This window comes from Pseudomonas sp. PDM09 (genome assembly GCF_014852305.1).
GTDB lineage: Bacteria > Pseudomonadota > Gammaproteobacteria > Pseudomonadales > Pseudomonadaceae > Aquipseudomonas.
Genome location: NZ_JACVBI010000003.1, coordinates 403,701 through 515,864 on the forward strand (window position 1 = coordinate 403,701; position 112,164 = coordinate 515,864).

At 58.1% G+C, this 112,164-nt stretch carries 112 protein-coding genes and 1 pseudogene (2 of these 113 running past the window's edge); 58 read left to right on the top strand and 55 right to left on the bottom strand.

Translation table 11 applies throughout. The features are described 5' to 3' along the window. The 8 genes from rfbB to IB250_RS10550 form a co-directional block, all read left to right on the top strand. A protein-coding gene (gene rfbB, locus IB250_RS10515; protein ID WP_192344042.1) for a dTDP-glucose 4,6-dehydratase crosses the window boundary here: on the top strand, positions 1–330 show its end. Its footprint begins 747 nt before the window's first position; 330 of the gene's 1,077 nt are visible here — the last part of the coding sequence; its start codon lies beyond the left edge, outside the window; its stop codon occupies positions 328–330. Next, the gene (gene rfbD, locus IB250_RS10520) at positions 327–1,220 is read left to right on the top strand and encodes a dTDP-4-dehydrorhamnose reductase (protein ID WP_192344043.1); all 894 of its coding nucleotides are present in this window, start codon (positions 327–329) and stop codon (positions 1,218–1,220) included. The genes rfbB and rfbD overlap by 4 nt, the downstream gene beginning before the upstream one ends. Beyond that, positions 1,217–2,107: a glucose-1-phosphate thymidylyltransferase RfbA gene (gene rfbA / locus IB250_RS10525; RefSeq protein WP_192344044.1), complete on the top strand. Its 891-nt coding sequence runs from the start codon at positions 1,217–1,219 to the stop codon at positions 2,105–2,107. The genes rfbD and rfbA overlap by 4 nt, the downstream gene beginning before the upstream one ends. 53 nt (positions 2,108–2,160) lie before the next feature. After that, positions 2,161–3,078, top strand: a complete 918-nt coding sequence (locus IB250_RS10530) for a glycosyltransferase (RefSeq protein WP_192344045.1) — start codon at positions 2,161–2,163, stop codon at positions 3,076–3,078. Positions 3,079–3,083: 5 nt separating this feature from the next. After that, on the top strand, positions 3,084–4,055 hold the full coding sequence (locus IB250_RS10535; RefSeq protein WP_192344148.1) for a UDP-glucose 4-epimerase family protein: 972 nt from the start codon (positions 3,084–3,086) through the stop codon (positions 4,053–4,055). A gap of 179 nt (positions 4,056–4,234) precedes the next feature. After that, a complete protein-coding gene (locus IB250_RS10540) occupies positions 4,235–5,491 on the top strand; it encodes a glycosyltransferase (RefSeq protein ID WP_192344046.1) in 1,257 nt (418 codons plus the stop codon). Continuing rightward, positions 5,488–6,822 (top strand): glycosyltransferase family 4 protein, encoded by a 1,335-nt coding sequence (locus tag IB250_RS10545; protein WP_192344047.1) that lies wholly within the window; start codon positions 5,488–5,490, stop codon positions 6,820–6,822. Before IB250_RS10540 ends, IB250_RS10545 begins: the two co-directional genes overlap by 4 nt. 78 nt (positions 6,823–6,900) lie before the next feature. Next, complete coding sequence (locus IB250_RS10550; RefSeq protein ID WP_192344048.1) at positions 6,901–7,821, top strand: glycosyltransferase family 2 protein; 921 nt, start codon at positions 6,901–6,903, stop codon at positions 7,819–7,821. Between the two features lie 468 nt (positions 7,822–8,289). Here IB250_RS10550 and IB250_RS10555 read toward each other — a convergent pair whose 3' ends face one another. From IB250_RS10555 to IB250_RS10580, 6 genes are read right to left on the bottom strand one after another with little or no spacing between them, the layout of a single operon-like run. Continuing rightward, complete coding sequence (locus IB250_RS10555) at positions 8,290–8,976, bottom strand: metallophosphoesterase family protein (protein WP_192344049.1); 687 nt, start codon at positions 8,974–8,976, stop codon at positions 8,290–8,292. 41 nt (positions 8,977–9,017) lie between these two features. After that, positions 9,018–9,998, bottom strand: coding sequence for an ATP-grasp domain-containing protein (locus IB250_RS10560; protein ID WP_192344050.1), 981 nt, complete (start codon positions 9,996–9,998; stop codon positions 9,018–9,020). 8 nt (positions 9,999–10,006) lie between these two features. Next, positions 10,007–10,828: an NAD-dependent epimerase/dehydratase family protein gene (locus IB250_RS10565; RefSeq protein ID WP_192344051.1), complete on the bottom strand. Its 822-nt coding sequence runs from the start codon at positions 10,826–10,828 to the stop codon at positions 10,007–10,009. Between the two features lie 2 nt (positions 10,829–10,830). Then, the gene (locus tag IB250_RS10570; RefSeq protein ID WP_192344052.1) at positions 10,831–11,967 is read right to left on the bottom strand and encodes a DegT/DnrJ/EryC1/StrS family aminotransferase; all 1,137 of its coding nucleotides are present in this window, start codon (positions 11,965–11,967) and stop codon (positions 10,831–10,833) included. 4 nt (positions 11,968–11,971) lie between these two features. Beyond that, on the bottom strand, positions 11,972–12,715 hold the full coding sequence (locus IB250_RS10575; protein WP_192344053.1) for an ABC transporter ATP-binding protein: 744 nt from the start codon (positions 12,713–12,715) through the stop codon (positions 11,972–11,974). 5 nt (positions 12,716–12,720) lie between these two features. Next, positions 12,721–13,500 carry an ABC transporter permease gene (locus IB250_RS10580; protein ID WP_192344054.1) on the bottom strand — a complete coding sequence of 260 codons (780 nt, stop codon included), beginning with the start codon at positions 13,498–13,500 and terminating at the stop codon, positions 12,721–12,723. A gap of 736 nt (positions 13,501–14,236) precedes the next feature. Between IB250_RS10580 and IB250_RS10585 the strand changes: the two genes are divergently transcribed. The 7 genes from IB250_RS10585 to IB250_RS10615 all read left to right on the top strand — a co-directional run bounded on the left by IB250_RS10585 (position 14,237) and on the right by IB250_RS10615 (position 21,712). Beyond that, on the top strand, positions 14,237–15,265 hold the full coding sequence (locus tag IB250_RS10585; RefSeq protein WP_192344055.1) for an MraY family glycosyltransferase: 1,029 nt from the start codon (positions 14,237–14,239) through the stop codon (positions 15,263–15,265). A gap of 88 nt (positions 15,266–15,353) precedes the next feature. Next, a complete protein-coding gene (locus tag IB250_RS10590) occupies positions 15,354–17,348 on the top strand; it encodes a polysaccharide biosynthesis protein (RefSeq protein WP_192344056.1) in 1,995 nt (664 codons plus the stop codon). A 112-nt stretch (positions 17,349–17,460) separates the two neighbouring features. Beyond that, positions 17,461–17,796, top strand: coding sequence for a ComEA family DNA-binding protein (locus IB250_RS10595; RefSeq protein WP_192344057.1), 336 nt, complete (start codon positions 17,461–17,463; stop codon positions 17,794–17,796). A gap of 222 nt (positions 17,797–18,018) precedes the next feature. Further along, entirely contained in the window at positions 18,019–18,813 is a 795-nt protein-coding gene (locus IB250_RS10600) for an SDR family NAD(P)-dependent oxidoreductase (protein ID WP_192344058.1), read from the top strand. Positions 18,814–18,845: 32 nt separating this feature from the next. Further along, a complete protein-coding gene (fabF, locus tag IB250_RS10605; RefSeq protein ID WP_192344059.1) occupies positions 18,846–20,120 on the top strand; it encodes a beta-ketoacyl-ACP synthase II in 1,275 nt (424 codons plus the stop codon). Positions 20,121–20,191: 71 nt separating this feature from the next. Continuing rightward, positions 20,192–20,845, top strand: a complete 654-nt coding sequence (locus tag IB250_RS10610) for a GntR family transcriptional regulator (protein ID WP_192344060.1) — start codon at positions 20,192–20,194, stop codon at positions 20,843–20,845. A gap of 15 nt (positions 20,846–20,860) precedes the next feature. Further along, positions 20,861–21,712, top strand: a complete 852-nt coding sequence (locus IB250_RS10615) for an urea carboxylase-associated family protein (protein WP_008071670.1) — start codon at positions 20,861–20,863, stop codon at positions 21,710–21,712. Between the two features lie 242 nt (positions 21,713–21,954). Here the strand turns inward: IB250_RS10615 and IB250_RS10620 are convergent, their stop codons facing one another. Next, entirely contained in the window at positions 21,955–22,122 is a 168-nt protein-coding gene (locus IB250_RS10620; protein WP_008006000.1) for a DUF2897 family protein, read from the bottom strand. Positions 22,123–22,265: 143 nt separating this feature from the next. Continuing rightward, positions 22,266–23,630 (bottom strand): ethanolamine permease, encoded by a 1,365-nt coding sequence (gene eat, locus IB250_RS10625; RefSeq protein ID WP_192344061.1) that lies wholly within the window; start codon positions 23,628–23,630, stop codon positions 22,266–22,268. Positions 23,631–24,023: 393 nt separating this feature from the next. On the opposite strand from eat, the gene kdpF reads away from it, so the two are divergent. From kdpF to IB250_RS10655, 6 genes are all read left to right on the top strand, one after another. Beyond that, entirely contained in the window at positions 24,024–24,113 is a 90-nt protein-coding gene (gene kdpF, locus IB250_RS10630) for a K(+)-transporting ATPase subunit F (protein ID WP_007899818.1), read from the top strand. 8 nt (positions 24,114–24,121) lie between these two features. Next, on the top strand, positions 24,122–25,831 hold the full coding sequence (gene kdpA / locus IB250_RS10635; protein WP_192344062.1) for a potassium-transporting ATPase subunit KdpA: 1,710 nt from the start codon (positions 24,122–24,124) through the stop codon (positions 25,829–25,831). Positions 25,832–25,841: 10 nt separating this feature from the next. After that, positions 25,842–27,899 carry a potassium-transporting ATPase subunit KdpB gene (kdpB, locus tag IB250_RS10640; RefSeq protein WP_192344063.1) on the top strand — a complete coding sequence of 686 codons (2,058 nt, stop codon included), beginning with the start codon at positions 25,842–25,844 and terminating at the stop codon, positions 27,897–27,899. Between the two features lie 155 nt (positions 27,900–28,054). Then, positions 28,055–28,600: a potassium-transporting ATPase subunit KdpC gene (gene kdpC, locus IB250_RS10645; protein WP_192344064.1), complete on the top strand. Its 546-nt coding sequence runs from the start codon at positions 28,055–28,057 to the stop codon at positions 28,598–28,600. A 149-nt stretch (positions 28,601–28,749) separates the two neighbouring features. Beyond that, on the top strand, positions 28,750–31,401 hold the full coding sequence (locus IB250_RS10650) for a sensor histidine kinase (RefSeq protein ID WP_192344065.1): 2,652 nt from the start codon (positions 28,750–28,752) through the stop codon (positions 31,399–31,401). Positions 31,402–31,449: 48 nt separating this feature from the next. Then, positions 31,450–32,148, top strand: a complete 699-nt coding sequence (locus tag IB250_RS10655) for a response regulator (protein ID WP_192344066.1) — start codon at positions 31,450–31,452, stop codon at positions 32,146–32,148. A gap of 127 nt (positions 32,149–32,275) precedes the next feature. Here IB250_RS10655 and IB250_RS10660 read toward each other — a convergent pair whose 3' ends face one another. Then, positions 32,276–33,316, bottom strand: coding sequence for a patatin-like phospholipase family protein (locus IB250_RS10660; protein WP_123494485.1), 1,041 nt, complete (start codon positions 33,314–33,316; stop codon positions 32,276–32,278). 219 nt (positions 33,317–33,535) lie between these two features. On the opposite strand from IB250_RS10660, the gene IB250_RS10665 reads away from it, so the two are divergent. The 3 genes from IB250_RS10665 to IB250_RS10675 all read left to right on the top strand — a co-directional run bounded on the left by IB250_RS10665 (position 33,536) and on the right by IB250_RS10675 (position 35,654). Continuing rightward, positions 33,536–33,814: a hypothetical protein gene (locus IB250_RS10665; protein ID WP_123357718.1), complete on the top strand. Its 279-nt coding sequence runs from the start codon at positions 33,536–33,538 to the stop codon at positions 33,812–33,814. 44 nt (positions 33,815–33,858) lie between these two features. Beyond that, on the top strand, positions 33,859–34,626 hold the full coding sequence (locus IB250_RS10670) for a CHAD domain-containing protein (RefSeq protein WP_192344067.1): 768 nt from the start codon (positions 33,859–33,861) through the stop codon (positions 34,624–34,626). 230 nt (positions 34,627–34,856) lie between these two features. Further along, positions 34,857–35,654 (top strand): acyl-CoA thioesterase, encoded by a 798-nt coding sequence (locus IB250_RS10675; RefSeq protein ID WP_192344068.1) that lies wholly within the window; start codon positions 34,857–34,859, stop codon positions 35,652–35,654. 12 nt (positions 35,655–35,666) lie between these two features. Here the strand turns inward: IB250_RS10675 and IB250_RS10680 are convergent. The 3 genes and pseudogenes from IB250_RS10680 to IB250_RS10690 all read right to left on the bottom strand — a co-directional run. Continuing rightward, positions 35,667–35,930: pseudogene (locus IB250_RS10680) on the bottom strand (terminase); the annotation flags it as partial. 216 nt (positions 35,931–36,146) lie between these two features. After that, entirely contained in the window at positions 36,147–37,628 is a 1,482-nt protein-coding gene (locus tag IB250_RS10685; protein WP_192344069.1) for a methyl-accepting chemotaxis protein, read from the bottom strand. Between the two features lie 203 nt (positions 37,629–37,831). Continuing rightward, a complete protein-coding gene (locus tag IB250_RS10690; RefSeq protein ID WP_008071698.1) occupies positions 37,832–38,641 on the bottom strand; it encodes a TatD family hydrolase in 810 nt (269 codons plus the stop codon). A 235-nt stretch (positions 38,642–38,876) separates the two neighbouring features. Between IB250_RS10690 and IB250_RS10695 the strand changes: the two genes are divergently transcribed. From IB250_RS10695 to IB250_RS10705, 3 genes are all read left to right on the top strand, one after another. After that, the gene (locus tag IB250_RS10695) at positions 38,877–40,298 is read left to right on the top strand and encodes a transglycosylase SLT domain-containing protein (RefSeq protein WP_192344149.1); all 1,422 of its coding nucleotides are present in this window, start codon (positions 38,877–38,879) and stop codon (positions 40,296–40,298) included. Between the two features lie 103 nt (positions 40,299–40,401). Next, a complete protein-coding gene (locus tag IB250_RS10700; protein ID WP_192344070.1) occupies positions 40,402–40,836 on the top strand; it encodes a DoxX family protein in 435 nt (144 codons plus the stop codon). A gap of 260 nt (positions 40,837–41,096) precedes the next feature. After that, positions 41,097–41,405: a class I SAM-dependent methyltransferase gene (locus tag IB250_RS10705; RefSeq protein WP_192344071.1), complete on the top strand. Its 309-nt coding sequence runs from the start codon at positions 41,097–41,099 to the stop codon at positions 41,403–41,405. Between the two features lie 14 nt (positions 41,406–41,419). On the opposite strand, the gene IB250_RS10710 is transcribed toward IB250_RS10705, so the two are convergent. From IB250_RS10710 to IB250_RS10725, 4 genes are all read right to left on the bottom strand, one after another. Continuing rightward, a complete protein-coding gene (locus IB250_RS10710) occupies positions 41,420–42,283 on the bottom strand; it encodes a hypothetical protein (protein ID WP_192344072.1) in 864 nt (287 codons plus the stop codon). A 172-nt stretch (positions 42,284–42,455) separates the two neighbouring features. Then, positions 42,456–42,953 carry a transcription elongation factor GreB gene (greB, locus tag IB250_RS10715; protein ID WP_123501220.1) on the bottom strand — a complete coding sequence of 166 codons (498 nt, stop codon included), beginning with the start codon at positions 42,951–42,953 and terminating at the stop codon, positions 42,456–42,458. A gap of 45 nt (positions 42,954–42,998) precedes the next feature. After that, positions 42,999–45,503 (bottom strand): ABC transporter permease, encoded by a 2,505-nt coding sequence (locus IB250_RS10720; RefSeq protein ID WP_192344073.1) that lies wholly within the window; start codon positions 45,501–45,503, stop codon positions 42,999–43,001. Then, positions 45,503–46,186, bottom strand: coding sequence for an ABC transporter ATP-binding protein (locus IB250_RS10725; protein ID WP_007899869.1), 684 nt, complete (start codon positions 46,184–46,186; stop codon positions 45,503–45,505). Before IB250_RS10725 ends, IB250_RS10720 begins: the two co-directional genes overlap by 1 nt. Positions 46,187–46,196: 10 nt before the next feature. Here IB250_RS10725 and IB250_RS10730 point away from each other — a divergent pair, with 10 nt between their 5' ends. From IB250_RS10730 to IB250_RS10740, 3 genes are all read left to right on the top strand, one after another. Next, a complete protein-coding gene (locus tag IB250_RS10730; protein WP_192344074.1) occupies positions 46,197–46,802 on the top strand; it encodes an arylesterase in 606 nt (201 codons plus the stop codon). A gap of 56 nt (positions 46,803–46,858) precedes the next feature. Further along, the gene (locus IB250_RS10735; protein WP_008075246.1) at positions 46,859–47,152 is read left to right on the top strand and encodes a hypothetical protein; all 294 of its coding nucleotides are present in this window, start codon (positions 46,859–46,861) and stop codon (positions 47,150–47,152) included. A 143-nt stretch (positions 47,153–47,295) separates the two neighbouring features. Next, a complete protein-coding gene (locus tag IB250_RS10740; RefSeq protein WP_192344075.1) occupies positions 47,296–48,267 on the top strand; it encodes a L,D-transpeptidase family protein in 972 nt (323 codons plus the stop codon). A gap of 122 nt (positions 48,268–48,389) precedes the next feature. Here the strand turns inward: IB250_RS10740 and oprI are convergent, their stop codons facing one another. After that, positions 48,390–48,641: an outer membrane lipoprotei OprI gene (gene oprI / locus IB250_RS10745; protein ID WP_003172710.1), complete on the bottom strand. Its 252-nt coding sequence runs from the start codon at positions 48,639–48,641 to the stop codon at positions 48,390–48,392. Between the two features lie 628 nt (positions 48,642–49,269). Here oprI and IB250_RS10750 point away from each other — a divergent pair. Continuing rightward, the gene (locus tag IB250_RS10750; RefSeq protein WP_007899932.1) at positions 49,270–49,551 is read left to right on the top strand and encodes a GNAT family N-acetyltransferase; all 282 of its coding nucleotides are present in this window, start codon (positions 49,270–49,272) and stop codon (positions 49,549–49,551) included. A 65-nt stretch (positions 49,552–49,616) separates the two neighbouring features. Here the strand turns inward: IB250_RS10750 and IB250_RS10755 are convergent, their stop codons facing one another. Both IB250_RS10755 and IB250_RS10760 read right to left on the bottom strand, forming a co-directional pair. Next, the gene (locus tag IB250_RS10755) at positions 49,617–50,693 is read right to left on the bottom strand and encodes a 3-deoxy-7-phosphoheptulonate synthase (RefSeq protein WP_007899930.1); all 1,077 of its coding nucleotides are present in this window, start codon (positions 50,691–50,693) and stop codon (positions 49,617–49,619) included. 143 nt (positions 50,694–50,836) lie between these two features. After that, complete coding sequence (locus IB250_RS10760; protein ID WP_192344076.1) at positions 50,837–51,265, bottom strand: PilZ domain-containing protein; 429 nt, start codon at positions 51,263–51,265, stop codon at positions 50,837–50,839. Here IB250_RS10760 and IB250_RS10765 point away from each other — a divergent pair. From IB250_RS10765 to cysB, 5 genes are all read left to right on the top strand, one after another. Next, positions 51,264–51,650, top strand: a complete 387-nt coding sequence (locus IB250_RS10765) for a thioredoxin family protein (protein ID WP_192344077.1) — start codon at positions 51,264–51,266, stop codon at positions 51,648–51,650. The genes IB250_RS10760 and IB250_RS10765 overlap by 2 nt on opposite strands. After that, complete coding sequence (locus tag IB250_RS10770) at positions 51,647–52,603, top strand: putative 2-dehydropantoate 2-reductase (RefSeq protein ID WP_192344078.1); 957 nt, start codon at positions 51,647–51,649, stop codon at positions 52,601–52,603. The genes IB250_RS10765 and IB250_RS10770 overlap by 4 nt, the downstream gene beginning before the upstream one ends. A 25-nt stretch (positions 52,604–52,628) precedes the next feature. Continuing rightward, positions 52,629–53,534, top strand: coding sequence for a 5'-nucleotidase (locus tag IB250_RS10775; RefSeq protein WP_008075703.1), 906 nt, complete (start codon positions 52,629–52,631; stop codon positions 53,532–53,534). A gap of 97 nt (positions 53,535–53,631) precedes the next feature. Then, positions 53,632–54,135, top strand: a complete 504-nt coding sequence (locus IB250_RS10780; RefSeq protein WP_007899922.1) for a universal stress protein — start codon at positions 53,632–53,634, stop codon at positions 54,133–54,135. Positions 54,136–54,248: 113 nt separating this feature from the next. Further along, positions 54,249–55,223 (top strand): HTH-type transcriptional regulator CysB, encoded by a 975-nt coding sequence (gene cysB / locus IB250_RS10785; RefSeq protein ID WP_007899921.1) that lies wholly within the window; start codon positions 54,249–54,251, stop codon positions 55,221–55,223. Positions 55,224–55,226: 3 nt separating this feature from the next. Here the strand turns inward: cysB and IB250_RS10790 are convergent, their stop codons facing one another. After that, a complete protein-coding gene (locus tag IB250_RS10790; protein ID WP_192344079.1) occupies positions 55,227–55,709 on the bottom strand; it encodes a GreA/GreB family elongation factor in 483 nt (160 codons plus the stop codon). A gap of 14 nt (positions 55,710–55,723) precedes the next feature. Further along, positions 55,724–56,122, bottom strand: coding sequence for a hypothetical protein (locus tag IB250_RS10795; protein WP_008075695.1), 399 nt, complete (start codon positions 56,120–56,122; stop codon positions 55,724–55,726). A 124-nt stretch (positions 56,123–56,246) separates the two neighbouring features. On the opposite strand from IB250_RS10795, the gene earP reads away from it, so the two are divergent. Continuing rightward, on the top strand, positions 56,247–57,404 hold the full coding sequence (gene earP, locus IB250_RS10800; protein ID WP_192344080.1) for an elongation factor P maturation arginine rhamnosyltransferase EarP: 1,158 nt from the start codon (positions 56,247–56,249) through the stop codon (positions 57,402–57,404). 48 nt (positions 57,405–57,452) lie between these two features. Continuing rightward, a complete protein-coding gene (locus tag IB250_RS10805; RefSeq protein WP_007943632.1) occupies positions 57,453–58,022 on the top strand; it encodes an elongation factor P in 570 nt (189 codons plus the stop codon). 165 nt (positions 58,023–58,187) lie between these two features. Here IB250_RS10805 and IB250_RS10810 read toward each other — a convergent pair whose 3' ends face one another. From IB250_RS10810 to IB250_RS10825, 4 genes are all read right to left on the bottom strand, one after another. Beyond that, complete coding sequence (locus tag IB250_RS10810) at positions 58,188–59,201, bottom strand: alpha/beta hydrolase (RefSeq protein ID WP_192344081.1); 1,014 nt, start codon at positions 59,199–59,201, stop codon at positions 58,188–58,190. Positions 59,202–59,233: 32 nt separating this feature from the next. Next, positions 59,234–59,653, bottom strand: coding sequence for an organic hydroperoxide resistance protein (locus IB250_RS10815; RefSeq protein ID WP_008009416.1), 420 nt, complete (start codon positions 59,651–59,653; stop codon positions 59,234–59,236). A gap of 353 nt (positions 59,654–60,006) precedes the next feature. Beyond that, positions 60,007–60,468, bottom strand: coding sequence for a MarR family winged helix-turn-helix transcriptional regulator (locus IB250_RS10820; RefSeq protein ID WP_192344150.1), 462 nt, complete (start codon positions 60,466–60,468; stop codon positions 60,007–60,009). A gap of 69 nt (positions 60,469–60,537) precedes the next feature. Beyond that, positions 60,538–61,494 carry a LysR family transcriptional regulator gene (locus IB250_RS10825; protein ID WP_192344082.1) on the bottom strand — a complete coding sequence of 319 codons (957 nt, stop codon included), beginning with the start codon at positions 61,492–61,494 and terminating at the stop codon, positions 60,538–60,540. 111 nt (positions 61,495–61,605) lie between these two features. Here IB250_RS10825 and IB250_RS10830 point away from each other — a divergent pair, with 111 nt between their 5' ends. Then, positions 61,606–62,355 carry a sulfite exporter TauE/SafE family protein gene (locus IB250_RS10830; RefSeq protein WP_192344083.1) on the top strand — a complete coding sequence of 250 codons (750 nt, stop codon included), beginning with the start codon at positions 61,606–61,608 and terminating at the stop codon, positions 62,353–62,355. On the opposite strand, the gene IB250_RS10835 is transcribed toward IB250_RS10830, so the two are convergent. Then, positions 62,345–63,199, bottom strand: coding sequence for a LysR substrate-binding domain-containing protein (locus IB250_RS10835; protein WP_123501243.1), 855 nt, complete (start codon positions 63,197–63,199; stop codon positions 62,345–62,347). The genes IB250_RS10830 and IB250_RS10835 overlap by 11 nt on opposite strands. Positions 63,200–63,295: 96 nt before the next feature. Here IB250_RS10835 and IB250_RS10840 point away from each other — a divergent pair, with 96 nt between their 5' ends. Continuing rightward, positions 63,296–63,511, top strand: coding sequence for a DUF1127 domain-containing protein (locus IB250_RS10840; protein ID WP_008075682.1), 216 nt, complete (start codon positions 63,296–63,298; stop codon positions 63,509–63,511). 64 nt (positions 63,512–63,575) lie between these two features. Next, positions 63,576–64,805: a winged helix-turn-helix domain-containing protein gene (locus IB250_RS10845; protein ID WP_192344084.1), complete on the top strand. Its 1,230-nt coding sequence runs from the start codon at positions 63,576–63,578 to the stop codon at positions 64,803–64,805. Between the two features lie 107 nt (positions 64,806–64,912). Here the strand turns inward: IB250_RS10845 and IB250_RS10850 are convergent, their stop codons facing one another. After that, positions 64,913–66,259, bottom strand: a complete 1,347-nt coding sequence (locus IB250_RS10850; protein ID WP_007899909.1) for a class II 3-deoxy-7-phosphoheptulonate synthase — start codon at positions 66,257–66,259, stop codon at positions 64,913–64,915. A gap of 151 nt (positions 66,260–66,410) precedes the next feature. Between IB250_RS10850 and IB250_RS10855 the strand changes: the two genes are divergently transcribed. Then, a complete protein-coding gene (locus IB250_RS10855) occupies positions 66,411–67,166 on the top strand; it encodes a spermidine synthase (protein ID WP_192344085.1) in 756 nt (251 codons plus the stop codon). 110 nt (positions 67,167–67,276) lie between these two features. Here the strand turns inward: IB250_RS10855 and IB250_RS10860 are convergent, their stop codons facing one another. Further along, on the bottom strand, positions 67,277–68,068 hold the full coding sequence (locus IB250_RS10860) for a crotonase/enoyl-CoA hydratase family protein (RefSeq protein ID WP_192344086.1): 792 nt from the start codon (positions 68,066–68,068) through the stop codon (positions 67,277–67,279). 422 nt (positions 68,069–68,490) lie between these two features. Between IB250_RS10860 and IB250_RS10865 the strand changes: the two genes are divergently transcribed. Next, positions 68,491–70,164 carry a DEAD/DEAH box helicase gene (locus IB250_RS10865; protein WP_007899905.1) on the top strand — a complete coding sequence of 558 codons (1,674 nt, stop codon included), beginning with the start codon at positions 68,491–68,493 and terminating at the stop codon, positions 70,162–70,164. Positions 70,165–70,347: 183 nt separating this feature from the next. Here IB250_RS10865 and IB250_RS10870 read toward each other — a convergent pair whose 3' ends face one another. Beyond that, positions 70,348–71,115, bottom strand: coding sequence for a DODA-type extradiol aromatic ring-opening family dioxygenase (locus IB250_RS10870; protein ID WP_192344087.1), 768 nt, complete (start codon positions 71,113–71,115; stop codon positions 70,348–70,350). Positions 71,116–71,218: 103 nt separating this feature from the next. On the opposite strand from IB250_RS10870, the gene IB250_RS10875 reads away from it, so the two are divergent. Beyond that, positions 71,219–71,875: a thiopurine S-methyltransferase gene (locus tag IB250_RS10875; RefSeq protein ID WP_192344088.1), complete on the top strand. Its 657-nt coding sequence runs from the start codon at positions 71,219–71,221 to the stop codon at positions 71,873–71,875. 103 nt (positions 71,876–71,978) lie between these two features. On the opposite strand, the gene htpX is transcribed toward IB250_RS10875, so the two are convergent. Beyond that, the gene (htpX, locus tag IB250_RS10880) at positions 71,979–72,866 is read right to left on the bottom strand and encodes a protease HtpX (RefSeq protein ID WP_008075669.1); all 888 of its coding nucleotides are present in this window, start codon (positions 72,864–72,866) and stop codon (positions 71,979–71,981) included. 317 nt (positions 72,867–73,183) lie between these two features. Next, positions 73,184–74,395 (bottom strand): pyridoxal phosphate-dependent aminotransferase, encoded by a 1,212-nt coding sequence (locus IB250_RS10885; protein WP_123497595.1) that lies wholly within the window; start codon positions 74,393–74,395, stop codon positions 73,184–73,186. Positions 74,396–74,621: 226 nt separating this feature from the next. Between IB250_RS10885 and msrB the strand changes: the two genes are divergently transcribed. The 3 genes from msrB (at position 74,622) to IB250_RS10900 (ending at position 76,148) form a co-directional block, all read left to right on the top strand. Further along, positions 74,622–75,017, top strand: coding sequence for a peptide-methionine (R)-S-oxide reductase MsrB (gene msrB, locus IB250_RS10890; RefSeq protein WP_192344089.1), 396 nt, complete (start codon positions 74,622–74,624; stop codon positions 75,015–75,017). Between the two features lie 187 nt (positions 75,018–75,204). Continuing rightward, positions 75,205–75,690: a glutathione peroxidase gene (locus tag IB250_RS10895; RefSeq protein ID WP_192344090.1), complete on the top strand. Its 486-nt coding sequence runs from the start codon at positions 75,205–75,207 to the stop codon at positions 75,688–75,690. Continuing rightward, entirely contained in the window at positions 75,687–76,148 is a 462-nt protein-coding gene (locus IB250_RS10900) for a MarR family winged helix-turn-helix transcriptional regulator (RefSeq protein ID WP_007895038.1), read from the top strand. Before IB250_RS10895 ends, IB250_RS10900 begins: the two co-directional genes overlap by 4 nt. On the opposite strand, the gene IB250_RS10905 is transcribed toward IB250_RS10900, so the two are convergent. Next, a complete protein-coding gene (locus IB250_RS10905) occupies positions 76,132–78,453 on the bottom strand; it encodes a response regulator (protein ID WP_192344091.1) in 2,322 nt (773 codons plus the stop codon). The genes IB250_RS10900 and IB250_RS10905 overlap by 17 nt on opposite strands. A gap of 154 nt (positions 78,454–78,607) precedes the next feature. Here IB250_RS10905 and IB250_RS10910 point away from each other — a divergent pair, with 154 nt between their 5' ends. Both IB250_RS10910 and IB250_RS10915 read left to right on the top strand, forming a co-directional pair. Then, positions 78,608–79,498, top strand: coding sequence for an ATP-binding protein (locus IB250_RS10910; RefSeq protein ID WP_192344092.1), 891 nt, complete (start codon positions 78,608–78,610; stop codon positions 79,496–79,498). Further along, a complete protein-coding gene (locus IB250_RS10915) occupies positions 79,495–79,977 on the top strand; it encodes a GAF domain-containing protein (protein WP_008075659.1) in 483 nt (160 codons plus the stop codon). The genes IB250_RS10910 and IB250_RS10915 overlap by 4 nt, the downstream gene beginning before the upstream one ends. Here the strand turns inward: IB250_RS10915 and IB250_RS10920 are convergent, their stop codons facing one another. From IB250_RS10920 to IB250_RS10965, 10 genes are all read right to left on the bottom strand, one after another. Next, the gene (locus IB250_RS10920; RefSeq protein WP_192344093.1) at positions 79,978–82,920 is read right to left on the bottom strand and encodes an HD domain-containing phosphohydrolase; all 2,943 of its coding nucleotides are present in this window, start codon (positions 82,918–82,920) and stop codon (positions 79,978–79,980) included. A 49-nt stretch (positions 82,921–82,969) separates the two neighbouring features. Continuing rightward, positions 82,970–86,614 (bottom strand): transporter substrate-binding domain-containing protein, encoded by a 3,645-nt coding sequence (locus IB250_RS10925; RefSeq protein ID WP_192344094.1) that lies wholly within the window; start codon positions 86,612–86,614, stop codon positions 82,970–82,972. Between the two features lie 8 nt (positions 86,615–86,622). Beyond that, positions 86,623–87,249, bottom strand: a complete 627-nt coding sequence (locus IB250_RS10930) for a response regulator (RefSeq protein WP_007895044.1) — start codon at positions 87,247–87,249, stop codon at positions 86,623–86,625. Positions 87,250–87,505: 256 nt separating this feature from the next. Continuing rightward, complete coding sequence (locus IB250_RS10935; RefSeq protein ID WP_192344095.1) at positions 87,506–87,910, bottom strand: response regulator; 405 nt, start codon at positions 87,908–87,910, stop codon at positions 87,506–87,508. A gap of 169 nt (positions 87,911–88,079) precedes the next feature. Further along, the gene (locus IB250_RS10940; RefSeq protein WP_008075647.1) at positions 88,080–89,411 is read right to left on the bottom strand and encodes a deoxyguanosinetriphosphate triphosphohydrolase; all 1,332 of its coding nucleotides are present in this window, start codon (positions 89,409–89,411) and stop codon (positions 88,080–88,082) included. 67 nt (positions 89,412–89,478) lie between these two features. Further along, positions 89,479–90,642 (bottom strand): EAL domain-containing protein, encoded by a 1,164-nt coding sequence (locus IB250_RS10945; RefSeq protein WP_192344096.1) that lies wholly within the window; start codon positions 90,640–90,642, stop codon positions 89,479–89,481. 123 nt (positions 90,643–90,765) lie between these two features. After that, positions 90,766–91,107: a hypothetical protein gene (locus tag IB250_RS10950; protein WP_192344097.1), complete on the bottom strand. Its 342-nt coding sequence runs from the start codon at positions 91,105–91,107 to the stop codon at positions 90,766–90,768. Next, complete coding sequence (locus IB250_RS10955; protein WP_007895049.1) at positions 91,104–91,493, bottom strand: phage holin family protein; 390 nt, start codon at positions 91,491–91,493, stop codon at positions 91,104–91,106. The genes IB250_RS10950 and IB250_RS10955 overlap by 4 nt, the downstream gene beginning before the upstream one ends. Before the next feature lies 1 nt (position 91,494). Further along, positions 91,495–91,809 carry a DUF883 family protein gene (locus IB250_RS10960; protein ID WP_007895050.1) on the bottom strand — a complete coding sequence of 105 codons (315 nt, stop codon included), beginning with the start codon at positions 91,807–91,809 and terminating at the stop codon, positions 91,495–91,497. A 146-nt stretch (positions 91,810–91,955) separates the two neighbouring features. Further along, positions 91,956–92,111: a hypothetical protein gene (locus IB250_RS10965; RefSeq protein ID WP_192344098.1), complete on the bottom strand. Its 156-nt coding sequence runs from the start codon at positions 92,109–92,111 to the stop codon at positions 91,956–91,958. A gap of 3 nt (positions 92,112–92,114) precedes the next feature. Between IB250_RS10965 and IB250_RS10970 the strand changes: the two genes are divergently transcribed. Further along, positions 92,115–93,323: an ammonium transporter gene (locus IB250_RS10970; protein ID WP_192344099.1), complete on the top strand. Its 1,209-nt coding sequence runs from the start codon at positions 92,115–92,117 to the stop codon at positions 93,321–93,323. 1 nt (position 93,324) lies between these two features. On the opposite strand, the gene IB250_RS10975 is transcribed toward IB250_RS10970, so the two are convergent. Beyond that, positions 93,325–95,037, bottom strand: a complete 1,713-nt coding sequence (locus IB250_RS10975) for a cation:proton antiporter (RefSeq protein ID WP_192344100.1) — start codon at positions 95,035–95,037, stop codon at positions 93,325–93,327. 208 nt (positions 95,038–95,245) lie between these two features. Here IB250_RS10975 and IB250_RS10980 point away from each other — a divergent pair, with 208 nt between their 5' ends. The 3 genes from IB250_RS10980 (at position 95,246) to IB250_RS10990 (ending at position 96,935) form a co-directional block, all read left to right on the top strand. Further along, complete coding sequence (locus IB250_RS10980; protein ID WP_318652642.1) at positions 95,246–95,482, top strand: glutaredoxin family protein; 237 nt, start codon at positions 95,246–95,248, stop codon at positions 95,480–95,482. Between the two features lie 169 nt (positions 95,483–95,651). Continuing rightward, positions 95,652–95,972, top strand: coding sequence for a transcriptional regulator (locus IB250_RS10985; RefSeq protein ID WP_192344102.1), 321 nt, complete (start codon positions 95,652–95,654; stop codon positions 95,970–95,972). 72 nt (positions 95,973–96,044) lie between these two features. Continuing rightward, positions 96,045–96,935: a pseudouridine synthase gene (locus IB250_RS10990; protein WP_123497560.1), complete on the top strand. Its 891-nt coding sequence runs from the start codon at positions 96,045–96,047 to the stop codon at positions 96,933–96,935. A gap of 88 nt (positions 96,936–97,023) precedes the next feature. Here IB250_RS10990 and IB250_RS10995 read toward each other — a convergent pair whose 3' ends face one another. After that, positions 97,024–97,245 (bottom strand): YgdI/YgdR family lipoprotein, encoded by a 222-nt coding sequence (locus IB250_RS10995; protein WP_007895056.1) that lies wholly within the window; start codon positions 97,243–97,245, stop codon positions 97,024–97,026. A 76-nt stretch (positions 97,246–97,321) separates the two neighbouring features. Continuing rightward, the gene (mobA, locus tag IB250_RS11000; protein WP_192344103.1) at positions 97,322–97,924 is read right to left on the bottom strand and encodes a molybdenum cofactor guanylyltransferase MobA; all 603 of its coding nucleotides are present in this window, start codon (positions 97,922–97,924) and stop codon (positions 97,322–97,324) included. Positions 97,925–98,005: 81 nt separating this feature from the next. Between mobA and moaB the strand changes: the two genes are divergently transcribed. Both moaB and glp read left to right on the top strand, forming a co-directional pair. Next, complete coding sequence (gene moaB / locus IB250_RS11005; protein WP_008075630.1) at positions 98,006–98,545, top strand: molybdenum cofactor biosynthesis protein B; 540 nt, start codon at positions 98,006–98,008, stop codon at positions 98,543–98,545. Beyond that, complete coding sequence (gene glp / locus IB250_RS11010) at positions 98,529–99,755, top strand: gephyrin-like molybdotransferase Glp (protein ID WP_192344104.1); 1,227 nt, start codon at positions 98,529–98,531, stop codon at positions 99,753–99,755. The genes moaB and glp overlap by 17 nt, the downstream gene beginning before the upstream one ends. A gap of 65 nt (positions 99,756–99,820) precedes the next feature. On the opposite strand, the gene IB250_RS11015 is transcribed toward glp, so the two are convergent. Next, positions 99,821–100,129, bottom strand: coding sequence for a hypothetical protein (locus IB250_RS11015; RefSeq protein ID WP_192344105.1), 309 nt, complete (start codon positions 100,127–100,129; stop codon positions 99,821–99,823). 325 nt (positions 100,130–100,454) lie between these two features. Between IB250_RS11015 and yegS the strand changes: the two genes are divergently transcribed. Beyond that, entirely contained in the window at positions 100,455–101,372 is a 918-nt protein-coding gene (gene yegS / locus IB250_RS11020; protein ID WP_192344106.1) for a lipid kinase YegS, read from the top strand. On the opposite strand, the gene IB250_RS11025 is transcribed toward yegS, so the two are convergent. The 3 genes from IB250_RS11025 to IB250_RS11035 all read right to left on the bottom strand — a co-directional run bounded on the left by IB250_RS11025 (position 101,356) and on the right by IB250_RS11035 (position 103,847). After that, positions 101,356–102,015: a response regulator transcription factor gene (locus IB250_RS11025; RefSeq protein WP_123497551.1), complete on the bottom strand. Its 660-nt coding sequence runs from the start codon at positions 102,013–102,015 to the stop codon at positions 101,356–101,358. The genes yegS and IB250_RS11025 overlap by 17 nt on opposite strands. Continuing rightward, entirely contained in the window at positions 102,012–102,905 is an 894-nt protein-coding gene (locus IB250_RS11030; protein ID WP_192344151.1) for a sensor histidine kinase, read from the bottom strand. Before IB250_RS11030 ends, IB250_RS11025 begins: the two co-directional genes overlap by 4 nt. A gap of 471 nt (positions 102,906–103,376) precedes the next feature. Continuing rightward, on the bottom strand, positions 103,377–103,847 hold the full coding sequence (locus tag IB250_RS11035; RefSeq protein ID WP_123497547.1) for a hypothetical protein: 471 nt from the start codon (positions 103,845–103,847) through the stop codon (positions 103,377–103,379). A gap of 463 nt (positions 103,848–104,310) precedes the next feature. On the opposite strand from IB250_RS11035, the gene IB250_RS11040 reads away from it, so the two are divergent. Beyond that, positions 104,311–105,249, top strand: coding sequence for a chemotaxis protein CheV (locus IB250_RS11040; protein ID WP_192344107.1), 939 nt, complete (start codon positions 104,311–104,313; stop codon positions 105,247–105,249). Positions 105,250–105,512: 263 nt separating this feature from the next. Then, a complete protein-coding gene (locus IB250_RS11045) occupies positions 105,513–106,316 on the top strand; it encodes an MOSC domain-containing protein (RefSeq protein WP_192344108.1) in 804 nt (267 codons plus the stop codon). A 73-nt stretch (positions 106,317–106,389) separates the two neighbouring features. On the opposite strand, the gene IB250_RS11050 is transcribed toward IB250_RS11045, so the two are convergent. The 6 genes from IB250_RS11050 to atuC form a co-directional block, all read right to left on the bottom strand. After that, positions 106,390–106,674 carry a pyrimidine/purine nucleoside phosphorylase gene (locus IB250_RS11050; RefSeq protein WP_007895072.1) on the bottom strand — a complete coding sequence of 95 codons (285 nt, stop codon included), beginning with the start codon at positions 106,672–106,674 and terminating at the stop codon, positions 106,390–106,392. 74 nt (positions 106,675–106,748) lie between these two features. Then, the gene (locus tag IB250_RS11055) at positions 106,749–107,297 is read right to left on the bottom strand and encodes an exonuclease domain-containing protein (RefSeq protein WP_192344109.1); all 549 of its coding nucleotides are present in this window, start codon (positions 107,295–107,297) and stop codon (positions 106,749–106,751) included. 71 nt (positions 107,298–107,368) lie between these two features. Then, positions 107,369–109,330, bottom strand: a complete 1,962-nt coding sequence (locus IB250_RS11060) for an acetyl/propionyl/methylcrotonyl-CoA carboxylase subunit alpha (protein ID WP_192344110.1) — start codon at positions 109,328–109,330, stop codon at positions 107,369–107,371. Positions 109,331–109,439: 109 nt separating this feature from the next. Beyond that, positions 109,440–110,237 carry an enoyl-CoA hydratase/isomerase family protein gene (locus tag IB250_RS11065; protein ID WP_192344111.1) on the bottom strand — a complete coding sequence of 266 codons (798 nt, stop codon included), beginning with the start codon at positions 110,235–110,237 and terminating at the stop codon, positions 109,440–109,442. After that, positions 110,234–111,391, bottom strand: a complete 1,158-nt coding sequence (gene atuD, locus IB250_RS11070) for a citronellyl-CoA dehydrogenase (RefSeq protein WP_008075606.1) — start codon at positions 111,389–111,391, stop codon at positions 110,234–110,236. Before atuD ends, IB250_RS11065 begins: the two co-directional genes overlap by 4 nt. 134 nt (positions 111,392–111,525) lie before the next feature. Beyond that, a protein-coding gene (atuC, locus tag IB250_RS11075) for a geranyl-CoA carboxylase subunit beta (RefSeq protein WP_192344112.1) crosses the window boundary here: on the bottom strand, positions 111,526–112,164 show its final stretch. It continues 978 nt past the right edge of the window; only the last 639 of its 1,617 coding nucleotides appear in the window; its start codon lies off the right edge, out of view; it ends in the stop codon at positions 111,526–111,528.

A 112,164-nucleotide genomic window follows, 5' to 3' on the forward strand; every position in this document is an offset into this window, starting at 1 on the left:
ATCGGCGGCCATAACGAAAAGCAAAACATCGAAGTGGTGCATACACTTTGCGCACTGCTCGACGAACTGCGTCCGGATTCTGCGCATCGCCCCCATGCCAGCCTGATCACCTACGTTCAGGATCGCCCGGGCCACGATCAGCGCTATGCCATCGACGCCAGCAAAATCCAGCGCGAGCTGGGCTGGACGCCGGAAGAAACCTTTGAAACCGGTATCCGCAAAACCGTCGAGTGGTACCTGAACAACACTGAATGGGTAGCTCACGTGAAGAGCGGCAGCTACCAGCAATGGATTGACCAGAACTACACGGATCGTTCGGACAAAGCATGAAAATCCTCCTGTTGGGAAAAAACGGCCAGGTTGGCTGGGAGCTTCAGCGCTCCCTTGCACCACTTGGCGAGTTGATCGCCCTGGATCGTCACCCGGTCGATGGTTTGAGTGGCGACCTGTCTGATCTCGATGCACTGCGTGCAACGATCCGTCAGGTCAAGCCCGATGTCATCGTCAATGCTGCCGCTTACAACGCCGTGGATAAAGCCGAGTCTGAGACGGAGCTGGCTGACCTTGTGAACGGTCAGGCAAGCCAGGTCATGGCTCAGGAGGCGCTGTCCCTGAACGCGTGGCTGATTCACTATTCCACTGATTATGTGTTTAGTGGTCAGGGCTATACTCCGTGGCAGGAAGACGATGCGGTCGGCCCGATCAATCACTATGGAGCCAGCAAGCTCGCCGGTGAACAGGCCATTGTGCGATCGGGGTGCAAGCACCTGATTTTTCGCACTAGCTGGGTGTACTCCAGTCGCGGTAACAATTTTGCCAAGACCATGTTGCGGCTAGCCAAAGAGCGCGAAACTCTGGCGGTTATTGCCGACCAGATTGGTGCGCCAACAGGTGCCGAATTGATCGCTGACGTGACCGCCCACGCTATTGCGCAAGTCAAGCAGCGTCCGGAATTGTCCGGCATCTATCATTTGGTTGCCGATGGTGAAGTGTCTTGGCATGGCTATGCGTCTCTTGTGATCGAGTTTGCGCGCAAACACGGCGAGCAACTTGTGGTCAAGGCGGTCAATCCAATCGAGGCCAGTGCTTATCCCGCACCCGCGCGCCGCCCTTTGAACTCGCGCTTGAATACTAAAAAGCTGCGTGAAAGCTTTTCCCTAAACTTGCCGGATTGGCAAGGTGGCGTAACCCGAATGCTAATGGAAGTTCTCAATAAATGATCAAGACAAATCGTAAAGGCATCATTCTGGCTGGTGGTTCGGGAACGCGCTTGCACCCACTGACTTTGGGTGTCTCGAAGCAGATGCTGCCGATCTACGACAAACCGATGATCTTTTATCCTCTGTCGGTGCTGATGCTTGCGGGTATGCGCGAAATCCTGGTCATCTCCACTCCGGAAGATCTTCCTAACTTCCGTAAGTTGCTGGGTGACGGCAGCCTGTACGGTATTAAGTTGACCTACGCCGAACAGCCAAGCCCGGATGGCCTGGCCCAGGCTTTCATCATCGGTGAAGAGTTCATTGGCAAGGATCCATGCTGCTTGATTCTGGGTGACAACATTTTCTACGGCCAGCACTTCTCAGACAACCTGCGTTCTGCCAGTAGCCAGGAGCATGGTGCGACCGTATTTGGTTATCACGTCTCCGACCCTGAGCGTTTTGGTGTGGTCGAATTCGATGCCGCGGGGCGCGCACTGAGCATCGAAGAAAAACCGCTCAAGCCTAAATCTAGTTACGCAGTCACCGGTCTGTACTTCTATGATAATCAGGTTGTCGAAATCGCCAAGAACATCAAGCCCTCTGAGCGCGGAGAGCTGGAAATTACCGACGTCAATCGCGCCTATCTGGAGCAAGAGACGCTCAATGTCGAGATGCTCGGTCGCGGTTTTGCGTGGCTGGACACCGGTACCCACGACTCATTGCTTGAAGCAAGCCATTTTGTGCATACCATTGAACACCGTCAGGGGCTGAAAGTGGCATGTCTGGAGGAGATCGCGTACCACAACGGTTGGATTTCTGCCGAGCAGTTGAGTGCTCAAGCTGAAGCACTGAAGAAAACCGGCTATGGTCAGTATCTGCAAAAGTTGCTGATTTCGGGCTCCCTCTGAGTCGAGAGGGAATTGCTTTAAACCTAGATTTAATCCGTGCAAGCAGGAATGGCATGCCAGTAGAACATCCGAAGGTTGCAGTTTTACTGGCTGCCTACAATGGAGTACGGTGGATTGAGGAGCAACTTTCCTCAATCCTCAATCAATCAGCAATTGATGTCACCGTATACATCAGCATTGACCCCTCTTCTGATGGTACAGAAGTCCTGTGCCGGACATACGCCGCTGAGTATCCCAGTGTGGTAGTCCTCCCGGATTCCGGGCGTTTTGGCGGCGCATCGCGCAACTTCTTCAGACTGATCCGCGATGTCGACTTCGGCAACTTCGACTTCATTGCCTTTTCGGATCAGGATGACATCTGGCATTCGAACAAGCTGCTTCGTGCCACCCAAAGCATTGCAGAGCAACGGGTTGACGCGTATTCCAGCAACGTCACAGCATTCTGGCCTGACGGTAAAACTATCCTTCTGGACAAGGCGCAGCCACAGGTCGGCCTGGATTATTTGTTTGAAGCCGCCGGGCCGGGTTGTACTTACGTAATGAATCGCGCTCTGGCCGACTCGTTGAAGGCCTCAATGCTTGCGAACTGGCAGCAACTGCAAGGTATCAGTCTGCATGATTGGTATTGCTACGCCTACGCACGCAGTAACGGCTATCGCTGGTATATCGATCCGGCGACATCCATGGATTATCGTCAGCACGAACGTAATCAGGTAGGCGCCAATACGGGTCTGCGTCCATTGATTAGCCGCTATAAAACCATTCACGATGGATGGTGGTTCAGTCAGGTTGAACTCATTGCTGCGTTGGTGAAACCAGAACAGGCGCCATCGGCTGTCAGCCGTCGTTTGCGTGGGATGCAACTGATCAAGCTTTCCTTCAGCGCCTGGCAGTGCAGGCGCCGGGTAAGGGACAAGGTCTTCTTCTTTTTTATCTGTTGGGCTAGCGCATTGTTGGGGAGCAAGTCTTGAACATCGTGCCAAAGCCCAGAGTTCTTGTGTCCGGCGCAAGCGGGTTTGTCGGGCAAAGGTTGATCATGCGACTTTTGCTCGATAAAAAATGCGCCCCCATCGCCGCTGCGCGTCGTGTTACGCAACTGCAGGGATTGTGCCCCGTTGTATCTTTTGATTTGGATAACCCGGCTGACTGGCCTGCTCTGAATGGCGTGGATGTGGTTGTTCATACGGCAGCGCGAGTGCATGTGATGAATGAACTTGCCAAGGATGCCCTCGCTGAGTTTCGCAAAGTCAACGTGGAAGGAACCTTGCAACTGGCGAAGCGGGCTGCGGAAGCTGGAGTGCGACGCTTCATTTTCATCAGTTCGGTCAAGGTCAATGGAGAAAGCACGCTCCCGGGGAAACCGTTCAGCGCGGATGATATGCCCGCTCCGCAAGACCCCTATGGAGTCTCCAAGTACGAGGCTGAGCAAGCCCTGAAAAAGCTGGCACTCGAGACTGCCATGGAGGTCGTGATCATTCGTCCGCCACTGGTCTACGGGCCCGGAGTCAAAGCTAACTTCTTGAGTATGTTGCGCTGGCTTGACAAGGAAGTTCCGCTGCCGTTGGGTGCGATCCATAACCAGCGAAGTCTGGTTGCGCTCGGCAACCTGGTGGATTTCATCGTCACCTGCATCAACCACCCCGCGGCGGCTAATCAGACATTTCTGGTCAGCGATGGCGAGGACCTGTCCACCCCTCAGTTGTTGAATCGCTTGGCAAGCGCTTTGGAAAAACGATCCCGGCTGATTGCCTTGCCAGAGTGGTTGATACTGTCTGTGGCGACATTGCTCGGCAAGCAAGCGGTTGCAAGTCGGATCTGCGGCTCTCTGCAGGTTGACATCTCCAAGAACTATGAGTTATTGGGTTGGACTCCACCGATAAGTTCAGATCGAGCCATGCGTCAGACTGCAATTCACTATCAGGAAACGTTGGTCAAGCACCGTGCCTGAAGTCTTGAGAATGCTGGATACTCACTGTTTGGTTGCACTGGCTGAATTACTCTTTATCGATGTAACACTGTTTTGTGATTTGAATGTTTTAAATGTAACACTTTGATTGGATTTTGCGGTTGTACGGCGGAATGCTTCAAATTAACGAGCTAGACTATTTTTACTACTATGGATTATTTATGTCATTCAGCAAAATAAATTTCTGGATCGAAGGTGATATTTCGACCGCGAGGATTGTATCGCGCCTGCTGAATGACGTGAGTAGTGAAGGTAACTGCGATACCCGCTTGCTGAGCACGGTCGGTTGGTCGTCCCTCGTTAGCGGCGTCAACATATTCTGTCGGTCTTGTGATCCGAAGTACGACTGGTTGCCGATGTACTTGCGTGAACATGACATTCCCTATGCCTTCTACCTAGATGACAATTTCTGGAAAATCACGGGTACAGGAGAGCTGGCACGTTATTACAAATCGGCGGAAGTCGTCCTGTCGCTCGACGCTTTTGTTGAAAATGCCAGTTTCGTAATTACGCACAATAAAACATTTGCCGAGTTTATCAATCGCAGATTTCCTGACGTCAAGTGTGAGTTGTTGCCTGTTCCTTTTGACACTTCCCTGATCCGTAAAATCGCACAGAATGTTGCGGTAAGGCCTGCGAGAGACGCAGTAGTCGGATATGCCGGTGGCTATAAGGAAGAAGAGTTTTCCCTGCTTCAGGGGGTAGTTGAACGGTTGGGAAAAGAACGGCCTGAAATACGTTTTGAGTTCATTGGTGGCGTTTCCGACGAGTTACGCAGTTTGAATAACGTGCAGTGGTTTCCCGGGTTTTCGGACTATTCTAAATTCCTTGAGTTTAAAATGAAGCGAAACTGGAGTGTCGGGCTGGCGCCGTTGATGGAAAGCCAATTCAACTCTTCCAAAACGAACAACAAATTCAGGGAGTACGGCGGGTGCGGAATATCCGGTATCTACAGCAATACGACTCCCTATGTCGAGTGCGTGGTGTCGGAGCGCTCCGGTCTGCTGGTTGATAACAATGTCGCCGATTGGGTAGAGGCTATCAAACGCCTAGTTGATAATCCTCAATTGCGTGAAACGATAAAGGAAGAATCCTTCAAGTATGTCGAATTGAATCATTCGCATGAATCGATAGTTCCCGCCTGGAGGGAGGCGCTCGGCAGGATTTCTCATGATTCTGAGCGCTTGATGTCTTCTAGGATCAGATTCAACTATGTGAAGCATTTCCACTTGAGTGGCATGTCACGAGTCGCAAAGAGAATGGAGGGAGCTACGGCGACTTCGATATATGGATTTGTCTTGAAGGAAAAGCTAAGGTCGATTTTGAAAAGAGCTTCTGTTAAAAGAATGATCGAAGCCTTTGCTTTTGTTGCGCTGGTTGCTGCCGGTTTGTACTTTCTAAAGGCGGGCGTAATGTGAGAAAAAAGAATGTTTTGATTGTCTGCAATGATGTCATCGGGCTGAAAATGGCCGGGCCGGCGATCAGGTGTGTGGAAATAGCAAAAGTTCTTTCGCTAAATTTTGATGTTGAAGTCTATGCGCCGAAAGTTGAGCAGCTGGCTGGTGTGTTGTTTAAAACAAAGATGTTCTCCGACCTGGGTTTCAAGTCGGCTGCAGAGAGCGCGGATTTTCTGATTGTTCAAGGTGATGCTTTAAGGTCCCATCCTTTTTTGAAGGAGTCAAAAGGTTGCCTGGTGGTGGATCTTTATTGTCCGATTCCGCTTGAATATCACCAGGCATCTGAAGGTGTAAGCCTTGATACAAGAGGTATAACCAGTAATTTTTTATGCGATGTGCTGCATGAGCAACTTGTGTATGGGGATCATTTCCTGTGTGCCAGTGAAAAACAGCGCGAATTCTGGCTGGGTGCATTGACACTGGCGGGGCGAATCAATGCCTATCGCTGGCCGCAAGCGAGTCGTGCAGATGTATCCGATCTGATATCGCTGCTGCCATTTGGATTGGCATCGCAGCGACCGGAGCCGACCAGGCGGGCGATACGTTCAACCTTTGATATTCCCGAGGATGATTTTGTCCTCGTGTGGGGAGGCGGGTTGTATCAATGGTTTGACCCATTAACGCCTATCAAGGCCGTTCATCGCCTGATTTCGGAAGGGGCGCGAGTGCATCTCGTGTTCATTGGGGTCAAGCATCCGAACGCCAGTATCACCCAGCATGATATGTGTGCTCGTGCGGTCGATCTGGCTACCGAGCTTGGGTTGATCGACAAGTTTGTCCACTTCAACTTTGGCTGGGTGGACTATGACGACCGCCATAATTTTCTGCTTGATGCAGATGCCGGTATAAGCTCTCACTTTGATAATCCCGAGACGCGTTTCTCATTTCGAACTCGCATGCTGGATTATTTATGGTGTGACTTGCCCATCATCGCAACGCAAGGCGATGTGTTTGGTGACTCTTTGATTCCCGCGGGAACCGGCATATCCGTAGGGTTTGAAGATCTTGAGGGCTGGGTTCAAGCTATAACGGTCATGATGACCGATAAAGATCAGCATAAGACGTATCGGGAAAGCGTCCAGAACTATTCGAAGGATTTTCGCTGGAGTTCCGTGGTAGATCCTTTGCTTGAAAAACTTGAAACGATGGTTGTTGCACCTGACCGATCACTGGTTCGATCGCACTACGTGAGCGCGAAGCAGTCAACGGGTTTTCTCTTCCGTTTGCGTCGTCTTTATGCGTCGGGCGGGATTTCATCTATTCTTGCCGCGGTGCGGCGACGTTTGCGTTGAATGGGAAGTACAAGGGTTGAGGTCGAGTAGTCTGATGTTTCGTAATTATATAAATGGGCATGAGTAATCGAGTTTTATATGGAAAATCAAGTCCCATCTGTATGCGCAGTCATCATTACCTTCTATCCGGATCTGGGTAATTTGAGGAAGTTGACCGAGTCTTTGAGTGAGCAGGTCGGTAGCATCGTTATTGTGGACAATGGTTCGCCGGTCTCGATGGATCTTTTTGCCAGCGGACTAAATATTGAAAATAAACCGGTTGTCCTCAGCCTCGGCGAAAATCTGGGTATCGGTCATGCTCAGAACGTTGGTATTGAATACGCCAGGACTTCGGGCGCGGCCTATGTTGTTCTATTTGATCAAGATAGCTGCCCTGAGAAAGATATGGTTGTGAAGTTGCTTTCGGCGGCGACGGAGCTGGAGTCGTCCGGTGTTCCTTTGGCAGCCGTTGCGCCAAGTTATAAAGACTTCGACGGCGGCAGATTATCCAGTTTTGTACGTATCGGGTATTTCGGATTCTCTCGGATAGACTGTGCTCCTGGCAGCAGGATCGTCGAAGCAGACTTTCTGATTTCTTCCGGATCGCTGATTCCTCTTTCGGCCATCGCCAAGATCGGAGGTGTGGATGCAAGCCTGTTTATCGATCATGTCGATACTGAATGGTGCTTGCGCGCGAAATCCAAGGGATTCAAGCTGTTTGGCGTAAACGACGCGATCATGCTGCATTCTTTGGGCGATCGCAGAACCAGATTCTGGTTTCTTCGTTGGCGCACCGTTCCGTATCACTCGCCTTTTCGTTATTACTATATGTTTCGCAACAGTGTGCTCCTTCAGCAAAGAGCTTATATGCCGTTACGCTGGAAGATGGCCGACTTTGCAAGATGCCTGAGAGCGCTGGTTTTTTTCGGCATTTTTTCTTCGGATCGAATTGCGTGCGTTAAGATGATGCTTCGTGGTGCGCGGGATGGAATAGCGGGCGTCACTGGCAAGATGAAATGAGCGTCATCAAAGGGACGGCTATCTATAGGGTATCCAGTCATCCGGGGGTGTAAGGTAGGCGGCTTGCATCGTAATCTACGTGTAATCGCTGAAAGTCATATCAAATATTAGTGGTTATATTTATGGTAGTTCGTAACCGCTCCATGAACTCCACATTCTAAGCCGGAATTTGATGTTCAATGCTGTGCTCCCGATTTCTTTCTGGAGCCAGCCCCTCATGATGCGACCTGACGCCAAAGTCGAAAAAGTCTATCTATACCCCAAATCCCTGGACTTCCGAAAATCCATTGACGGCTTGGCCGCCTTGGTCGAGATGGATGGATCGCATACGTTGGTTTCTCGTCCTTGACTTTCTGCTCATAGGACAGTGTCTGCTCGGAGTCGGGCACGATTTGCATGACAGATTTGGCCGGGAAGGGTGAATTTCCTCCTCGGCCAGCCGTATTGAGATGGGAAGACGCTAAGTAGCTATGCGGTTCTTGACAGGATTTCGATCATGGCCTCTTGGATGCCAGCTTCTCGAAGTCTGTTTTTATATGCTTCGATATCATAGTTCGCTCTGAAGAACTCTACAGTTCTTGAGTGCGCATCGATGGACGCATAACACGCTCCGGGAATTCTGTCCCTGGCTTGGCCAACAGAGCCCGGGTTGACGATGATTCCGGTTCCGGCTGGTCGTTGCATTGGATGGTGCGTGTGTCCAAGCACCAGGTAGTCCATTGCGTCGGGCCAGGCAAAACCTATCTCCGTGTCCTTATAGATGTATTCTTCAGCGTTATGTGGGCTTCCGTGCGCCACATAGAGGGCTGTATCGACAGGCGTACTTTTTTCATCGGTGGAAAAGCGCAATTCTATCGTGTCCGGGAGTGACGAAAGCCACTCCAGATTCTCATCGGTCAACGATTTTCGTGTGCTTTGTATCCTGTACTTCGACTCACGACTATCGGAGTAACTGAGCTCACCCAGTACATACTTGTCATGATTGCCTTTTATGCAATGTACTTTGCGTTCTCGCAGTAACTGGCAAACCTCGTTCGGCTCGGTGTAATAGCCTAGGAGATCGCCAGCGCAGACGATCTCCGCCGAGGGCGGTATTGATTTCAACACCGCTTGCAGGGCGGGGAGGTTGGAGTGTACATCGGCAATGATGTACACGGGCTCTCCACGATAAGGTAACCGCAATCGGAGGCTGCTCATTATTCGAAGTACAGCTCTTCGTAGTAACGCAGGAATCGGCCAGACTTTGCAATGTTCCAGCCGTTGAAGCGTTCTTGTTTGACAACGTTGTATACAAAGGCTGCGCACGAGTTGTAACCGTAGTGTGCCTTGGAGGCTTCGGTTGAACTCAAACGACCATTGATTTCAAACAGAACAGGACCGGTTTCGGTCTGGATCAACTGAACGTTGAAGTGGCCAAAATCCAGACCTTCTTCGATCAGTGCATTACCGATATCATTAAGATAAGAGGAAATGCTTTCGTCCACGACGATTTCACCATAGGAGGTGGCGCCGTCCGGAGTTAGTGTTCTTTTGAAAATGATATGGTTGATTTCTTTGGTGTAACGGTCAACGTAGCAACCGCAAGTGTATTCCTCGCCTGTCAACAGCTCTTGAACGAGGAAGGATTCGACTTTGATGTTTTCTTCCGCGATCAGCTTCTTGGCTTCAGCGAGGCCGGAAACCTTATAGATGCTCCGAGAAGAGGAACTATGGTTCGGCTTGATTACGATGGGACCGGCGATGTCGCTGGATTCCAGGTACTCATCGAGCGAGCTGGTCTTTGGAACTCTGATGCCATGTCGACTCAGTACCGATGACGTGGAAACCTTGTCCATGCAGATGTCAGTAATACTTGAGGAGAGGGTGGCGGCGCGCAATGTTTCATCGCGGTACGCGGCTACAGCTGTCAGCTCGTGCTGGGTGCCGGAGAACACGATTTGAATGTCGTTCTCTTTTACATAGTTTCGCAGGTGGCTGTGATACTCAGGGGAGGCTGCCAGAGGAAATATAGGTGTCTTGACTACAGGTGCTGAGGGTAGGGAAAAAAAGCGCCCGGCACCCAGCTCTTCACTATTGGCGAAGTGAATGTTCAGAGGCTCGCCGAAATCGTGAAATGCCAAGGCTTTATAAATGCTCTGTCCCATTACAGAGCCCGCACCGGTAATAAGAATATTCATGTTCTATGTTAAACCTGTAATTTGATTTCTTCGACATAGCCAGTGAAAGCACTTTTGAAAGAGCTCCACTGAGGGGCATAGCCTGGCAGGATTGTCGGCTGCATGGTTCTGACATCAAAAGCCGACAGATCATTTTCTATGTGTTTGTTGACGACTTCCAATCCGGTGAGCCCGGCTGCCAATGCTACGATTTCAGCAATGCTGGCAGAGTCAGGGTAACCCGTGTTCAGAATTCGTGTTGTCGCTGCCAGATCAAACCCGTCTGTCGCAATCCATTTGAGTAACTGGACAAGCTCGGTGATGTGGATATACGTACGTCTTTTGAGGCCTGCGCCGTATTGAGCGATATTGGTCTTCTGACGGATGCCTTGCTCGATCGCTTTGAAGAAGTTTCCGTGTTTCTGGCCTACGCCAAAGACATCGGCAATCCTCACCGAGACAAAAGGAACTCTGATCAGGTCTTCGAACAGTTTTTCGCCGAAAACCTTGGATGCGGAGTAGTAATCGTTGCAGCGCAGCTTATCGCCAGTGCGGCAGTTCAAGGCGTAGGGATAGACGTTGTTGGTGGAGGCGTAGATCAGGCCGCGATGTTTTTCGTTGACCTGTTCCAGCACCAGCGTGTCTATGAGGGTGTTTTCAGAAAGTGCGCTGCTTGTATTGTTCATGTTTGCTGCAAGATGAACAATCAATGAGTCAGCTGGAAGTTGAGTGAAGTCAGTCTCAACAAAGTCTGGAGTCTCGAAAGACTCCAGAAATTTGCTTCCGACATATCCGGTTGATCCGGTTACCGCGATGCGGTAACCGGCTGAATATTTGCATCGGAGATTCATGGTCAGAGACCCGTTCTGACTACTTTCTTCAGAGTCTCTACGATGAACTCTACATCCTTCTTGGTGACGCCCATGTGCATTGGCAGAGAGATCAGCTCATTGCTGGCTTTGTGTGCGGCCGGGCATTTGCCGGCGCCCGAGCTGTACAGGCGGTATTCGGTATTGTCGCGATAGTGCACGCCTGGGTAGATCTCGTGTTCGTTCAGAGCCATCAGTACTTCATCGCGTTTTGCAACACGAATCTGGAACAGGTGACGAGACGATTCACAGCCTGGCGAAACCAGGACCGGATCGATCAGTTCGTCGCCGTTCAGGCACTCCAAGTACCAGTCGGCCAGCTGGCGGCGATAGGCGTTGTCACGGTCAAGGTACTTCAGCGAGACCAGGCCGATGGCGGCCATGATGGAGTTGCCGTGATACTTGAAGCCCAGCTCTTCCACGTCGTACTTCCATTTGTAGGCACCCTGGCTGGCGGTGCGTGCAAATGTGTCTTTGTTGATCCCGAGCCACGCCAGCTTGCGCGCACGCTCGTCGTCCTCTTTGTCGCGGAAGCAGATCATGCCGGAGTCGGCTGTCGCCAGGTTTTTTACTGCCTGGAAGCTGAATACGGTTACGTCTGCGTCGTGGCCAACGTGCTTGCCATCAACGCGGGTGCCCGCCATGTGAGCGGCGTCCAGAACGACCTTGATGTCGCGATCCTTGCAGAGCTTGAGCACTTTTTCGTACTGGCCAACGTTACCGCCGAGGCCGACGAAGATGATCGCTTTGGTCTTCTCGGTGATCTTGCGCTCTACATCGACCGGATCAAGACAGAGGTACTCGTCGACATCGGCGAACACCGGGGTGAGTTCCGCCTGGGCAATGGCATGGTTGGTCGACACAAAGGTCAGTGGCGTAGTGATGACTTCGGCATCGTCGCTCCAGCCATACTTCGTCTTCATCATGTGGAATGCCAGATGCAGACCAACAGTGTTGGAGCTCAGGAAGTGCGCATGTGGCAGGCCTGTGTATGCTTTCCAGGACTCTTCGAATTCGACAGTCTTGAAGCCAAGGCCGGTCCAGCCTTTTTCCAGGCATTCGCGGATGCCTTCAAGGCATTCGTCGACTCGGAAGTTCGGAACAAAAAGTTGCGTTGCCACAGTATCACCCCACGTGATTATTCAAATATTTGTTAATAACGACATCTGGCTCACCATCCTCGATGATGGTGCCATGATCGATCCAGATAACTCTATTGCACAGCCTGCGCAGCAGGTCGGGCTGATGGGATACGAATACCATGATACTAGAGCTATCAATGAAATCATGCATGCGTGCCAGTGCCTTATCGATGAATTCTGCATCACCACCGGCAAAGAGTTCATCGAGAATAAGAATGTCCGGATGAACGGCGGTGGCAATAGCAAAAGCCAGGCGCATGTACATCCCCGTGGAGTAATACTTCACAGGGGTGTCAATGAACTCGGCCAAACCCGTGAACTCGATGATCTCGGGTTCGATCTTTTTGAGCATGGACTTGCTGTAACCGAGAATCGCGCCGTTGAGGTAAATGTTCTCACGGCCGCTCAATTCAAGGTTGAAGCCAGCTCCAATTTCCAGCAGAGGGGCAATCCGGCCATTGACCGTTACAGATCCCTCTGTTGCGCAATAGATGCCGCAGATGGCTTTCAGCAGCGTACTTTTTCCTGCGCCGTTGTGACCCACGATCCCGATCCGGTCGCCATGAACGATTTCGAGATTGAGGTCCTTCAGCGCGCGAAATTCGGTGTATTTGCTATTATTGCGGCGCTTCAGCAGCCCCGCAAAAAATTCCTTCAGCGACTGCCCTTTGTCGTGGTACAGGCGGAAGTTTAGATTTAGATCTTTTATCGAGATACTTGAGTTCATATCGATCACAACTTGAATACTATGTATCGATCATGCTTTTTGAATGTGTATATACCAAAAAGCACGCTGAGAATTGCCAGTGCCGCAACCTTTGCATAAACATCAGGTCCGGCGATGGAGCCTTCATAGATAGGCAGTCGGAAAATTTCGATGAACAGGGTCAGCGGGTTCAGCGCGAAGATCCATCTGTAGGTCTCGGGGACGAAGGAGAGCGGGTAGATGATCGGCGTCAGGTAGTAAAGGGCTTGCAGTACCACGCCCACGATGTTGGGCAGGTCACGGAACGAAACCGTCGCGATGCTCAAGGCCAGTCCCAGGCCGACTGCAAATGCAAACAGGAGCAGGAAGTTCAGGGGCAGTATGAAGAGCGAAGCGGTAAAAGGAGCGCCGATGGCCAGGGCGATGATGAACAGGCAGATCGTGCTGAAGACCGCGTCGACCAGCAGACTGACCGAGGTGGAAACGACAAAGATCTGTTTCGGTATGTGGATTTTCTTGATCAATGACTCGTTGTTCAGCAACGCCTGCATGCCTTGCGCCAAGCAGTTGGAGAATAACGTGAAGGGTACGAGTCCCGAAAACAGGAAAATTGCGAATGTTTTAAGCGGCCACCTCATGATCATCGAGAATACGATGGACGTCACGACCATGGTCAGTAGCGGGTTCAACAGCGTCCAGAAAAAACCGAGTGCAGTTCTTCTGTATCGCATTGTCAATTGTTGCCAAATCAACTGCTTGAGCACTAATTTGTATTGGAATAGCTCTTTGAAAAAAATGCTGAACACAATGTTTTATTCCGAGGCGAAAGGCCAGATTGCATATTGCTCAAAAAGAGGTCGCCCTTGCATATGGACGGCCTGCCAAGTATTTTATTGATACCGTTGTTTTAAATGTTCTTCGGGTATCAAGAAAGCATATTAATGTCCGCAAAATAATCATGTTCCGAAAGTTTGGCGCATGATGCAGTTGAGTTTAATTGTTCTAAATATTCGCCGGTGATCGCCTTTTCTGCTTGACACATACTCGTACCTCCATTTCTTTCGGAATTCCGAATTAGCCTGCCTGGACCCCGCGATAGCATACCAGCATGCATCGGTCGAATGAAGCCAGCCACCCATTTAGGCGGGGAGCGATGAGCAGTGAAAGCCACGTCGTGCGAGTGGTTGGTCCGGTTCGGCCCGGATGCTGTCAATGGCTCGACCGTGTGTATTCGAGGAGTTGGTGTGCACTTGATTTGCACAGCCGTCTGGTCCGATGTGCTTGATGTGAAGGTGTGGAGGTTCTGTCGAGGGGGCATTATCCTTGGGTGTCGTTGAAGGAGCGGCTGACCGTTCACGAAAGGCAATCGTGTGCCGATGGCACTGATCAATAACACCTGCGCCTTTTCCGGTCGCTTCCAAAAAAAAGAGAGTGCTCCGGCTTGATCAGGCTGATGCCGAACAGAGCATTCTTTGGGGGGGGGAGCTGGCTGAGCGCAGCGTTGTTTCAAATTAGCCGACTTTTTTCGGAGCCCGGTCGAGTATGAGTTTCTGGTGGTTTTTCCTTGGCGCGGGTGTGGCATCGTTCGTGCTGACAGCCCTTCTGCGTCAATACGCGCTCGCACGCAGCCTGATGGATATTCCCAATGCCCGCAGTTCGCACTCAATTGCGACGCCGAGGGGCGGTGGCGTTGCGATTGTGGTCGTGTTTCTCTTGGGGCTTTGCTTGCTGTATCAGCAATCGATGACAGGCCTTGCCACCTTTCTCGGGATGGCGGTGGCGGGTGTTGTAGTGGCTGTGATCGGATTTATGGATGACCACGGCCATATTGCTGCCCGTTGGAGGCTTGCCGGGCATTTCTGTGCGGCGGCCTGGATGGTTTTCTGGTTCAACGCCTTCGAGTCGGTCAACCTGTTCGGGATGACTGTTCACTTGGGCTGGAGCGGCGCCGTGATTGCGGCCATCTATCTGGTGTGGATGCTCAACCTTTACAACTTCATGGACGGTATCGATGGCATCGCCAGTGTCGAGGCGATGAGTGCCTGCGCAGGTGCTTGCCTGCTTTACGCGCTTGATGATCAATCAGGGTTGATAGGGGCGCCGCTATTGCTGGCTCTGGCGGTTGCCGGTTTTCTGATCTGGAACTTTCCACCGGCCAGAATTTTCATGGGCGATGCCGGCAGCGGTTTCCTGGGCATTATTTTGGGTGCTATTGCGCTGGCGGCTGCTAATGTTGATTTCAAGTGGTTCTGGGTATGGAACATCATGCTGGGTGTCTTCGTCGTTGACGCGACATTCACGCTATTGCGCCGGTTACTGAGGGGCGAAAAAGTTTATGAGGCTCATCGAAGTCATGCTTATCAGTATGCCTCTCGCCTCTACGGCAAACACCTCCCGGTGACGCTTGGGGTCTTGTTGATCAACGTGTTCTGGTTGCTGCCCGTGGCTTTTTCGGTCGTGTATTTTGATTTCGATGGTGCAGCGGCTCTGGCAATTGCGTATGTGCCACTGTTGCTGATTGCCATCAAGTATCGTGCCGGTGAACTGGAACATCCCGTCCATACAACGTAGTGCGCAATACATTTGGGTTCAAACGCTATGAATTCCCGTAAAATGCCAATACATCGTTGTCAGGGACAGGGCCATTCGGTTGAGGTTTATGGATAAGATACGAGCGTTTTTGTTGGGGTTACCGAGACGGCAGAAGCGCCTCATTCAAGTCGCTACGGACATTTTTCTGGTCTGGATGGCTTTGTGGCTGGCGTTCATCGTTCGCCTCGGGATTGACGATATGTACAACCCGCTGCGGATTCATTTCTGGCTTTTCGCTTGCGCTCCCGTCATCGCCGTTCCTCTTTTCATACGTTTCGGTATGTACCGTGCCGTGATGCGCTATTTCGGTAACGATGCGCTCATCGCGATCATCAAGGCTGTCAGTCTTTCTGCCTTGATCCTAGCGCTCGTGGTTTTCTGGTACAGCAATCACGAAGCGGTCGTCCCCCGCTCCATCATCTTCAACTACTGGTGGTTGAGCATGGTCATCATCGGCGGCCTACGCCTATGCATGCGCCAATACTTCATGGGCGATTGGTTCACCGCCGCCCAGCACGTCCCGTTCACCAGCCGTGATGACGGCCTCACCAAAGTCGCCATCTACGGCGCAGGCGTGGCAGGCAATCAGTTGGTCGCTGCATTACGCATGGGCCGAGTCATGCGCCCAGTGGCGTTCATCGACGATGACTCCAGCATCGCCGATCGCTCTATCTCAGGCCTCCAGGTCTACAAACCCAAACACATCCAGCAGATGATCGACGTCACCGGCGCCCAGGAAATCCTCCTGGCCCTACCGTCATCCACCCGCGCCCGACGCCGGGAAATTCTCAATCTGCTGGAAGGTTATCCGCTTCACGTACGAAGCGTCCCGAACTTCACCGATCTGGCCAGCGGTCGGGTCAAGGTTGAAGACATTCAGGAAGTGGATATCGCCGATTTGCTTGGCCGCGATGCCGTGCCAGCCCAAGCCGATTTGCTCGAGCGCTGTATCAAAGGCAAGACAGTGATGGTCACTGGCGCAGGCGGATCGATCGGTTCAGAGCTGTGCCGGCAGATTTTCTCCCTTGGCCCGACCACGCTTTTACTGTTTGAGCACAGTGAGTTCAATCTCTACAGCATCCTGTCGGAATTGGAGCAGCGCGGCTGCCGTGAGTCGGTGTCGGTCAAGTTACTGCCTATCCTGGGTTCCATCCGTCATCCGCACAAACTGCTCGATGTGATGAAGACCTGGCGCGTGGATACCGTTTATCACGCGGCGGCTTATAAACATGTGCCGATGGTCGAGCACAACATTGCCGAAGGCGTGCTCAATAATGTCATTGGCACGTTGAACACTGCTCAGGCTGCGTTGCAGTCAGGTGTGGCCAACTTTGTGTTGATCTCCACCGATAAAGCCGTGCGTCCGACCAACATCATGGGCAGCACCAAGCGTCTGGCGGAGTTGACCCTTCAGGCCCTCAGTCGTGAAATTGCTCCGGTGCTATTTGGCGATAAAGCCAATGTATCCCGGGTCAATAAAACCCGTTTCACCATGGTTCGTTTTGGCAATGTGTTGGGGTCGTCCGGTTCGGTGATTCCGTTGTTCCACAGCCAGATCAAGTCGGGTGGGCCTTTGACGGTCACGCACCCGAAAATCACCCGCTACTTCATGACCATCCCCGAAGCCGCGCAACTGGTGATTCAGGCCGGTTCCATGGGGCAGGGCGGTGATGTGTTTGTGCTGGATATGGGCGAGCCGGTGAGAATTGTCGAGCTGGCGGAGAAGATGATTCATCTGTCTGGTTTGAGCATCCGTTCCGAGCGAAATCCCCAGGGCGATATTTCGATCGAGTTCACGGGCCTGCGTCCGGGAGAGAAGCTCTACGAAGAGTTGCTGATCGGGGATAACGTCGCGGCGACGCCACATCCGATGATCATGACCGCCAATGAAGATCATCTGCCTTGGGATGTGCTCAAGGGGCGTTTGACTGAACTGTTGCTGGCTGTCGAGCAGGACGATTATTCCCGCGTACGCCAACTCCTGCGCGAAACGGTCAGCGGCTATACCCCCGACGGGGAGATTGTCGACTGGATTCATCAGCAACGCCGTCTCGAGCCCTGATTGTTTCACATCCTGTAACGGACACATTTTTGACAGCTCCACCACATCGCCTAAGTTTGGAAGGCAGCTTCGGAAAAGCTGCTTTCTCAATCGATGTCATGGAGCTTCATTTATGCGTACTGGCTATTTCTACTCTCTGGTTTTTGCCCTGCTCACCAGCGCCTCTATTGCGGCCATCGCTGCGCCGACGACTGCGCCAGAGGCTGCCAAGGCACCCTTGATGCTGGATGCTGCCGCCAAGGCTCAAACCGCCAAGGTCGATCTCAATGGCGCCGATGCGCCGACCCTGCAGCGCGAGTTGTCCGGGATTGGTGAGGCGAAGGCCAAGGCGATTGTTGCGTATCGTGAGAGTAATGGGCCGTTTTCGTCGGTCGACGAATTGCTGGAAGTGAAGGGGATTGGCAAGGCCATTCTGGACAAGAATCGCGAGAAGCTGGAAGTGAACTAAGCTTGTAGATCCACACCAAGAGGCCGGTCATTGACCGGCCTTTTTGCATATTACTGAATGCATAGCACCGAAGAGGGCGATCTGGCGCCTTTCATCGGGACGGGAAAAATTACGGCTATCATATGGTGATTTGATTATGCCTATAATATCTTCGGTTCGCTGATGCGCACTGGTGTTCAGGCGCAGGCCTTTCTCTCACGCAATCCTCTTTGGAGCACCGTCATGAATTCTGTCCAGAACCTAGGTACGGCCCTCGTCACCGGTGCTTCTTCCGGCATCGGTGCGGTTTACGCGGAGCGGTTGGCGGCGCGTGGTTTTGATTTGTTGCTGGTGGCTCGTGATCAGGAACGGCTGGAGGCTGCGGCGAGCAAGTTGCGGGCCGCGCATGGTGTTCAGGTGGAGGTGCTGAAGGCGGATCTGACGCAAAAGGATGATGTGTTGAAGCTTGAACAGCGTCTGCGCAGCGATTCGAGTATCAGCCTGTTGCTGAATAACGCCGGTGTCGCGGCGGATGGTTTGTTGGCCAACGCGGATCTGGATGAGCTGGAACGTTTGATTCAGCTGAACGTCACCACGGTGACGCGGTTGGCCTCGGCAGCGGCGGCGGGTTTTTCCAAGGCCGGTCGCGGGACGATCATCAATATTGCCTCGGTGGTGGCGTTGTTCCCGGAGCGGTTCAATGCGACGTACAGCGCGAGCAAGGCTTATGTGTTGAGCCTGACTCAGTCGTTGAACGCCGAACTGCAGGGCACCGGGGTTCAGGTTCAAGCGGTGTTGCCGGGGGTAACACGCACCGAGATTTTGGAACGCTCCGGTATCGATGCGTCCCAGATTCCGGCGGACATGATCATGGAAGCGGGGGAGATGGTCGACGCGGCATTGTCGGGTCTGGACCAGGGTGAGTTGATCACCATTCCTTCGTTACCGAATGCCTCCGAGTGGGAGGCCTTTATGGCGGCGCGTCATGCGATGGCGCCGAATCTGTCCAGAAGCACGGCCGCCACGCGTTACAAGTGAGGCGCCATGAATCGGCTTGAGGTATTTGCGTTATGAATAATCGTCGAGTTGTGGTCACGGGTATGGGCCTGGTGTCGCCGTTGGGTAGTGGCGTCGAAGCGGTTTGGGCACGTTTGTTGGCCGGGCGTTCCGGGTTGCGGGCGTTGCCGGACGAGGTGGTTGCCGATCTGCCGGCCAAGGTCGGTGGCGCGGTGCAGACGCTGGCGGAAGATCCCGAGGCGGGTTTCGATCCGGACCGGGCGACGCCGCCCAAAGAGCAGAAGAAGATGGACCGCTTCATTATGTTTGCCATGGAGGCGGCGCGTCAGGCACTGGAGCAGGCCGGTTGGCATCCGCAGGACGTCAACGCCCAGGAGCGCACTGCCACGATTATTGGCTCGGGCGTGGGTGGTTTCGGCGCGATTGCCGATGCGGTGCGTACTACCGATAGCCGTGGCCCGCGACGTTTGTCGCCGTTCACCATTCCGTCGTTTCTGGTCAACCTCGCGGCGGGCCATGTGTCGATCGCGCATGGTTTCAAGGGCCCTTTGGGCGCTCCGGTAACGGCGTGCGCGGCCGGGGTTCAGGCGATTGGTGACGCGGCGCGGCTGATTCGATGTGGCGAGGCGGACATTGCAGTGTGCGGCGGGGCGGAAGCGGCGATCGATCGTGTCAGCCTTGCCGGGTTCGCGGCGGCTCGGGCGTTGTCCAGCGGTTACAACGACACTCCGGAGCGCGCCTCGCGGCCGTTCGACAGTGGTCGTGACGGTTTTGTGATGGGCGAGGGCTCGGGCCTGCTGGTGATCGAATCCCTGGAACATGCCTTGGCGCGCGGCGCTCAGCCGTTGGCTGAGCTGGTCGGTTACGGCACCAGTGCCGATGCCTATCATCTGACCGCGGGGCCTGAAGATGGCAGCGGTGCGCGTCGGGCGATGTCGCTGGCGTTGGCCCAGGCGGGCATTTCGCCGGCGCAGGTGCAGCATCTCAACGCTCATGCGACCTCGACCCCGGTGGGGGATTTGGGGGAGTTGGCGGCCATCAAGTCGTTGTTCGGCTCGGACAACAAGATAGCGGTGACGTCGACCAAATCGGCCACCGGGCATTTGCTCGGCGCTGCTGGCGGGATCGAGGCGATCTTTACGCTGTTGGCGCTCCGCGATCAGGTGGTGCCGGCCACGCTCAACTTCGATAACCCGGATCCGGCGGCGCAAGGTGTGGACATCGTTCACGGTCAGGCGCGGCCAATGACCATCGATTACGCGTTATCCAACGGCTTCGGATTTGGTGGCGTGAACGCCAGTGTGTTGTTCAAATACTGGGAGGACTAGTTCAAGGTAGATGGCACGAATAGTGATTACTCATTCGCTGACGATTGTTGAACAATCACGAGGCATTGAGTATGAGCAGCGGACTGTCCCTGGCGGACCACATCACATTGGAGTTGCGCGCTGACATCATCGGCGGTCGTTTGCTGCCGGGCATGGCATTGGTGGAGAACGATCTGGTGTCGGCTTACAACGCCTCGCGAAACACAATTCGCGAGGCGTTGCACCGTTTGGGGCAGGAAGGGTTGACCCGTTATGTCCGCAACAAAGGCGTGATGGTGCGCCGGTTGGGCGCGGACGATGTGCGCGATCTGTTCAAGGTCCGTCGCACCCTGGAGCTGCAAGCCATCAGCGCCAGTCAGCCATTGCGTGAATATCAGTCCGACCGGATGCTCGAAGCCCTGGAGGCCGCCGACCTGGCCCGGGAGCGTGAGGACTGGCGCGCCGTCGGCACCCACAGCCTGGCGTTTCATCAACACATCGTCGGATTGCTGCGCAGTCCATTGTTTGATGAGTTCTTCACCAATGTCGTCGCGCAACTGCGCCTGGTGTTTTGCACCGCTCCCGATGAATCACGTTTTCAGGCGCCTTGGCTGGCGCGTGACCGGCAGATACATGACTTGCTGGCCGACGGCGACAAACCCGCGGCCGGGGACGCCATGAGCCTTTATCTCGACGACTCCGAACACCTCCTGTTGCAGATGCTTGCCCCTTCTTCCCATCACTGATCGAGGATTTGTGCCATGTACAAAGACTATCCGGCGGCCTATCAAGTCAGCAAAGGCTCGGCCTTGCAGGTGGACACGGCTTTCTACGAGAGAGTCCGGGACAAGAAAGAGGGGCGCACGCTGATCGAACAGTTCGAAGTGCCGATCCGCACTGGCCGCGCCTGGAATGTACCCGCCGGGCATGTGTTCAGGGTCACGACCCCGGTTGGCCCGCAAGTCGGGGACTTCAATGTCTGGAATGCCCATGACCCGCGCGAACGCTTATGGGCGGCGCGAACCCGGCAGTTGCAGGGGGCGCATGTCAGCACCCATGACCGGCTCTGGTCGAACCTGCCATTTTTGCGGCCGCTGGTGACCATCACCGACGATAGCCTGGCCGGGTACGGCATCGACGAACATGGCGGGCGTTTGCATGACTTGCTGGGGACGCGCTGTGATCCGTATGTGAACAAAATGCTCACGGGCGAGGATTTCCATCATCACTGCCACTCGAATTTGACGCGCGCCGTGTTACCCCATGGCCTGACCGAGTTTGACGTGCATGATGTGCTGAACATTTTCCAGTGCACTGGTCTGAACCACGACGACATGTACTTCATGAAAGCTTGTCCGGCGCAGAAGGGTGATTATCTGGAGTTTTTTGCCGAGATTGATTTGCTGTGTGCGTTGTCGACGTGCCCGGGTGGGGATTTGTCCCTGGCCATGTGGGGGCCGGATGCGCAGGATCCGTTGAGTGTGTGTCGCCCGTTAGGCGTTGAGATTTATCGGTTGGAGGAGTCGTTACTTGAAGGCTGGAGCCAGCCGGAGCGTGCGGCCTATAAAGGGCTGCATGGCCTGCACATTGCCAAGGCCGATTGGGAAAAGTAAAAAGGCTTTTGTGGCAGGAAGCACGCCCTGATGCCGGTAATTTAAGCCGCGACGCATTCTTTGTAGCAGCTGGCGAAGCCTGCGTTCGGCTGCGTAGCAGTCGCGAAATCAGAAACGGCGGTGCACCAGGAAATCGCGTTGGCCGGATTCACGACTGCTGCGCAGTCGAACGCAGGCTTCGCCAGCTGCTACAGATCGCATTACGCCTTAACTTACTGGGCAAGCCCTCACCGCAGTTTCGGTCAGCGGTCCTGCGCATCCTTGGCATCCGCTTCCGCATTGCGTTCGGCGACGCGTTTACGTTGCTCTTCAGTCAATTCGACCTTGTTGGCGGTGTCGCGCAGCATCATCAAGCCGCCAACGATCGAGCCGATGGCAACGATCAGAATCAACCAGGCATACCAAGGCATAGGGTTTCTCCTTAAGGGCAGGCCGCTTGGCGATGGTTTCGCCAACCGATCGTGCCTACCACTTTTGAGCGATGGAATTTCGCAGTGGTTCCATTCGCTATGATTCCATTCTATGCCTGAACTGACAGCAACACCGCGACTGTTTACAGCCCGGTCAACATCGCATCCGCCGGCGCATCGGCCCGCAATTGCGCGGTGAGCATGAAGTACACGAAACCCACGGCCATGAAGCCGAGGAAGATCAAACCGATCAAGGTGTTGAACCAGGCCATCGCCACCAGGCAAACCACCGCGAGCATCAACGCAATGAACGGTACCAGCGGGTAGCAGGGCGCGCGGAAGGTGCGTTCCAGGTTCGGTTCGGTTTTGCGCAGTTTGAACAGGCTGAGCATGCTCATGATGTACATCACGATCGCACCGAATACCGCCATGGTGATCATCGCCGCCGTCAGCGTCATGCCGCCGAGGTTGATCAAGCCATCGCTGTAGATCGCCGCGACGCCAATCACGCCACCGGCGATAATCGCCCGGTGCGGGGTCTGGAAGCGCGACAGTTTGGCCAGGGATGCTGGCAGGTAACCGGCCCGGGCCAGCGCAAAGAACTGCCGCGAGTAGCCGAGGATGATCCCATGAAAACTCGCCACCAGGCCGAACAGGCCGATCCACACCAGCATGTGCAACCAGCCGGAGCTTTCGCCGACCACGGCTTTCATGGCTTGTGGCAGCGGATCGTTGATGTTCGACAGGGTGCGCCAGTCGCCGACGCCGCCGGCAAAGAACATCACGCCCATGGCCAGCAGTACCAGGGTCAGGATGCCGCTGATGTAAGCCTTGGGAATCGTGCGTTTCGGGTCTTTGGCTTCTTCGGCAGCCATGGCCGCGCCTTCGATGGCGAGGAAGAACCAAATGGCAAACGGAATGGCTGCGAACATGCCGGCAATCGCTGGCGCACCGAACACATCAGCACCAGCCCAGCCATTGAGGGCGAAGTTGCTGAAGCTGAACGCCGGAGCGACCACGCCCATGAACACCAGCAATTCGGCGACCGCCAATACGCAGACTACCAGCTCGAAGGTCGCGGCCAGTTTCACGCCGAGGATGTTCAAGCCCATGAACACGATGTAGGCCCCGACCGCCGCGTGTTTCGGGTCAAGGGCGGGAAACTGCACATTCAGATAGGCGCCGATCGCCAAGGCAATCGCCGGAGGGGCGAAGACGAATTCGATCAGGGTCGCCAACCCGGCAATCAAACCGCCTTTCTCGCCAAAGGCGCGGCGGCTGTAGGCAAAGGGACCGCCTGCATGGGGAATCGCGGTGGTCAGTTCAGTGAAACTGAAGATGAAGCAGGTGTACATCGTGGCGACCATGAATGAGGTCACCAGGAAGCCCAGTGTCCCGGCCACGCCCCAGCCGTAACTCCAGCCGAAGTACTCACCGGAAATCACCAGCCCGACCGCGATACCCCACAGGTGCAGCGTACCCAGCGTGGGTTTGAGTTGTGTGTTCATGCCTTGCTCCCTGAACGGTTTGGAAAAGCTCGGGGGAGGGCGTGTGCAGTGGGCGTGCCATTTTTCAGGTGGGCGTCGTAAAGCGCTGAAAGCTGTCGTATCGGGGATGTTCGCGGCTGGATGCGCGCTTTTTGTGCGCCAGTTGGGGGCGGTGTCGTCTGTGCTGCCGCCTTCGCGAGCAAGCCCGCTCCCACATTTGGAATGCGTTTACCCGTACAACACCGATCCCTGTGGGAGCGGGCTTGCTCGCGAAGAGGCCGGCACTGCCACCGCATAACCCCACTCTTTACGCTTTATTTATGCCCCGCCACCCTCCTCGATCTCGCGCCTTTACAGCCTCCCTCCCGACAATCACTCCACACGCGGCAATACGCCGTAACACGGAGAATTTCCATGAGCGTTCTGGACGGGGTGTCACTGCTATTGGCAGTGGGGCTGTTCATTTATCTGTTGGTTGCGCTGTTGCGCGCGGACCGGAACTAGGAGCGGCTATGCACAGTTATGACTATTGGCTGATCATCGCCTTCTTCGCCGTGGTGCTGATCCCGGCACCGTTTCTTGGGCGCTTCTATTACAAGGTGATGGAAGGGCAGCGCACCTGGCTGTCGCCGATCCTCGGGCCGGTGGAGCGGGGTTGCTATCGGGTGAGCGGTGTCGATCCACAGGCTGAGCAGAGCTGGCAGAAATACACCCTGGCCTTGCTCGCCTTCAACCTCGCGGGTTTTTTGCTGTTGTTCGCGATCCTGCTGTTTCAGAATTATTTGCCGCTCAATCCGCAAAATTTGCCGGGTCAGGAATGGACGCAAGCGTTCAACACCGCCGTCAGCTTCATGACCAATACCAACTGGCAGTCCTACAGCGGCGAAGCGACCCTCAGCTACCTGAGTCAGATGGTCGGCCTCACCGTGCAGAACTTCGTCAGCGCCGCCACCGGCCTCGCTGTGTTGGTTGCACTCTGTCGAGGTATAGGGGGGCGCGGCATCGGTCGAAAATCCACCAAAACCCTGGGCAACTTCTGGGTCGACATGACCCGCGCCACCCTCTACGGCCTGCTGCCGCTGTGCCTGCTGCTGGCGCTGTATCTGGTCTGGCAGGGCGTGCCACAAACCTTCGCTCAGTACGTAAATGCCGTGACCCTGCAGGGCGTCGATCAGGTGATCCCGCTCGGCCCGGCCGCCAGCCAGATTGCGATCAAGCAACTGGGCACCAACGGCGGTGGCTTCTTCGGCGTCAACTCGGCGCACCCGTTCGAGAACCCGACGGCGTGGAGCAACCTGTTCGAAGTCGCTTCGATCATTCTGATCCCGGTGGCGCTGGTGTTCACCTTCGGCCATTACGTGAAAGACCTGCGTCAGAGTCGCGCGATCATCGCTTGCATGCTGGCGCTGTTTTTGATCGGCGGCGCGACGTCGTTGTGGGCTGAATATCAACCGAACCCGACCCTGGCCAACGTCGCCGTCGAACAGACCGCACCGCTGGAAGGCAAGGAAGCGCGTTTCGGCACCACCGCCACGGTGCTGTGGTCGGTGACCACCACGGCGGCATCGAACGGTTCGGTCAATGGCATGCACGACAGCCTCAACCCGCTGAGCGGCATGGTCGCGCTGGTCAACATGATGGTCGGCGAAGTGATTTTCGGCGGCGTCGGGGCCGGGCTCTACGGCATGTTGCTCAACGTGCTGATCGCGGTATTCCTCGCCGGGCTGATGATCGGCCGCACTCCGGAATACCTCGGCAAGAAACTGCAAGCCAGGGAAGTCCAATTGCTGGTGGTGACCTTGCTGGTGATGCCAGTCGGCGTGCTGGTGCTCGGCGCGATTGCTGCCAGCCTGCCTGGCCCGGTCGCGGCGGTGAGTAACCCCGGTGCTCACGGTTTCAGCCAGTTGCTTTATGCCTACACCTCGGCCAGTGCCAACAACGGCTCGGCGTTCGGCGGCTTCGGTGCCAACACCGCGTTCCACAACCTGATGCTGGGGTTGGGCATGTTGATCGGTCGCTTCGGTTACATCCTCCCGGTACTGGCCCTGGCCGGCAGCCTGGCGATGAAGAAAACCGCGCCGATCGGCCAGAACAGCTTCCCGACTCACGGCCCGCTGTTCGTGGTCCTGTTGACCGTGACCATTTTGCTGGTGGGTGGTTTGACCTTCCTGCCGACCCTGGCGCTGGGCCCGATTGCCGAACATCTGAGCTTGGGCTTCTAAGGAGTCAATGATGAATATGCCCGCAACTAAAGCCGCCGTCGTCAAGGCGCCGGAACAACCGAAAACCGCGATCTCGGCCCTCTGGCGCCCGGCGCTGGTGCAAGCGTTCGTAAAGCTCGACCCACGGCAATTGCAACGTGCGCCGGTGATGCTGGTGGTGGAACTGACCGCGATTCTGACCACCGTGCTGTGCTTCATTCCCGACAGCGCCGTGCCGACTTTCGTCGCCGCGCAAATCGCCTTGTGGCTGTGGTTCACCGTGCTATTCGCCAACTTCGCCGAAGCGCTGGCCGAAGGTCGCGGCAAGGCCCGTGCCGACAGCCTCAAGGCCGGCAGCGAAGGCTTGAGTGCCCGGCGCAAAAACACCAATGGCAGCTTTCAGGTGGTGCCCGCCACCAGCTTGCGCAAGGGTGATGTGGTGCGCGTCGAAGCGGGGGAGATGATCCCCGGTGACGGCGAGGTGATCGAAGGCATCGCGGCGGTCAACGAAGCGGCGATTACCGGTGAATCGGCGCCGGTGATTCGTGAGTCCGGTGGCGACCGTTCGGCGGTCACCGGCAACACTCGACTGGTGTCCGACTGGCTGCTGGTGCGCATCACCGCCAACCCCGGCGAGTCGACCCTCGACCGCATGATCGCGCTGGTCGAAGGCGCCAAACGCCAGAAAACCCCGAACGAAGTGGCGCTGGATATCCTGCTGATCGGCCTGACCCTGATCTTTTTGCTGGTGGTGGTGACCCTGCAACCGTTCGCCCACTTCGCTAATGGCAGCCTGCCGCTGGTGTTCCTGGTGGCGTTATTGGTCACGCTGATTCCGACCACCATTGGCGGTTTGTTGTCGGCCATCGGTATCGCCGGGATGGACCGTCTGGTGCGCCTGAACGTGATCGCCAAATCCGGTCGCGCCGTGGAAGCGGCGGGGGACGTTCACGTCCTGCTGCTGGACAAGACCGGCACCATCACCTTCGGTAACCGTCGCTGCTCCGCGGTCTATGCCGCGCCTGGTGTCACGGCCAAGGAACTGGCCGAAGGCGCGTTGTTTGCCTCCTTGGCCGATGACACGGCTGAAGGCAAATCCATCGTCGAGTACCTGCGCGGTCTTCATCCGCAACCCGAGCCGTCGGCCGAGGTGCTGACTGCTGTGCCGTTCAGTGCTGAAACCCGCTTGTCTGGCGTTGACTATCAGGGCCGGGTCTATCGCAAAGGCGCGGTGGATTCGCTGCTGACCTTCGTCGGCCTGAAACGCGCTGATCTGGCCGCGCCTCTGTCCCGGGAAATCGACAAGATCGCCCAGAGTGGCGGCACGCCTCTGCTGGTCTGCGCCGACGGCAAATTGCTCGGTGTCATTCACCTCAAGGACGTGGTCAAGCCCGGCATCCGCGAGCGTTTCGCCGAGTTGCGCAAGCTGGGGATTCGCACGGTCATGGTCACCGGCGACAACCCGCTGACCGCCGCTGCGATTGCCGCCGAAGCGGGCGTGGATGACGTGCTGGCCGAAGCCACACCGGAGAAAAAACTGGCGCGCATTCGTCACGAGCAGAATGACGGTCGCCTGGTCGCCATGTGCGGCGACGGTGCCAACGATGCCCCGGCCCTGGCTCAGGCGGACGTCGGCATGGCGATGAACGACGGTACGCAAGCGGCGCGGGAGGCGGCGAACATGGTCGACCTCGACAGCGATCCGACCAAGCTGTTGGACGTGGTGCAAATCGGCAAGGAATTGCTGGTGACCCGCGGTGCGCTGACGACCTTTTCCATCGCCAACGACGTGGCCAAGTACTTCGCGATCCTGCCGGCGCTGTTCGCCTCGATCTACCCGCAACTGGGTGTGCTCAACGTCATGCACCTGAGCAGCCCGCAGAGCGCGATTCTGTCGGCGATTGTGTTCAACGCCTTGATCATTGTGGTGCTGATTCCTTTGGCATTGCGTGGTGTGAGGGTGCAGGCGGTGAGCGCGGCGGCGTTGCTGCGGCGCAATCTGCTGATCTACGGGCTGGGCGGGATTCTGGTGCCGTTCGTGGGCATCAAGGCGATCGACATGTTGTTGACGGCGTTGCATTTGGTTTGACCTGCGCGGTGTGCCAGGCACACCGCCTTCGCGAGCAAGCCCGCTCCCACACGTTGAAATGCATTCCCTTGTGGGAGCGGGCTTGCTCGCGAAGGACTCAACACGGTCCATCTGACTGAACGCTGTACTTGTTCTCTGAATTCGAGGATTTTGAAATGTCTACACTGATACGTCCGGCCCTGAGCCTGCTGTTGCTGATGACCCTGATCACCGGCGTCGCCTACCCTTTGGTGGTCACCGGCGTCGCCCAGGTCGCCTTCCCGGACCAGGCCAATGGCAGCCTGGTGCGTGACGCCGACGGCAAGGTCCGCGGTTCGTCGCTGATCGCCCAGGATTTCGTTGGTGATGGCTGGTTCCAGCCACGGCCATCGGCCGGTGCCTTTGCCACCGTGTCGAGCAGCGCCAGCAACCTCTCGCCCAGCAATCCGGCGCTGGCCACTCGGGTTATCGATGAGGCCAATAAATTGCAAGTAGCTGGCCAGGGTCCGGTGCCGTTGGCGATGCTGACCACCTCCGGCAGCGGCCTCGATCCGCACTTGCCACCGGCCGCGATTGCCTATCAACTGGCGCGTGTCGCGACGGCGCGCAATCTGCCAGTGTCTACGCTTGAGCAACTGCTGGATGCGCACATCGAGCAGCCGTTGGTAGGACCGCCGGTGGTGAATGTGTTGGCGCTGAACATGGCGCTGGAAAAACTGTAAAGGTCAAAAGTTTGGAAAGGATCGTTCCCACGCTCTGCGTGGGAATGCATCTATGGACGCTCTGCGTCCGCTTCGGCTGAGACGCGGAGCGTCCCGGGCTGCATTCCCACGCAGAGCGTGGGAACGATCAATTAGAGAGAACTTCAAGCATGAGTGACTCCGGCCGCGCCGACGCGCTGTTAGCAGACCTGCCCCGCGATGGCCGTGGCCGGCTCAAAGTGTTCCTTGGCGCCGCCCCGGGGGTCGGCAAGACCTACGCCATGCTGCAAGCCGCCCACACTCAACTGCGCCAAGGCGTGAAAGTCATGGCCGGGGTGGTCGAAACCCACGGTCGCGCCGAAACCGAAGCGCTATTGGCTGGCTTGCCGCAGCAACCGTTGGTGCGCTCGGAATACCGCGGCGTGATGCTCGAAGAAATGGACCTCGACGGTCTGCTGGCCGCCAAACCGAAACTGGTGCTGGTGGACGAACTGGCCCACAGCAACGCCCCCGGTAGTCGCCACGCCAAGCGCTGGCAAGACATTCAGGAATTGCTGGCTGCCGGCATCGACGTGTTCACCACGGTCAACGTCCAGCATCTGGAAAGTCTCAACGATCAGGTGCGCGGCATCACCGGCGTACAGGTGCGCGAAACCCTGCCGGACTGGGTGCTGCAAGAAGCCTACGAACTGCTGCTGATCGACCTGCCATCGCGTGAGCTGCTGGAGCGACTGCGCGATGGCAAGGTCTACGTGCCGGAGCAGGCGCGGGCGGCCATCGATGCGTTTTTCACCCAGACCAACCTCACTGCCTTGCGCGAATTGGCGATGCAAACCGCCGCCGCTCAGGTGGATAACGATCTGGCCCAGGGGTATCGCCAGTTGGGGCAGGCCGCGCCGGCTGTGCGCGGTCGCTTGCTGGTGGGCGTCGATGGCGATGCTCAGGCCGAGCGCCTGGTGCGTCACGCCAGTCGTGTGGCCCAGCGTCGGCATCTGCCGTGGAGCCTGGTGCATGTGGACAACGGCCGTGTGCGCGACGAGCAGTCGCGCCTGCGCCTGCAAAACGCTCAGCAACTGGCCGAACGCCTCGGGGGGGAAGTGGTGTTGCTGCGCGCCGGTGAGGTGGCGAAAACCCTGATCCAGCACGCCGCTGAACGACGCGCCAGCCTGGTGCTGGTGGGCCAGTCGCGCCAGCGTTTGCGTCGACGGTTGTTCGGTGGCGGTCTGGCCTCACGTTTGCTGCGCGATGCTCGCGGGCTGGAAATCAACGTGCTTGACAGCGATCACGAACAGCATCAGCCGCGCCAACGCTCGGAGCAATCGCTGGTCTGGTTCGACTACGCGTTGGCGCTGCTGGCAACGGTGCTTGCCAGTGCTCTGGCTTGGGCGGTCTCGAGCGTCTTGCCGCTGCCCAACATTTCGCTGGTGTTCCTCGCGGCGGTGTTGCTGGTGGCGGTGCGCAGCAGTCTCGGCCCGGCATTGGCCTGCGCGGCGCTGTCGTTTCTGACCTATGATTTTTTGTTCATTCCACCGACGTTCTCTTTCAGCATCCAGCGTGAAGAAGACGTGCTGACCTTGCTGTTCTTCCTGCTGATGGCGGCCCTCACCGGCAACCTGGCGGCGCGACAACGGCGGCAATTGCAGGCCTTGCGCGACACCCAGGAAGAAACCAGCGAACTGCTCGACCTGTCGCGCAAACTCACCGCTGCCACCGACCGTCAGGCCGTGGTCAGCGCTGCGGCGCAGCACCTCAATGGCTGGACCGACCTGAAACTGTGCCTGCTCAATCGCGATGGCCAGAGCGGCTGGAAAGTCGAAACCGGCGGGCCGCTGGAGTTCTCCGAAGCCGAGCGCGCCGCGGCCGATTGGGCCTGGCAACACGACCAACCGGCCGGCGCAGGCACCGGTACTTTGCCGTTCGGGCGCTGGTGGTGGTGGCCACTGTCGGTGGATGATGGGCCGTTGGCGCTGCTCGGCGTGTGCGCCAAGGAAGGTCAGACCCTGAGCGGCCAGCGGCGGCGCTTGTTGACCGCGTTGAGCCAACCGCTGGCCCAGGCATTGGCCCGCGCGCAACTGGCCGATGACCTTGAGGCGGCGCGCTTGCATGGCGAAACCGAGCAACTGCGCAGCGCGCTGTTGGCCTCGGTGTCCCACGATTTACGCACGCCGTTGACCTCCATGCGCGGCAGCATCGACAGCCTGCTGGCGCTTGGCGAGGCGATTCCCTTGGAGGACCGCCGCGAACTGCTCGAAGGCACCCGCGATGAAGCCGAACGGCTGGATCGCTATATTCAAAACCTGCTGGACATGACCCGGCTCGGGCACGGCGCCCTGAAGCTGGCGCGAGATTGGGTGTCGCCGGCCGATATCGTCGGCAGCGCGCTCAATCGTCTGCGCGCGGTGCTGGCATCGTTGCAGGTCATTACCGAAGTGCCGGCCGAGTTGCCGCTGCTCTATGTGCATGCCGCGCTGATCGAACAAGCGCTGGTCAACGTATTGGAAAACGCCGCGCGTTTCTCTCCCCCCCGCGGGCGTCTTGAATTGCGTGCCGGGGCCACTGACAGCGAGCTGTTTTTTTCCGTGAGCGATGAGGGGCCGGGGATTCCCGAGGAGGACCGGGCGAAGATTTTCGACATGTTTTACACCGCCGCTCGCGGTGATCGCGGCGGGCAGGGCACCGGGTTGGGGCTGGCGATCTGTCAGGGCATGGTCGGTGCCCATGGCGGGCGGATCAGCGTCGCCGACGGCATCGAAGGGCGCGGCACCTGCATCACGCTGCACCTGCCGTTGCAGACTCAACCGGGATTGGACAGTGAAGCCTGATCTCGCCTGCGCTACTCTCTTGCCACTTCTTTGTGTTGATATGAATTCATGAGCCAGACTGCGACCATTTTGGTCATCGACGACGAACCGCAGATCCGCAAACTCCTGCGCATCAGCCTCGCCTCCCAAGGCTACAAAGTGCTGGAGGCCGGCACCGGCACGGAAGGCCTGGCCCAGGCCGCATTGAACAAACCCGACCTGCTGGTGCTCGACCTCGGCCTGCCGGACATGGACGGCCAGCAGGTGCTGCGCGAGTTTCGCGAGTGGTCGGCGGTGCCGGTACTGGTACTCTCGGTGCGCGCGAGCGAAGGGCAGAAAGTCCAAGCCCTGGATGGCGGCGCCAACGACTACGTGACCAAGCCGTTCGGCATCCAGGAATTTCTGGCTCGGGTGCGCGCCTTGCTGCGTCAGGCGCCGACGGGTGAGGTTCAGGAAGCGGCGCTCAGTTTCGGCCCGCTCACCGTGGACCTGGCTTATCGCCGGGTGCTATTGGACGGCGCCGAAGTGGCGCTGACGCGCAAGGAATACGCCGTACTGGCGCAACTGGCGCGGCATCCGGGGCGGGTCATCACCCAGCAGCAATTGCTCAAGGACATCTGGGGCCCGACACACACCGAAGACAGCCACTATCTGCGGATCGTGGTCGGGCACTTGCGGCAGAAACTGGCGGATGATCCGACTCAGCCGCGGTTTATCGTTACTGAGGCGGGGGTTGGGTATCGGTTGTTGGGTGAGGGCAGTCTTTAGTTTTTGTGTTGGATTATCCGGCCCCATCGCGAGCAGGCTCGCTCCCACACTGGATCTGCGTAACTCTGAAGATCCCCTGTGGGAGCGAGCCTGCTCGCGATGGGGCCCTCACATTCACCCAGGAACCTCAAGACTCCCGTTCATTCTCATACCGATCCAGCGTGTCCCGCGCAATCTCGCGCCCCAGCGCGATCAATTCCGGCGCCTTGTAGAACTCGAAAAACCGGCATACCCGCTTGGGCACGTTGATCAGTATATCCGGCGGATATCCGGCAATCTTGTACTGCGCCAATGAGGTCTGCATCACCTCGAAACTCTGGTTGATCAGGTCCAGCAAGGACGCCGGCCCGACGTTGTCGATGATGAACGAGCCGGTGGCGGATTTCGGTGCGCCGTTGCTTTCCGGGGCCGCCGCCGGTTGCTGGCCTTCGGGCTCGGCGGATTCGATCCACGGATTGATATCGGCCGCTTCGGCCATCAGCGCTTCCTTTTCCAGCAGCAGCAATTGCTCGGCCTGTTTGCGGCGGAAGGGCAATTTCGAGCCCAGCGAGTTGATCAGACTGTCGAAGCGGGTCCTGAACGCGGCCGGGCGCTGGATCACCGGCAGTTGATAGTGGCGCTGGTTGGTGGAGTTGAGGTTGACCGCGATGATCAGGTCGCAATGGCTCGACACCACCGGCACGATCGGCAACGGGTTGAGGATGCCGCCGTCCACCAGCATTCGATTGCCCTGCATCACCGGCGTGAACAGGCTGGGGATCGCCGCCGAGGCGCGCATGGCCTGGTGCAGGCAACCTTCCTGGAACCAGATTTCCTGCTGGTTGGTCAGGTCCGTGGCCACCGCCGTGTAGGGAATGCGCAGGTCTTCGATGTTGATCTCGCCGACGATCTTGCGGATCTGCCCGAAGACCTTTTCCCCGCGAATCGCGCCCAGGCGAAAGCTGACGTCCACCAGACGCAACACGTCGAGGTAATCCAGGCTCTCGATCCAGTCGCGATAATCCTTGAGTTTACCGGCGGCATAGATCCCGCCGACCACTGCGCCCATGGAGCAACCGGCGATGCAGGCAATGTCGTAGCCGCGCCGTTCGATCTCTTCAATGACGCCGATATGGGCGTAGCCCCGGGCGCCACCCGAGCCCAACACCAGTGCGACACGCTTTTTCATGAATCGACCTCTCTGACAAGGTTCAACAATGCACCCATCGAGGGGCACGCTTCAATCGCTATGGTCGTTCGACGGGGCAATAGCGTCGTTTTTTGACACTCAATAAAGGCGAATGGGTATCCTCGCGAGCGCTATAGTTTCCACTGCGGGTCCAAGGCACTTTTCACGCGCCAGGCCGTCTTAGCTGCACGACTGTTTATTATCTTTGAGGTGTGAGTAATGAAAGCCTGGATCTGTGTGCCGTTGATTGCCCTGGCACTCGCCGGTTGTGCCGGTAAAACCGCTTACCGTGACAGCTGCGGTAGCCAGCTCGACGCCGCCTGGCATGAGCTGGACCTGGCCAAGGTCGAGGGCTTTGCCGGGACTGTCAGCTACTCCAAGGCGCTGTCGTTGCTGACCGGTGCCAAGACCCAGCAACAATTCGAAGCCTATGAGGGTTGTACCAAGAAAGCCGAGAAGGCGCGCTTCTACATTCGTGAGTCTCGCGCCGGCCGTTGAAGCATGCTATAGCCAATGGGGGTATTCGATTCAGGGAGCAAGCGATGTCTGCCTTGGTTGATCGGTTGGTGGCTCACGTTCTGAGCCTGGACATTCGCCTGCTCGCCTGTCAGGCACGCTTGAGTACCCGAACCGACTCTGAAGCGCTGCACGATCTACGCACCACCGTGCGGCGTTTGCGCAGCTTGCTGCGGCCCCTGCGCGGTTTGCCCGGGGTCGAGCAACTGGAAGGGGCGGCATCCCGGGTCGGTGACCTGACCACGCCGTTGCGCGATCGCGAAGTGCTGGCGGCGTACCTGCTGCAGCACGATCAACCCGAGGCCGCGCACCGGCGCATGGCGCGGATGGACGAGGCTTATCCCATCGTCGCGGCGAGCCCGGAAGTGGCGCAGATGCTGATGATCCTCGATGCCTTTCCGCGTTTCCTGCGCGCTTCCCAGCGTCAGGGTTTGCTCAAGGGCTTGCGCAAGCGCATCGAAAAACGCCTGGGTAAACAGTGGAAGAAACTCGACCAGGCCCTGCATGATCCCGCCCATGACCGCCATCGCCTGCGCCTGCTGATCAAGCGCGTGCGCTATGGCATCGAAGCCTACCCCGAACTGGATCGCTTGCCGGAAGCGGCCCTGCCCAGACTGAAATCGGCGCAGGCTGCCTTGGGCGATTGGCACGACAGCTGGCAGTGGCTGGACCGCGCCAAAGAAGAGCCCGATTTGCAGCCTTGTGTCGCGGTCTGGAAAACCACCTTGGCCGAGGCCGAAGCACGCGCCGACCGCGTCCTCGACAAACTCAGCGCCGCCTGCTTCAAATCCTGAACACACTAAAGATCAAATGTGGGAGCGAGCCTGCTCGCGATGGCGGCATGACAGCCAGCATCAATGTTGAATGTCATGGCCTCATCGCGAGCAGGCTCGCTCCCACATTAGTTTGTGTGTTCAATGTTGGCACGGCTCATCTGTCAGTGATTTTGGCCGGAATAAGCGCTGTATCGGCTTTGCGCGCTGGTTAAGATCGTTCCATCCATTTTCTTGCCTCTGAGGTTTCCATGCACTTTTCCGATCTGCTCGACGCTGTGCGCAGTCAGCCGCAGGAGCTGTCTATTCCGGCCGAATGGGGCCAGGGCCGGGCGAGTTTTGGCGGGCTGATAGCCGCCTTGCAATACGAAGCCATGCGCGCAAAAGTCCCGGCGGATCGTCCGGTGCGTTCGCTGGCAATCACCTTTGTCGGCCCGGTCGAACCCGATGTGCCGGTCAGTTTTGAAGTCGATGTGCTGCGCGAAGGCAAAGCCGTCAGCCAGGTGCTGGGCCGGGTAATGCAAAAAGGGCAAGTGGTGACGTTGGTCCAGGGCAGCTTCGGCGCCTCGCGACCTTCCGAAGTGGCGGTCACGGCCAACGCTGCGCCCGAGATGAAACACTGGGACGACTGCCAGGAAATGCCTTATATCAAAGGGGTGACCCCGGAATTCATGCGTCATTTGGCAATGCGCTGGAGCATCGGTGGCCTGCCGTTCACCGGCAACACCTCCCGCGAGATGGGGGGGTGGGTGCGCTTGCGTGGGGAGGTGAAAGACGAGACGGCCAGCGAGGCGCATATTCTGGCGCTGGTCGACGCCTGGCCACCGTCCTTGTTGTCGCATCTGAAGAAACCGGCGGCAGGCAGCACGCTGACCTGGACCATCGAATTCGTCCAGCCGTTGCTCGCGTTGAGCACGCTGGACTGGTGCAAGTACTTGGTGGAAATCGAGTATGCCGCTGACGGCTACGGGCACGCCGCCGCAAAACTGTGGAGCGAAGACGGTCAGTTGATCGCCATGAGCCGGCAGACCGTCACGATTTTCGCCTGATCAATGACGACGGTCTTTGCGATTACTGAACGGCTCGCCGGTTTGCGCCTCCAGGCGGTGATCGTGACGCTTAAGGCCCAGGGCGGCGAGCAGGCCGATGACACCGATCGCGATGCTCGCCAGATCCAGGCTGAACACCCCCGAGACCATCAGCAAAAACGCCACGATGAACAGCAGCACGGCAATCAGGTGCAACACCTGATGGGCCGAGTGCTGGTGATTATGCGGGTACGCTCGCCATTGCCAGGCGGGAAGGTTGGGGTGACGTTTGCCCATGATGCTTATCCTTTATTCGTGAGGCGCTTGAATAAAGAATAGGCTTGGCGCAAGCCATCGGCGAATCAAGGCTGGCTATCGGCGCAATAGGTGTGATGGTCAGGATTGATGTTGCTCGGTCTGACGCCTTCGCGGGCAAGCCCGCTCCCACAGGTAATGCGCAAATTTTAAAATAGCGCTAATCCTGTGGGAGCGGGCTTGCCCGCGATGGGGCCGTCACAGTTTCAGCTGACCTATGGCCTTGTTCAATTCCCCCGCCAACATCGCCAACTCATTGCTGGTGATCGCCGAATTCACGGTCTGCTGCACGGTATCCTCGGTGACGTCGCGAATGCTCACCACCGCCCGATTCATTTCCTCCGCCACATGGCTCTGCTGCTCGGCCGCCACTGCGATCTGCGTATTGCTTTCACGCATCTGCGCCACCGCTCCGGTGATTTCGGCCAGGGCCACACTGGCTTCCTGAGCCTGCTGCATGCAGTCGTCCGCCTTGTACGAGCTTTCCTGCATGAAATCCACGGCGTCCCGAGTGCCGGCCTGCAGCGCTGAAACCATGGTGGTGATTTCGTCGGTGGACGCCTGGACTCGCTTGGCCAGGTTACGCACCTCATCGGCGACCACCGCAAACCCGCGACCCATTTCCCCGGCCCGGGCCGCTTCGATGGCCGCGTTAAGGGCCAGCAGGTTGGTCTGTTCGGCGATGCTGTGGATCACGCTGACCACGCCGTTGATCTTCTGGCTGTCCTCGGCCAGACGCTGAATCATCTCGGCCGTTTGCTGCACGCCGGTGGACAACCCGCCAATTGATTTCTGCACCCGTCTGACCACTTCCTGGCCGCTGCCGGCCAGGGTGTCGGCGGTTTGCGAGAGGTCGCGGGTGGCGCCGGCATGTTGGGCGATGTGATGGACCGTGGCGGTCATTTCGTTGATCGCTGTGGCGGCCTGATCGGTTTCGCTTTGCTGACCGAGCATGCCGTGGCGCACCTCGTTCATGCTCGAGGCCAGCCGCGCGGCACCGACGTCCAGTTGCCGGGCGGTGTTGGCGACGGTGTTGACCACCCGCTGGTAACCGGCCTGCATGGCGTTGAAAGCGTTGGCCATCTGCCCGACTTCATCCTTGCAAGCCAGCGGCACACGGGCCGACAGGTCGCCGCTTTTCTCGACATGGAGCATCACGTCTTTCAATGTATTGAGCTGGCTGAGCAGGAAGCGGATCAACAGTTGCGACGCGCCAAGCATTGCCAGCATCAGGATGAATACCGCTACCGCATAGTGGGTGAAGCGTTCGCCGAACACTTGGCTCAGGCTCGGGCCATGGGCAATCACCGCGATTTGTTGACCATCGGGGCGAGTGAGTACCTCGGCGCCCATCAACGGGTTTTCACCGAACAGCGGCATAGCGTTGATCTCGACCCAACCATTGGTATCGGTCAGCTCCAGCAGCGGTTGCCCATTCAGTAACGGCGCCTGTCCGCGATTGAAGGTCAGCAGGTTATCGACCTTGGGCAGCGGCTGCCCGGCAGGCCAGGCATCGAGCAATCGCGCCTGGGCCTGAGCCGAAGCCTGGACGGCTTGGCTGCGGGCCTGTTGTTCAAGCTGCACGGCGTACAGCACTAGCAACAGGGTGGTGACGAAGGCAACGGCGTTGACCGCCCAGAATTTGTATTTCAGCGAGATGTTGCTAAGCCAGGCACCCATGGAGGTCTTCTCTGATAGCGGAAACAGTTTTGGCAAGGTGCCAGTATTGTGCCGCTATGCAGGGATTCAGATGTTGATGCAGGTCAACGAGCACAGCCTATCCAAATGTGGGAGCGAGCCTGCTCGCGATAGCGGTCTGTCAGCAACATGAATGCTGCAGGTGCCACCATCGCGAGCAGGCTCGCTCCCACAGGGAATTGTGGTTATTGGGGAATCGAAGGCAACCCGTAGAATGCCCGTGCGCATGCTGTGGTGTGGTTTGCCAGGTCTTCCTGGCTTTCCCCACGATGCAACGCCACCTCACGCAACACTTCAGTCAGATACGCCGGCTCGTTGCGGCCATTCTTCGGCTTGGGGCGCAAACTGCGGGGCAGCAGATACGGCGCATCGCTCTCCAGCATCAAGCGCCCGCGTTTAATCTCTTTGACCAGTGGATGCAGGTGTGTACCCCGGCGCTCGTCACAAATCCAGCCAGTGATGCCAATGTGCAGATCCAGATCGAGGTAGCTGAACAGCGCCTTCTTTTCACCGGTGAAGCAGTGCACCACGGCGGCTGGCAACTGGTCGCGGTAATCACGCAGGATCTCCAGCAATCGTTGGCTGGCATCGCGCTCATGCAGGAACACCGGCAATTGCAGTTCGACCGCCATCGCCAGATGTTCTTCCAAGACTTTTTCCTGTTGCGGGCGGGGCGAGAAATCACGATTGAAATCGAGGCCGCATTCACCCACGGCCACCACGTTCGGCTCCTTGAGCAAACTGCGCAGACGCTGATCACTGTCGGCGTTCCAGTCGCTGGCCGAATGTGGGTGAATACCTGCCGTAGCGAACAGCCGTTGAGCGCTTTCGTCCAGTTGCTGGCACAGCTCCAGCGCCTGTTCACTGCCCTCGACGCTGGTCCCGGTGAGCACCAATTGGCAGACCCCGGCAGCATAGGCACGGTCAAGTACAGCCTGGTGTTTGTCGGCGAAACTGGGGTTGGTCAGGTTGACGCCGATATCGATGAGTTGCATGGTGCTACCTCGGACCAAAGGCCGGAAAGCATATCAGAGCTGTGGATTTATAAGAAAAGCCAAGAACTACAACCAGTTAAAGCTGTCTGTTGAGGCCGCGAGGCAGGTCGGGTTGGTAATTTGCCATCACTGTGCCACTCTCACGCACTTTGCCGGCGCTTCAGGCGCTCTGTTTCTGTCGCTCGACGTCATGAAATCATCCATGAAGTCGACCCGTATTCTTTCCGGAGAGTGGATGATTCGTCCCTCGGTTTTGTTACTGCTGTGTTGCTCGTTGCTGCTGCCCATGCCGGCGGTTGCACGTCTGGCCGGGCCGTTGCAAGCCGTGCCGGCGGCCAAGGTCCGCGACCTGGCGGAGATTCGCAGCGGCCGCGTGTTGCGGGTGTTGGTCAACCAGAGCCGCAACAGCTCCGGTGAAGTCCAGGGCCAGGCCATCGGCGTCGAATACCACCGCCTGCGCGCGTTCGAACAGTACCTCAATGGCCATGCCCGCGATGGCCAGGAAATCACCCTCAAGATCATTCCCAAGGCCAAGGATCAACTGCTCGGCGCGTTGCAGCGCGGGGAGGGTGACTTGGTCGCGCCGGGGGAATTACTCGATCCGCAATCGGGCCTCGCGGTCAGCACCAGTCAACCGATTGCCAGCAATGTGCCGTTGCTGCTGGTGGGGATTAAAGGCGAACGACGTTACACCCGTCTGGAACAACTCTCGGGCAAAACCCTTGCGCTGCCCACCGGCAGTGCCGCCGGGGATGCGGTCAGTCAGATCAATCAGAAACTCGCGCTGCACAAACTGCCTCCGGTGAAGATCGAGTGGGTCGATCCCAGCCTGGCGGTCGAGGACGTTCTGGAAATGGTCCAGGGCGGGATCTTTCATCTGACGATTGTCGAGCAACCGATTGCCGAGCGCTGGGGCAAGATCCTGCCCAAATTGCGCTTCGATCGACAGGTCATGATCAGCGAGCCAGGGGAGGAATACTGGTTCGTGCGTCGCGACGCCTCGATGCTGCGTTCGAGCATCGATCGCTTCCTGACGACTTACAAGAAACCGTCGGACCAGGATGCAGCGTTCCTGCGAATCTATCGACGCCTGTATCAAGTGCACTATCCCTTGGCCAAGGCCGATCGGCAGCGCCTGGAAAAACTTCGACCAGTACTGCAAAAACATGCCGAAGCTCAAGGCATGGACTGGCTGAACCTGGCAGCGCTGGCCTTCAAGGAGTCGGCGCTGCAACCCAATGCCAGAAGCGGTAGCGGCCCCACCGGCCTGATGCAAATCACCCCGTCCGCCGCCCAACGGGTTGGCGTGAGTAATATTCAAAACCTCGACGCCAATGTGCAGGCCGGCGCCAAGTACCTGGCGATGATCCGCCGCAAGTTTTTTGCCAGCCCCAAACTCAATGAGCGCGAGCGCATGGCGTTCGTGCTGGCGGCCTACAACATGGGACCGGAGCGGGTTCAAGGCATGCGCGCCGAGGCTCGGCGACGCGGCTTGAATCCTAACCAGTGGTTCTTCCAGGTCGAGCGCATTGCCATGGAGCAGGTGGGAATGGGGGCTGTCAGCTATGTTAATAGCGTGAACAAGTATTACTTGGCGTTCGATCGGGAGCGGGAGTCGTTGGAGCCCCAGGGGCAAAAAGTGGCCTCACGGAAATGATCGACTAAGCTGATTGTTATGGTGCGTTTTTTGCGCTTTTAACATGAGTTTTACTGATTAATATAGCGGCCAACCAACACACACTCACAATGGATGACACAGCATGAGCACTCTGATCAACAAGGTACTGTTCACTCGCGCGGGCTACGGTCTGACGATTCTGCGTATTTTCGTCGGCATCATCTTCGCAGCCCATGGCTCACAGAAACTCTTTGGGGCATTCGGCGGCTACGGCATTGCCGGCACTGCGCAGTACATGGAAAGCATTGGATTGGCGCCGGGCAATGTGATGGCGATCCTGGCCGGTGGTACCGAATTCTTCGGCGGCCTGGCACTGATCATCGGTCTGCTGGTACGCCCGGCAGCGCTGGGGCTGACCTTCCTTTCACTGGTGGCTATTTTCACGGTGCACATCAGCAACGGTCTGTTCATGGCTAACAACGGTTATGAGTTCGCCCTGGCTTTGCTTGGTGGCAGCCTCGCGGTGCTGATCGAAGGTGCAGGCAAACTGTCGGTAGACCGCGCCATCACCAACTGACTGCCCTGGCTCAACGAAAAGGCCTGCATTGTGCGACGCACTGTGCAGGCCTTTTTTGTTGCTGGTGATTCTTGACACTGTCCGGTCAGCTTCTCTAGGATGCTGCCCATGCGCCGATTTAAACAGCTACTTGCGGGGCGCCAGGTGACTCATTCAGTTGCCGATAGAAGCTTGAAACAGGCTTCGAAATACCGCTAAAGCGCTGGTTCGGTGTTGCCTCTCACCTGCCATGCAGACTTTTGAGGCAGAGACACGACACAATGAATGCATTAAGCCCCGTTATACGCCCCGCGCCGATTACGGCACACCTCACCCAGCGCAATCCAAAAATCCTGCTTGGCGGCAAACATCAGCCGACGCTTTTGCGTTACCTCGACGGCTGGCCACGTCGTACCGGTGGGCCTGCTGCCTTCCTGATTCAGTTTGTCGACGACGGCGAGTCACTGGCACGGTTTGCCAACGACAGCTTCGATCTGGCGGTGATTCTGGCACCCGACGCCGAGGATGCGCCTGAAGTGATCAGGCAGCTGACTCGCGTGGCTCGCCAAGGGCTGATTACTCGCCGCTGAAAGAGGCCTGCGTGTCATTGTGGGCGTTTTTTTTGCCTGCCGCGAAATTGATTGGCGTGCAAGCAGTTCAGGACAATTCGACTGCGGGTTGTCCAATCGGTATTGATAATGAAGAACTTCTGGATATAACTATTTTCGTCATTCGATTCAAACCAAGTGTCTATTTTGTTGCTGAAATCGTCGGGTACAAAGAGTGGTAAAACGTATTTGGCGCATTGTATTGAACGCAGCACATAAGAAGGTTTGTATTGCGTGGCGACCTCGTCCATAAAGGCTTTTAATTGTTGGGTGGTTATGAGATTTTTGCCAGACCATTTTTGTTCCACTCCGGGCCAGAAGTCGGAGTTTTGAATGAAATGATTATAAGCAACGACGACCGTTTTTCCTGGATGTTGACTCCATAGTTGGTCAAGCGTCAAGTGGCGCAGATCTTTAGAGATGGATCTGTAACCGATTTTACTATTGATAAGTTCACGCAACTCCTGATGAGCCTGTGGGGTAAAGTTCTTGAACTCGTGAAAGTCCAGAATGAAAACTTCCCGCGCCCGGGCCGATTTGGTTGAAGGCGTATCGTAGAAGTCATTCACCATGTCTAGAATATCGACGCTGACCGTGCGTCCGGACGACGTCATGTGGAAAATCTGGAAGCGGTGTGCCCGGCCGACAGGCTTGTCGCTATAGAACTCTACCCTTAGGTCCAGCACCCGTACGCCGGCGGCCACTTGCTCCTGAGGGCTGACATCTTGTGTGATCTCTTGAGGTGAAAATGCGTTCGGCGCTTTTTTGTCATAGCCTGAGTCATGCGACCCCGGCAGAATAAGTTCGTCGATACGCAAGTTTCCGATATGTAGCGTATTGTTCATCCAGCGATCAAGCATGGTATTCATTCCTTTGAATAAAGTTAACTGAGTAAGTGAGACAGGCATCCGCCAACAAGATTGTCAGTAGTCGGGCTGTCTGGCGGCTTGATAGTTGTTCTTTGTTGTTTTTAAGTCAAGCTGGAAGGCGGGGGTGTTTGCAGCTTATTGTTTCGAAGTTGTAGGTAGGGTGTTACGGGTAATTGATGTCTATAATATAAACGCATTGTTCGCCAGTCGGTGTTTGCACTCGAACTTCGGCGTCCAGCGCTTTGCCGATCAGGGCGCGTGCCAGCGGCGAGTCGATGCTGATCAGCCCTTGTTTCAAGTCCAGTTCATCTGGCCCGACGATGCGATAGCGCGACTCTTTGCCTTCTTCATCTTCAATGGTGACCCAGGCGCCAAAATAGACTTTGTTCGGATCGCTGGGCTTCTCGCTGACGACCTTCAGTGCTTCCAGCCGTTTGGTGAGAAAACGCACGCGACTGTCGATCTCGCGCAGCATCTTTTTGCCATAGGTGTACTCGGCGTTTTCCGAGCGATCGCCCTGTGCCGCCGCCTCGCTGACCGATTGCGTCACTTGCGGTCGGCGCACATGCCAGAGTTCATGAAACTCGGCCCGCATCCGCGCTTCACCTTCGGGGGTGATCAGCGCGGTGCCAGCGGTGCGGGGAGGGCGATAACGGCTCATGGCGACTTCTTGTGGTTGAATACGTGATCAGAGTGCTTGAGTTTATCAACCCTCGCGCAAGACTGTCAGGGGGCTGGCGTTCAAGGCGCGACGCGTGCCGAACACACCGGCACCGCCGATCAGCACGGCGCCGATCAGCGGCAACACCAACAGCCATGGATGCGGGTGCCAAGGCAGGTCGAAGGCATAACGGTAGAGCACCAGGCTCACCAATTCCGAACCCAGTGCCGCCAACAACCCGCTGACCGCGCCGAGCAGGCCGAACTCGATCCGCCGAGCCCTGACCAGTAACTGTCGTTCGGCACCCAGCGCTCGCAGCAATGCACCTTGGCGAATGCGTTCATCCAGCGTTGCCTGCAAACCGGAGAACAGCACCGCCATGCCCGCCGCCAGCACAAACAACAGCACATATTCCACTGCCAGGGTGACCTGGCCGAGAATGCTGCGCAGCTGCGCCAGCAAGGCTTCGACTTGCAGAATGGTCACTGCTGGAAAGCTTCGGGACAGATCGACGATCTGCTGATCGTGACCGGGCGCCAGGTAGAAACTGGTCAGGTAGGTCGCCGGCAAGTCCTTCAGGGTGCCGGGCTGGAAGATCATGAAAAAGTTCGGCTGGAAGTTGTCCCAGTTGACTTCCCGCAGACTGGTGACTTTCGCTTCCCGATTGACCCCGCCAACGGTGAATACCATGTGATCGCCGAGCTTGAGCTTGAGGCTTTCGGCGACTTTACCTTCCACCGATACTCCCGGTATTTCATCCGATGGTTGCTGATCCCACCAGTTGCCGGCGGTGAGTTTGTTGCCCTCCGGCAGGTCGGCCGCCCAGGTCAGGCTCAGATCGCGTTGAATGGCTCGATCACCGGCCGAATCCTTGCTGACGATGTCCTGCACCGGCTCGCCATTGACGCTGATCAGCCGTCCCGGCACCACCGGGTACAGCGGCGCCGATTGTGCCGACAACTCCATCAGTCGATCGGTAAAGGCCTGTTTGTCCGCCGGCAGAATGTTCAGGGCGAAGTAGTTCGGGGCATTTTTTGGCAACTGGTTTTGCCAGGTGTCGAGCAACTCGCCACGCAGCAAAGCGATCAGTGCCATGGACAGCAGAATCAAACCGAAGGCCAGGGCTTGACCGGCCGCCGCCAGTGGATGGCGCAGCAGTTGGCCCAACCCGAGGCGCCATGGCAATTCGGCGCGCGCCAGCATCCGGCGCAGGCTTTTCAGTAGCAGCAACAGCAAGCCGCCCAGCACCAGTGCCGCGATCACACCGCCGCCGAGCAGGGCGAAAGTCAGCAACAGGTCCAGGCTCAAGCGCCACATGATCAGACCGAGGGCGCCCAATGCCGCGCCATAAACTATCCAGCTGCTGGACGGAATCGGCAGCATGTCGCGCCGCAACACGCGCAACGGTGGCACTCGACCCAAAGCGGCCAATGGTGGCAGGGCGAAACCGGCCAGCGCCACCAGCCCGGTGCCGATCCCCGCGATGGCCGGCAGCAGGCCACCCGGTGGAACATCGGTCGGCAATAAATCACGCAGCAGTGCAAACAGCCCGAGCTGCGCCAGCCAGCCGAGCAGGGCGCCGCTGATGCTGGCGAGCAATCCGAGTACGGTCAGTTGCAGACTGAATAGCACCATGGTTTCCCGACGGGACAGGCCCAGGCAGCGCAGCAATGCGCTGGCATCGAATCGGCGGGTGGCGAAGCGTGTCGCCGACAACGCCACCGCCACGCCGGACAGCAACACCGCCACCAGACTGGCCATGTTCAAATAACGTTCAGCCTTGCCCAGGGCGCCGCCGATCTGCCGATTGCCATCGCGAGCATCCTGGATACGCTGGTTGGCCGCCAGGCCTGGCTTGATCAGCTGCCGATAGGTTTCCAGCGCCGAGGCGTTGCCGCGCCAGAGTTCGCGGTAACTGACCCGGCTGCCGGGTTGCACCACGCCGGTTGCCTCAAGGTCGCTGAAGTTGATCAGCACCCGTGGCGTCAGGCTGTAGAAATTGCCGGCGCGATCCGGCTCGTAGGTCAGCACTCTGGCCAGCGTCAGGGTTTTCATGCCGACGTCGATGCTGTCGCCGATCTTCAAGTCCAGTGCGGTCAGCAGCCGCGCTTCGACCCAGGCTTCGCCGGGTTTGGGACCGCCACCGGGTTCTTCCGGCGCGAAGGGCGCGGGGGCGCTTTTCAGTTCGCCACGCAATGGGTAGACGTCATCGGCGGCTTTGATACTGGACAGCTGAATGCCGTTGTCGGTGGCGATGACACTGGAAAACTCCACCACTTTAGCGTGTTCAAGGCCCAACTCCGTGCCGCTTCTGATCTGTTCCGGTCGCGCCGGTGAACTGCCTTCGAGTACCAGGTCGGCACCGAGAAACTCGGTGGCGCGCAGCATCATGGCGCCGTTCAGGCGGGCACCGAAGTAACCGATTGCAGTACTCGCCGCCACGGCCACCAGCAAGGCGAAGAACAAAACGCGCAACTCACCGGCACGGGCATCGCGCCATAATTGGCGCAGGGCGATACTGAACAGGCGCAACAGCGGCAAGCGTGCCATCAAGGCTCCAGAGGGGCGACCAGCAGGCCGGCTTCAAGGCGGATCAGGCGCCGGCAGCGATGTGCCAGGCGTTCATCGTGGGTCACCAGCACCAGGGTCGTGCCGCTTTCCTGGTTGAGTTCGAACAGCAAATCGCTGATGCGCTCGCCGGTGTGGCTGTCGAGGTTGCCGGTGGGCTCATCGGCGAACAGCACGTCGGGCTCGGCGGCGAAGGCCCGGGCAATCGCTACGCGCTGCTGTTCACCACCGGATAGCTGGCGCGGCGAGTGGGTCAGGCGTTGGCCCAGACCGACCCGTTGCAGCAGTTCGGTGGCGCGCTCACGGGCGTCTTTGCGGCCATCGAGTTCCAGCGGCAGCATGACGTTTTCCAAAGCGTTGAGACTGTCGAGCAGCTGGAATGATTGAAAAACAAACCCCACATGCTCGGCGCGGATGCGTGCGCGTTGGTCTTCATCGAGATTGCTCAGGCCTTGCCCGGCGAGGGTGACTTCACCGCTGCTCGGCAGATCGAGGCCAGCGAGCAGGCCCAGGAGGGTGGATTTGCCGGAACCGGAGGCGCCGACGATGGCCAGGCTATCGCCCTTGTTCAGTTCCAGGCTGAGTTCGTGCAGGATAGTCAGTTCACCTTCCGCGCTCGGAACCACTTTGCTAAGGTTCTTCGCGGTGAGAATGCTTGCGCCCATGGAGAATCCGATGCGTGTGTGGTTTTTGAGTGCTGGCCTGGCCTTGATGTGCATGGCCCAGAACGCAGCGGCGGGTACAGTCCTGATCGTTGGCGATAGTATCAGCGCCGGTTTCGGCCTGGATACCCGCTTGGGGTGGGTGTCGTTGCTCGAGCAACGGCTCAAGCGCGAAGGTTTCGACGATAAGGTGGTCAATGCATCCATCAGCGGCGACACCAGCGCCGGAGGCCGGGCGCGCCTGCCGGCGCTGCTTGCAGAGCATAAGCCTGAGCTGGTTATCCTCGAGTTGGGAGGTAATGACGGCCTGCGCGGAATGCCGCCAACACAATTGCAACAAAATCTTGCGTCGATGATCGACAGCTCCCGCGTCAGTGGCGCCAAGGTGCTGTTGCTGGGCATGCAATTGCCGCCCAATTACGGTGTGCGTTACACCCAGGCCTTTGCCGAGGTTTTCACCAAGGTGGCCGATGAGAAAAAGATCCCGCTGGTGCCGTTTTTTCTCGACGGTGTGGGCGGTCATCCGGACCTGATGCAAGGCGACGGCCTGCACCCGGCTGCGGCGGCTCAGGACAAGTTGCTGGAAAATGTCTGGCCGACACTGAAACCGCTGCTTTGACGCTTTTCTAGCGGCGGTGTTTCGGCTAAGGTGGCGCCCCCGATTTGGAGCCCCCGATGCCGCGTCCTGCCTGGTCCCTATTTGCCTACCAACTGATCGAGCCTGACGAACAGCTGGATCTGTTCGCCTGCCAGGAAGTGCGCGTGCATCTGGTGACTCGTCAGTTGGAGTTGGGCGGCTCGGTGGACCGAACCTTGTGCGGCAGCCTGTTGCCGGCGCAGCCGCGCTGGTCGAGCGTCGACCGTACCGTGTTCCAGGACCAGCGCCTGTGCTCGCTGTGCCGGGCCATTCTGGAGTCGCAAAAACGCGGCACCTCGCCGATCTGGCCTGAGTTGCGGTTCGAGCTTTAGGGCCCTGTGGTGAGGGGGCTCCCTGTGGCAAGCCTCCAACCGCAGATCCCCCAACCGCAGGTCTTTACGTCTCCCCGAAATAACGGGCAGCGGTGTACAATCCCGTTTTTATACCCTTGTCGATCATGCGAAGGATTTTCCGGATGTTGCCGCGCTTTCCCGCCGTCACCCGCTGCCTGTCTCTTGCCGCCCTCTGTGTCGCGGGTCCGGTAGCAGCATTGGAGCTACCCCTGCCACCTCCCGGTGAAGACATCATCGGCCAGGTGCAAGTGATCAAGGCCAAGTACGAAGACACCTTCGCCGACCTTGGCACCACCTACGATCTGGGCTACTCGGAAATGGTCGCGGCCAACCCTGGGGTCGATCCATGGCTGCCGGGCGCCGGGACCGAAATCGTCTTGCCGACGCGTTTCATCCTGCCGCCGGGCCCCCGTGAAGGCATCGTCATCAACCTGGCTGAATACCGTCTCTACTATTTCCCGAAAGGCCGGGACGTGGTGTACACCTTCCCGCTGGGTATCGGCCGTGAAGGGTGGGGCTCGCCGATTGCCCATACCACCATCACCGCCAAGACGCCGAACCCGACCTGGACGCCTCCAGCGTCGATCAAGGCCGAGCACGCCGCTGATGGCGATCCACTGCCGAACGTGGTGCCGGCCGGCCCAGACAACCCGCTGGGGCCGTTCAAGTTCACGCTTGGCACTCCGGGCTACTTGATCCACGGTTCGAACAAGAAATTCGGTATCGGCATGCGCACCAGCCACGGCTGCTTCCGCATGTTCAACAACAACGTGCTGGAAATGGCCAGCATGGTGCCGGTCGGGACGTCGGTGCGGATCATCAACGATCCATACAAGTTCGGCCTCAGCGCCGGCAAGGTTTATCTGGAAGCGCACACGCCGCTGGACGATTCGGGCAACCCTTCGGTGGTCGACAAGCACACCGCAGTCATCAACGCGATGCTCAAGCGTGAGGACATCACCAACAACTTGCGCATGAACTGGGATGTGGTGCGTGACGTGGTTGCCGCTGAAGATGGCCTGCCGGTGGAAATCGCTGTGCCGAATGCGTCGGAATCGATGGTAACGAGTGCGCCGATCGACCTGCAGCAGTAATGCTTTAAAGGAACCCGCCGACGCAGGCCGCGTCGGCGGGTTTTTTATGGCCTGCAGAAACAGCGGGCAATAAAAAGCCGACCCAAAAAATGGGTCGGCTTGATAACAATCCCGAAGGACTATTACTTGCGGCTAGCTTTTTCCAGCATGCGCAGAGCACGCTCGTTAGCTTCGTCAGCAGTCTGTTGTGCTTTTTGAGCAGCAGCCAGAGCTTCATCAGCTTTACGGTAAGCTTCGTCTGCACGAGCCTGGGAGCGAGCTGCTGCGTCTTCAGTAGCAGTCAGACGTGCTTCGGTTTCTTTCGATACGCTGCTGCAACCGGTAGCCAGAACTGCGGCCAGAGCCAGAGCAGAGAATTTCAGAACGTTGTTCATCGTGTTCCCCTTCAAGGACTTTCTATTAAGTAGCTGTCTCCTCAGAGTGAGGAAATAGCCGGCGTACATACTACCCATTACTTGTAGTAAGTAAACTGACGTAGAGCAAGAAGCAAAAAAAATTGTAGGCGTTGATTCTTTTTCGAGCAACTTTTAACTGCATTGTATAAAAAATATCCAGCTGCGAGGCCCGAGCTGAGCGAGCCGCCAAAGAAAAGTTCCCCACCTCGGCAGCTGTTTTTCAGTCTCGACTAAAGTCTGTCTAGATGGAATCGTCCACACTTTTGTTCGGATTTTGCGCAGCGGCTCTCATATCTTTATCCATGTTGAGGTGACTTAAACAAAGGGCGCTCGTCTTAAGTCGCAATATCCGGCAATGTTCAGGCTCGACTCGGGAAGATTCCGGTCAGGCCGCCCCTGCATTACCCAAGCAACATCCGCCTACCAGCATGACGAGCGTCCCTTGAGCATTTCTGCCCAATGGTGCCTACTATTTGATACGTGCTCGGTTGCGCGAGATTGGTGTTGCTCTCGGTGCTCATTCAGGCACAGGGTGGCGTAGATGTTCCTTCGCCGGAAAAACATCGGTAAGGTAGGGGTCAGAATTAAAGACCCGCGAGGAGTAGTGATGAGCGAGGCGTTGTCCATCCACCATGACCAGGCTGGTCATCAGTTCGAGACCACTGTGGACGGTTATCGTGCCTACCTGACCTATATGGATCTGGGAAAACAGACCCTGGATATTTATCGTACCTTTGTGCCCAACGCACTGCGTGGTCGCGGCATCGCGGCGGCGTTGACCGAGCAGGCACTGCAATACGCCGAGGAAATGGGCTACACAGTCATTCCATCGTGTTCCTATGTGGAGCGCTACATGGAGCGTCACGCGCGGCATGCCGCCAAGCTGTGAACAAAGCGAACGCATAAAAAAACGCCAGGTTCAAACCTGGCGTTTTTTTATGCGTGAAACGGTGATCAGCTGCGATCGCGTTTAGGCAACACATCCTTGAGCTTGGCGTGCATGCTGCGCAAGGTGTTTTCGGTGGCGGTCCAGTCGATGCAGGCATCGGTGATCGACACGCCGTATTGCAGGTCGGCGAGGTCTTTCGGGATCGCCTGGCAGCCCCAGTTCAGGTGACTCTCGACCATCAGGCCGATGATCGACTGGTTGCCTTCGAGGATCTGGTTGGCGACGTTCTCCATCACCAGCGGTTGCAGGGCCGGGTCCTTGTTGGAGTTGGCGTGGCTGCAATCGACCATGATGTTCGGCTTGATCTTCGCCTTGTTCAGCGCTTGCTCGCAGAGCGCGACGCTGACCGAATCGTAGTTCGGTTTGCCATTACCACCGCGCAACACCACGTGACCGTAGGCGTTGCCCTTAGTGGTGACGATCGACACGCCACCTTCCTGGTTGATGCCCAGGAAGCGGTGCGGGCTGGAGACCGATTGCAAGGCGTTGATGGCCACTGTGAGGCCGCCATCGGTGCCGTTCTTGAAGCCGACAGCCGAGGACAGGCCGGAAGCCATTTCACGGTGAGTCTGGGATTCGGTGGTGCGTGCACCGATCGCCGACCAGCTGATCAGGTCCTGCAAGTATTGCGGGGAGATCGGGTCAAGGGCTTCGGTTGCGGTCGGCAGGCCCATTTCGGCCAGGTCCAGCAGCAACTGACGACCAATGTGCAGGCCATCCTGAATCTTGAACGAGTCGTCCAGGTACGGGTCGTTGATCAGGCCTTTCCAGCCGACGGTGGTGCGTGGTTTCTCGAAATACACACGCATGACCAGATACAAGGTATCGGACACTTCGGCCGCGAGCGCTTTCAGACGCTCGGCGTATTCGTGGGCAGCCTTGATGTCATGGATCGAGCACGGCCCGATCACGACGAACAGGCGGTGGTCGGTGCCATCAAGAATGTTGCGAATGACTTCGCGGCCCTTGGTGACGGTGCGCAGGGCAGCGTCGCTCAGAGGGATATCACGCTTGAGCTGATCGGGAGTGATCAGGGTCTCGTTGGAGGCGACGTTAAGGTCGTTGATCGGTAAATCAGCCATCGTTTACTCGTCAGGTCACGGGTGCCGGCCGCCAGCGAACCCGCGCGGCGGAGCACAGCAAATTAAGCGCGTCGGGGAGCCGAACCTTAGCGCGTTACACCGTGGCTCGACAATGGGCAGACACCGGTTTAATCCAGCATTACCTATGCAAATGCCTTGCGAACCGTGTCGTGGGAGAACTCGTTGGCGTGCAGCTGGACCCATTCGAGGGCCAGGGTCTGGTTGTTCACCTGTTCGCTTTGGAGTTCGTGCTGACGGCAGTAACGTTCGATCTGGCAAACCTGCTCACCCATTCGCGCGCTGAACAGGGTCTGTTCGTCGACAAAAGCGATGCCCACCAGGTAGCTGCGTTTTCGTCGCAGGCACCACGCCACATAGCCCAAGTAACAGATTGTGGTGCTCAGGGTCGGCATGCGCACTTGAAGTGCGGTGCCCCTTCGCCATCCGCGGTGGTAATTGCAAGCCACGCCGCCGAGGCTGATAGTGTGCAGCTGTTGCCGCGAAATGCACTCATGTTTGAGCAACGTCAATTCGACGGGTACATCGTCAGGATGAGGAAGATAACGTCCCATGAACACGGACTCCCTGTGTCGGCCATCTGACATCGTTTCTCCCAGTATAGTGGTCGAATCGGAACTGACCGATTTCGACGCCGACCAACGGCTGTTGGCGATGAACGGCATTTCCCTGGTGATCTTTACCAGCGTCGGCTGCGCGAGTTGCCGTTTTGCCCGTGAGCAATTGCCCACGCTCGATCTGGCGGTCGATCGACTGTGCTGGATCGATGCCGGGAACAATGGTGGCGTGGTCGAGCGTTATCGGGTCTTTCATTTGCCGGCGCTGTTTGTAGTGCGCGACGGTGAATTCTTTGGGGCACTACAGTCGCGTTTGACCCGCACAGCGCTCAACGAAGCCGTGGGTCAGGCGCTGAGTCGAAAAGCAGAGGAGTTGCCATGACAGATACAGGGACCAAACCGACAATCGGCATTATCGGAACCGGCGCGATCGGTGGTTTCTACGGGCTGATGCTCGCGCGTGCCGGCTTCGATGTGCATTTCCTGTTGCGCAGTGAGTTTTCAGCGGTGGCCGAACGCGGCTTGCATCTTGATCATGCGTCGTTGGGGCCGCTGGTCCTGAACCCGGTTCAGGCTTATTCGTCGGCTACCGACATGCCGCCGTGCGACTGGTTGCTGGTGGGCGCCAAAACCACCAGTAACGCGGACCTGGCCCCCGCCATTATTCAAGCCGCGGCGCCTGATGCCAAAGTGCTGTTGCTGCAAAATGGCCTGGACGTTGAAGACAGTCTGCGCGAGTTGCTCCCCGACTCGCTGCACCTGCTGGGCGGGCTCTGTCTGATTTGCGTCCATCGCGCCGGCCCAGGGGTCATTACCCATCAGGCGCTCGGTGCGGTGAACGTCGGCTATCACAGCGGCCCCGCCGCCGATGAACAGGCGCGCATGAACATCGTCGAAGAGGGCGCCAGGTTGTTTCGCGCCGCCGGCATCGACGCCCAGGCCATGCCGAACCTGCATCAGGCGCGCTGGCAGAAACTGGTGTGGAATATCCCCTACAACGGCCTGTCGGTTCTGCTTGGGGCCAGCACCACGCCATTGATGACGGATGCCGACAGCCGCGCGCTGATTCAGGCCTTGATGACCGAGGTGGTTCAGGGGGCCAAGGCCTGTGGTCACGACATGCCGCCGGGTTACGCCGATTATCTGTTCATGATGACTGAGAAAATGCCCGACTATTGGCCGAGCATGTACCACGACTTCCTGCACAAGCGACCGCTGGAACTGGATGCCATCTACACTCGGCCACTGGCAGCGGCGAAAGCGGCGGGATGTGAGTTGCCGCGAATTGAAGCCTTGTATCGCAGCTTGAGTTTTATCGACCGACGTAATCACTGAGTCGGCCAAAAGGAGAGGGAAGGGCATGGCCAATGGCATAGACGACAAACTGGTGTTGGCGATTTCTTCGCGAGCACTGTTCGACTTGAGCGAGAGCCACAAGGTTTATCTGTCGAGCGGCGTCGAGGCCTATCGGCAATACCAGATCGAACACGAAGACGAAATTCTCGAGCCCGGCGATGCGTTCCCGTTAGTCGAAAAACTCCTGAACCTGAACGCCAGTCTCGGCCGTGCCCGGGTCGAGGTAATCCTGGTGTCGCGCAACAGCGCCGACACCGGCCTGCGGGTTTTCAATTCGATTCATCATTATGGCTTGGCGATTTCGCGTGCGGCATTTGTCGGCGGGCGCAGTCCTTATCCGTACCTGAAGGCCTTTGGTTGCGACCTGTTTCTTTCGACCCATTCCGACGATGTGCGCAGTGCGCTGGATGCCGGTTTCGCGGCAGCGACTATTCTGTCGGGCGGTGCCAGTCGCGCCGCCAGCGATGAATTGCGCATTGCATTCGACGGTGACGCGGTGCTGTTTTCCGATGAGTCGGAGCGGGTCTATCAGTCGGGAGGCCTTGCAGCGTTTCAGGCCAGCGAGCGTGAGGCCGCCCGCGAGCCTTTGCGCGGCGGGCCGTTCAAAGGATTCCTCGCGGCGCTCAACCTTTTGCAGCGCGAGTTCCCCGACGATGCCTGTCCAATCCGCACCGCACTGGTGACTGCACGCTCGGCGCCGGCCCATGAACGGGTGATCCGCACCTTGCGCGAATGGGACATCCGTCTGGACGAGTCGCTGTTCCTAGGCGGTTTGACCAAATCGGCTTTTCTCGAAGCCTTTGCTGCCGACGTATTTTTCGATGACCAGGCCGGCCATTGCGAGCTGGCCCGCGAAGTGGTCGCCACCGGTCACGTGCCGCATGGCATCAGTAACGAGCCGTCGATTTAAAGCGCTGCGGTTCAATGCGTTGAGCCGAACGCCGCACTCGCCACGGCACTGCTAAGCTGAATCAATCTCCGCCATGTTGGCATTAAAGGAGGTCCCTATGATTCATTCGATGCTGTATGCCACCGACCTCGGTCTGTACGCACCTTTTGTGATGCAGCATGCGTTGGCACTGGCTCGAACATTCAATGCCGACTTGTATGTGGTGCACGCGGTTGAGCCGATGGGGTTGTTCGCCGAATCGGTGCTTCAGAGTTACCTCGATGAGCAGGCCTTGAACGAGTTTCACAGTCAGGGCCTCAATACGGTGATTGCCAATATCGAGCAGCGGGTGCTCGACAGCTTTCGCGAAGAGCTGGGGGATGAGGGGGAGCAGGACCTGGAACGGATTCGGGCAGTGCGGGTGCTGCAGGGCGATCCGTCGCAGGTGATTCTCGACCAGGCGCAGAAACTCTCCGTCGATTTGCTGATCGTAGGAAGTCACAGTCATGGCGCTGGCGCGGAAACGCCATTGGGCCGAACCGCTGCGCGCGTGTTGCAACTGTCCAGAGTGCCGGTCTATTTGGTGCCGCTGATGGAACGTCGCCGCAAAGGGGATCGCTAGGACACGAATAATGGCGTTTTGATAAAAAAGTTCTAGATTTATTAATCAAACCATTAATATAGTTATATATCGTCGCTGATGCCCGTGGCGTCTACCTGCTTTGAGGGATTCATATGAAGCTTCAACAATTGCGCTACATCTGGGAAGTGGCGCACCACGACCTCAACGTTTCAGCTACAGCCCAAAGCCTCTACACCTCGCAACCGGGCATCAGCAAACAGATCCGCCTGCTGGAAGACGAATTGGGGGTCGAGGTTTTCGCCCGCAGTGGCAAGCACTTGACCCGGGTTACCCCGGCTGGCGAGCGCATCATCACCACCGCCGGCGAAATCCTGCGCAAAGTTGAAAGCATCAAGCAGATCGCCCAGGAATTCTCCAACGAGAAAAAAGGTACCCTGTCGATCGCCACCACGCACACCCAGGCGCGTTATGCGTTGCCACCGGTGATCAGCAATTTCATCAAGCAATACCCGGACGTTGCCCTGCACATGCACCAGGGTTCGCCGATGCAGATCGCCGAGATGGCCGCTGACGGCACCGTCGATTTCGCCATCGCTACCGAAGCGCTGGAGTTGTTCGGCGACCTGGTGATGATGCCGTGCTACCGCTGGAACCGCTGCGTGGTCGTGCCTCAAGGCCACCCGCTGACCAAGCTGTCGAAGCTGACTCTCGAAGCCTTGGCCGAATACCCGATCGTGACGTACGTGTTCGGTTTTACCGGCCGTTCAAAACTCGACGAAGCCTTCAGCCATCGTGGTCTGACACCCAAAGTGGTGTTCACCGCCGCCGACGCCGACGTGATCAAGACTTATGTTCGTCTGGGCCTGGGCGTGGGCATCGTGGCGAAAATGGCGGTCGACACCAAACTCGATAGCGATCTGGTGGTGCTCGATGCCAGCGAGTTGTTCGAATCCAGCATTACCAAAATCGGTTTCCGTCGCGGCACCTTCTTGCGTGGTTTCATGTGCGACTTCATCGAGAAATTCGCGCCACACCTGACCCGCGAAGTCATGGCCAAGGCCATTCAGTGCCACAACAAACAGGAACTGGAAGAGCTGTTCGACGGCGTTGAACTGCCGGTGCATTAATCGCTAGATCACCTCGGTGACAGAAAACTGTTGCCGAGCACCTGCCACCAGAATCTCCACTTCATCCCCTTCGAACTTCCCCAGCAGGCTTTTGCCCAGCGGCGAGCGAGGGGTAATGACGGTAATCCATTGCCCCACCAGATCGATCTTCAGCCCGGCCGCGTCGGGGGCCAGGAACAGCCATTGTTCGCGACCCTTTTCGTCTTCCAGGCCCAGCAGTGCACCGACTTCGATGCCGCGCTGATCGTCATAAGGCCGTAATGTCAGGTTCTGGAAAAGGGCCAATGACTGCCTGATTTCTTCCACTCGTCTGGCCTGTCCGGCCGCCAGATAAGACGCCTCCAGCCCCAGCGTGTCGTACTTGTTTTCGGCTATGTTTTCTTCGTGGGTCGCGGTTTCGTAGGCGGTTTGCGCGGCGCGTTCGGCGAGGTCGAGATCGATCCGCAGCTTGTCGATAATCAGTTGGTGGACGGTCGGCTTGTGCATGGAGAGCTTCTTGATCAGTCGCAGAATTGCAGGACGTTGGCGCGGCTTTTTTCGCTCGGCGCCGTTTGATTCTGCTGCAGCCAGAACTGGCATTTTGGATTGGACAGGTTGTGTTTGCTGCTTCTGGCCTGTTCCACCATTTGCTGTTGTTCATTCCTGCGCAGGTGATCCTCGTACTGTTCGAACATCGGGTTCTGCGAGGCGGGTTGCTCAATCACCGGTGGCTTGGCCAGTTGCTCCACCGCCTGGGCCAAGGGCGCCAATTGCTCGTTGAACAACAAGCGCCAGGCGAGCCAGCAAGTCAGTGCGATCGCGATGAATCCCAGCCACAAACCGAGGGCAATGCTGCCGGTCAGTTGCAGTGCATTGAACTGGATCGGCAAGGGACGGCGCGGGTTGGGACGGTAGGGCATGACTGCCTCCTGGCGGGTGGTCGCGGGCAAGTGGCGATTGTCGCATGAAGATTAATCGCCGTCGGCTCTTCTGCACGGGGTAATTTATGCGGACAATCGGCGCCTTTGCCAACGGGAGCCTGGAATGCCTGAAATGCCTCAAGTGAAAAACCGCTGGCGCTGGGATATTTTTTGCACCGTGGTCGACAACTTCGGCGACATCGGTGTGACCTGGCGCCTGGCCCGACAACTGGTGGCCGAACATTCAATGGCGGTGCGCTTGTGGGTCGATGATCTGCGCGCCTTCGAGCGTTTGTGTCCGGACATCGACATCAACGCTGCGCAGCAGTGGCAGCAGGGTGTCGAGGTGCGACAATGGTCGGCGGACTGGCAGCCCACCGAAGCCGCCGATGTCGTCATCGCCGCATTCGCCTGCCAGTTGCCGAGTGCCTATATGGAGGCCATGGCGGAACGGGAAAAACCGCCGCTATGGATGAACCTCGATTACCTGAGTGCCGAAGACTGGGTCGTCGGCTGCCACGGCTTGCCATCGGTGAAGTACAAGAACGTGCAGAAGTTCTTTTTCTTCCCGGGCTTTCGCAAGGGCACTGGTGGCTTGTTGCGTGAAAGCGGATTGCTGGAGCGGCGTCGGCAGTTTCAGCAAAGTCCGCAAGCTCAGCAAGAATTCCTGCAAGGCTTGGGAATTGATCGCGCGCCGAATGCCCAACTGATCTCGCTGTTTGCCTACGAAAATATCGGGCTGGCCAGTTGGCTCGACGCGATGGCTGGCGACTCGACGCCGACTCATCTGCTGGTGCCCGAAGGGCGGATTCTCGGCGACGTCGAACGCTGGCTCGGGGTGGATGGGCTGACGGCCGGGGCGGTGCATGTGCGCAGCGCCTTGACCGTGCAAGTGCTGCCGTTCGTCCGGCAGGATCAATATGACCTGCTGCTGTGGAGCTGCGATTTCAACGCTGTGCGTGGCGAAGACTCCTTCGTCCGCGCCCAATGGGCAGGCCGGCCGCTGCTCTGGCACATCTATCGGCAGGACGAAGATATCCATCTGGATAAGCTCGACGCCTTCCTGGCCCTGTACACCCAAGGCCTGTCCGGGCCTGCCCGCGAGGCGATCAGCGGTCTATGGCGGGCATGGAATGCAGGTGAGACAATGACCGATCACTGGAAATCAACCCGCAAACACTGGCCTGAACTGGAAAAACATGCCGAGACATGGTGTCTGGAACAAGCCTTGCAGGCAGATCTTGCCGCAGCGCTGGTACAGTTTTACCTAAATTGGATATGATACGCGGCCTAGATTTTTGTAAACCCCATCCAAATTCGGATATTCGCAATGAAAACTGGTAAAGAACTGAAACCCGGTACCGTGATCCGTCTCGAAAACGATCCTTGGCTGGTTCAGAAAGCTGAATTCACCAAGTCCGGTCGTAACAGCGCGATCATGAAGACCAAGCTGAAGAACCTGCTGACCGGTTACAAGACCGAGATCGTTTACAGCGCTGACGACAAACTGGACGACGTAATCCTCGACCGCAAAGAAGCGACCCTGTCCTTCATCAGCGGCGACACCTACACGTTCATGGACACCACTGACTACACCATGTACGAGCTGAACGCTGAAGACATCGAAGCCGTTCTGCCTTTCGTTGAAGAAGGCATGACCGATGTTTGCGAAGCGATCTTCTTCGAAGAGCGTCTGGTTTCCGTAGAACTGCCGACCACTATCGTGCGTCAGGTTGACTACACCGAAGGTTCCGCTCGCGGTGACACTTCCGGCAAGGTGATGAAGCCTGCCAAACTGAAGAACGGTACCGAGCTGTCGGTTGCTGACTTCATCGAAATCGGCGACATGATCGAGATCGATACCCGCGAAGGCGGTTCCTACAAAGGCCGTGCTAAATAAGCACAGTCTCAGGAATGAAAAAGCCCGACCATTGAGTCGGGCTTTTTTGTGACCGAAGATCGAGATCAAAAGATCGCAGCCTCGTTTTACTCGACAGCTCCTACAGGGGGAATACAAAATCCATGTAGGAGCTGTCGAGTGAAACGAGGCTGCGATCTTTTTGCTTTATTTCAGGTGTTGCTTGAGCTCTTCAGAGGCCTGCAACATCGCCGAACGCACCGCGGGCACCTGACTCACTACGTTGAGCAAACCGTAGTCGTGGATCATGCCGTTGTAGCGCACTGCCGTGACCGGCACACCCGCCTCGTCAAGTTTGCGGGCGTAGGCTTCACCTTCATCGCGCAGGACATCGGCGCTGGCCGTCTGCACCAGCGCGGGTGGCAAGTCCTTGAGTTGCTCAGTGGTCGCCCGCAGCGGTGAGGCGTAGATCTCGTTCCGTTGCTTGGCATCAGTGGTGTAGTTGTCCCAGAACCACTTCATCATGTTTTTGGTGAGGAAGTGCCCCTCGGCGAACTGGTTGTAAGACGCCGTTTCGAAGCTGGCGTCAGTCACCGGCCACAACAACACCTGATACCTGATCGCCGGCGTGCCTTTATCTTTGGCCATCAGCGCAACCACGGCTGCCATGTTGCCACCGACGCTGTTGCCGGCCACGGCCAGACGTTTGCCGTCAACGTTGATTTCTTTACCGTGCTCGGCCACCCACTTCGTCGCAGCGTAGGCCTGGTTGATCGCCACCGGGTAATGCGCCTCCGGCGACGGGGTGTAATTGACGAACACCGCCGCCGCGCCCGAACCCGTTACCAAATCCCGAACCAGCCGTTCGTGGGTCGGGAAATCCCCCAGCACCCAACCACCGCCGTGGAAGAACATGAACACCGGCAGCTCGCCTTTGACCCCGGCCGGCCGAACGATAGTCAGGCTGATCGGTTGGCCGTCGACCTGGATGGTCTTCTCGCTGACGTCGGCTTTGGGCAACGTCAGTTTCACCCCGGCCTGCGCGCCCACCAACACCGTGCGGGCTTCGGCAGGGGTGAGCTGTTCCATCGGTTTGCCGGTGCCGGCATTCAGTACATCGAGGAACGCCTGGGTGTTGTGTTCAACCCCATTGCCTGCGAATGCACTGTTGATGGACAGGGCGAGGAGGGTACCGGTCAAGACGTTGCTGAAAGTGTTCATGTTCATTTCCTGTCAGGCCTTGGAGTCAGCAGTTAGACGGTAACGTGCAGGCGCACATCGACGTTGCCACGGGTGGCGTTGGAGTACGGGCAAACCTGGTGTGCGGCTTCTACCAGGCTTTGTGCGTCGGCTTGTTCAAGGCCCGGCAGACTGATGTGCAGGTCGATGTCCAGACCGAAACCGCCAGGGATCTGGCCGATGCCAACATGGGCGGTGATCGATGCGTCGTCCGGGATTTTGCGTTTGGTCTGGCTGGCGACGAATTTCAGCGCGCCGATGAAGCAGGCGGAGTAGCCGGCTGCGAACAGTTGTTCAGGGTTGGTTGCCGCACCACCAGCACCACCGAGTTCTTTCGGGGTGGCGAGTTTGACATCGAGGACGTTGTCGCTGGAGATCGCACGACCGTCACGGCCGCCAGTGGAGGTTGCGATTGCGGTGTAGAGAGTTTGCATGGTGTGAGCCTCGTTCGGGTTTTGATATTTTTGCGCTAAATGTTTGTGCGCTAAGTAAGTGCGAGGTGAATGTAGCTCGCAAGTATTTAGCGCGCAATATAAATTTTTAAAAAATTTGACCCTGAGTGAACACTCGCCATTGAAAGTGTCGAGTTAGAGCCCTCGAGGTGGGATTTTCGCGGGGATTTTTTTTCGAGGACCGGTTGGCGAAGCGGATTTTTGAGAGCGCTACAAAACAAATGTGGGAGCGAGCCTGCTCGCTATAGCGGTGTGCCAATCAACATCAATGCTGAATGTCACTCCGCTTTCGCGAGCAGGCTCGCTCCCACAAGGGATTGGTGGTGTTTTGGAGGTCAGAGGCTGTCTTGCAGATGACTACGCAGCGCTTGAAGATCCGCTTGCAGCTTTTTCAGCTGTTCCAGCGTTTGTCCGCTGGCGCCGAGGATGCACTGGGGAATACCCCGCGCCTTGTCTCGCAGTGCATGGCCTTGCTCGGTCAGTTCGACAATCACTACTCGCTCGTCTTCACGACTGCGGGTACGGCTCAGCAGGCCTTCGGCTTCCAGGCGCTTGAGCAGTGGGGTGAGGGAGCCGGGATCGGTCAGCAGTCGGGTGCTGATTTCGCCGACCGTCAGCCCATCCTTTTCCCACAACACCATCATTGCCAGGTACTGCGGATAGGTCAGGCCCAGCGCTTGCAGCAGTGGCTTGTAAACCTTGGTCATCAGCAGCGAGGTGGAATGCAGGGCGAAGCAGACCTGATTGTCCAGCAGCAGGTCGTCGCAGTTATCCGGGTTGTTGCGCTCGGTGTTCATTTCAAAGCCTTGATCAGTGATCGTCATAAATCTAGCGGGCGAATCTTTAATGCGCCAGATAATTCTGGACTAGTGGCGGTCCAGGTTGGTTTGTAGCGCCAGATCCCACGGCGGTATGGGGCTGAAACGGGTCTTCAGGTATTCCAGCAACAAGCGGCTGCGCGAACTGGGTTGCTGCTCCAGGCGCAACGCATAAATGCCGGTGCTTTCCGGTTTTGGCAGGCCGTTTTCGCAGAACAGCGGCAGCAGTTCGCCGCGTAATAAATATTCGCTGGCCAGCCAGGTCGGCAAGTGCGCGATGCCCAACCCGGCCAGTGCACCGCAGACCAGCGCCTCGGCATTGTTGGCGCTCATGCGGATTCGCGCTGGCCGGTGCAAGTGCATCTGCCCATCCCGCTCGAAGCGCCAGGCGAACGGCGGAGCCAGGCCCTCCCAGTCGAGACCATCATGGTCGATCAACTGCGCAGGGTCGGTGGGCACGCCACGGCGTTGCAGATAATCGGGGCTGGCGCAGGCGATGCGCACCATGCTCGCCAGCGGCGTCGCCACCAGTCGGGTGTCGGCCATTTGCCCGGCCCGCAGTACCAGATCGACCTTGCCCAGATTCGAGCCCTGCATGTCGACAAAGCTGTCGATCAGGTGCAATTGCACGTCGAGGCCAGGATAAAGCGTCAGGAAATCGGCAATTACCGGCGCCAGGTGTCGTCGTCCGAACGCTGCGGGCGCATCCACCCGAATCAAGCCTTCCGGCGCACTGCTAAGAGACACCGCTTCCGCCCGGGCCAGGCGCAGTTCAGCGACGATCCGCCGCGCACGCTCAGCAAAAGCCAGCCCGGCCGGGGTAGCGCGCACGGCATGGGTGCTGCGAATGAACAACTGGCTGCCAACGGCGTTTTCCAGGCTGTCGATGCGTCGCGCCACGGCCGAAGGCGTCAAGGGATAGCGTCGGGACGCAGCGGAAAAACTGCCGCTTTCCAGCACATCGAGAAACAGGCCAAGTTGTTCGGTCAATTGATTGGGGTTCATGGTTTTGTTTGCGCTTGTGCGAAATTGGCACAGCCATTGTGCGTTGCTGTGCGTTTCCCCGCCAGAGCCGACTGCGTAGGATGAACAGCCTCACAAAAGGAAAAACGCCCCGTGATTGAGTTCATGTTGTATCTGGTTTTTGGCGCGGCCTTGGGAACCCTCGGCGGCCTGTTCGGCATTGGTGGCGGGTTGGTCGCGATCCCGCTGCTGGGCGTGTGGTTCGGTCTTGATCAGCAGATCGCCCAAGGCACGGCACTGGTGATGGTGGTGCCGAACGTGATGCTGGCGCTGTGGCGCTATCACCAGCGCAATCGCATCGAATTACGGCATGCGCTGCCACTGGCCTCGATGGGGTTCTGCTTTGCCTGGATCGGTTCGATCTGGGCGGTGGGTATCGATGCGCAAACCATGCGCTTGGGCTTCGTCGCTTTCCTGATCGCGCTGTCGGCCTACAACCTGATGCGAATGTTCACCACCAACGCACCGGCCTCTTCGCAGATGCGCTATTCCTGGCCGTGGCTGGGTGTGCTCGGCGCGGCTTCCGGGACGATGGGCGGACTGTTCGGAGTGGGCGGGGCAGTAGTGGCAACGCCGGTGTTGACCAGCCTGTTCGGTACCACTCAAGTGGTTGCCCAGGGATTGGCGCTGGCGCTGGCGTTGCCGAGTACGGGCGTCACCCTGGCGACTTATGCGGTGCACCATCAGGTGCATTGGGCGATCGGTGTGCCGTTGGCGGTCGGTGGATTGATGAGCATCAGTTGGGGCGTGAGAATTGCCCACGCCTTGCCGGAGCGGCTTCTGCGCGGGCTGTTCTGTGGTTTTCTGGTGGTCTGTGCGGTGATGCTCGCGTTTAAAGTTTGAAACCTTCGACGATGTGCTCGGCCAGGCATTCGGTGATCGGCGAAGGGTTGTTCAGGTTGCGGATCAGCATGATGCTGGCTTCCGGCAACAGCGGCAGGTCTTCGTTGGCGCCAAGGATACGCATGTCCGGTGTGATCAGGCTTTCCAGTTGCGCGGTGATCGCCAGACCCGCGCTGACCACGGCCATCAATGCCGACAGGCTGGAGCTGTTGTAGGCAATGCGGTAGTCGCGGCCCATGGCGTCCAGGGCATTGCATGCCCAGAGGCGGCAGAAACAATCACTGTTGAACATCGCCAACGGCAGCGGTGTTTGCTCATGGGCGCTGTAGCATTGAGCTTCGGCCCAGACAAAACGTTCCTTGCGCAGCAGTTGGCCGATTTCGTTACCCGGCTCGCGGGTGACGATGGACAGGTCCAGGTCCTGGCGCTGCAACAGCTGCCGGGTCGATTCGCAGTGAACCTCGATCTGGATCAGCGGGTAGAACTGCGCGAAGCGCGACAGGATGCCCGGCAGAAAGCGCATGACGTAATCGTCGGGTGTGCCGATGCGCACCGTGCCGACCATGTGCGGCTCGCGCAGGGTATTGAAGACTTCGCTGTGGAGTTTGAGGATGCGCCGCGCATAGCCCAGCAATACCTGGCCTTCGGCAGTCAGCTTGACTTGGCGCCCGTCGCGTTCGAACAGCTGGCGCTGCAACACGTCTTCTTCCAGGCGTTTCATCTGCATGCTCACCGCCGACTGGGTGCGGTTGACCATTTCACCGGCGCGGGTAAAACCGCCCTGATCGGCAATCGCGACGAAGGTGCGCAGTACATCGGTGTCGATACTGGGGTAGGCGGACACTCATCAATCTCCGAGATGTATGCCATCAGAAACATTCGTTGGATTGATCTTATCGCTGGCGCGAGACTTGAGCCATCCCTAAAGGAGGGCAATACGATGAAAGGTCACAACGAGCATGTAACGGAACAAAAATTCTCAATCCACGCGGTATCCGATCTGCTGCACAAGTTTAGTCGCTGGTACGAACTTCACCGTGAACGTGAAATGTTGGCGGGCTTGAGCGATGAAGCACTGAAGGATATCGGCGTGAGCCGTGCGGATGTGGAGCATGAGACGGTAAGACCGTTCTGGGATGATCCGATGCATAAATGATGATGCCATTGCTACACAAACCACTTGCGGGTGAGGTAGGTTGCGAGCAGACAAGGAGATGCTCATGCCCGCCACACTGTCTTTTTCCCTCAAACAGGCTCGGCGTCTGGCGCTGGCTGCCCAAGGGTTCAATGGGCGCCAGCCGCCAGCGGCGATCAAACCGGTTCAGCTCAACCGGCTGATCGAGCGCCTGGGCATTCTGCAGATCGATTCGGTCAATGCGCTGGTGCGTTCGCACTACCTTCCCTTGTTTTCCCGTCTTGGCAATTACTCCTCCGATTTGCTCGATCAGGCTGCCTGGAGTCAGGGCCGTCGACGCACGTTGTTCGAATATTGGGGCCACGAAGCGTCTTTGTTGCCCTTGTCGATGTACCCCTTGATGCGCTGGCGCATGCAGCGAGCAACCCGCGGCGAAGACATCTATCAACAATTGGCGCGCTTCGGTCGTGAGCAGCAAGACACGATTCGCCGTGTGTTGGCGTCGGTTCAAGAACTCGGTGCGCTGGGTGCGGGCAGTTTGTCGACCCGTCAGGAGCGGGCAGGGCCGTGGTGGGACTGGAGTGCGGAAAAGCATGCGCTGGAATGGCTGTTCGCTGCTGGTGAAGTGACCGTGGCTGGCCGGCGCGGGTTCGAACGGCTTTATGATTTGCCGGAGCGGGTGATTCCTTCGGCGATTCTTCAGCAGCCTTTGCTTGGCGAGGCCGAGGCTCAGCGCGGCCTGTTACTGCACGCTGCCACGGCTTTGGGTGTCGGTACAGAAAAGGACTTGCGGGATTATTTTCGCCTGAGCCCGGCAGACAGCCGGCCGCGGCTGGCGGAGTTGGTAGAGGCGGGTGATCTGCTGGTGTGTGAGGTTGAAGGCTGGCGGCAACCGGCCTATTGCCTGGCAGAGCCGAAAGTACCGCGCAAGGTCGATGCCAGTGCGCTGCTTTCACCGTTCGATTCGCTGATCTGGGAGCGCAGTCGTACCGAGCGATTGTTCGATTTCCGTTATCGGCTGGAGATTTATACGCCGCAGCACAAGCGCATCTATGGCTATTACGTATTGCCGTTTTTGCACAATGAGCGGGTTGCTGCGCGGGTCGACTTGCGCGCCGAACGGGCGTTGGGCCGGTTGGCGGTGCATGCCGTGCATGAGGAAAAGCCGGGGCTGGATGAGGCGGGGATGTTGGCGTTGGCGGTGAATCTGCGGCAGATGGCGGATTGGTTGGGATTGGCGCAGATTCAGTTGAATTGTCCGCGGGCGAGTGCGGCGCGGTTGCGGGTGGCATTGGCACAATTCAGTGTTGTTTGAGCTGGCGCCTTCGCGAGCAAGCCCGCTCCCACATTTGGAGTGCGGTCAACTGTGGGAGCGGGCTTGCTCGCGAAGGCGGTGTATCAGGCAATCAAAGAATTATTGACTCACCGCCGAACCTGCTTCAGGGTTTCAGCAATCAAAAACGCCAATTCCAGCGACTGATCGGCATTCATCCGTGGGTCGCAATGGGTGTGGTAACGGTCCGACAACCCATCCTCGGTAATCGGCCGCGCGCCGCCGATGCATTCGGTGACGTTCTGCCCGGTCATTTCGATGTGGATGCCGCCGGCATAACTGCCTTCCGCTTCGTGAACCTGGAAGAACTGTTTCACTTCGCCAAGGATCTGCGCGAAGTCGCGGGTCTTGTAGCCGCTGCTGGCCTTGATGGTATTGCCGTGCATCGGGTCGGAGCTCCAAAGCACCTGCTTGCCCTCGCGCTGCACTGCGCGGATCAGCTGCGGCAGGTGATCGCCGACCTTGTTCGCGCCCATCCGCGCAATCAGGTTCAGGCGACCCGGATCGTTGTCCGGGTTGAGCACATCGATCAGGCGAATCAGGTCTTCGGGGTTCATGCTCGGGCCGACCTTCACGCCGATCGGGTTGTGCACCCCACGCAGGAATTCGACATGCGCACCGTCCAGTTGACGGGTACGGTCGCCGATCCACAGCATGTGGGCCGAGCAATCGTAGTAGTCGTTGGTCAGGCTGTCGCGACGCACGAAGGCTTCTTCGTAGTTCAGCAGCAGCGCTTCGTGGGCGGTGAAGAAACTGGTTTCGCGCAGTTGTGGCGAGCTGTCCATGCCGCAGGCGCGCATGAAGGCCAGGGTTTCATCGATGCGGTCGGCCAGATGGCTGTATTTCTCGGCCAGCGCCGAGTTGGCGATGAAGTCCAGGTTCCACTTGTGCACCTGATGCAGGTCGGCAAAGCCGCCCTGGGCAAAGGCACGCAGCAGGTTCAGGGTCGCGGTGGACTGGTGGTAAGACTGCAGCAGACGATCCGGGTCCGGTACACGGCTTTTTTCGTCGAAACCGATGCCGTTGACGATATCGCCACGGTAAGCCGGCAGCGTCACGCCGTTGATGGTTTCATCGTTGGCCGAGCGGGGTTTGGCGAACTGGCCGGCCATGCGTCCGACCTTGACCACCGGGCAACCGGCGGCGAAGGTCATGACGATCGCCATTTGCAGCAACACTTTAAACGTGTCACGAATTTTCGCGGCGGAGAATTCGGCGAAGCTTTCGGCGCAGTCACCGCCCTGCAACAGAAACGCCCGGCCCTGGGTCACTTCGGCAAACTGACGGCGCAACTCCCGGGCTTCACCGGCAAACACCAGCGGCGGATAGCTCGCCAGGGTTTGCTCGACGTGCAGCAAATGCGCTGCGTCGGGGTATTGAGGTTGTTGCTGGATCGGCAGGGCGCGCCAGCTGTCAGGGCTCCAGGGTTGGCTCATTGCAGTCTCTAGTGTTTTACGCTCGGACGGTTATGTTATCAGCAATTAGTGCGTGACCTGTTCCCGTCGCTTCGCGGACAATCGCGCCTTTGCCGCGCCACCCACGCGGCCTTATTACGTTGCCGGATCCCGGTGACGATCAGGAGACGAAATGACTGAGGAGCGCGTCGAGCATCTGCTCGCCGAGGTACAGGATGAGTTCGGCGTGATTCGCGTGCTGGAAGTGGCCGATTACCGTTTCCTGGAGTTCGGTGATGCCATCGAACAGAGCTGTGTGTTCACCGCTGACCCGAGCTGGCTCGAGTACGATTACACCCGGGCGATGCTGATTGGCGCGCTCTGCCACGAACTGCCGGAAAGCGCGCTGTTTCTCGGCCTCGGCGCCGGCACGCTGACCCAGGCTTGCCTCAAGTTCCTGCCGCTGGAAGACGTCGAAGCCATCGAGCTGCGCCCCGATGTGCCGCGCCTGGCCATCGAATACCTCGGGCTGGATGACGATCCGCGGCTGTACATCCGCGTCGGCGATGCCTTGGAGCTACTCGAAACGGCTGAACCGGCCGATCTGATTTTCGTCGACCTCTATACCGATGTCGGGCCGGGTGTCGGGCATCTGGCCTGGGGGTTTCTGGAAAACTGTCAGAAACGGTTGAACCCGGGTGGCTGGCTGGTGATCAACCAGTGGGCCACCGACGATGGTCGGCCGTTGGGGGCGGCGTTGTTGCGCGGTCTCTATCACCGGCATTACTGGGAGTTGCCAGTCAAAGAGGGCAACGTGATTCTGCTCGTGCCATCGGAGCTGGATCAGGAACTGGACATGGATGGGCTGATCGCGCGCGCTGAAGGCCTGGCGCCGCGATTGGGGTATTCGTTGCAGTCGTTGATCAAGGCGATTCGGCCTGCGACTTGAATGGTTGCCTGTAAGGGCTCCTTCGCGAGCAAGCCCGCTCCCACATTAGAACGCGATCCAATGTGGGAGCGGGCTTGCTCGCGAAGAGGGCCTCGCAGCCAATACATCCCTCAAACCCCTTTGAAAACCCCCGGCCGTTTCTCGATCATCGACCGCACACCCTCCTTGGCATCCTCGCTGTTCAGCAGTTTTTTCACCAGCGCCGGCAAGGCCTGAGCTGCCGCCATTTCACCCTCATAGCGCGCCTGCCGGGCCGACATCAACGTCGCCTGAACCCCCAGCGGGGCCTGTCGGGCAATCCGCTCCGCCAATTCAATGGCCCGCGGCAACAAATCCTCGCTGGCCATGACCTCCTGCACCAACCCCAGATGCAAGGCGTCATGAGCATCGAACTCATCGCCAGTCAGCAGCCAGCGCATGGCATTGCCCCAGCCGGCGACCTGATGCAGGCGCAAAGTCGCGCCACCAAACGGGAAGATTCCGCGCTGCACTTCCTTCTGGGCAAAACGGGTATTGCTGGCGCACAGGTTGATGTCGGCGGCCAGCATCAGCTCGATGCCAACGGTCAGGCAGTAGCCTTGCGCAGCGACAATCACCGGTTTGCTGACCCGAGGGCCTGCGAGCACGCCCCATGGGTCGCAGCCACCGGGTGGCGCCTGCCAGCCTTCGGCCAGAGCCGCGCCGGCGCTGACCAGATCGAGCCCGGCAGTGAAATGCTCGCCATGGCCGAACACCACCGCCACCCGCGCCTCGCTGTCGGCCTCGAACTCACCATAGGCCAGGCTGAGTTCGTTGAGCAGGTCGAGGTCGAAGGCATTACGTTTGGCCACCCGATCCAGACCGATCATCAGGACATGACCGTGTCGTTCACGGGTTACACGACTGGGACTGGGCTGATTCATGGGACATTTCCTCGGGTGGGGAAGGGGTGTCAGACCGAAGGGGCTGCGTCGCTAGAGTGAACCGTTTTAGCGCCATCGTCAGCAGGGCCGGGCCTTTGCAAAATAGACCGTCGCACAATTATCCGCAAAGCCCGTGACACAACGGTATGCGCCGGTTTTTTCCGATAAAAAAAGCTCCCTTTTCGGGCGAATTCCGGTATAGTGCGCGCCGGCCTTTAACCGGGCCGCGTTTAGGTAGCGCAATTCCCCGAAGCCAGCTTCGGCTGCACGTCCGCACAGCGGACTCTTCCTTGACGAATCTTTTTCATTCATTCGTTTTCGCAAATCCCCGCCGACAAAGCAGCCAGGGCGACTCTTGAGTCTTACACGGCATGCGCAGCTTTGGAGCATGGGTCTTTGCGGATGCACTTAGAGGCAGACCCATGACCCAGGAAACCGGCGGCTTCGCCGCTTTTAATCTTAATCCGAATATTCTTGCAGCTGTCATTGCGACCGGCTACGAAGAACCTTCGGCTATTCAGCAGCAATCGATCCCGATCATCATGGCCGGTCACGACATGATTGGTCAGGCGCAAACCGGTACGGGTAAAACCGCCGCGTTCGCCCTGCCGATCCTGCACCGCATCGATCCTGCAAAGCGCGAGCCGCAAGCCCTGATCCTGGCGCCAACCCGCGAGTTGGCGCTGCAAGTAGCAACCGCTTTCGAAACCTACGCCAAGCAAATGCCGGGCGTTACCGTTGTGGCCGTTTACGGCGGCGCGCCTATGGGCCCACAACTGAAAGCAATCCGTAATGGCGCACAGATTGTTGTCGCCACGCCGGGCCGTCTGTGCGACCACCTGCGTCGTGACGAAAAAGTCCTGGCTACCGTGAACCACCTGGTTCTCGACGAAGCCGATGAAATGCTCAAACTGGGTTTCATGGACGACCTCGAAGTTATCTTCAAGGCCCTGCCAGCAACCCGTCAGACCGTATTGTTCTCGGCCACCCTGCCGCAGTCGATCCGTGCCATTGCCGAACGCCATCTGCGCGATCCGCAACACGTGAAGATCCAGACCAAGACTCAGACAGTTACCGCGATCGAACAGGCTCACCTGTTGGTTCACGCTGACCAGAAGACCTCGGCTGTATTGAGCCTGCTGGAAGTGGAAGATTTCGACGCCCTGATCATGTTCGTGCGCACCAAGCAAGCGACCCTGGACCTGGCCAGTGCCCTGGAAGCCAAAGGCTACAAAGCCGCTGCGCTGAACGGTGACATTGCTCAGAACCAGCGTGAGCGCGTGATCGAATCCCTCAAGGATGGTCGTCTGGACATCGTTGTGGCGACCGACGTTGCCGCTCGTGGTCTGGACGTTCCGCGTATCACTCACGTGTTCAACGTTGATATGCCGTACGATCCTGAGTCCTACGTTCACCGTATCGGCCGTACCGGCCGTGCCGGTCGCGAAGGTCGTGCACTTCTGCTGGTGACTCCTCGTGAGCGCCGCATGCTGCAAGTGATCGAGCGTGTAACCGGTCAGAAGGTTGCCGAAGTTCGTCTGCCGGACGCCCAGGCCGTTCTCGATGCTCGCATCAAGAAACTGACCAACAGCCTGTCGCCGCTGGTCGCTGATGCCGAATCGACTCACGGTGATCTGCTGGATCGCCTGACCGCCGACATCGGTTGCACCCCGCGTGCACTGGCCGCTGCTCTGCTGCGCAAGGCAACCAACGCTCAGGCGCTGACCCTGGCCGCAATCGAGAAAGAACGTCCACTGGTGCCGAACAACGCACCGCGTGGCGATCGTCCAGAGCGTTCCGGTGATCGTCCGGACCGTGGTGATCGCGAGCGTCGTGCTCCGGTTCCATTGGCCGAAGGTCGTGCTCGTTGCCGTACCGCGCTGGGTGCGCGTGATGGTATCGCTGCCAAGAACCTGCTGGGCGCCATCCTGAATGAAGGCGGTTTGGCGCGTGAAGCCATCGGTCGCATCCAGGTGCGTGACAGCTTCAGCCTCGTCGAGCTGCCGGAAGATGGTCTGGAGAAGCTGCTGACCAAACTGAAGGACACTCGCGTTGCCGGTAAGCAGTTGAAGCTGCGTCGCTATCGCGAAGATTGATCCGCTCTTGAGCTGATTGATCGCACATAAAAAATCCCCGACTGGTTCGGGGATTTTTTTTGCCTGCTGTTGATCGTTCCCACGCTCTGCGTGGGAATGCAGCCCGGGACGCTCCGCGTCCCAGAAGCGGACGCAGAGCGTCCATTGATTCATTCCCACGCAGAGCGTGGGAACGATCAAGTGTCAGCCAAAGCGATAAATGTCCATCCCCAACGCCCCCATGGTAAACCCCTGATGGGCAACGCTGAACTCACCCCCGGCTGCACGGGCGAAGTACAGCGGCAACAGATGTTCGTCACTCGGATGGTTGCGCACAGCATTCGGAGCTTGCTGACGATAGTCGTGCAACGCGGCTTCGTCGTTCGCTTCGAGTTTCTCGATCATCCAGTCGCGGAACGCCCTGGCCCAGGGTTCGACGCTTTCCGGGCCGGCGTGCCAGTCCAGTTCGCGCAGGTTGTGGGTGATGCTGCCGGAGCCGATCAACAGCACACCGTGCTCGCGCAGGCTGGCCAAGGCATGGCCGACGCGAGTTTGCAGGGCAGGGCCGCCACGGGTGGGAAGCGAGACCTGCACCACCGGGATGTCAGCCTGCGGATACATCAACGACAAGGGCACCCAAACACCGTGGTCGAACGGTTGCTGGCTGTCGATGCGCGCCGGCAGGCCATCGGCCTTCAGCAGCTCGACCACCTCCGCCGCCAGTTGCGGATTGCCTGGGGCCGGGTATTGCACCTCGAACAAGGCCTGCGGAAAGCCGCCGAAGTCGTGCCAGGTTTCAGGCTGTGGGTTGCCGCTGACCAACAGTTCACTGCTTTCCCAGTGCGCGGAAACCATCACGATGGCTTTGGGTTTCGGCAATGCGGCGGCCAGGCGTGCGAGGGCCGGCCCGCTGGCGCCTGGTTCCAGGGCTAGCATCGGGGAGCCATGAGAGATATACAGGCTGGGGAACATGAATGAGCTCCTGAGAGTAAGATGGCACCATCTTCAGTCAGATCATTGATCTAAATCTAATATAAGTTTTAGGGTCTTTTGATCGAATTTTTCGGGGTTAATTATGCAGCCGGAGTTTTGGCACAAACGATGGGCGTCGAATCAGATCGGCTTTCATCTGCCGGAAGTGAATCCACATCTGCAACGGTTTTGGCCAGCGTTGGGCCTGGAAGAGGGCGCTCGTGTTCTAGTGCCGCTGTGTGGGAAAAGTCTGGATCTGTTGTGGCTGGCGCACCTAGGTCATGAGGTCTTGGGAATTGAGCTGTCGGAAAAGGCCGTGGAGGATTTCTTCGCTGAGCATCAATTTGACCCGGACATCAGTGAACAGGGGCCTTTCAAGGTCTACCGTGCCGGTTCAATCGAATTGTGGTGTGGCGATTTCTTTGAGTTGACGGCAGGCGATGTGGCCGACTGCAGCGGGTTGTACGACCGTGCGGCGTTGATTGCCCTGCCGCCGGCGATGCGTGAGCGATATGCCGAGCATCTGAAGCGGATTCTTCCGAAGGATTCTCTGGGGCTGTTGATTACCCTGGATTACGATCAGGCGCAGATGGACGGGCCGCCGTTTGCGGTGCTGGATGATGAGGTGCAGCGGTTGTTCGGCGATGTGTGGGCGCTGAAGATTCTGGAAGACCAGGACGTCCTGGGTGAGAGCTGGAAGTTTCTTGAGGCCGGTGTGACGCGGCTTGAGGAGCGGGTATATCGGGTTTCCAGCCGATAGATTTGTAGTGGTTGTACCGGCCCCATCGCGAGCACCACACCCTCAAGCAGACAAAAAAAGGCCCGCATCATCGCTGCGGGCCTTTTCTTTTGGTGCGGAGCCGTCAGCCCCGACGACGCAATGCGTCAATGCGCTCTTCCAGCGGCGGGTGGCTCATGAACATACGGGCGAACCCTTGTTTGAGACCACCGTTGATGCCAAACGCATTCAGCGTGTCCGGCATGTGCACCGGCAGCCCTTGTTCTGCACGCAGACGCTGCAGGGCACCGATCATTGCACTGGTACCCGCCAGGCGTGCACCGGCATCGTCGGCACGGAATTCGCGTTTGCGCGAGAACCACATGACGATGGCGCTGGCCAGGATGCCCAGGACCAGTTCAGCGAAGATGGTCGCTACGTAGTAGGCGATACCTTGGCCTTCTTCGTTCTTGAAGATCACCTTGTCGACAAAGTTACCGATGATCCGGGCGAAGAACATCACAAAGGTGTTCACCACGCCCTGGATCAACGCCAGGGTGACCATGTCGCCATTGGCCACGTGGCCGATTTCATGGGCCAGAACGGCTTTCACTTCATCCGGCGAAAAACGCTCGAGCAAGCCCTGGCTGACCGCGACCAGTGCATCGTTCTTGTTCCAGCCGGTGGCGAAGGCGTTGGCTTCATAGGCCGGGAAAATCCCGACCTCGGGCATCTTGATCCCGGCTTCGCGGGACAATTGCTCGACAGTTTGCAGCAGCCATTGCTCGTGCCGGGTGCGCGGCTGGCTGATGATCTGGGTGCTGGTGCTCATTTTCGCCATCCACTTGGAGATGAACAGCGAGAACAGGGAACCGGCGAAACCAAAGACCGCACAGAAAATCAGCAGCTGATTGAGGTTGAGATCAACCCCGTTGGCCGCCATGAACCCGTTGAAGCCGAAAAGGCTCAGGGTGATGCTGGCAATCAGCACGACCGCCAGGTTAGTGGCCAAAAACAGCAAAATGCGCATCATGGTTGTAGAAATCTCCTCGTGCTAAAGATGTAGCGTACTGCGGGGTATATAAGGTGCTGCACCGGGCTATTCAACCGAGTGACTATTTCAAACTGTGTCCTACAGCAACAGTCTAGCGGCTTGAAGGGCATTTCCGACGTCGGCATGGGAAACGGTTGTCAGCTAATTAGCGTCGCAGGCCCCCGTCGTTGTTAGGCGCGGGCATGAAACGTGTCGTCCGTCAGCGCTTGAAACAACGATACAGGGTAGGGTGCACAGATGTGTTGCTGAATTAATCACCGTGCGACTTTGACCCGCGTCGCACGGTGACAGGCCACTTACTGGCGATAGGATTTTAGGAAGTTACCGATCCGGCCAATCGCCTGATCCAGGTCGTCGAGTCGTGGCAGGGTGACCACACGGAAGTGGTCCGGCCATGGCCAGTTGAAGGCCGTGCCTTGTACTACCAGCAGTTTCTCCGAGAGCAGCAGGTCGAGCACGAATTTCTCGTCGTTGTGGATCGGGCAGACTTTCGGGTCGATCCGCGGGAACGCATACAGCGCGCCCATCGGCTTGACGCAGCTCACGCCCGGAATGTCGTTCAGCAGCTCCCAGGTACGATTGCGCTGTTCCAGCAGACGCCCTTGTGGCAGCACCAGATCGTTGATGCTCTGATAGCCGCCCAGCGCGGTCTGAATGGCGTGCTGGCTCGGCACGTTGGCACACAGGCGCATATTGGCCAGCATGTCGATGCCTTCGATGTAGCTTTGGGCATGATGTTTCGGGCCGGAAATGACGACCCAGCCGGAGCGGAAACCGGCCACGCGATAGGACTTGGACAGACCGTTGAAGGTCAGGCACAGCAAGTCCGGCGCCAGCGAGGCGGTGCAGATGTGCACGGCGTCGTCGTACAGGATCTTGTCGTAGATTTCGTCGGAGAACACCACCAGATTGTGCTGACGGGCCAGTTCCAGCATGCCCAGCAGCACTTCCTTCGAGTACACCGCACCGGTCGGGTTATTCGGGTTGATGATCACCAGCGCCTTGGTGTTCGGCGTGATCTTGGCCTTGATGTCGGCCAGGTCCGGCCACCAGTTGGCCTGCTCGTCGCACAGGTAATGCACTGGGTTGCCGCCCGACAGGCTGACTGCGGCAGTCCACAGTGGATAGTCGGGAGCCGGCACCAGCACTTCGTCGCCGTTGTTGAGCAGGGCCTGCATCGACATCACGATCAGCTCGGAAACGCCGTTGCCCAGGTAGATGTCTTCGATGCCGACGCCTTCCACCTGTTTTTGCTGGTAGTACTGCATCACGGCCTTGCGGGCGCTGAACAGGCCCTTGGAGTCGCTGTAGCCCTGGGCGGTCGGCAGGTTGCGGATCACGTCCTGAAGGATTTCATCCGGCGCTTCGAAACCAAAGGGCGCCGGGTTGCCGATGTTCAGCTTGAGGATGCGATGGCCTTCCTCTTCCAGGCGTTTGGCGTGCTTGAGCACTGGGCCGCGAATGTCGTAGCAGACGTTGGCGAGCTTGTTCGATTTGCTGACCTGCATGGCGATGTGTTCCCGAAAATGAACGATCCAGGCGGCGTATGAACGACCGTACTGGGAATCCTGCGTATTCACACAGGCCTGACGCCTTGAGTGGCGGCATTCATAAATCCGTTTGAATGCACGTGGTCTGGCTGCCAGACTGGCGTTTGACGAGGCGCAATCATACGTGCCGCCCGATCCGTGGAAAAGGTACAGATCGGGCTTTTTCAGCTGCTGAGGTGTGATCATGGAAAAGTTGGAAAAAACCCTGGAAGAATGGCGGGCCATGCTCGATCCGGAGCAATACAACGTTTGCCGCCTCAAGGGCACCGAGCGGCCGTTCTCCGGTAAGTACAACGACAGCAAGGTCGACGGTGTTTACCACTGCATCTGCTGCAATGCGCCGCTGTTCGACTCCAGGACCAAATTCGATTCCGGTTGCGGCTGGCCGAGCTTCTACGCGCCGATCGGCGACAGCGCCATGGTCGAGATCCGTGATGTCAGCCACGGCATGATCCGCACCGAAGTGGTCTGCGCCAAGTGCGATGCGCACCTTGGGCATGTATTCCCGGACGGTCCGCCGCCCACCGGCCTGCGTTATTGCATCAACTCAGTGTGCCTGGACCTCGTTCCCCGCGAGTAAGGCGAGCCCCGTAGGAGCGAAGCTTGCTCGCGAAGGCGTCGGGTCAGTCAACATCAGTGTTGAATGTTAAGACGCCTTCGCGAGCAAGCTTCGCTCCTACAGAAGATCAGCGTCTCACAATTTAAATTGCACGCAATTCAATTGCTCGCTATGTTTGGTCTTTGTTCTTCCACTCGGAGTTCGTGCCATGAGCGACAACCTGTTGAGCATCCCTTGCACCACCATCAAGGGCGAGCAAAAGACCCTGGCCGATTTCGCCGGCAAAGCGGTGCTGGTGGTCAACACCGCCAGCAAGTGCGGGTTCACCCCACAGTACAAAGGCCTCGAAGAGCTGTGGCAAACCTACAAGGATAAAGGCCTGGTGGTGCTCGGCTTTCCCTGCAATCAGTTCGGCAAGCAAGAGCCGGGCAACGAGGGGGCGATTTCCGAGTTCTGCGAGTTGAACTACGGGGTGAGCTTCCCGCTGTTCAAGAAGATCGAAGTCAATGGTGCCGGCGCCCATCCACTGTTCGTTCAGCTGAAAAAACGCGCACCGGGCGTGCTGGGATCCCAGGGCATCAAGTGGAACTTCACCAAGTTCCTGATCGGCAAGGATGGCAAGTTGGTCAAGCGCTTTGCTCCGGCGACCAAGCCGCAGGACCTGAGCCGCGAGATCGAAGCCCTGCTCAAATGAATACGTTGTCAGTTGATTCACTGAAGCTCGACAGCCAGCTCTGCTTCAAGCTGTATGCCGCATCGCGGGCGGTGATCCGTGCCTACAAGCCTATGCTCGATCAGTTGGGCCTGACTTACCCGCAATACCTGGCGATGCTGGTGTTGTGGGAATGGCAGGAGACGGCGCCGGAGCAGCCGACGGTCAAGGCCTTGGGTGAGCGCCTGGCGCTGGATTCCGGAACCTTGACGCCGCTGCTCAAGCGCCTTGAGCAACTGCAACTGGTGCAGCGTCAGCGTTCGGCGCGCGATGAGCGTGAGGTGCACTTGAGCCTGTCGCCCGCCGGCAAGGCTTTGCGCGATCAGGTCGGGCCACTCAAGGCCCGGCTGTTATGTGATAGCGGCGTCGATCTGGATCGCCTGAATGATCTGCGCGATGGCCTCGATCACCTGCTGGGGCAAATCAAAGCGCTGTCGTAGTAGGTATCCACAAGTCGAGCAAAGCAGCCAGTTCTTCCCGGCGGAAAGGTTTGGCCAGGTAGTCACTCATGCCCGCTGCACGGCAGCGTTCGCGCTCTTCGGACATGGCGTTGGCGGTCAGGGCGACGATGGGCAGCTGTGGCCAGCGCCCGCTGCGACGAATCTGCCGACTGGCTTCATAGCCATCCATCACCGGCATGTTGCAGTCCATGAGCACCAGATCGAATTCGCTCTGCTCAAGCTGATCCAGCGCTTCGCCGCCGTGGGCCGCGACGCTCACCTCGCAACCGAGTTTTCCGAGCATGCCTTTGGCCACCAATTGATTGACCGGATTGTCCTCCACCAGCAGGATGCGTCCGCGTCGCAGGGGTGAGATGGCTTCGATCCGCGCCCCGTTGATGGTGGTGAGTTCCGGCTGCAAGATCCGCCGCAATGTCTGGTAAAGCGCATTGCGCGCCAGAGGTCGCGCCTGTTGCTGCAAGGGCGCGAAGGCGTTGACTTGGTCGCTGGGCAGGAAACTGCCGTAGGCGGTCACCAGCAGAATCGGCGCGGTGAAGGTAGGGCGCAGGCCAAACAGGCATTCGGGGCAGTCGGTGATCAGCACATCCGGCTTCAGCCCGATCAACTGGTCATCGATGGAACGCTGCTGATAGTCGAGGCCCCAGCTGGGCAGCAGACTGTGCAGCAGTTCCGCCAGACCGCTGCTGGCGGCGGTGATCGCGACGATATTGCCCCGCAGTGCGGCCGGGGAAATGGCCCGGGTATGGCAGGGCAGGGGCAGGTCGGCGCAGAACTGGCTGCCAAAGCCCGCTTCCGAGCTGATTGTCAGACGCCCTTGCATGGCTTCGCAGAGGCTATAAGTCAGCGCCAGGCCCAACCCGGTGCCGCCAAATTGCCGGGTAATACCGGCACCGGCCTGGGTGAAGGGCTGGAAGATTTTCACCTGCGCATCCTGGGCGATGCCGATGCCAGTGTCGCAGACTTCGATTCGCACACCGTCTTCGAACGTTGAAAGACGCACATCGACCCGTCCGAAACGGGTGAATTTGAGAGCGTTGGACAACAAGTTGCTGACGATCTGCCGGACCCGGGTCGGATCACCGAGCACCAGAGCGGGAAATTGCGGGTCGATCAGGCATGCCAGCTCGACACTGGGCGCGGCGTTCTGGGACAGCAGGTTGGCGGTGTCTTCGATTAGCGAACCAAGGTCGAACGGAATGTGTTCGAGTTCGAGCTGGCCGGCATCGAACTTCGACAGGTCGAGAATATCGTTGAGCAGTTCCACCAGCACTTTGCCCGAGTCATGGGCGATGGACAGCTGTTGCTGCTGCTCGGCATTGAGCGGGCCGTCCAGCGAGAGCGCGATCATGCCGAGCAGACCGTTGAGGGGCGTGCGGATTTCATGACTCATGTTGGCCAGGAACACCGAGCGCGCTTCGGCCATGTCCAGGGCAGTGCTGCGGGCGACCTCCAGCTCCTCGTTCGATTGGCTGAGGCGGGAATTGATCGCCTTGAGTTCCGCGGTGCGGGCCGAGACGATGTTTTCCAGTTGCGAGAGGTAGTCGGTCAGGCGGTTTTCGGCGTTTCGCCGTTGCTGGATTTCGGTGGCGATGTTTTCAAACTGCTGATTGGCGACCTTGACCAAGACTCCGATTTCATCGTTTTCATGCCCCATCGGACACTCCAGCAACGTCGGTTCCGCGCTGCGCGGATCACGGCCACTGAGTTCGCGGATAACCCGCACCAGCGGTTTGGTCAGCATCACATAAAACAGCGCCAGCAGAATGCCCGTGAGAATCAGGCTGCGCGCGAAGCCATTGAGCAGGGTCACTTCGGCCCGGCGCAGGAAACGACTGCCGAAGGTGTAGGTATCGACTTCCAGTTGCAAGGTCCCGAGGGATTCGTCCGGCAAGTGGTCGAGGTAAAGGCGGTCTGCGAACTGCCGGTTGGCGCCGAACAGGAAGTCGCTGATCATCCGGTCATTGTTTTCCAGGCCCGGACGTTTGACGCTGGCCAGCACGGTATTGTTGTTGTCGGTCAATTGCGCGCCGATGATTGCCGGCGAGCGCAACAGACCCAGGGCCAGTTCCTGAGCAAGTTCGGCATCGATGTTGTAAGCGATGCGAGATGCGGGGTTATGGCTGATTTCCAGCAAGGACAGTATTTCGCGGTTGATGGAGGCGTCTTCGCTGGCATAATCGATGCCTATTTGCAGCAGGCTGAGCAGCGTGCCCAGAATGAAGCCGGCCAGCACCGTAATCCTGGCCTGTTTGTACGACAGCCGGTGGCTGAACTTGATATCCATGGGATGTTGAACCACTTCCGTTTCCCTTCGCTGCTCAAGCATAGTCGATCATCAATGGATACCGATGTTCTCGCAAAACACCCATAGGGGGGGTAGGCGCTGTGTTTCGTCGTTGTACCGCCATCATTACCGTGAACGTGCCCGAGGAGAAGACGTGGATTCCCGATTGAATGCTTTTCTTGAACGCGCCGATGCCGTTCTGGCCCGTATCGAGCCGCTGCTCCCCGCGCCTCGGCAAGCCATCGACTGGGCGCACTGCCTGGCCGCACGCTGGCAGCGCGAGGGGCGCAGCGGTTTTCTGTTGCCGCTGCAAGTCAGCCTGGACACGCGTTTGTCCGACTTGATCGGCGTTGACCGGCAACTGGAGCAACTGGGCCGCAACACCCGCCAGTTCCTCGATGGCATGCCGGCCAACCATGCTTTGCTCTGGGGTTCGCGGGGCACCGGTAAATCGTCGCTGGTGCGTGCCTTGCTGTCGGAACACGCCAAAAGTGGCTTGCGGCTGATCGAGATCGAACGCGATCACCTGGCGGACTTGCCGCGCGTGGTCGAGCAGATCGCCAAGTTGCCTCAGCGCTTTGTGCTGTTTTGCGATGACCTGTCGTTCGATTCGGGCGAGGGCGATTACCGCGTGCTCAAGAGCGTGCTCGATGGTTCTCTCGAACAGGCGCCAGATAACGTTCTGCTGTACGCCACTTCCAACCGTCGCCATCTGGTGCCGGAAAAGGAAAGCGATAACGAGAACTGGAAAAGGGTCGATGGCGAACTCCATCCCAGTGAGGCGGTGGAAGACAAGATCGCGCTGTCGGACCGTTTTGGCCTGTGGCTGTCGTTCTATCCGTTTACTCAGGAGCATTTCCTCAACGTCGTCGAACACTGGATCGGCCAATTGGCCGACAAGGCCGGCCTTGAGTGGCAGCGTGACGAAGAGCTGGACATCCTCGCAGTGCGCTGGGCCACGGGCCGGGGCAATCGCAACGGACGTTGCGCGTATCAATTTGCCCGCTATTGGGTCGGGCTGAAGCTGTTGGAGCACAAGGCATGATCGATTTACAAAAGAGCGGCCAGGGCCTGGAGGGCTACGGCATGCTGTGGGCGCAGCTGGAATCACTGCTGGCAGACGAGCGTGATTTTATCGCCAACGCCGCACAATTTTCGGCGTTTCTGTTCAACCAGCTCGATGACCTGAACTGGGCCGGTTTCTACCTTAATCGCAACGAAGAACTGGTGCTTGGCCCGTTTCAGGGGCAGATCGCCTGTGTACGAATTCCATTCGGTCGTGGTGTGTGCGGGGCGGCAGCAGCCACCTTGCAGACTCAACGGGTCGAAGATGTACATGCGTTCCCCGGGCACATCGCGTGCGACAGTGCCTCGAACAGTGAGCTGGTGGTACCGCTGGTCAAGGACGGTCGACTGATCGGTGTGCTGGATCTCGACAGCCCGAAACTTGCACGTTTTACTGCTGAAGATCAGGCCGGTATCGAGCAACTGGCGGCGATTTTCCTGCGTCTGACCGACTGCTGATCAGGCCTTCAAGCCGGCCTTGATCAGCAGGCTTGACGGGTCGACCGCATCAATCTGTCGTGGGTCGAGAAAACGGTTGGCGTACTGCAAATAGACTTCATCGTTGATGAACAACCCGAACAACTCAGCGTCAATGTGGGCGTCACGGCACATGGTGGCCATGATGCCCAGCGCTTCGCTCAAGGACTTGGCTTTCTTGTAGGGGCGGTCGGCGGCGGTCAGCGCTTCGAAGATATCGGCAATCGCCATCATCCGCGCCGGCAAGCTCATGTCTTCGCGCTTCAAGCGTTTGGGATAACCGGTGCCGTCCATTTTTTCGTGGTGGCCACCGGCGATCTCCGCGACGTTATTGAGATGGCCGGGGAAGGGCAGGTGACTGAGCATCAGAATCGTCTGCACCATGTGGTGATTGATGATGTAACGCTCCTCGCGGGTCAGGGTGCCTCGGGTGATGCTCAGGTTGTAGAGCTCGCCCCGGTTGTACTTGTAACGTGGCACGTCAAGCTTGAATCCCCACGGATTGTCGGCCGGAATCAGTTCACTGTCGGCGCGTTCTATCAGGTGTTCGGGTTTATCCGCCAGCAGCGGCTCGCTGACCGGCAGAGTCGGCGACGGGCTCCGTGCCTGACGACGGTTCTCTTCCCACGAAACCCCCAGTCGATCGTCCAGGGTTCGGGTCCAGGTGCGTTGAGCGATGGTGTTCAGGCGTTGCAGATCGGCCTCGGCCATGGCCTCGCTGCCAAGATTGCAGCGGGCGATGAACGCGAAATCATCATCCAGCGCCGCCAGGTTCGCATGGCGTAATTGCGCCAGATGTTGCTCGTCACCCCCTAGGGCGACGGCCTGCCAATAATTGATCCAGGCATCACGCTTGAGCACTTCGAACCGTGTGCGGATTTCGTGGATGCGGTCGTTCAGGGTCTCAAGCTTCGTGGCTTTGTCGACCACGTATTCCGGCGTGGTGATCTTGCCGCAATCATGCAGCCAGGCAGCGATGTGCAAGGCTTCCCACTCATCGTCGGTGGGCCGATAGCTGCTGAAGGCCGGGGCCTGACTGGCTGCGGCCGCCTGCGCCAGCATCAGCGTCAGTGCCGGCACCCGTTGGCAATGACCGCCGGTATAGGGACTCTTGGCATCGATCGCGCCAGCCAGCAGTTGAATAAAAGAGTCCAGCAGCTGTTTCTGTTTGGCTTGCAGGCGCTGACTTTCGATACTCACGGCGGCTGCACCGGAAACTGCCTGGAGAAACGCGATGCGGTCCGGACGAAGTTTTTCCAGGTCTTCCTGCGTGCCGCTGTCTTTCAGCAGCAGGATCAGCAGGCCGACAGTTTCGTCATGGCGATTGTGCAGCCGGATACCGATCAGATGAACCCGTGGGCACTCCAGTGCGAGCAAAACCTTCTGCAAATCGCCCGCCTCTTCAAACCCCAGGCTGGTGACGACATTGTTGGCGTTCGACAATTTCTGCATCCATTGAGGGCTCTGCGGGTCCTTTGGCGTGTGTCCTTGAATGGCGAATGACGGCAACGCTTGTGAGTTGCCATGGATGACCAGCGCATGAGGCTCCACGCGATCGTCATCACTTTCCCGCAGGTAGAGCAGACCGGCCTGGGCCTGGCCGATCTTTACGGTTTCAAACAACACCCGTTGCAGCAGCGGGGCAAAACGGGTCTCGGCGCTCAGGCTGTCGGTGATCTGGAAAAAACTCGCCAGGGTGTCTTTCATGCGCGCCATCGACACGCTCAGTTGGTCGACTTCAAGCACCGGCGAGCGACGGGAGGCCGGAAAGTTGAAATCGAAACTACGAATCGCATCGGCTTCCTGCACCAGGGCGCGCAAGGGTTTGACCAGGATTCTCGAGGTCAGCCAACCCATCGGCAGACACAACAGCAGCGTCGCCAGGGTAATCAACGCGCCTTGCCAGCGTATGCGGTAGGCATCGACGAGCAATTCGTCCTCCGGCACCAGTAGCGCCAGTTGCAGTCCCTGCGGGCCACCCTCCTGGATGCTGCTGCGCGCCACGATCCATTGACGGCCCGCGGTGTTCAGGCGATTGACCTCTGAGGGGCTGGTGAGCAGAGTCGCGAGCGTGGGGCTCAGATCGGCGGCCTTGATCAACCGGGCGGTCTGATCGTCGACGATCAGCTTGCTGCTGTCGGGGTAAGCGATCGCATTGCCCTGGGTATCGAACAGCACAATTTCGGTACTGGGGGTCACCACATGTTCGGCCAGGGTCGCGGACAGTTCAGCCAGCGTGAGGTCGGCCCCCATCACTGCATGCTCGCCACTGCGCCGGGCCAGTGTGGTGCCGACGTTGTGGGTGGAGAAAAAAAGGTAGGGCTCGGTGGTGATCTGATCGTGGTTGCCGAGGGCGCTGGAGAACCAGGCGCGGGTACGGGGATCGTAGGTCTCGTCGGGGTTGTCCTGGCGGCTGACAAGGGCCAGGTTCTGATCGAAAAACAATGATTGGGAGCGGATCCGGCCGCCTGGGTGTTCGATGCTCCACACCTGATACGCCGCCGTGGCCGGTGCCTTGACCTGTGTTTTCAGGGTGACGGTACGCAGGGGACGAACCATGAAGAAGTCGCCATTGGCGTAGCCCAGGTACAGCGAGGCCAGATCGGGATTGTCCTTGAGCGATTGGCTGAAGGGCTTGAGCAACACCAGGCGTTGCTCAAGGTCGGGCGCCTGGGTCGCCGGGTTGTCCGCCAGCAGGTTGAGCAGATGACGAATCGGCTGATAGATGCGATGCAGGCCCAGACGGACATCCTGCTCGATGCGGTTGAAGAGTTTTTCGCTGCTGGAAAGGATGATCCGGGTGGTTTGCTGATAGTTGAAAATACCCAGTACCACCCCGGTCAGTAACAACAGGAAGGTGAACATCACACTGATATGGATGTGCAGAGGAAACCGGCGTTGATCCGGGCGCAGTGGGCTGGGCATTGCAGCTTTCTCCATGATGATTAACACACTGCTCAGCCCCCAAGCATAGTTAATGCTCCTTCATTGTGCTTTTGTCATGGCGTGCCATCTGTTGTTGCAATGATTGCTCCAGTTCGAGCATGGCGCGCTCCATGGCCTTGCTGCAATCGGCCACTTCATCGTGGTGGAGTCTGTTATTGCAGGCCTGTTCGAGCGCCTCGCAGCTGTCGATCAGCCGGCAGGCCTGGACGATTCGGGCCGCGCCCTTGATTTTGTGGGCAATGTCGAGGAGTGATTGCCGGTCCTTTGATCCGGATAACGCCAGCAGCGCTTTACGGTCCAGACGGGTGCTGTTCAGCAGTTCGGTCAACAATCGCTGGTTCAGTGTCGGGTTGCCACCGGTCAACAGGTGCAGCCCCTCCAGACTGAAGGCCGGTGTGCGGACCGTCGTCGTGATGCCTTCGACCCTCTGGCTCAAGGCCGTCAGGCTGAGGGGTTTGAACAGGCAATCGTCCATCCCGGCCAGTTTGCAGCGTTGTCTTTCCTCCGGCTGTGCGTTGGCGGTGAAACCCAGAACGGTACAGGGAGGGCGCTGCAGGTGCTGTTCATGTTGGCGAATGGCCCTGGCCAGCTCATATCCATTCATGATCGGCATGTTGCAATCGGCAATCACCAGGTCGAATGGCTGACTCTTCCAGGCTTCGAACCCCGCCTCGCCATCCGCGGCGACGTTGAACCGATGCCCCAGAAACTCCAGTTGCTGACACATGAGCAAGCGATTGGCCGGATGATCATCGACCACCAGCACGTTCAAGGGGGTAGTGCTTGGCTGGATTTGCGGCTCGACAGATTCCGGCATCCGTTCCGTCGGCAGGGTGGCCAGGTTCAGCGAAATGCGGACCTGCGTGCCGACGCCCGACTGACTGTTCAATTGCAGGCTGCCGCCCATCATTTCGCACAGATTGCGACTGATCACCAGGCCCAGCCCCGCACCGCCTCTGGCTAACTGGCCGGAGTTATCGGCCTGGACGAAAGGCTCGAACAACCGCTGTTGATCCTGCTCGCTGATTCCTGCGCCACTGTCTTCCACCAGTAACTGCAACTGGACCCGGTCGGGCTCGTCGGTCGACTCCAACTCGACGCTGATCCTGACCTGGCCCTGTTGCGTGAACTTGATGGCATTGCTGATCAGATTGGACAGCACCTGCTTGAAGCGCATCGGGTCCAACACGACATCGGTGGTCGGTTTGGCAGGGCTGAACTCCAGTTGCAGTCCGAGATTTTTCTGCCGGGCCAGCCCATCGAAAATCCGCACCACCGAAGCTACGGTTTCAGCCAGATTGACGCGCTCCGGGCTCAGGTTCAGACGCCCGGATTCGATGCGCGCAATATCAAGAATGTCCCCGATCAGTTCCAGCAGGTCTTTCGCCGAGTGGTACGCGACGTCGATGGCTGGCCGATCCGGATGACTGTGATCGATACGTTTGAGCGTCAGTTCGAGCATGCCGATGATTGCATTCATGGGCGTGCGGATCTCATGGCTCATGGTCGCCAGAAAGGTGCTTTTAGCTCGGTTGGCGGCATCGGCTTGTTCCTTCGCGGCCCGTAGTTCATCGAACAGTTGCCGGCGTTCGCTGATGTCGATCCAGCCGCCAATGATGCCCTGCACGTCACCGCTGGAGTCGCGATAGGGAAGAATCCAGTGATAGATCGTCAGCTTGCGGTCTTCGATGTGCAACGGACGGTCGAGAATCAGCGGCGTTCCCTCGGCCATGACGCGCTGGTAGTCCGCCTGATATTCCCGTGCTTCGAAGAGGTTGCCGAGGGTGCCCTGTATGACACCTTTACCGATGATGTCTTCGCGTTTCGCGCAGAAGGTTTCCAGATAGCTGTCGTTGCAGCTTTGCAGCAATCCCTGGCGATCACGCACGTAAATGGGATGAGGCGTGCCATTGACCAGCGATCGCATGAATTCCAGTTGATCGTTCAATGCGCGCTCGGCCGCCTGCCGTTGTTTGATCTGGCGCCTCATATAGGCGTTCCAGGCAACGGATATCAGCAGCAACACGCCGGCGCCTGTAACGATCTGATAGAACACGCGATGATAATTGCGCCAGGTACTTTGCGAGGCTGCTGAATAGCCGCGCCAGCGGTTGTTGATGATGCCCAGCTCTTCGGGGGCGATGCTCAGCAGTGCCTTGTCGAGGATGGCATTCAGTTCCTTGGCGTCGCGCCCGGTCGCCAGGGAAAACGCTGCCTGTCGGGTGCCGATGGTGGTGCTGATCTGAAGTGCCTGTTCGAAGATCCGCGATGAAATGAAGTAGTTGGCGATCACCAGTGAGTTCACCGCACCTTCTGCCTGGCCCTCGGCGAGCAACTCAACGGCACTGAACGTGTCCGGCGTTTCAACCAGGTTGATCCGCGGAAACTCGCTGCGCAGGTAATCCACCAGTGGGTTGCCTTGGGCGATGGCCAGGCGTTTATCCTGCAATTGCGTGAGGTTTGCCGGGCTGTCGGCCGCTTTGCGCGTCAGCAGCACAAAGGAATTTTCCAGATAGGGGCGGCTGAAGCTCAACGTCGTTTCACGTTGAACGCTGGGGAGCAGGGCGGCGATCAGATCGGCCTGATGGTCAGCGATCTGCTCGATCATCTCGTCATCGCTTCGGCTACGCTGGATTTCGAAACGCAAACCGGTGCGCAATCTGATCAGCTCGAGCAGATCAGCCGTGACGCCCCGGAAGTTGCCGTCGCTGTCGAAGAACGTCAGTGGCGCAAACGCTTCATTGACCACGACGCGCACGACTGGATGTTGTGCCAGCCAGCGCTCTTCACGGGGGCTGAGTTGCAGCTTGTGATCGGTGAGAAGAATGTCGCTGCCGGCACTCCAGCGTTTGGCGATGTTTTCTCGCTCGCTGGTGGGGATGGCCTTGAGTACTGCGTTGATGATAGCGAGCAGATCCGGATTGTCCTTCTGCACGGCAAAGCTGAAACCATGGGCTTCGTGTTTACCGAAGTTGGCCATGCGGATGTTGTTCAAATACCCCTTGTTGATCATGTAGTGGGTTGAAATGGTGTCGCCGAGAAAAACGTCGGCCTGGTCGAAGGCAACCGCATTGATTGCATTCTGGTAGGACGGGTAAGAGGTGATGATTGCCTTCGGATACAGCGCCCTGACTTCGTCCAGAGGCAGATAGTGATACACCATGCTCAGCCGCATGCCGGCAAGTCCATCGGTCAGCGATCTGGTTTCTCCTTCTCGTGTCACCAGAACGGGTTGATCCACCGCATAAGGCGTGGACAGGGCAATGTCGGCATTGTCGGCCTCGAACCCATTGGCGGTGCCAAGCAAGTCGACCTGGCCTTTTTCCAGCGCCTCGATAGCGGCCCCTCGGGAGGCGAAGCGCTGAACCTTGACCGGCAACCCTATGGCCTTGCCGAGGATGCCTGCGTAATCGGCGGTGAAACCTTCATAGTCGTGGCCGCTGAGGGTCAGGTCGAAAGGAGGATAATCCGGGGCCGATGTACCCAGGATCAATTCACGTTTGTCTTTGACCCATTGTCGTTGTGAGGTGTCCAGTTGGGCTTCCATGTGCCCGGCCGTTGAACGACTGAACAGGGTGTAGTGTTCGCTGGCTGTCTGAGCCGCGAGTACTGAGGTGCTCAGGCATAAACCCGCGGCCATGAGTATCAGACAATCCTTGAAACGGCTGGGCATCCTGTTTCTCACACTAACGCGTTACGTTTGGCCATATCGATGAGCTCAACCAGGGATTTGGCCTTGAGTTTCTGCATCAGTCGTTTTTTATAAGTGCTGACCGTCTTGTTGCTGAGAAACATGCCCTTGGCAATTTCTTTGTTTGTACGACCCTGGGCGAAAAGTTGTAATACCATCAGTTCTCGATCATTGACGGATTTGAACAATTCCAGGTCGGCCCAGCGCGCGTCGTCACGACGAACAGGGTTCAACGCTTGACTGGGGAAGTAGTTGTAACCAGATAAAACTGCTTTGATCGCACTCATCAGTTCACTGAGGTCTTCCTGTTTGCATACATAGCCCGATGCACCGGACTGCATGCAGCGAATACCGAAAAGTGTCGGACACTGTGCAGTTAATACCAGTGTTTTTAAGGGGGTGCTCATGGCGTTGAAACGAGAAAGAACTTCCAGCCCATCCAGTTTGGGAATGCTGATATCGAGGATGATCAGGTCAGGCATGCATTCGCGAACCATCTGCATAGCATCGACCCCATTGTCAGTTTCGCCGACGACTTTGTAACCTTCATGTTCCAGCAACATTCGAACCGCAAGGCGGATGACAGGGTGATCGTCGACAATAAAAACGGAGTTCATAATCAAATCCCATACGTGCACAAATAATGCGCGCACCTTAGCTCAGATAGTTATGGGGCCGCATGAACTGAGGGAGCTACAGCGGCAATATAGGAAAAGTCCTACAACTGAAGAAGAATGGGACTACGTATCAACTAGGTTTTGCATGAGGAAAGGCAAAAGTCTGGTAGGACTAGTCAAACGATGGAAGGCATTGAGTTAGAGGTCTGAATCTATACGCTGGTCATTGTTTTAGTGTGTTTGGGTTTTCGTGTTTTTATATGGAGGCCAAGGTCAATAAGTTTCTGAAGTCTGATTGTTTCAATGGTTTGATCAAGTAACCGAGTAAGGGCAATCCATGTTCGTAGGCCATGACTTTAAGTTTGTCCAGTTCGACGGATGTCAGACTGCTCAGAAGTATTGCCTGCCTGATCATCCCCCGGTGACTGGCGTATTCGATCAAATCAAGGCCTGCAAGGTCGGGCAGGCATTGGTCGCAAAGAAGAATGTCGAACGGTTGCGCAGCCTTGAGCATTTGTTGCAAGGCGCCTCTCGCACTGTCGGTGGCGGTCAGTTGGGTGAAGCCAAAACTCTCGAGCAGGTACTGAGTCGCCCGTAGCTGAAAGGGATGATCTTCCACCAGCAAGATGCGCCAATCATGTTTGAACACAGGAGTTTTCATGAGTCATCTGTCGAGCAAAGGGAGTGCGATTATTTCGCGAGATGGCCGAACAATCGATCAGTCCGCTCCGCACAAGGTGTAGGGCGATTCTGTCGGCGTTGAAATACAGATGAATGTCGAGAATTCGATCAGCCGCTCAGAGCTCTCTGACAGGCTGATCGATACGTTTTTATCGGTGGCTTGAACGACCGGTCATTTCCAGCGCCATTTCTCCGGCATAGCTGTCGGTCATGCCGGCGATGAAATCAATCATGCGCAAGAAGGAGGTGTGTAAAGGGCCGTGAGGGTCGGGTGCATTGTTGCCCAACAGGTCGAGTATGCGGCGGTGCTTGAAGGATGGCGTACGGCCGTTGTGTTGCTCCAGTGCCGCGCCGCAAAAGGCGTTGAGCAGGATTTCCAGGGTGGTGTAGGCGCCTATTTCGTGGAGTGTCTTGCGCTTGTCCTGGAAGATTTTTTTGCGTGCCATGTCCTTGGCATTCAAGACGCAACGTTTGGCGGGGCCGTGCATGTGTTCCACCAGGTCGCCAGCCAGCGTGCCGGCCAGCAGCGCGTCCTGTTGCTCGACGAACGCTCGGGCTGCTGCATTGGTCAGGTGTTCGATGGCTTTGCCCCGCAGGATCGCCAGTTTGCGCCGACGCGAATCTTGCGGGCCGAGCTGGCGATAGGTTTCCGGGAGATCGTCGCCCACCAGGTCCAGCAGCAGGGACTCGACTTCGGCGTACTCCAACAGGTCCATCTCCAGGCCATCTTCCAGATCGATCAGCGCGTAGCAGATGTCGTCGGCGGCCTCCATCAGGTACACCAGCGGATGGCGCGCCCAGCGTTGTTCGTCCAGTTGGGGCAGACCGAGCTTGTGAGCGATCTGTTCCAGCAGTGGCAGTTCGCTTTGATAACAGCCGAACTTGTGCTTCTTGTAGCCCAGTGAGTCGGCGTGCCGGGCAGTCCACGGGTATTTGAGGTAGGTGCCCAGCGTGGCGTAGGTCAGCCGGGTCCCCCCTTCGAACTGGTGGTATTCAAGCTGGGTAAGTACCCGGAAACCTTGGGCATTGCCTTCGAAATTGAGGAAGTCGTTGCGTTCGGCTTCGCTCATCGCATCCAGCCAGCCACGGCCGGCGGCCTGCTGGAACCAGTGGCGGATCGCGTCTTCACCGGAATGACCGAAGGGCGGATTACCGATGTCATGGGCCAGGCAAGCCGATTGCACCACCATGCCCAGATCGCTCGGTTCGCACCAGTCGGGCAGGGCGCTACGGATGGTTTCACCGACACGCATGCCCAGCGAACGGCCGACGCAACTGACCTCCAGCGAGTGGGTCAGGCGTGTGTGGATGTGATCGTTGCTGGAGACCGGATGGACCTGGGTCTTGCGCCCGAGACGGCGAAACGCGCCCGAGAAAATGATGCGGTCGTGGTCTTTATGGAAAGGGCTGCGGCCGAGTTCTTCCGGGCTGTGCACAGGCTTTCCGAGGCGTTCGCGGGTGAGCAGGGTTTGCCAATCCAAGGCTGGTTTCTCCGTCAGGTGACTGATCCCCTAGCTTCCCGGTTCGTGCCGGTCCCTGCAAGGAGAACTAGAGCCCCGCGGCATCGATATCGATGAGCAGCAGTCGCTCGCCGTTATCGAAGAATTGCCCGGCGGTGAGGCAGTATTGATTGCTGGTGGCATCGCGGTAAGTGTTGGAAAGCGTCAGCCGGCGCTCATCCCAACCCTCGGCCAGCAAGTGATAAAAGTAGGGGCGCCATGACCAGTTATGGCCCAGGTAGCGGTTATCGGCTTCCCAGCTGTTGTTGCGCCATTCCAGATTGGGGGTCAGCTGCGTGCCGTGGCGGTCGCATTGATAAAAACGCAATAACCAGGGAAACGCTTCCAGTTGCGGCAAGGTGCTGAGGGGCGCGCTGGCTTGAGCCCAGGCTTGCAGGATGGTCATCAGTTCGCTGAGTTGCTGGCGCATGATCATCAGGCGAGCGCGCTCAGCCAGTTTTTGCTGAACATAGCGCTGACGCAGTTGCGCGAAGCGCTCGACAAAGGCATCTGTGGCGAAGAAATCAGCTTGCGCACGGGCGAACAGAAAGCCCTGTACGTAGCGTGAACCACACTCCAGGGCAAAATTCAGTTGAGCTTCGGTTTCCACGCCCTCAGCGATAATCCAGCAACCGGTTTTCTCCGCCATTTGCGCCAGTGCCTTCACCACCTCGCTGCTGGGGCCTCCCAATGCTGCGGCCTGGAACAATCGCATGTCGAGCTTGAGAATGTCCGGTTGCAGGGCCAGCACGCGATCGAGCTGAGAGTAACCGGCACCGAAATCATCAATGGCGATCCGCGCCCCGGCTTGTCGGTAACGGGCCACGACTTCGGCAAGACGCTGGCTGTCGCCGCCCAGTTCGGTGATCTCAAAGACGATTCGTTGCGCGTCGACGCCATGCCTGCTCAGCTGCTTGAGGCTTGGCAGTGCCTGGTCCCGGTGCAAGCGACTGATCCAGCGGGGCGATATGTTGAGGCTGAGAAACCAGTCCGGGGGCGCTTCATGCAGACGGCTCAGCGCATCATCGCGAATCTGGCGATCAAGACGACGCAGGGCGATGGCGGGGGTTCGCGGGTCGGCGAACAGCGGTCCTACCGAGGTCAGTTGACCGTCGGCCTGACGCAGTCGACCCAGCGCTTCGACGCCAGCGATGCGGCCCGTGGCGGTATCGATGAACGGCTGAAAGCAGGCGAGCGGTTGCCCGTCGATCACGAGGCCTCCTTAGTAAGGTTTTGTTCCGGGTAAACCTGGACACCAAGCAGGCACGCAGGACTAACCTCTCGATAAAGAGGTTAATCCTGGTGGTGTTGCAAGAATGCAGCCAAACAGGACTGATTAGTGTTTGCGCGAAGAGTTCTGCATGATCAGCTTGATCAGTGGCCCCAGCGTGACGCCCAGGCGAGCCATCCGGGTCAGGCTGCCGATACCGCCACCCTTGGCACCCTTGCCGGTCAGAAAGCCCAACCCGATCACGGCCGCGATGCCCCAGAGCGGGGCGTGTTTGATGCCGAGACCGTCTTGCAGGTTTTGCGTCATGCCACGCACCCGTTGCAAGGGATGCAGCAGCTGTTGGGATTCGTGGCGAATTTCCTGGCGATGCATTTCCATGCGCAGGCGAATCAGCGCCTTGCGCATTTCCGTGCGCGAGCTGTTGCGGGGAAGTTCAGACAGGCTCATGGCAACAGACGCTCCCGATCATTGGCCAACTCTTCCAGGGTGCCGTGGAAGGGCGAGGATTCATCGAAAATCGCTGCTCTCAAGCGCATCGCACAGAACAACGCGGCGAGGGTATAGAACACACAGAGCCCGATGATTGCTGCCAGGCGATAGGTGTCCCAAAACAGGATCAACACCAGCGTCGACAAGCCCACCAGCAATAACAAGGCAAAGACCAGCGTCAGGCCTGCAAACAACAACAGGCTTACCGTGCGTGCTTTTTGTTCCTGCAATTCAATGCCAAACAGTTCGACATGACTGTGCAGCAGTCCAAGAAACGCGGCACCGAGGCGCCGCGGGGATGAGCCGGTGCCCGTCGCGGACGGGCCGGATTCGCCGATCGCCATATTAGCGCCGAGTGGCCAGCAGGCCGATCAGGAAGCCCACGCCAGCCGCGATTCCGACCGATTGCCATGGGTTGGCCTGGACGTAATCTTCCGTGGCGGTGACAGCGGCTTTACCGCGCTCGCGCACAGAGTCTTCGGTCAATTTCAGGGTTTCCCGCGCGCGCAGCAGACTGTCATGGATCTGCTGGCGCAACTCATCGGCTTGATCGCCAGCCAGGGATTTGGTGTGTTCCAGCAACCTTTCAGTGTCGGTGACCAGTGTCTGAAAATCTTCCATCAGAACTTCTTGAGCAGTCTTTGCTGTGGTGCGTGCCATTGGTGATCTCCGTGAGTGGCTTCTGAAGCGTTCGAGTATGAGCCTTGCGTGAAGGTTCAGTACAAATGACTGGTACAACTTTTGCTATGTCGTGGTGCGTCAGCCTGCGCCGTTGCGCTGTTGCTGGGCATGATTTAAGGAAAACCTTAACTCAAATAATCAAAACTCGCGCAAAGGTTCCGTTCTTGTGCGCCAAAGCGGTTCATCCGGATCAGCGCTTCAGTCTGGATCGGCTGCAACTTGGTGCGCCAGCCTTCTGCGCGAACTGCTTTGGTGCTTTTTTCAGCCTTCAGGTCTGCCAATCCATGGAAAATCTGCAAAGTGCTGTGGACAGTCTGGTCCATAGCTCCAACACGTTGTTCATCCTTATCGGTGCGGTCATGGTCCTGGCCATGCACGCCGGTTTCGCCTTTCTCGAGGTGGGTACGGTTCGACAAAAAAACCAGGTCAACGCCTTGTCGAAGATCCTCAGCGACTTCGCCATTTCGACCCTGGCCTACTTCTTTATAGGCTATTGGATTTCCTACGGAGTCACTTTCATGCAGCCGGCGGCGGTGATCACCGCCGATCATGGCTATGGGCTGGTGAAGTTTTTCTTTCTGCTGACCTTTGCTGCGGCGATACCGGCAATCATTTCCGGAGGCATCGCCGAGCGCGCCCGGTTCGTCCCGCAGTTGTGTGCGACGGCGCTGATCGTGGCGTTCATCTATCCCTTCTTCGAAGGCATGATCTGGAATGGCAACTTTGGTCTGCAAGCCTGGTTGCTGGAACGCTTCGGTGCCAGTTTCCATGACTTCGCAGGGTCTGTGGTGGTTCACGCCATGGGTGGCTGGCTGGCACTCGCGGCGGTGTTGTTGCTCGGCCCAAGGCAAGGTCGTTATCGCGATGGACGACTGGTGGCATTCGCACCGTCGAGCATTCCCTTTCTGGCGTTGGGTTCCTGGATTCTGATCGTTGGCTGGTTCGGCTTCAACGTAATGAGCGCCCAGACGCTGCAAGGGGTCAGCGGACTGGTGGCGGTGAACTCGCTGATGGCCATGGTCGGCGGCACCGTGGCGGCGTTGATCGTCGGGCGCAATGACCCGGGCTTCCTGCATAACGGCCCATTGGCCGGACTGGTGGCGATCTGCGCCGGATCGGATCTGATGCACCCGGTGGGCGCGTTGGTGACCGGTGCCATCGCCGGGGCACTGTTTGTCTGGTGCTTTACCGCAGCTCAAGGCAAATGGCATATCGATGATGTGCTGGGCGTCTGGCCTCTGCATGGGCTGTGTGGTGTCTGGGGCGGGATCGCTTGCGGCATCTTTGGTCAAACCGCCTTGGGTGGTTTGGGGGGCGTGAGCCTGATCAGTCAGTTGATCGGCACTTCTCTGGGTGTGATCGTGGCGCTTGCCGGCGGTTTTTCGGTGTATGGCGTAATCAAGGCGTTCCATGGTCTGCGCTTGAGCCAGGAAGAGGAGTATTACGGCGCGGACTTGTCGGTGCACAAGATCGGTGCCGTGAGCCAGGATTGAATCAACGTTCCTCATCGTCGGCGCCGGGGTAAAAGCCGTGCAGCAGGCGATAGCGGTCACGCCGTACCTGGTCGACCCGGTCTCGCACCTGCTGGCCGGGTATGCCCAGCATGATCAGCGCGTGGGAGACGAGCATCAGGCTCGACTCCAGCAACTCGGGTACGACTTCGCTGGCACCGGCTGCCTTCAACTCGGCCAACTGACTGTCGTCCCGTGTGCGCACCAGGATCGACACACTCGGGTTGAACCGGCGTGCCTCCTTGAGTATCAACAGTGCGATGTCCGTCTGATCCACGGCGACCACCAATAGTCTGGCGCGTTCCAGCCCTATCGCCACCAGCAGTTCGCCGCGACGTGAATCGCCGTAATGAACGCAGCTTTCATTGACGGCTGCTTCCTGAACCCGCACCGGGTCGGTATCCAGCGCAATGTACGGTTGATCTACATTACGCAGGACGCGCCCGATGGACTGACCTACGCGACCATACCCACAGATCACTACGTGATTGTGCAAGCCAGCGTTGAGTGCGCTGATTTTTTCGAGTTCGGCTTCGTCGTTGGGCTTGTGGTGCAGGCGTGTGGCGATGTGGGGAGCGGCGCGCAACAGTAAAGGCGTCACCAGCATCGAGCAGAACGTGGCGGCCAGCAGCAGGCCACCGAAGTCGGCGGGCATCAGTTTGTTCTGCTGCATTTGCGTCATCAGGGCAAAACAGAATTCACCGCCTTGAGCCAATGCCAGGCCGCTGCGCCAGGCGGTTTCGACATCACTGCCGCGCCATTTGACCAGCAGCGCGATCACGGTGCCTTTGATCAGCAGTAATCCCAGCGTCAGTCCGAGAATCAGCAAGCCGTGGCTGGCAAACAAGCGCAAGTCGATCAACATGCCGATGCTGACGAAGAATACCCCGAGCAGAATGTCGCGAAACGGACGGATGTCCGCCTCGATCTGATGTCGGTAGTGGCTTTCCCCCAGTAGCATGCCAGCGAGAAAGGCGCCCAGGGCTGGGGAGAGGCCGAGCAGGTGAGTCAGCCAGGCCGTCAGCAGAACGATCACCAGCGCCAACAGCACGAACAGCTCAGCGGACCGGGACGCGGCGACTTCATGAAACAGCCGTGGCAAAAACCAGCGACTGACCAGCAGCAGGCCGACGAACAGCACGACAGTCTTGCCCAGCGTCAATGGCAGAGCCCAATACCAAACCTGGTCGCTGGTACCGGCGAACACCGGCACCAGGGTCAGTAGCAGCACTGCGACCACGTCCTGGAACAACAGCACGGCGATGGCATTCTGGCCGTGGCGGCTGAAGAGCTCGCCGAGGCTGCTCAACTCCTTGCTGACAATGGCAGTGGACGACAACGCCAAACCGGTGCCGAGTAACAGTGCAGGCGTGGCCGGCAGGCCGAACAGCATCAGCCCCCCTCCCAGCACAATCCCGGAACCCAGTACTTGCAGGCTGCCCAAGCCAAATACCACCTGGCGCAGTGCGAGCATTTTCGACAGGGAAAATTCAAGCCCGAGGGAGAACAGCAAGAACACCACGCCCAACTCGGCAAGGTCGGGCAGCTCTTCGTTTTCATTCACCCAGTTGAACGCTGTCGGGCCGATCATCAGCCCTACACACAGGTAGCCCAGCACCGGTGGCAAGCGCAGGCGCTGGAACAGTGCAATCACCACCAGGGAGGAGGTGAAGATGATCAACAGGTTGGCGAACACAAAAAGCTCCGGTGAGGTTCTGACTACTCAAGCGTAGAGGCAAAAAAGACGCGAGCATCGTGCAAATGGCAGTTGAGACGAATGATGTGCGTCAGGAGTTTGCCGAAATCTCTTGAAATCAGCCATTGCTCAGGCAGGTGGGGCATCGGCTCGACTGCTATTGATAGCGGGCCTAGAATGAGCGCTTACTTCGATGGGTCTTGTCGTCATGCCTCCTGAATGTCAGCTGTTCGGCACCGTTGGTTGCCATCTATGTGAAGTCGCCGAAGCCATGCTGATGGAGTTTGTCGAGCGTGGTCTGTTGGTGGAACTGGTGGATATCGCTGACGATGAAACCTGGTTCGAAGCTTACAGCCTGCGTATTCCGGTGTTGCGACGGGTCGATACCGGTGCTGAGTTGGGATGGCCATTCAGTGCCGATGACGTGGTGGCGTTCCTGCGCTAACCCTGACGCTGCTGGCGATGCGTCCCACCTGTCACGATCCTCGTTTCATCCCTTGGCCAAAGATAGGTTATTCGGTTACTGTATGTTCATACAGTTGCTCCGATTGCCTGCCATTCTTTCCCCGGTTTCGGGTTTACGCAGGCGATCCCGGACGTCAGAGGGATGAAACTTGGTCAATGTCGAACAATTGAAGAACAGCGTGAACCGGATGGCGGCGGACGTGGTGCGCGAGGCTGTCCTCGAACTGCGTTTGGATGGTCTGGTCACGGAGGGGAAAACACCCTTCAACAAATTGCATTTCAATACCTGTTTCGCCGAAATTGAAGCCTTGTTCCAGCGTGCGGGCTACCACCGGCAGCTGGATGTCGTGGGCTATCAGGGGTTGTTGTATGCGCTTTATGATCCGGGGCGCTGGGAAGCGGTCGATGTGCTGCGCTGGCTCAAGGAGTTCACCGAAGCGGCCGCTCGAGCACAGTCGATACCGGCCTGAGGATTCTCTTCTAGGTTCGTTCCGGCCACTGTTGGATAATGCCGCTCTGTATTGAGGGTTAGAGCTTTTCGTATGTCCACTTCATCTTTTTCTGCCGCACACAACCAGGCCAGCACGCTCTATCTGCCGCCGGGGACGTGGCAGACCGTACTCGATTGCCTGTGTGAACACTTCAGCGCCATCGGTCGTGAACAATGGCTGGACAGAATTGCCCGCGGTCGTGTGCTTGATGGGCAAGGCCTGCCGATCCCCCTGAACCTGCCTTACAAGGAAGGTTTGCGGATTCATTATTTCCGTGAGGTGCCGGACGAAAAACCGATCCCGGTAGTGGAGTCGATCCTCTATGCCGACGAGCATCTGGTGGTGGCGGACAAACCACACTTTCTGCCCGTGACTCCGGCGGGCGAATACGTGGAGCAGACATTGCTGCGGCGGCTGATCCGTCGCCTGGATAACCCGCATCTGGTGCCTTTGCATCGCATTGACCGGCATACGGCGGGGCTGGTGCTTTTTTCAGCCAACCCTCAGAGTCGGTCGGCGTATCAATCCTTGTTTCCTGCACGTCAGATCGAAAAGCGCTATGAAGCAATCGCCCGGGCATTGCCGGAACACTCCTTCCCGCTGGTTCATAAAAGTCGGCTGATCGATGGCGAGCCGTTTTTTCGCATGCAGGAAGGTCCAGGGGTCAGCAATACCGAGACGGCTGTCGAGGTCAGGGAAAAAAACGGTGAACTCTGGCGTTATGCGTTGTACCCGGTGACGGGCAAGAAACATCAGTTGCGAGTTCACATGACAGCCCTGGGGGCCAGCATCTGCAATGATCCGTTCTATCCGCAGGTGCTCAAGGACGTAGAAGATGACTATGCCAACCCCTTGAAGCTGTTGGCCCAAGGGCTGCGATTTGTCGATCCGGTCACGGGGCAGGAAAGAGAATTCGAAAGCACCATCACCTTGCAGTGGTGATCACAGGGCTAACGACCCTGTTTTCTTCAGCCACGAAAAAGCCCGCTTTAAAAGCGGGCTTTTCTGTATCTGGTTGTCGCCGTAAAGATTACAGATCTTTAACGGTACGGACCTGATCTTTGTTGACGCGGGTGTGCTTGCCATCCAGTTGTTCGAATTCGTAAAAGCCCGATTCTTCATCGTACTTAGGCGCGTCGACGGCCTGGATTTCTCGACCGTCATTCAAGGTGATCACTGTAGGCGATGCGCAACCGGCGAGGGTGGCAAGGCCCAGTGCGAGCATGAAAGTGGCGAGGGTCCGTTGAGTCATGGGTGTGTCTCCGAATGGGAATTCTTTTGGTTGCTGAGCTTGAGACGTATACAACGCGCGCAAGTTCCTTCGCGTGTCAGTCTGACACAGTGTGGTGTGTGCTTAACAGTTCCGGCGTATTGAGATTGGCCAGGCGGGGGTCGTTATCCGGGCATTGAAGGGCTGTGGCGCCCAGCTTGCGCATAAGGCGACCCGGGCTGCGCTCGCCTTCGTTCCAGGCAGTCTCGAAAGCCGCTGAAAGGGCGACGGGAATCATGCACAGCAAGGGTTCCCAATGTTCACCATGGCGCAGCATCAGCGGTTTGTCCGGATGCTGTCCGGCGGTTTCACGCATGTCCTGGAGCAGCGCGGCATCGATGCGTGGCACATCGCAGGGCAGCACGAGTAAGCAGGCGTGACGGGCGGCCTTCAGGCCCGCGCGAATACCCGCCAACGGCCCCGGAAAGTCGCCTTCGTCGTCATGGACCAACTGATCCGCATAAGGCGCATATTTTTCCAGGTTTCTGTTGCAGGAGATGATCAGGTCATCACTCAGCGGGCGCGTCTTGCGGTGCAGATGCGCGATCAGCGGTTCGCCGTGCCAATCCAGCAATCCCTTGTCCTGACCGCCCATGCGTTGGCCGCGACCGCCGGCCAGGAGCAGAATGGAGCAAGGTGCCAGAGGTGTATTCGAGGTCATCGCACTTCTCCATGAGGGCGGCGAAAAAATGAGGCGCTGTGATATAACACCGGGCTGTTTCTCCTACAACTGGACGAGCCTATGAAAGCCAAGGCTGATGTACCTTTCGCACCGCTCAACATCGCGGTGCTGACTGTCAGCGATACCCGTACCCTGGAAACCGATACCTCAGGCCAGGTCTTCGTCGACCGTTTGAGCGCTGCCGGTCATAACCTGGCGGCCCGTGTATTGCTTAAAGATGACCTCTACAAAATTCGCGCGCAAGTCGCCAACTGGATTGCTGATGAGGTCGTGCAAGTGGTGCTGATCACCGGCGGTACCGGGTTCACCGGTCGCGACAGCACGCCCGAAGCCGTGAGTTGCCTGCTGGATAAACAGGTCGATGGTTTTGGTGAATTGTTCCGGCAGATATCGGTAGCGGATATCGGCACATCGACGGTTCAGTCCCGGGCCTTGGCTGGTCTGGCCAATGGCACGCTGGTCTGCTGTTTGCCGGGCTCGACCAACGCGGTGCGCACCGGTTGGGACGGCATTCTCGCCGAGCAACTGGATTCTCGTCACCGTCCGTGCAATTTCGTGGCCCATCTCAAACAGGCGGCACCCTGTGAAACCCGTGGGTAAGCCAGGCAAGACTGGCAGTCTGATGGCTGTCGAGGTGGCACTGGCGCGTTTACTGGAAATGGCCGACGCCTCGAAGATTCGTGAGCACGAACGCTTGCCGTTGGCGCAGGTTCAGGGGCGTGTACTGGCCGCTGACCTGGTCTCGACACTTGATTTGCCGCCTTGGCCCAACAGTGCCATGGACGGTTATGCCTTGCGCCTGGCCGACTGGACGGGAGAGCCGTTGGTGGTCAGTCAGAAGATTTTTGCAGGCCAGGCCCCGGAGCCCTTGAAGCCAGGTACTTGTGCGCGGATCTTCACCGGCGCGCCTGTGCCCGCCGGTGCCGACTGTGTCGAGATGCAGGAGAACGCCGAGGTTCAGGCGGATGAGCGGGTACGTTTCACTGAAACCATGACCCCAGGAAAGAACATCCGTCCACAAGGTCAGGAAGCCACCGTCGGTGAGCTGATCCTGCCCGCCGGAACGCGTCTGGGATCTATTGAGCAGGGGCTGGCGGCATCACTGGGATGCGCTGAGCTGGACGTGATTCGCAAGGCTCGTGTTGCGGTCTTGTCTACCGGTGATGAGTTGATTGAGCCTGGTCAGGCCCTTGGGCCAGGACAGATCTACAACAGTAATCGAGTATTGCTTTGCAGCTGGTTGCAGCGGTTGGGTTGTGAGGTGATCGATGCCGGTATTCTTCCCGATGATTTAGCGACCACTCGTGCCCGCCTCGGTGAGTTGAAGGATGTCGACCTGATTCTCTCGACTGGTGGCGTATCGGTGGGAGAGGCCGACTTTCTGGGCATTGCCTTGCGGGAAGAGGGCGAATTGACGCTGTGGAAGCTTGCCATCAAACCAGGCAAACCGCTGACGTTCGGGCATTTTCGCGGCGTGCCTGTGATCGGTTTACCCGGCAATCCGGCGTCTACCCTGGTGACTTTTGCTCTGTTGGCAAGGCCCTACCTTTTGCGCCGCCAAGGCGTGAAAGAAGTCGAGCCCCTGAAGTTTCAGGTGCCGGCAGGATTCGTCTGGCCAAAGGCGGGTAACCGACGTGAGTACTTGCGCGGACGTCTGGAGAATGGCCGGGCAATCATCTACAGGAGTCAGAGCTCTGGCGTACTGCGCAGTGCTGCCTGGGCTGACGGTCTGGTTGAGGTGCTGGAGGACCGTACGCTGATCGAGGGTGATTGGGTGAGCTTCATCCCGCTGAGTGAAGTCTTGAGCTGATACAGGCACTGGTTTTGCCCCGCAAGCCCGGTTGATCGCAACGGGCTTGCGTGCGTGACCATTTCTTAATGTGCCAGAAGTGTCACGACTTGATCGAAGCGGCTGTTGGCGATCCAGGCCAGAAGTCCCAGGATCACGGCTGTTGCGCCAGCTGAATAGGCAAGCCTGTGTTTGATGGATTTGACGTCACCCCGGACTTCATCCATGTCTCTACGGATGTACTTGAGGTGTGTTTCGAGTTCAATGACGCGAGGTTCCATGTCAGCTTCTCCGGCGTGCTTTGCGCTGTTTTTGAATTCAGCCTGATGATTGGCGCGATTTTCTGCGAACGACGCGACCGGGGTTACCGGTAGTCTGAGGTCATGGCTTTGCATGGACTAGCTGGCTCCTTGCGTTAAAACCATTCAAATGATCGATGCCGTTGTTGCTTGCGCTGTTTGAGGCCCTTAAGGGGGTTCCATTCATTGTTTTCACATCCCTGTGTAAATTAAACGGGTAATCACTGATAACAGAGACCCAACGGTGTACCAATTGTTCGGATGGGTCAATTGAGCCGATTCCTCATGTTTTGTACGAAAAAATACCGCTCTGTAGGACTCACATTTCCTTCCCTTGGAAAAAATTGAAATCCAGTCGACTTTTATCAGGGGCTGCGAGGTCAACATATCCCATGGAATTGCGGATATGGGAGTGGCAAAAATGAGCGAGCGCAAGGCACTGTTGATTCTGCATGGCAAGCAGGCACTCAATGAGGAGGTCCGTGCAGCCGTCGAAGGCAAGCGCCAGCAGGGCTGGAAACTGGCTGTTCGACTGACCTGGGAGGCCGGTGATGCGCAGCGGTTGGTGGAAGAAGCGCTGGCGGCAGGCTATACGCAACTGATTGCCGGCGGCGGCGACGGTACCTTGCGTGACATCGCTGAAGCCATGGCGGCGCATTCGACGCAGGCTAGTCTGGTACTTTTGCCCTTGGGCACCGCCAATGATTTTGCGCGTGCTGCCGGTGTGCCTCTGGAGCCCGCTCAGGCGTTGGATCTTCTGGAGGCTGTCCCGCGAACCATTGATCTGGGGGAAGTCGGCGGTCAGGTTTTCCTGAACATGGCCACTGGCGGCTTTGGCAGTCAGGTCACGGCCAATACCTCCGAAGATCTGAAAAAAATTCTTGGCGGCGCCGCTTATCTCTTCACGGGTTTATCGCGCTTCAGTGAGTTGCATGCGGCCTATGGCGAGTTGCAGGGGCCAGATTTTCACTGGCGCGGCGAATTGTTGGCATTGGGCATTGGCAATGGCCGACAGGCTGGCGGTGGTCATGTGTTGTGCCCGCTGGCGCTGGCTGACGATGGTCTGCTGGATATCAGCATTTTGCCCGCGCCACAGGAAGTGGTCGGTACCTTGAAAGATTTGCTGGCCGATGGCTTCGGCATCGACAACATGTTCGTACGAGCTCGCTTGCCATGGGTGGAGATCAAAGTCTCGGAGGGCCTTTATATCAACCTTGATGGTGAGCCTCTGGAGGGCGACAGTCTGCGTTTCTCGGCGCGCCCGGCGGCATTGCGTGTGCATTTGCCCGAAGGCTCGCCGCTGCTGAGCGTCTCGAATCCAGTTAATCGTCCAGACTGATGATTTGCTCGCGCACGGCGAACAGCACCAGGCCGGCCACATCGTAGATCTGCAAGCGTTTCATGATCTGCGAGCGGTGGGTTTCGACAGTCTTGATGCTCAGAGCCAGGCCATTGGCGATTTCCCGGGTGGATTTTCCGCGAACAATCAGTCGCAGGATTTCCAGCTGACGTGCCGTCAGGTTGTGCGAGTCCTGGGTTTGCGCCTGATTTTTCTGCGCTCGAGTCAGCGCCTGGTTGATGACTGTATGGGCAATGGCCGGGCTCAGATAGCGTTCGTTATTGCGCAAGGCATCCAGCGCATGTTCGAGTTCGGTGGCCGTGGTGTCCTTGAGCAGGTAGCCATGAGCCCCTGATTCCAGGGCCTGCATGATAAGCGCCGGGTCGGTGTGCATCGACAGGATGAGCACTTTGCACTGCGGGCGTACGCGCTTGAGTCGCTGCAAGGCTTCAAGACCACCGGTTTCCTTCATGGAAATATCCAGCAGAATGATGTCCGGGGACAGCTGCTCGACCATCTCGACTAACAGTGAGCCGTCATTGGCCTCCCCGATTACCGCATAGCCGGGAATATCCAGCACCAGGGCGCGCACGCCAGCCCTGATAAGCGAGTGGTCATCCACCAGAAGTAAGTTACAAGTCAATGCATAACCTTATTCGTACTGGCCCGTTCTAGCGCACGGGGCGCCCAAGGGAAGAGTGCTTCGATTTGAGTGCCTTTGCCCGGCTCGCTGGTCACGGTCAGTGTGCCACCTAACTGATCGATCCGTTCCGACATCCCGGCCATTCCGCGTTGCCCCTCGCGAGCGGGATCTGCCGCTGGCGCGAAACCCAGGCCGTCGTCGCTGATCAACAACGTCAGGCCTTGGGGCAGGCGTTGCAGGCGGACCAACAAATTACTGGCCTCGGCGTGACGCAGTATATTGGTAACCGCTTCTTGGGTGATGCGAAAGGCTGCCACCGCCATTTCCTCCGGTATGCCCGTCAGGTGTTGATGGCATTCCAGGCTCCAATGCACGGAGGTATTGGCCAGGGTCCTGAGTAAATGTGCACGCAGGCTGGCTTCCAGGCCGAGACTGGCCAGTTGCCGCGGATTCAGGATGGCCGACACATCTCGCACCTTGGTGAGTGTTTCGTCCAGCGTATCGCACAGTACCGAACACTGACCCTGCAGTTCTTCGGGCATTCGACGTTTGAGCCATTCACTTTGAAGTTTCGCGGCGGTCAGCAATTGACCGATGTCATCATGCAGCTCCCGACTGAGCCGATGGCGTTCGTTTTCCTGCACTTGCAGCAGACGGTCAGCCAGTTCTTGAGGTTGAAACTTTATCGATTTGCGCGAAAGGCAATGTCCCACCCAGACACAGGTCAGCGCTGCACTATTGAGCACCAGCAGACTCAACGGCACAGACATGGACAAGCTGTAGACCAGCAGGCTGCCAAGCGTCGAACAGATACACAGAAAAAGCGTGAACCGGCGCGCGTTTTTTCGGGAGGGTGGCCACAGGGTAATTGACTTGAGGCTGGCGTACATAGCGGATGGAGCCAATAAATGTTCGCTGCGGGCAGACCGGCCACAAGGGCTGACGGGTCTGTGTGTGGAAATCGTTGTGTGAAGTCGCCTTCATGGCTGTGGTGCAGTGCTGGAAATGCAGCCTTCAGGGTGCTTGGCTGATCACTTTGCCATTAATTGGCGTCAACTAATGGTCGGCATACTAACACTTAACATACCGTTGGTCGCGTTCGGTATATAGCTCTATGATAGTCAAAATACTGTTTTTGGACGATGGTTCCATAATGGAAAAACTTTCGATTGTGGTCGTCGGAAGATATCGATTGGCAGGCATTTTGTTTTTATTGCCAGGCACTATCTGAAGTCGAGACAGGGGTAACTATTTCGAACTGTCTTCGACGCAATGACCCATTCAATTGCGGCATGAGCGCATCAAGTTATAGGGCGGCGTCATGGCAATAGAAAAACTCTACATCACCACGGCTGATGTTTTTAAGCTTGCCGTTCCGAAAACGAAACCAACCTGAAGGGTCTGGCATGGCTGGGCGGCTGAAACTGACTTTGTCCCACTTGAAATGCAAACGCTTCTATCAGTGAGGTCTGTTCAGTGTCATCGAGACCGAGTTGGCCGGTAGTCTGATCGATAAGTTCGAGTTGCCAGGCCAATAATGTGAAGCAGTCCTTGAGCGCGTCCAGGGCTTGATCGTGCAGGTCCATGTGGTTCTGCGCGCAGCTCAGTAATCCATGAATATGCAGCGAGAACTCCGAGACCGCCGCCAGTGCCAATGCATCGGCCTTGCTGGACAGCTTGAGAAGGGTGCTGAGCATGCAATCGATGGCGTCCTTGTCATTGCTGATCAGTTGCAAATGACTCAGGCATTCCTCGGATTTGGCCAAGAGTGTTTCAGCCTCAACGAGAAATTCCGGAAATCGCTGAGCCCACTCTTTGGTGTCGTTCGGCATGCTTATCTCCACAACGTCGTGTCAGATGAGGGAATGTCGTGTGTGCCGACGAGAACCATAGGTGTCCCCGCGCTGCCAAGCCTTCGTGATATCGCGCTCCGGCAGGTTTGAGCGCCGGCAGGGGAACTCGAGAGGGTGGATGGCCACTGACCTGCAATCGCACACAAAAGCCTGACTCCATTCATGCAATGAGAATGGCGTCACATTAATGGCTATTGGATATTGCGAATATCAGGTTGGGCCTGATTGTTACTAGGGGAATCCCTTACGCAGGGGAACCTAACGTGCAAACCGAGGTCGCGCCGCAGGGAAGGAAGCAGATGAAAATCTCGGAGCCAGTAAAGCATGATGTTAATGTGACATCAATGCCCGAGCCTGGCATTTTGTCTGGGGGTCAAGGTCCGGCAAAAACAGCCGATAACTCCCTTTAGTGAATTCATCAGAACAAGCCCAGGAGTCATTAATGGCCGGCATTCTCGACACGGTAGACCAACGCACGCAATTAGTGGGTGAGAATCGCCTGGAAATTCTCATGTTTCGGCTGGCCGGACGGCAATTGTTTGCGATCAACGTCTTCAAGGTTCAGGAAGTGCTTCAGCTGCCGAAGCTAACCCTGATGCCGCAACGCCATCCCTTTGTTTGCGGCGTGGTCAACCTGCGTGGCCAGACGCTGCCGGTGATCGACCTGTCCCAGGCCATCGGCATGCGCCCGTTGGTGCCAAGTCCCACCAGTACCATTATTGTCACCGAGTACAACCGCTCGGTGCAGGCGTTTCTGGTCGGTGGCGTGGACCGCATCGTCAACATGAACTGGGAAGCCATTTTGCCGCCGCCGGCCAGTGCCGGTCGCCAGCATTACCTGACCGCCATCAGCAAGGTCGATGATCAGTTGGTGGAAATCATCGACGTCGAGAAAGTCCTGGCCGAGATCGTTCCGTACAACGCCAAGGTATCGCGCGACAAACTCGACGATCCGGTGCTGGAGCGTGCCCGTGGCCGTGAAGTGCTGCTGGTGGATGACTCTAACGTGGCCTTGTCGCAATTGCGCGATACGTTGGGTCAGTTGGGCGTGAAGATGCACATTGCCAGCGATGGCTTGAAGGCGCTGAACATGCTCAAGGCCTGGGCCGATACGGGCGAAGTCATGACCCACAAGCTGCTGATGATCTTCACCGATGCGGAAATGCCGGAGATGGACGGCTATCGCCTGACCACCGAAATCCGTAACGACCCCCGTTTGCGCGGGCTTTATGTGGTCTTGCACACCTCGCTGTCGGGCAGCTTCAACGACTCGATGGTGAAGAAGGTCGGCTGCGACAACTTCCTCTCCAAATTCCAGCCCGACAAACTCGTCGACGTAGTGCGCCAGCGCCTGATGCTCGATGCAGTGCCGACAAGTTAAGCCCCGGCCCATTCTTTGTAGCAGTTGGCGAAGCCTGCGTTCGGCTGCGAAGCAGTCGTAAAATCAGAAACTACGGGGCATCAGGCGGATCGCGTTAGGTGGAATCACGACTGCTTCGCAGCCGAACGCAGGCTTCGCCAGCTGCTACAGATCGCATTACAGCTTAATTTACCGGCATCAGGACAAGCCCCCTCGCCACGGGGCCTTTGATTCGGCCATCAAGCTCGTATAGGGTGGCGTTTTTACCCACCAGGGAGCTGGCCATGCGTCTGAGCGCGCTTTATCGTTTTCCATTGAAATCCGGCAAGGGCGAGACCCTCAATCAGGTCAGCCTGGACAAGCTGGGACTGGACGGTGATCGACGCTGGATGCTGGTGGACGAAGCCAGTGGGCGCTTTCTGACCCAGCGCGCGGTCGCGAAAATGAGTCAGCTGTCGGCGTTGTGGAATGCCGACGGCGGCTTGACCCTCAGCGCCCCGGGTCATTCTCCGATCGATATTGCGTTGCCTGACGGCGAGGCCGATCTGCGCGGGGTGACCATCTGGCGCGACACCTTGCGCGTCCCCGATGCCGGCGATGCGGCGGGTGCCTGGGTCAGTGAGTTCATCGGCAAGCCGACGCGTCTGGTGCAAGTGCCGCTTGATCGCGCGCGGATCACCCAGGCCGGCTATGGCAAGGACGACGATCAGGTGGCGTTTGCCGACGGTTTCCCGCTGTTGCTGATTGGTCAGGCGTCGCTGGAAGACTTGTCGAGCAAGGTCGGGCGGCCGCTGGAGATGTTGCGTTTCCGGCCCAATCTGGTGATCGAGGGCAGTGAAGCGTATGCCGAAGATAGCTGGAAGCGCATCCGCATTGGCGATGTCGAGTTCCGCGTGGTCAAGTCCTGCTCACGCTGCATTCTGACCACCATCGACCCGCAGACCGGCGAACGCAGCGAAGATCGTGAACCGCTGGCCACATTGCAGAAATACCGCACCGAGGCCGACGGCGCGATGTTCGGGCAGAACCTGGTCAACGACGGCAATGGCCGGCTTGAAGTCGGCATGCCCGTGACGATCCTCGAATAAAAGCCCTTCAAAATAAAAAATGCCCGAGTCCAAGGACACGGGCATTTTTTTGTCGCTGTGAAAACCCGGGGGGTTAACCGCGGTATTCGCACAGGTAGGCGGTGTCGACAGCCACTTTCAGCTGGAACTTGCTGTTGGCGGGCACGTTGAACTGGCTGCCGGCGGCGAAGGTTTCCCAGGTGTCGCTGTCAGGCAGTTTGACGGTCAGGGCGCCGGACACCACGTGCATGATTTCACGCTGGCTGGTGCCGAATTCGTATTCGCCCGGTGCCATGACGCCGATGGTCGCTGGACCTTCAGCGGTGCCAAAGGCGATCGACTTGACGGTGCCGTCGAAGTACTCGTTGACTTTAAACATGGGCGGTTCCTCGAAAAGGGCTAAAAAGGGCCGGCCAGTATGCACAAGGTGTCGATAGGCGTCACCTCCTGCACTCAAGGATTAGCGGGGAAAATCAGCGGTAACAAACGCGCAGTATTGCGCGCGTCTTCCAGTGCTCGATGCTGCTGACCGTTGAACTGCAGGCCCGCCAGTTGCAGGGCCCCGTTGAGCCCCAGCGGGCGCTCCAGCCGACAAGCCTTGGCGAAGCGTTGCTTGAGGTTCATGTGCGGCACCCGGCTCAGGGCGCTGTCGAGTTGCAGGCGCTGCCAGTCCTGAAGCAGTTGTTTGCGGTCGTAATCGCCCCAACTGGCCCAGCCTTCCAGGCTCGCGTGATGTTGGGCGAGCCAGCGCTCGAACAACGGCCAGATGTCGGTGAGCGGCTGTGAGGCATCGATATTGGCCTGAGTGATGTGGGTCAGTTCCCGGCAAAACGGCGTCAGCAAGGGCCGGCGCAACGGGCGCACGAAGCACTGGAAGTGATCCAGTTCCTGGCCCTTGCGGTCCACGAGGGTGGCACCGATTTCGATGATTTCCATTTCCGTGACTGGCCAGCCGCCCTCATCGGTGGTGGCTTCCAGATCAATGACCAACCAGTGAGGCATCGCAGGGTTCCTGGTATCCGCGTCCTGATAGGGCTTGAGCGTAGCCAAACCCGGCGGATCCGCCTAGCGGCTTATTCGACCTCTAACAAAATCTGACGATTTTTAACCTGATCGCCGACCCTGACCTGCAAGCGTTTAAGCACTCCGTCAATCCCCGATTTGAGCGGATGCTCCATTTTCATTGCTTCGAGCACCACCAATAGCTGACCTTTGCTGACCGGGCTGCCCTCACTGACCAGTACATCGACGATCGCCCCGTCCATCGGCGCTTTGAGCGTGCCGGAACTGACACTGGCCTGTCCGCTGACCAGCGCCAGGGTCCGATCGACCAGTCGCAGGCAGCCGGGGCGCGTGAACAACCACAGTTGCCCGGCCTCGAGGCGATAGGCATGGCGTTGGCGGATGCCGTCGATTTCCAGGGTGGCCCAGTGGCCGTCGCACTGGATAACCTTCAATTCAAGGGTGCGAGTGCCTACCTGAATGCGGCAAGGTTCGCCAGATTCAGCGTTCAATTGCACCGGCCAATCCTGATCCCCAAGACCGATTCGATAATGCAGGGGCACGCTGGCGTTGTTGCGCCAACCGGCCAGCGGGGCGCGGTGAGCCTGCGCTGAAGCCTGATAAAACAGCGCCGCAGCGATGGCCAGTTCTTCGGCGCTCGGCAAATGGGGATGCAGGCAGGGATGATCGGCGAAGTGCGTGGGGATGAACCCGGTGCTGAACTCGCCACTGATGAACTGTGGATGTTCCAGCAGACAGGCGAGCAAGCGCTGGTTGCTTTGCACGCCCAGCAGCACGCTGTCTTGTACCGCCCGCAGCAACTTGCGCCGGGCTTCTTCGCGGGTGGCGCCGTGGGCGATGAGCTTGCCCAGCATCGGGTCATAAAACGGACTGACAGACTGGCCCTCAATCAAGCCATGGTCGATCCGCACACCACCCAGCAACGCAGGTCCCCAGGCTGCGATTCGCCCGGTTTGCGGCAGAAATCCTTGGGCTGGGTCTTCGGCGTACAGGCGCACTTCCATGGCATGGCCGTTGAGCTGAACCTGTTCCTGTTGCAACGGCAGTGGCAGTCCTTCGACCACGTGAAACTGCCAGGCCACCAGATCGAGGCCGGTGATCAGCTCTGTCACCGGGTGTTCCACTTGCAGCCGGGTGTTCATCTCCAGAAAGTAGAAATGCCCGCGAGCATCCAGCAGGAATTCCACGGTGCCAGCGCCGACGTAATTCACCGCGCGCCCCGCCTTGAGCGCAGCTTCGCCCATGGCCTGGCGCAACTCGGCGGTCATTACCGGGCAGGGCGCTTCCTCGATGATTTTCTGGTGGCGACGCTGGATCGAACAATCGCGCTCACCAAGGTAGATCAGGTTGCCGTGCTGATCGCCGAACACCTGAACCTCGACGTGACGCGGGTCGATCAAGGCTTGCTCGAGGATCAGTTCGTCGCTGCCAAACCCATGCCGCGCCTCGGAGCGTGCGGTGCGAATCTGCTCCAGTAACTCTCCAGCGCTGTGCACCAGACGCATGCCACGACCACCACCGCCGGCGCTGGCTTTTATCATCAGCGGGTAGCCGATGCGTTCGGCTTCGCGACTCAGAGTCGCGTCGTCCTGTTCGCTGCCCTGATAGCCTTTGATGCAGGGCACGCCCGCTTTGATCATGGCGAGTTTCGACAGACGTTTGCTGCCCATCAGTTCAATGGCCTCGGGGCTCGGGCCGATGAAGATGATGCCGGCCTGTTGGCAGGCGCGGGCGAATTCTGCGTTTTCCGAGAGGAAGCCGTAACCGGGGTGGATCGCATCGGTACCGGTGCGCCGGGCGGCGTCGATGATTGCCTGGATGTTCAGGTAAGACTGCTGCACTGGAGCCGGGCCGATATTCACGGCTTCGTCGGCCATCTGCACATGCAAGGCATCGGCGTCGGCGTCGCTGAATACTGCGACGGTGCGGTAGCCCAGCGCTTGCGCGGTGCGCTGGATGCGGCAGGCGATTTCACCGCGGTTGGCGATCAGGATTTTGCTGAAGGCGGGCATGGGCGCTTTCCTTGAGTTTTGCGGTGTCATTCAGGGCCTCTTCGCGAGCAAGCCCGCTCCCACATTTGAAATGCATTCCCCTGTGGGAGCGGGCTTGCTCGCGAAGCTTTTAAGAAGCCCAACCCGGTTTTCGCTTTTGCACAAAGGCCATCGTCCCCTCGACCCCTTCATCCCCGGTTACCGCTTCGCTGAACCACTCGGCCGCCTGATCCAGCAGGCCATCCGAGAGTTGCCCCGCACTCGCCAGCAAGAGTTTTTTGGTCGCCGCATTCGCTCCAGGGGCACAACACAACACATGGGCCAGCACTTCATCGAGGCGCTCGGCCAAGGCTTGCGGGTCATGCTCGACAAAATGCACCAATCCCATGCGTCGCGCCTGGTTGCCATCGAACCGTGCGGCGGTCAGGGCCAGTCGGCGGGCCTGGGTCAGGCCGATGCGCTGCACCACGAACGGTGCGATCTGCGCCGGCAACAGGCCGAGGCTGGTTTCCGGCAGGCCGAATTGCGCCTGATGATCGGACATCGCGATATCGCTGACGCAGGCCAGACCGAAGCCGCCGCCAAGCACCGCGCCTTGCAGCACCGTGATGACCACTTGCGGCGCGTGCTGGGTTTCTTCCAGCAAGGCGCCGAACGCACGGTTCAATTCGCGGTAGGCGGTCGCGCCTTGCGCGCGGGCATTGGCCATGTCCTTGATGTCGGCACCGGCACAAAAATGCCCGCCGGCACCGCCGATTACCAACGCGCGAACCCGCCGGTCATCGCGCACCGCCGCCAGCACCGCGCGCAGTTCGGCGACCATTTGCAGGCTCATGGCGTTGCGACTGTCGGGGCGATTGAGGGTGATGTGCAGGACGCCGTTATGCCGTTCGAGCAACAGGGTCTGGCAAACGGGAAGGGTGTTCATTTCTTTTTCCCCGGCAGGATGCCCATGAGTTTGCAGATGATCCCCAGCATGATTTCGTCGGCGCCGCCGCCGATCGACACCAGCCGCACGTCGCGGTAAGCCCGCGCCACCGGGTTGTCCCACATGAAGCCCATGCCGCCCCAATATTGCAGGCAACTGTCGCTGACTTCCCGGCCCAGTCGCCCGGCCTTGAGTTTGGCCATGGACGCCAGACGGGTGACGTCCTGGCCTTTGATGTATTGCTCGGTGGCCTGGTAGACCAGCGCCCGCAGGCATTCGATTTCGGTTTGCAGTTCGGCCAGACGGAAATGAATGACCTGATTATCGATCAGCGCATTGCCGAAGGTCTTGCGCTCCTTGCAATACTCGATGGTGCTGTCGACGCAATACTCCAGGCCTTTGATCATGTTCGCCGCGCCGAACAATCGTTCTTCCTGGAACTGCAGCATTTGCATCATGAACCCCGCGCCTTCATGGCCGATGCGGTTGCGCTGTGGCACGCGCACGTTGTCGAAAAACACCTGGGCGGTTTCCGAGCTGCGCATGCCGAGTTTGTCCAGGTGCGAGCTGAGGCTGATGCCGGGGCTGTTCATCGGCACCATGATCAGCGACTTGTTGATGTGCGGCTTGTCATCCGAGGTGTTGGCCAGCAGGCAAATGAAATCGGCGCTCGGAGAGTTGGTGATCCACATCTTGCTGCCGTTGATCACGTAGTCGTCGCCGTCCTTGCGGGCGGTGGTTTTCAAGCCTGCTACGTCGGAGCCGGCACCGACTTCGGAGACGCCAATGCAGCCAACCTGCTCGCCGGTGATCGCGGGGCGGAGGAATTCTTCGCGCAGTTCATCGGAGCCGAAACGCGCCAGGGCCGGGGTGCACATGTCGGTCTGCACGCCGATGGACATCGGAATGCCGCCGCAATGAATGGTGCCGAACTCTTCGGCAGCCACAATCGAATAGCTGTAGTCGAGCCCCATGCCGCCGAATTTTTCCGGTTTGGAAATCCCCAGCAGACCGAGGTCGCCCGCCTTGCGGAAGATCTCATGGATCGGAAAGCGCCCAGCCTTTTCCCATTCCTCGACATGAGGATTGATCTCGTGATCGACGAATTGGCGGACGGTGCGGCGCAGTGCTTCGTGTTCCTGGGTGAAGATCATTTTTTATTGTTCTCCTGACGAACCCGATCGTTCCCATGCGCAGCAAAGGAACGCCTCTATGGACGCTCTGCGTCCGCCATTGGAACGCGGAGCGTCCCGGGCTGCATTCCCACGCAGAGCGTAGGAACGATCAATCAAAACCTCGCGACTCCAAAACTGTTGGATTGCAGCGAACGAACTTCGGCCTCATGGCAGATGTCCAGCAAATACCCGAGCAACGTGCGGGTGTCCCGCGGATCGATCAGCCCGTCGTCCCATAGATTGGCGCTGCCATACAACGCGGTGGACTGGCTGTCGAGCTTCTGCGCGGTGACTTGTTCCAGCATGTCGAGCATTTTCGGGTCGGGCACCAACCCGTCCTTGAGCTGTTTGGCTTCGGTGACAATCCGCAGCACTTTGCCGGCCTGAGCGCCGCCCATCACCGCGGTGCGGCTGTTGGGCCAGGCGAAAATGAAGCGCGGATCGAGGCCTCGGCCGCACATCGCGTAGTTGCCAGCGCCGTAGGAACCACCGACGACGATCGTCAATTTAGGCACTCGGGCATTGGCCACCGCTTGAATCATTTTCGCGCCGTGCTTGATCACCCCTTGTTGTTCCGACTCGGTGCCGACCATGAAACCGGTGGTGTTGTGGAAAAACAGCAGGGGCGTCTGGCTCTGGTCGCAGAGCTGAATGAACTGTGCAGCCTTGCTCGCCCCTTTGGGCGTAATCGGGCCGTTGTTGCCGATGAAGCCGCAGGCTCGACCCTGAATCTGCAAATGCCCGCAGATCGT

Excerpts from the sequence above, each read along its gene's own strand:
- rfbD (WP_192344043.1), top strand. The coding sequence starts at position 327 with ATGAAAATCCTCCTGTTGGGAAAAAACGGCCAGGTTGGCTGGGAGCTT.
- rfbA (WP_192344044.1), top strand. The coding sequence starts at position 1,217 with ATGATCAAGACAAATCGTAAAGGCATCATTCTGGCTGGTGGTTCGGGA.
- IB250_RS10530 (WP_192344045.1), top strand. The coding sequence starts at position 2,161 with ATGCCAGTAGAACATCCGAAGGTTGCAGTTTTACTGGCTGCCTACAAT.
- IB250_RS10540 (WP_192344046.1), top strand. The coding sequence starts at position 4,235 with ATGTCATTCAGCAAAATAAATTTCTGGATCGAAGGTGATATTTCGACC.
- IB250_RS10550 (WP_192344048.1), top strand. The coding sequence starts at position 6,901 with ATGGAAAATCAAGTCCCATCTGTATGCGCAGTCATCATTACCTTCTAT.
- IB250_RS10560 (WP_192344050.1), bottom strand. The coding sequence starts at position 9,998 with ATGAATATTCTTATTACCGGTGCGGGCTCTGTAATGGGACAGAGCATT.
- IB250_RS10565 (WP_192344051.1), bottom strand. The coding sequence starts at position 10,828 with ATGAATCTCCGATGCAAATATTCAGCCGGTTACCGCATCGCGGTAACC.
- IB250_RS10575 (WP_192344053.1), bottom strand. The coding sequence starts at position 12,715 with ATGAACTCAAGTATCTCGATAAAAGATCTAAATCTAAACTTCCGCCTG.
- IB250_RS10585 (WP_192344055.1), top strand. The coding sequence starts at position 14,237 with ATGAGTTTCTGGTGGTTTTTCCTTGGCGCGGGTGTGGCATCGTTCGTG.
- IB250_RS10590 (WP_192344056.1), top strand. The coding sequence starts at position 15,354 with ATGGATAAGATACGAGCGTTTTTGTTGGGGTTACCGAGACGGCAGAAG.
- IB250_RS10595 (WP_192344057.1), top strand. The coding sequence starts at position 17,461 with ATGCGTACTGGCTATTTCTACTCTCTGGTTTTTGCCCTGCTCACCAGC.
- IB250_RS10600 (WP_192344058.1), top strand. The coding sequence starts at position 18,019 with ATGAATTCTGTCCAGAACCTAGGTACGGCCCTCGTCACCGGTGCTTCT.
- fabF (WP_192344059.1), top strand. The coding sequence starts at position 18,846 with ATGAATAATCGTCGAGTTGTGGTCACGGGTATGGGCCTGGTGTCGCCG.
- IB250_RS10610 (WP_192344060.1), top strand. The coding sequence starts at position 20,192 with ATGAGCAGCGGACTGTCCCTGGCGGACCACATCACATTGGAGTTGCGC.
- IB250_RS10615 (WP_008071670.1), top strand. The coding sequence starts at position 20,861 with ATGTACAAAGACTATCCGGCGGCCTATCAAGTCAGCAAAGGCTCGGCC.
- IB250_RS10620 (WP_008006000.1), bottom strand. The coding sequence starts at position 22,122 with ATGCCTTGGTATGCCTGGTTGATTCTGATCGTTGCCATCGGCTCGATC.
- eat (WP_192344061.1), bottom strand. The coding sequence starts at position 23,630 with ATGAACACACAACTCAAACCCACGCTGGGTACGCTGCACCTGTGGGGT.
- kdpF (WP_007899818.1), top strand. The coding sequence starts at position 24,024 with ATGAGCGTTCTGGACGGGGTGTCACTGCTATTGGCAGTGGGGCTGTTC.
- kdpA (WP_192344062.1), top strand. The coding sequence starts at position 24,122 with ATGCACAGTTATGACTATTGGCTGATCATCGCCTTCTTCGCCGTGGTG.
- kdpB (WP_192344063.1), top strand. The coding sequence starts at position 25,842 with ATGAATATGCCCGCAACTAAAGCCGCCGTCGTCAAGGCGCCGGAACAA.
- kdpC (WP_192344064.1), top strand. The coding sequence starts at position 28,055 with ATGTCTACACTGATACGTCCGGCCCTGAGCCTGCTGTTGCTGATGACC.
- IB250_RS10650 (WP_192344065.1), top strand. The coding sequence starts at position 28,750 with ATGAGTGACTCCGGCCGCGCCGACGCGCTGTTAGCAGACCTGCCCCGC.
- IB250_RS10655 (WP_192344066.1), top strand. The coding sequence starts at position 31,450 with ATGAGCCAGACTGCGACCATTTTGGTCATCGACGACGAACCGCAGATC.
- IB250_RS10660 (WP_123494485.1), bottom strand. The coding sequence starts at position 33,316 with ATGAAAAAGCGTGTCGCACTGGTGTTGGGCTCGGGTGGCGCCCGGGGC.
- IB250_RS10665 (WP_123357718.1), top strand. The coding sequence starts at position 33,536 with ATGAAAGCCTGGATCTGTGTGCCGTTGATTGCCCTGGCACTCGCCGGT.
- IB250_RS10670 (WP_192344067.1), top strand. The coding sequence starts at position 33,859 with ATGTCTGCCTTGGTTGATCGGTTGGTGGCTCACGTTCTGAGCCTGGAC.
- IB250_RS10675 (WP_192344068.1), top strand. The coding sequence starts at position 34,857 with ATGCACTTTTCCGATCTGCTCGACGCTGTGCGCAGTCAGCCGCAGGAG.
- IB250_RS10685 (WP_192344069.1), bottom strand. The coding sequence starts at position 37,628 with ATGGGTGCCTGGCTTAGCAACATCTCGCTGAAATACAAATTCTGGGCG.
- IB250_RS10690 (WP_008071698.1), bottom strand. The coding sequence starts at position 38,641 with ATGCAACTCATCGATATCGGCGTCAACCTGACCAACCCCAGTTTCGCC.
- IB250_RS10695 (WP_192344149.1), top strand. The coding sequence starts at position 38,877 with ATGATTCGTCCCTCGGTTTTGTTACTGCTGTGTTGCTCGTTGCTGCTG.
- IB250_RS10700 (WP_192344070.1), top strand. The coding sequence starts at position 40,402 with ATGAGCACTCTGATCAACAAGGTACTGTTCACTCGCGCGGGCTACGGT.
- IB250_RS10705 (WP_192344071.1), top strand. The coding sequence starts at position 41,097 with ATGAATGCATTAAGCCCCGTTATACGCCCCGCGCCGATTACGGCACAC.
- IB250_RS10710 (WP_192344072.1), bottom strand. The coding sequence starts at position 42,283 with ATGCTTGATCGCTGGATGAACAATACGCTACATATCGGAAACTTGCGT.
- greB (WP_123501220.1), bottom strand. The coding sequence starts at position 42,953 with ATGAGCCGTTATCGCCCTCCCCGCACCGCTGGCACCGCGCTGATCACC.
- IB250_RS10720 (WP_192344073.1), bottom strand. The coding sequence starts at position 45,503 with ATGGCACGCTTGCCGCTGTTGCGCCTGTTCAGTATCGCCCTGCGCCAA.
- IB250_RS10725 (WP_007899869.1), bottom strand. The coding sequence starts at position 46,186 with ATGGGCGCAAGCATTCTCACCGCGAAGAACCTTAGCAAAGTGGTTCCG.
- IB250_RS10730 (WP_192344074.1), top strand. The coding sequence starts at position 46,197 with ATGCGTGTGTGGTTTTTGAGTGCTGGCCTGGCCTTGATGTGCATGGCC.
- IB250_RS10735 (WP_008075246.1), top strand. The coding sequence starts at position 46,859 with ATGCCGCGTCCTGCCTGGTCCCTATTTGCCTACCAACTGATCGAGCCT.
- IB250_RS10740 (WP_192344075.1), top strand. The coding sequence starts at position 47,296 with ATGTTGCCGCGCTTTCCCGCCGTCACCCGCTGCCTGTCTCTTGCCGCC.
- oprI (WP_003172710.1), bottom strand. The coding sequence starts at position 48,641 with ATGAACAACGTTCTGAAATTCTCTGCTCTGGCTCTGGCCGCAGTTCTG.
- IB250_RS10750 (WP_007899932.1), top strand. The coding sequence starts at position 49,270 with ATGAGCGAGGCGTTGTCCATCCACCATGACCAGGCTGGTCATCAGTTC.
- IB250_RS10755 (WP_007899930.1), bottom strand. The coding sequence starts at position 50,693 with ATGGCTGATTTACCGATCAACGACCTTAACGTCGCCTCCAACGAGACC.
- IB250_RS10765 (WP_192344077.1), top strand. The coding sequence starts at position 51,264 with ATGAACACGGACTCCCTGTGTCGGCCATCTGACATCGTTTCTCCCAGT.
- IB250_RS10760 (WP_192344076.1), bottom strand. The coding sequence starts at position 51,265 with ATGGGACGTTATCTTCCTCATCCTGACGATGTACCCGTCGAATTGACG.
- IB250_RS10770 (WP_192344078.1), top strand. The coding sequence starts at position 51,647 with ATGACAGATACAGGGACCAAACCGACAATCGGCATTATCGGAACCGGC.
- IB250_RS10775 (WP_008075703.1), top strand. The coding sequence starts at position 52,629 with ATGGCCAATGGCATAGACGACAAACTGGTGTTGGCGATTTCTTCGCGA.
- IB250_RS10780 (WP_007899922.1), top strand. The coding sequence starts at position 53,632 with ATGATTCATTCGATGCTGTATGCCACCGACCTCGGTCTGTACGCACCT.
- cysB (WP_007899921.1), top strand. The coding sequence starts at position 54,249 with ATGAAGCTTCAACAATTGCGCTACATCTGGGAAGTGGCGCACCACGAC.
- IB250_RS10790 (WP_192344079.1), bottom strand. The coding sequence starts at position 55,709 with ATGCACAAGCCGACCGTCCACCAACTGATTATCGACAAGCTGCGGATC.
- IB250_RS10795 (WP_008075695.1), bottom strand. The coding sequence starts at position 56,122 with ATGCCCTACCGTCCCAACCCGCGCCGTCCCTTGCCGATCCAGTTCAAT.
- earP (WP_192344080.1), top strand. The coding sequence starts at position 56,247 with ATGCCTGAAATGCCTCAAGTGAAAAACCGCTGGCGCTGGGATATTTTT.
- IB250_RS10805 (WP_007943632.1), top strand. The coding sequence starts at position 57,453 with ATGAAAACTGGTAAAGAACTGAAACCCGGTACCGTGATCCGTCTCGAA.
- IB250_RS10810 (WP_192344081.1), bottom strand. The coding sequence starts at position 59,201 with ATGAACACTTTCAGCAACGTCTTGACCGGTACCCTCCTCGCCCTGTCC.
- IB250_RS10815 (WP_008009416.1), bottom strand. The coding sequence starts at position 59,653 with ATGCAAACTCTCTACACCGCAATCGCAACCTCCACTGGCGGCCGTGAC.
- IB250_RS10820 (WP_192344150.1), bottom strand. The coding sequence starts at position 60,468 with ATGAACACCGAGCGCAACAACCCGGATAACTGCGACGACCTGCTGCTG.
- IB250_RS10825 (WP_192344082.1), bottom strand. The coding sequence starts at position 61,494 with ATGAACCCCAATCAATTGACCGAACAACTTGGCCTGTTTCTCGATGTG.
- IB250_RS10840 (WP_008075682.1), top strand. The coding sequence starts at position 63,296 with ATGAAAGGTCACAACGAGCATGTAACGGAACAAAAATTCTCAATCCAC.
- IB250_RS10845 (WP_192344084.1), top strand. The coding sequence starts at position 63,576 with ATGCCCGCCACACTGTCTTTTTCCCTCAAACAGGCTCGGCGTCTGGCG.
- IB250_RS10850 (WP_007899909.1), bottom strand. The coding sequence starts at position 66,259 with ATGAGCCAACCCTGGAGCCCTGACAGCTGGCGCGCCCTGCCGATCCAG.
- IB250_RS10855 (WP_192344085.1), top strand. The coding sequence starts at position 66,411 with ATGACTGAGGAGCGCGTCGAGCATCTGCTCGCCGAGGTACAGGATGAG.
- IB250_RS10860 (WP_192344086.1), bottom strand. The coding sequence starts at position 68,068 with ATGAATCAGCCCAGTCCCAGTCGTGTAACCCGTGAACGACACGGTCAT.
- IB250_RS10865 (WP_007899905.1), top strand. The coding sequence starts at position 68,491 with ATGACCCAGGAAACCGGCGGCTTCGCCGCTTTTAATCTTAATCCGAAT.
- IB250_RS10870 (WP_192344087.1), bottom strand. The coding sequence starts at position 71,115 with ATGTTCCCCAGCCTGTATATCTCTCATGGCTCCCCGATGCTAGCCCTG.
- IB250_RS10875 (WP_192344088.1), top strand. The coding sequence starts at position 71,219 with ATGCAGCCGGAGTTTTGGCACAAACGATGGGCGTCGAATCAGATCGGC.
- htpX (WP_008075669.1), bottom strand. The coding sequence starts at position 72,866 with ATGATGCGCATTTTGCTGTTTTTGGCCACTAACCTGGCGGTCGTGCTG.
- IB250_RS10885 (WP_123497595.1), bottom strand. The coding sequence starts at position 74,395 with ATGCAGGTCAGCAAATCGAACAAGCTCGCCAACGTCTGCTACGACATT.
- msrB (WP_192344089.1), top strand. The coding sequence starts at position 74,622 with ATGGAAAAGTTGGAAAAAACCCTGGAAGAATGGCGGGCCATGCTCGAT.
- IB250_RS10895 (WP_192344090.1), top strand. The coding sequence starts at position 75,205 with ATGAGCGACAACCTGTTGAGCATCCCTTGCACCACCATCAAGGGCGAG.
- IB250_RS10900 (WP_007895038.1), top strand. The coding sequence starts at position 75,687 with ATGAATACGTTGTCAGTTGATTCACTGAAGCTCGACAGCCAGCTCTGC.
- IB250_RS10905 (WP_192344091.1), bottom strand. The coding sequence starts at position 78,453 with ATGGATATCAAGTTCAGCCACCGGCTGTCGTACAAACAGGCCAGGATT.
- IB250_RS10915 (WP_008075659.1), top strand. The coding sequence starts at position 79,495 with ATGATCGATTTACAAAAGAGCGGCCAGGGCCTGGAGGGCTACGGCATG.
- IB250_RS10920 (WP_192344093.1), bottom strand. The coding sequence starts at position 82,920 with ATGCCCAGCCCACTGCGCCCGGATCAACGCCGGTTTCCTCTGCACATC.
- IB250_RS10925 (WP_192344094.1), bottom strand. The coding sequence starts at position 86,614 with ATGCCCAGCCGTTTCAAGGATTGTCTGATACTCATGGCCGCGGGTTTA.
- IB250_RS10930 (WP_007895044.1), bottom strand. The coding sequence starts at position 87,249 with ATGAACTCCGTTTTTATTGTCGACGATCACCCTGTCATCCGCCTTGCG.
- IB250_RS10935 (WP_192344095.1), bottom strand. The coding sequence starts at position 87,910 with ATGAAAACTCCTGTGTTCAAACATGATTGGCGCATCTTGCTGGTGGAA.
- IB250_RS10950 (WP_192344097.1), bottom strand. The coding sequence starts at position 91,107 with ATGAGCCTGTCTGAACTTCCCCGCAACAGCTCGCGCACGGAAATGCGC.
- IB250_RS10955 (WP_007895049.1), bottom strand. The coding sequence starts at position 91,493 with ATGGCGATCGGCGAATCCGGCCCGTCCGCGACGGGCACCGGCTCATCC.
- IB250_RS10960 (WP_007895050.1), bottom strand. The coding sequence starts at position 91,809 with ATGGCACGCACCACAGCAAAGACTGCTCAAGAAGTTCTGATGGAAGAT.
- IB250_RS10970 (WP_192344099.1), top strand. The coding sequence starts at position 92,115 with ATGGAAAATCTGCAAAGTGCTGTGGACAGTCTGGTCCATAGCTCCAAC.
- IB250_RS10980 (WP_318652642.1), top strand. The coding sequence starts at position 95,246 with ATGCCTCCTGAATGTCAGCTGTTCGGCACCGTTGGTTGCCATCTATGT.
- IB250_RS10990 (WP_123497560.1), top strand. The coding sequence starts at position 96,045 with ATGTCCACTTCATCTTTTTCTGCCGCACACAACCAGGCCAGCACGCTC.
- IB250_RS10995 (WP_007895056.1), bottom strand. The coding sequence starts at position 97,245 with ATGACTCAACGGACCCTCGCCACTTTCATGCTCGCACTGGGCCTTGCC.
- mobA (WP_192344103.1), bottom strand. The coding sequence starts at position 97,924 with ATGACCTCGAATACACCTCTGGCACCTTGCTCCATTCTGCTCCTGGCC.
- moaB (WP_008075630.1), top strand. The coding sequence starts at position 98,006 with ATGAAAGCCAAGGCTGATGTACCTTTCGCACCGCTCAACATCGCGGTG.
- IB250_RS11015 (WP_192344105.1), bottom strand. The coding sequence starts at position 100,129 with ATGCAAAGCCATGACCTCAGACTACCGGTAACCCCGGTCGCGTCGTTC.
- yegS (WP_192344106.1), top strand. The coding sequence starts at position 100,455 with ATGAGCGAGCGCAAGGCACTGTTGATTCTGCATGGCAAGCAGGCACTC.
- IB250_RS11030 (WP_192344151.1), bottom strand. The coding sequence starts at position 102,905 with ATGTACGCCAGCCTCAAGTCAATTACCCTGTGGCCACCCTCCCGAAAA.
- IB250_RS11035 (WP_123497547.1), bottom strand. The coding sequence starts at position 103,847 with ATGCCGAACGACACCAAAGAGTGGGCTCAGCGATTTCCGGAATTTCTC.
- IB250_RS11040 (WP_192344107.1), top strand. The coding sequence starts at position 104,311 with ATGGCCGGCATTCTCGACACGGTAGACCAACGCACGCAATTAGTGGGT.
- IB250_RS11045 (WP_192344108.1), top strand. The coding sequence starts at position 105,513 with ATGCGTCTGAGCGCGCTTTATCGTTTTCCATTGAAATCCGGCAAGGGC.
- IB250_RS11050 (WP_007895072.1), bottom strand. The coding sequence starts at position 106,674 with ATGTTTAAAGTCAACGAGTACTTCGACGGCACCGTCAAGTCGATCGCC.
- IB250_RS11055 (WP_192344109.1), bottom strand. The coding sequence starts at position 107,297 with ATGCCTCACTGGTTGGTCATTGATCTGGAAGCCACCACCGATGAGGGC.
- IB250_RS11060 (WP_192344110.1), bottom strand. The coding sequence starts at position 109,330 with ATGCCCGCCTTCAGCAAAATCCTGATCGCCAACCGCGGTGAAATCGCC.
- IB250_RS11065 (WP_192344111.1), bottom strand. The coding sequence starts at position 110,237 with ATGAACACCCTTCCCGTTTGCCAGACCCTGTTGCTCGAACGGCATAAC.
- atuD (WP_008075606.1), bottom strand. The coding sequence starts at position 111,391 with ATGATCTTCACCCAGGAACACGAAGCACTGCGCCGCACCGTCCGCCAA.